Source organism: Paenibacillus hodogayensis (assembly GCF_039536325.1).
Classification (GTDB): domain Bacteria; phylum Bacillota; class Bacilli; order Paenibacillales; family NBRC-103111; genus Paenibacillus_AB; species Paenibacillus_AB hodogayensis.
Genome location: NZ_BAAAYO010000018.1, coordinates 1 through 115,343 on the forward strand (window position 1 = coordinate 1; position 115,343 = coordinate 115,343).

Genomic DNA, 115,343 nt, shown 5'->3' on the forward strand with positions numbered 1-115,343 from the left:
TTCTAGGGAAGTTACCGATCGAATGGATCGTTCGTTTTGATCGCCTGACTCAAAAGTATGTCTCTGATGGGGCTCTTCAAGTTACAATTTCTGGTTAATCAACAGGCCTGACTTTATAGCTTTGTTCTGCAGGTTGTTTCACTTCAGCCATTGTGATTTGCACCTCTACACTCTCCTTACAGGAATTCAAATAAGTATTTAAAAGATAATACAGATATATTATATCTTTAATTAGTTCAAAAAAAAGTTGTTATTATAGTTCAATCAAACAACAAAATACCGACCTTTTCAAGATTACTTAAATCCTCCTATGCAATGTCTAAATTATATAAAACTGCTTTGAAAGATACAATGACTCGATAGAGCTATTGTTGTAGCCGTTATGTAAATCTTTGTTTTTGGTTTCGTTACTACTTAGGTCAGGAGAGAGCCAAAAACTGAAAATCATAGGTACGGAACGTGCCGGAGATTTTATGTTTGACCTTGGCCATGCGAAGAACGCATTCAGCCTGGTTGTTATCGAAGGGGACGTGGTCATCCCGAAGAAAAAGGTCAAGGTGTTGGGAGCCAGAGGGAGGTTGGCTTGTCGTTCCGATCGGACCAGTCGCCAGCTCTGTTGAAGCAGGCGCTTCATTTGCGAGGCTCAGTGATGACGGTATATGGCATATTGCAGTCGTTCATGAAATGCCGGTATAACAGGGCAAGAGGTCGAGCTCATCGAAAGCCTTGCTGCCACGGTGGTCGTGAACCGCTTGAAACGTCCCGTTACTCGTTACTGCCCTTCGGTTTGTTTCATGATAATAAATATCGGTAATAGAAGCGGCGTCGGATTATTGCCCCTGGCAGTACCTCATGAGCCACTTGGCGAATCTCGATTAATGACTCTTTAGGATCTGTAATCCGAACACCGGGATCTCGCATTCCGCCATGAAGTCTGTCCATCACTCGGATTGGGAAAACAAGAAGTCCGGAGATGACAAAATCCATAATTGACTTGTCAGCTGCTAAACCAACAATGAGGAGCCGACCGCCAGGTGCAAGAACTTGGCGCATTTTTAACAGTGCGCTTCTCAATTCAAATATGGTGCAAAGTCGCTACACAGATGACCGTAGAATAACGTTCCTTTTGAGAAGGGATTGGCATGTCGAGGAAGTCACCCGTTACAAGCGACACATTGGACACCCCAGCCAGTCGCGTTTGTGCACTCAAAATAGTTTCCGAGTCAGGGTCAATTCCGACTACTTTTTGAGCGAAAGGCGCGAGCTGTTGGAGGAGTAATCCGTCGCTACACCCAATGTCTAGCACTCGTCCGCCGCGTGTCTTTGCGTCTGCCACTAACTTTTCGTGAAATGCAGTATTGTGATTCCAATATTTCTCGATTTCATACTCCCTCCCGTTTTCTGCCGATCACTGCCTACCTATTAGTTCAATTAATATGATTTCTTTATACGACAAATATTATTTCATAAAATTGGAATTGAGACCACTATCGTCACCTGTTTGTGAAGTCATAGGCAAAACATCTCTAACGGTTAATTTCTAAGAATTTGATCGTCTTGAGTACATTGGTCTTTGGGTCAAAAACGATAAAGACATAAACACCAAATTCTTTCCCTTCTTTGTTTCTTAGCCATAGTCTGAATTTCTCTTCAGAACTATTTGGAGTCAGGTTGATCCGACCAATATGTTTATAATCAATTACTTCGGCATTATCATAACGTTTCTGTGTTTCCTTAACTGCAATGCTTCCCCATTTCGCATAGCCAGGCGCAGCGTTGACAGTAACGGAAAAAGCAAGTGCCAAAGGGATCACGAAATTGAATGTAAATATGCATCTCATTTAATCACCTTCAGGTAATTTTCCCCTTATTCTCCCCTGATGATTCTGAACTATTCTGCATTACTACCCCGTTACTTCAATGAAAAGGAAGAGCTGCATTGCTGTAAGCTTCTCCACTATGGTACCCGTTAGCTCAATATCCCAATATCCCGCAAAAAAATTATGATGACGTTAGTTCCCACTCATGCTGTAAGATGCCAAACACCAAGGAATCTCGCCATCCATCTTTGATTAGTAGTGCATCCCTCAATCTTCCTTCTTGTGTCATACCTACTTTGTTGAGAACTTTAGCAGATCCAATATTTCTAGGGTCACATGTTGCATAAATTCGATGGAGATGAAGTTCTTTAAAGCCGAAGTTTACTAATAAATTTGCAACTTCCGTCGCGATACCTTTCCCCCAATAATCAGGATGCACTATATAGTGCTATCTCACCATTTTTGTTTGGCTCTCCTCAGCAATTGACGCCTGTGGGCATTGTCTCAAGTCACCGGCACTGGACAGAATCGCAGCAATCCATCATACCGAGGCGCTCCTTTTTTGACATAGTCCATTTCGTTAGAACTAACAGGAATGGTTAGCGTAACAAAGTTTTCATTAAATCCTTAGAAGTTGAGGTGTACCCTATGTCGGTTTCATACATTCTCAAGAAGACAAATCTTAACCATCCACCTTCAGGATTGTCTGAATCCAATGTATCAGGAAATTCAAATGAATTAGTACAATCCCTCAACATAATAACTCGATAATTATTATGTCGAGCGCCAATGCAGGTATGAAATAAACAGGATTTGATATGGAATCCTGCTGCAATAATCGTATCGATATTCCATGTTTTCAGATAATAATCAAGCATTGTCCCGTTAAAGCCATCTTTATGCGATTTAGGAATAACAGCTTCGGATTCTAACGGCTGAATTGTTTGATTGAATACAGGGACTAATGGTTTCCAGCTATTTTCTAAATAGTCTAGTCCGTGGATTCGTGTGGTAACATCTTTAGGACCACCAACTTCGTGAATCGCATTGTATAAATAAACAACTTTCATGCCTACATCTCTTGCAGTAATTAGTGCTTTATGTATTTGATTCTCTACAATTTTATTATCCGCAGAGGACTCATCACAATCAACTAGTAGTAAAGCTGTGTTCGCTGTAACAATATTAATCCTTAAATTCGGATCAGCATTGTACTTTTTCACAGGTAACATGAATGGACTATTAAGAGAATCGATGCTCATACAAAAACCTCCTACAATTATTGTCCAGCACTAACATCTAAATGATAGCACTTCGAGCTTTACAGAAGTGCGGCAAGAATACTTATTGTTAAACTAACCCATTACTTCAATGAAGTACAAAGAGCAACGTAAAAGCGACTCCTCTAGCAAACGTTCCTGAGCGGAGGGCCCGAACAGATCGGAGACCTTTGATGCGCTCAACATCCTCCGACTTAAGGGCTTGTTGAGCGCCGAAGAAAAAGATTGGCAACGTGCCCCTATCTGCTGCGGGCTGGTTAGCTATACATTTCTGTTCGTTAATTCGGAATTGGATGGATCCTGATGTCTAAAAACGGGATACCATATATCTGTGTACATAGTTATGGATGCCGATATTTTCATTATTTATCACTTGTAATGAACGGAAAAACGGACATTGCGGAAAACACATCATTCTTGTTGTCCCTATTCGGTTAACCATGCAACTTGGTGTGCTACGCAACCCGGACAAGAAGTTATATCCATAAAACAATAAAACCGCATTGTACGCGGGCCAATATGGATATATTCTTGTCTTCTACAGCATTGCTGACTAAAAAAGGTATTTTGGTGTAGCATTACGCTAACTCACACAGCAATATCGAGTGTTGAATTTTTTTCAAACATAGTTGGCGGCGGTACTTTCGCAATTTCGCCAGATTTTCTTGATCAGGCGCAGCTCGCCCAACGACATCACCACCTTTTGCCTGCCCTCCTATAATTTCGTTAGTATTGAAAGAAATAGTTTCAACGCTTATAAAAAAGCCTGCGCTGTTTCATAAAAAGAGCCCTCCCGCAATTCCACATGGAAAGCGGGAGGGTTCGCACCAAGAAAGCTATGGTTTGGCCATGCTGTAAAATTTGACGTCGTCAACGTAAACATCGACCGGCTCGTTGCTAGAGATAAGGACGATCAATCGCGCTTGCCGGACCTGCTTTCCGCTGATGGTCTGCGGAATTTCTCCATCCAGTCGCGCTTCCAACCATTGAGATTCCGCATCCGCAAGAGAAGTGACCGGGGAGCGCACCGTGCTGAAGTTGATCCATTCGCCCTGTTCGTCAAGAAGATCGAAGCCCCATTGGATACTGCCGGCTGTGTTTCCGAACTGCGGAATGTGGTAACGGAAGCTCATGCTTGCCAGCCCGGGCTCCACGGCGATTACCTGGCTTGGTCCGCCCCATCCTTTTCCGTACACCTGCATGCTCACTGTACCGGTAAAGGCCGTCCCTTCCGCCCGCCGAATGGAGCGGGACGACGTGGAACGCGACAGCAGCTCCCACGGCGGCGCCGCCTCATCACCGTCTTCGAAGGACGGATTCTGCACCGCGGACGGGCGTGACAATGCCTGAAGCATAAGCGCGGCATACTGTCTCCCCTCGGGTGAAGGATGCATTGCGGCCAGCTCTGACGCCCGAAGCCGCACCGGCCCGCCAGCAGCCTCCCGGTCCTTCATGTAATCGACAAGGGCCCAAAACTCCGGCGCGTTCCAACCGGACCAGATGAGTTGGTTGAATCTTCTCGCATCCATAAGCTGCAGAAGGGCAGGATTCGACTTGTAATCGTCCAGCAGCGTGAACCGCTTCCCGGCCATCTCGATCCGCTGCCCGAACAGATCGACCGAATGCTCCAGAAGGGCAAGCGCCGAAGCCGTCTCGGCCGGTCGCTCTACGATCCGCGGATAGCTCAAAGCGGACGCTTCATAATACTCGAAAGCACGAAGGAGCAGATTGGCCCTTGCCTTTTGCGGCTCCGTTTCCGCTGCGGCGACAACCGCTTCCAGCCATTCGCGGCTAAGCGATAGGTCTTCCTCGGTTACCGCATTCAAATAACCAGGGTCGGCGAAGTTTTGATAAATCGTGCCGGGCAAAAACCATGGCTCGAGAATGGCGCGTTCCGTCCAAAACATTTCCCAATGCTCGTAGTATTGCTTCAGATACGTCGCCGCCGTCACGCCGACCGCCCGCGTATACCATTCCTGCAGCAGTGCGTCGACGTCTTGTTCGGGATCCCAGAGCAGCTTGGACGCCGCCCATGCTTTCGGCCCCTCGCCCCAATTCGGGTACAGCTCGGCATAGTACGATCCAATCCCCCGTTCCTGCGCATGCCGGAGCGTTTTCGCCATCTGGTGCGGGTAGACGCGCGGTACAAGATAAGGGCTGCCGTAAATGTAATCGTAGTAGCCGATTTGACTGGCTACTTGCAGCCAGCTTTCTTCATCCGCGTAGCCCAAAGTCTCGGCTTCCGGGTCGGCCCAAGCCATCCGGTCCTTGGTAAGGAAAGGAATGACATGCGGGTTTAGCGGAAACGACGGCGGCCGGATCACCGACTGATAGGCGAGAAGACCGAACCATTTGTCCGGGTAGACGGCCAATACGCGCTCCACAACCCGATTGACCCAATTATAGTAAACCGGAATCGGATTGCTTTCGCAGTAACCGTTTCCGTCGTTAATGCCGAGCGAGTACGACTGCGCGTCCGGATTGTCCCGAAAATATGCCAAAATTTCTTCGACGGCCGCATCCACCGTATCTGGATTCGAGAAGCACGGCTGCCATCCAGAGATCGAATTCGCTGCAGGCGGCTGCCCATTCGGATAAAACTCCGGGTGCGTCGCCCCGAACTTGGACACTGAAAACAGATTGTACATATTGTGATGAAAGTTGACCGGCGCGTTGTAGGACCCTTGCAGCCGGTTTCGCTGCGCCCATATGTGCAGCTGCTGGTTCGCATCCGCACCGTTGTCAGGCTTCCCATGCAGCGGACTAAATACCCGGAATCCGAAGGCCGGTTGTTCTCGCAAGATTCCCCTTCCCGCCGACAAGTCGCTCAATTGCGGTATATCCTCGCCGTCAGGTCCCGGCATCAGCCAGCGAATATCGGCATACCGTTCCAAAAAGTCGTACACGCCGTTCGTCGTTCCCCAGACGGTGGAACCGGCGATCGTAATCGTTTGGCCTTCCGGGTAGATGACGAACCCGTCCCCGTCCAAGGTGGAGAGCAGCGCATCGAGCGCTGGCGCGTTTCCGTAAACACTTTCCGTCGTGCCGATGCGAATCATGACTTGTTCCGGCTCGCCGCCCCCGCCAGTGCTGTATTCCGGCTCCGTCATGATTGGCAACAGCGCTCCTGTCGATTTCCGCACGTAGTCGACCAACGTTTCAGCGGGCCCCCTCCTGACCGAAGTTTGCGGTTCGAAGCCCGGATTGGCCAGCGGCACGTCGTTCCCGGAGAGCGCTCGCATCTTGATATCGTCGAAATGTACGCTTGCCTGCGGGATGCCGGTATAAAGTCCCGCAGCCGCATAAGCGGCCTGTGCAGGGGCTGTACCCGTAACGGACGCCTCGGTCCAGAAGGCGCCGGTACCCGGCACTCGGAGCCAAGGCTGGCTGCCGATGCGCACCTTGTTTTGGTCGTAAAACCGGATAAAGATTTGCGGATCGTCGCCTGACGCGCGATACACCATCGCAGAGACGGTGTAGGTTTCGCCTTCGCTGATCTCAACAAGATCGCTCAGCACCCCGTAGGCAGAGCTATCGCCATCGTTGAAGTGCAGGCTGTAATTGCCCGTATGGCTGACGGCATCCGTAACGGCAATGTTTCCTTTCCCGTACGCTTGCGTCCATCCGGGAATAACGCCCTGTACCGGGCCGGCGGCTGGTTCCTTAGGATAAACCGTATCGTCGACCACAACGACTGCATTCGCCTGTCCGGCTCGCACGATGTCCAGCGCGGACGCTCCTTGGTTCGCCGGCGGGAAGGCCGCTGTGCTCCGTTCAAGCGCCGGTGGATACGGCTGTGCTCCTCCGCTATTCGTCATCGTTCGCTCCCTCAAATTCGAAATTGTTTCGTCTCTATTCATACGCCCATCCTTTCCTGCGATGTAGGAGAACTCGCCTTCCGCCGGGCGACTGCTCCCGTAAACGGTATCGCTTGCCGTGAAATTGCCGAACGGCAATCCCATTGCCAATACAGTCCATATAAGCAGCTTTGCCCACATTCGGCGGGTATTCCGGTTGCCAACATTCATGCGGACTCCCCCCTCTCCCTTACCGGTTATTGGTTTTTCAATTCCACGATCTTTTTGTCCGCCTGCTCCTCCGCTTCCCGGAGCGCTGTATTCGTATCCTTCCGGCCGCCGACGACATCGTTGAACGCATTGATCAGCTCAGCCCTTGCCGCAATGTAGTACTTGTCCTTCACATTCATTTCGCCGTAGTTGGGCGGAATAAGCGCCTTGGCGTACTTTCCTTTCAGCTCAGGAATGCCGCTGCCCAGCAAATCAATATAGTCGACGTTTTGCAGCGGCGGCGTAAATCCGTTTTTTACGAGCTCCCGCTGGACGTCGTCGGAGACGAGTTGGGTGATCGCCGCAAACGCTTCTTCCCGGTGCTTGCTGCCGGCGGCGATCAGATAATAGCGCGTGCTGGGCTGCGGCCCTTCTTTCGGCGCGTTTTTGAAGACAGGAAACGGTGAGATGTCCCAGTTCAAATCCCATTTCTCGCTGGCTGCCCGAACGCCGGCATCATTGATGCCGAGCAAGATCGCCGCCCGCTTTTCCTTCAGGAATAAATCTCTCGACTTGCTCAGGCTCGTTAGCAACGCCGGGTCGGAAACGTCCTGGAGCATGGTGAAAAGCGGTACGGTCCGATCGAATTTTTGTTTCCAGTACTCGCTGTTCAAAGTGGCCTTTACGTTTTTCGCATCCACATATTGGGGCGCCCGCTCGTTCATGTCGAGCAGAGCGATAATATCTGCGGCAAAGCCGTAATATTGCACACCGCCGTCGGCACGGGTAAGCTTTTTCGCCGTTTCCAAAATATTTTCCCATGTCATCTTGTCGTTCAAATAAGGCACGCCGAACTTGTCGAACAAGTCCTTGTTGTAGTACAGCGTGTACGAGCTCACTCGGCCGGGTAGCCCGAGCACCCTGCCGCTGGTCAACTGCTTCATCATATCGATCGTGACCGGGATAAACCGGTTGAGGTCGTAGTTGTGCTTCTTGATCAGATCGGAAATATCCGAATCGAGCCCCACGTCGATGACCTGCTGCAGGTCGGGAGATGAAATGATAATATCGATCGGCGTTTTTGCCGTGACGACATCCCGTAACGTGGTCCCCGTCCCCGGCAGCATGAAGTTGAACTTGAAATTCGGATACTTCTTCTGGATGTACTGTCCCTCCGAGCTCATGAATCCTTCGTAATTGCCGCCCAGCAACGAGTATACGGTCAGCTCCACCTCTTTGTTCGGATCAACCGCCTCCACCGTTTTTCCGGCATCGCCGGGCCGGACTGGCTCTCCTGCTGCTCCCCCATCGCCTCCTTCTTTGCCGCAAGCGGACAACAGCAACAATGCCGACATCGCCGTCGCACCAAGCCATCTTCTTTTCGTCCCGCTCATTTCTGACTTTCCCCTCTCAACTGCTTATTTGTAGAAACAGGCGGATACGCAACGGAAATGACAACGCTTTCACCTGCCCACAGCTTCAATTATAACGGTCTGCATTTTTCGCCAACAAGAAATCCTCATGACTTCAGACTGCATTTTCGTTACTTGTGACGCAGCGGCGCCCCGCTATACCGAATAGACCAACGAAGGGCATAAAAATACCGTTTCGTACCCAAAAGTTATGAAAATACTATAGGATCCAGGTCATGACGTTCCTATTGTCCGGTATTCGTTAGCTATCACAAGACGTCAAACACTGTGAGATAAGCCGCGAGGGCGTCGAATCGGAGCAGTCCAGGCAGACGATCGGAGTCATCTGCTGCCGAGGCGACTTCTTCGCCGCAGCACCGCAAAAATGTGCTAAAATGATTAGAAAACTTCATGCTGGATCGGCTTCCGTCTTCTTCCGGCATATCAGAGGAGGCATTCCTGTGAGAAGCTCCCGCGCGTCCGTGGTCGTACTGACCTCGACCGGATTGCACGTCCGTATCGAACCGATAGCGTCGCATACGTTTCACGTTCGGATGAATCAGACGGGCTGTTTCGAGGAACCCTCTGCGCTTGCCCGCCTTGGAATTGTCGCCCCCTCGCCTGCATCGGATTGCTGGGAAATGAAAATGCGTGAGGAAGTCATGGAGTTGATTACGGAATCGGCGTCTCTTCGAGTGGACCGGCGTTCCGGAGAACTGTCGCTGTACGGCTCAGCCGGAACGCTGCTCACCCGGCAAAATCGCCCGCCTCGCTCCGGCTGCGGGACGTCGGCAGGTCCCTGCGGCACTTCTGCCGGAGCTTCCGACGATGGCTTCGAAACGCAGTTTGTGCTTGCCGCGGAAGAACGCATATACGGGTTGGGCGACCAACACGATACTCCGCTGATGAAACGGGGCTGCAAAATCGCGATTTGCTTTCGTAGCGGCAAGGAGGTACATGCCCCCGTTCCGCTGCTCCTGTCGAGCGAAGGCTGGGGGCTGCTGATGGATAACGACCGCAGACATGAATTCGATGTCGGTTGCTCCTCGCCGGATGTGGTGCGGATTCGCGGAAGGCGCGGGGAGTTGGCGTTTTACCTGTTCGCAGGCGGCAGCCTTGCCGAACTGCTGCAGAAGTACACGGAGCTGACCGGCCCAGCGGCCCTGCTCCCCGTCTGGGCTTACGGACTTTCTTTCAACTGTAACCAACAGGCGGAGGCGCGGGACATGCTTGAGGACGCGCTGAAATTTCGGCGGGAAGGCATACCGTGCGACATGATCGGGCTGGAACCAACTTGGATGGACCGGCAGTTCGATTACGACGGGCCCGTTGATTGGCATCCCGACCGTTTCTACATTCCACAGTGGCTGCCGAAAGGTGCTCATACGTTCATGGGCGCTTTGGGCACGGCCGGGTTCAAACTGACCCTCGGTCTGTATTTGCGGGACGATGGCGAAGCGGGGAAGCAACTGCATTTACCGGAGGATTGGTACGAGTATTTGAAGCCGTTTGTCGCACAAGGAGTGCTGGGCTTCAATCTGTGCACCCATATACCGATCAGGGAGATGGCGAACATTCCAGTTGCTGCGGACGACCGTTCCGAGGACGCGGAAAGCTTGCCGCATTCAACCGTGGTCAGCCGTTCCGTCCGGGAAGGCTTCGCCACACAGACCGGACGGCGGCCGATGATCTATACGCCTGTCGGATATACCGGCATTCAGAAATATGCCGCCGTCTGGTCGGGCGGGAGGTCTAAGGCACATTTGTCCGTGCTCGGGCTCGGACTCTCCGGCATCCCGCACATGGCCGTCGATATGGAGCTGCACACCGCCGCCGGTATCCACTGCGGCTTTTTCCAGCCTTGGTCGAAGGTGAACAGCTGGGCGTATTGGCGGCATCCCCTTCTACTCGACCCGGAGCTGCTGCTCCTGTTCAAAACGTATGCCAGGCTCCGCTACCAGCTGCTGCCGTACATTTATTCCGCGGCCCACGTCGCTGTACGTACCGGACTGCCGATCGCTAGGGCGATGCCGCTCGTCTTTCCCGACGATCCGCACGCCGTCGTGCAGCAAAATCAATACATGTTCGGGGACGCCCTCCTGGTCGCAGCGTTCACGGATCAGGTGTATTTGCCAGCCGGGGAATGGTACGACTATTGGACCGGAGAGAAGTTCACCGGCCCTGCAGATATCTCGTATCACGTCCCCAGGCATGCCGGCGGCCCGCTCTTCGTTCGCGCCGGCGCGATCGTGCCGATGTGGCCGGACATGGAGTATGCAAACCAGCGGCCGGCCGACCGGCTGGAACTACACGTCTACCCGGGCGGCATGGGCGAATTTACGCTGTATGAGGATGACGGGACGACGTTCGGCTACCAGCACGGGGAGTTAGCCGTGACGAGCATCGCCAGCCGGTACGAACGGCGCGTCTTCGCTGTCGAGCTCGGGCCTCGCGTTGGCCGCTATCCCGATATGCCGGAAAGTCGGACATGGGAGGTTGTCGTTCATGCGCTCGACAAGCCGGCGGCCGTCAAGGTGGACGGCAAGCAATGGCGCGAGACAAACGGCTCCTTCAAGAAACCGCCCCCGGCTTCCTGGTCATACCACAGAAAAACCGGTACACTTCGGCTGCTTGTCCCCGACGTCTTCGAACGACAGGATTCGATCGGGCTCGAAATTTCCCTCTCTGGCGGCCGCGGACGGATGTCCGAACAGCAGCGGTCACAGTCCAGACCAAACGTCGTCCAGCGCACGGTGGGCGAACTGGAGAAAGACATCGAGGTCGGGCTAGAGACGGGGAATACGGCCAAGACGTTGTCCGCGCTTGAGCGCTGGTGGTCCCTTCGGACGGCCGAAGCCGGCTCGGTCGAAGACGTGCGCGAGCATTGGCTTGCCATGAACGGCCTGCTCGTCAGGACCGCCGAACGGAAAGGACGGACGCTTCACGAGATCGCCGGAGGCGACCCTCTGCTCCGTTCCCGGTTTCAACCGACCGACAGCGCTGAGGACGCCTACAAGTCGCTCACTCAAATCGCGACGCGCATCATCGAATACGGCAAGAAGCAAGGCGATACATATGGCATTATCCGTCAGGCGACGGACATCATTATGAGCGAAATCGACCGCGAACTGTTGCTGTATGCGATCGCCGACCGGCTCCATCTCAACTCCTCCTACTTGAGCCGCATATTCAAGCAGGAAATTGGCCTCTCTTTCTCCGACTATGTACTTGAAAAAAAGATGGGGCGCGCCAAAGAGCTTCTGCTGGCCGGTTCGACCGTCGCCACTGCCGCGGATCAGACCGGCTTCAAGGACGCCAGCTACTTCAACCGTGTTTTCCGTAAATATTGGGGCGTTACCCCAGGGGGAATGAGGTCATGAAAACAGAAATAGCCGCTGGCTCAGTCGGCGGCTTCCCCTGCCCTTCTCGAAGCTTTTCTCCCCTTGGTGGCCCCGGCTGTCTGGCCCTCTCCGCTTTTGTCGTATGCGGCCAAAATCAGCATAGCCGTTGAAGCCGTCGTTTCAATCCTCACTTTACTCCTTGTTTTATTTTGACTCGGCCCTTCTCAACTGTTCATATTGTGAACTGGCGCGCTATTCGCAAGATTTTGTATTCCAAGGCTACCGAACTGTACTTTGATTGCCTCTCGACACTATTAAACCCGATCTGACACATTCGTACGACAAGGTCATGAGAATACCATTACATGTCATCAGACTTGCTTATGCCGAGCCGTCTTCCAAGCTACCATGAATAAGAAATCACTAACCACCTTGGGGGAATTCAGTATGATGCGTGAAAGAAAAGCCGACATCGTCATTGTAGGCGGAAGCCTGGGCGGCTGTGCCGCCGCACTTGCCGCTGCGAGGGAAGGAAAAACGGTCGTTATGACGGAAGAAACGGAATGGATCGGAGGGCAACTGACCAGTCAGGCAGTCCCCCCCGACGAGCACAGCTGGATCGAAACGTTCGGAAGCACAGCCAGCTATCGTCGATTTCGCCGCGGGGTGCGCAGCTATTATCAGCATCACGTTCCGCTGACTCCCGAGGCGGCGGCGATCCCCAATCTGAATCCGGGTAATGCAAAAGTTAGCCGAATCAGCCACGACCCGCGCGTCGCCCTCGCCGTTTTGCTGGAGATGCTGGCTCCATATACGCTCGCCGGCCGGGTGGTCGTTATGACCCGATGCTGTCCCGATTCTGCCGAGACGGACGGCGACCGCATCCGTTCGGTAACGGTTCGTCATATGCAGACGGGCACCCGGACGTTATTGTCCGCGCCTTATTTTCTCGATGCGACCGACTGCGGGGATTTGCTGCCGTTAACCGGTACGGAGTACATCACCGGAGCAGAGTCGCAAGCAGAGACGAACGAACGGCACGCTGTGGAAGGCCCTGCCGATCCGCAGGATATGCAGGCCATTACGCATTGCTTCGTCGTCGACTATCTCGAAGGGGAGACGCACACGATCGACAAGCCGAACGATTACGCGTTTTGGCGTTCGTTCCGTCCCGATTTCTGGCCCGATCAATTGCTCAGTCTCTCGGGTGTCCGGCCGTCCACATTGGAACCGGTGCGCTACGATCTGTTTCCGGGCGCGCAGGGACTGTCGTTCTGGGAAGGCTTCTCCCTTGTCTCCTACCGGCGTCTGGCAGACAAAACCAACTTCGCTGCCGGCACGTTTTCCGGCGACGTTACGGTCGTCAACTGGCCGCAAAACGATTACTTTCTCGGCTCGATCATCGATGTCGACGAAGCGGAAAAAGCCCGCAACCTGCAGCGGGCCAAAGAACTCAGCTTGTCTCTGCTCTACTGGCTGCAGAAGGAAGCTCCTCGTCCGGACGGAGGATGCGGCTACCCCGGATTCCGTTTGCGCGGAGATGTATTCGGCACCGAGGACGGGTTGGCGCCGTTCCCGTACATCCGCGAGTCGCGCCGTATCAAAGCGGAATTCACAGTGCTGGAGCAGCACATCAACCCGCTGGACCGGCCGGACGGGCGCGCCGAGACTTTCGTCGATTCCGTCGGGATCGGACATTACAGTATAGACCTTCATCCGAGCACAGGGAACCGCCATTATATCCACCTGACCGCTCTGCCTTTCCAAATCCCGCTCGGAAGCCTGATTCCAGTCCGAATGGACAATTTGTTGCCGGCCTGTAAAAATATCGGGACAACGCACATAACGAACGGTTGCTACCGCTTGCATCCGGTAGAATGGAACATCGGCGAAGCAGCTGGCGCCCTGGCCTCTTTCTGCCTGGATCGCGGTGAAACGCCGCGTGCCGTCCGGAACAACTCCGCGCTGCTTGAGGAGTTTCAGAACGTCCTAAGGTCGCATGGAGCGGAGCTTGCCTGGCCGGAGCATATCGTATCCGGCTGAGTGTCCAGAGCTATCGCGTTAAGACAAGAGTGATACATGGCGGCCGCCCGCGTTGCTGTTATGTAAAGCGGTTGCATACACAAGAATAGGAGGAGCACCTTATGGAGCTCGTCACACGTTATTACGATACCGACATTGTATTAAAGCGTGCAGTGGATATCGCACGGCCGGAAACTATCGATCGGCGCACAGCCCTCTTCTATATCCATGGCGGCGGTTGGCATGCCGGTGCAAGAGATTCTTTTCATTCGCATCTTCAGCATTTTTCCCGCAAAGGGTATGTTTGCGCGTCAGCAGGCTACCGCCTTTCACCAGGCGCCAAGATGGCTGACCAAATGCGTGACCTTGTTGCCGGTTATGAGACTTTTCTTGCCTACATCCGCGAAACCGGGCTGAATATCGACCATGTCGTCGTACTTGGAAGCTCGGCCGGCGCACACCTAGCCTCCCTATTGGCGCTCACATCTCCAAGCGAGTGGACAGGGGGAACGAATCCTCAAAACTGGCTAAAGCCGTCCGCGTGTGTGTCCATTAACGGGCCTGGCACGTTGGAGCAATGGGAGCCTATGCATGAGGGGATTAAACAAGATATTGAACTTGCGGCTGGCACGGTTTACGGTCAAAACCCCTCGTTGTTCCGGCAATTGTCTCCGATCGCTCGAGTCGACGCGAATGCATCCGATTTTTTGTTTCTGATCGTAGGCAAGGAGCAGTTTTTTCCCCACTCGTTCATTTATGAGATGAGTGACAAGCTGAAAGGGTACGGCAAGCGCTCCGAAGTGAGGCTTTTTCCGGATGCGGAGCATGGCTTTTTCTACGGAGTGAACAATCCGCAACAACGAGAAGCACTCACCGTGCTGGAGCCGTTTCTTGCCTCTTACGTATAGTCGGATTCCGTAGATGACTGCACGTCTGGTGTAGGATGCGGGTACAGGCTGCTACAGTTGCATCAGGGGCGTATAAAATTGTAGTTGATTATACAAACGGGTACGTTAGTTCAATGAAACAGCGATAGTCTAGGTCTTTATTATCTCGTCCTTGACAGTCGCTGTTTCAATCTTTAAGGTCAGTCTAAAACTTGTTTTATGGAGTCTGGCGGTATGACAATTCGAAGCCGTCGGTTGTTCACGGCAGCCTCGTCGGTCGTTGAGCTCTCGTATTTGTATGGGTCGTCTACGAGTGACTATTATTCTTGGCAGGCGGGTTCGAAAGATTAGACGATATTACGCCTGGCTTCCCAACGGAGCGAAGAAGAACTCCAAGTAACCGAAAGATGATTTCCGCTCGAATCCCCATATGAAATCTCCTCTGCCTTTTTCAACGATCCCTCTTTCCACACTCATCGGATAATAAATCAATTGGCAGATTTTCGTCTCAATAAATAGTTTCCGTTTCCTTTAATGCGTCTTTGGAAGCGAAACATAAAAATTTCCCTTTCCACCAAACCGTTATTTGCGGACCGGCATATACAAAAGGCATTCCATTTTCAAAGACAGACTTTTCATATCCAGATCCTGCACCGACCTCAGCCTATACTTTGAAATCTACTAATTTAAAGAGTCTAAATGCTAAATCAATTTTTCGCTCATTTACCCTATGTCGTCAAATACTCGAACTGAATCGGAATCTCGTACCCCGTTCCGATGGGAAACGACGAATCGTAAGCGGCCATGTCTCGACTGATCAACAAGTCCGTGGCCGTACTCAACATGCCAGTGATGCCCTGATTCAGATCACGATCCACATAGGCGGCAAAGATCCGCCCACTGACAGGTTGGGGAAGTCCCGTGAGCTTCACCTTCGCGTCTCCGCTGCCGGTAACATCAAAGGAAACTTTCCCGATCAAACGGACCGTTTGACCGACTTTGGCCAAAATAAGGTTCACTTGCGCATTGGCCAACGAAGCCGTACCCGACCAAGTTACCAGACGGGCGGCATCCCGAATCGGAAATCGCTCGGCATCCAATTTTCCAAGATCGAATCCGATCGAAGCTTTGGCGAACGTATACTGTCCGTTCTTCAGCTCTTCCCGGTTATCGATGAAGCTCGCTTTGGTCAAAGTGACATTCCGGCCGCTGTCCAGAAAATATACCGGGTTCGTAGGGATATTCGTTATCCAGACGCAACTATTGTTCATAATGACGAGATGGTTGATCGAGGCGTCAACACAAGCAAAAGCCACTCTGACCATCGTTGCAACATTTCCTATGATCTCGATACATCCGTTCGTTGCCGTCAAGTAATGAATGTTGACGAAGTACGCGGGGTGATAATTATAAATGCTGGGCGATCCGCCAACAGAAGCTTTGCTGGTGAAACCGCTGTCATAGGTGTTGTTCAAAATACGAACATCCGTCCCAAACGAAATCAGAATGACCTGCTGCATTCTGCCGACGAACGTGTTGTTGCGAATCGTGATGCCTCCTCCTCTCGTAAAAATACCGGAAGTAACGTGCGTGATGAAATTGCCGTCGAACACGATGTGTTCGGCCGGACCATGCGTGCCGAATCCCGAAGCCTGCAGAAAGTTATCCGTCCCGTCGCTTGCCTTACCGCCGCCTGAGACGATGCACCGTTCCACCAAGCCGTACCGGGTCGGAATCACTCCTGAGAAATCGATCCCGCGCCTATTATTGTAAAACGTGCTCTCCCGGATTATCGTTCCGAAAGAGTGTTGGTCCTGAATGCCGTAGCCCAAGCCGACCGCGTTGGACCCTTCTACATGGCAGTGCGTAAAAAGTGCATCGTAGCATCTGCCGGTGGAAATGCCGACCACTGAGGCGTTGTGCACGCTGACGCGGTTGAAGTGCGACCGATATGTTGCGTTTAGGTATATGCCTCCTGTATTGGTATTTACAGGGTATTCCACGGTCATGTTGTCGATTCGTACGGTAATCGGATCGTACCCCGTGACCGTTACGGTTTCCTGCGCGATATCGTAGCTGTCCCATGTCTGGGTTCTCAGCACCAGATCATTCCCCGATATGTGGGTCACCATGTGCGTCTCGCCCTTGCATAACGTCCCGCGATTGTCGTAATACCACAATTTGCTCGATTGCATCATCACAATCTGTCCGGGTGCGAAACCGGCCGAGGAGGTCACCGTGATCTTTTCCTTATTCATCTGCGTTGTCGCCGCAAGCGTGGTTGTTGCAACCGTCGATCCATGAAACGAGAAGGCGACGAATCCCGATGAGGGCAAAATCTTGAACGGTTCGCAGCCGTTTGCGACCAGCGAGACGTCCTGATTAACATTGATGGTCGATGTAATGCAATAGGCGGAACCTGAACGAAACACGACCGGCTTCCCGGATGCGGCACTAATGGCGGCCGCAATCGCCGCGGTGTCGTCGGTTGTCCCGTCACCCTTGGCGCCGAACCAAGCTGCCATCAACGCTTCGCCGTAAATGCGTTTGAATCTGGCCCCGGTTCCGGAAACCAGCACCGTTCCCGTATTGTCCGCAGCAGAACCATCCGTTGGGTCGTAATAGAAAAGCCCTTCCTGTCCTAAATCTTTGACAAAGTACACGATAGAAGCATCGGGAGCGGTTACGGCTCTCAGACTCGCAATCGTGGTCACTTCGCAGCACCCCTTGTCCTCCCCATCCGGCGAACCATAGACAGATTCCGTAATTGACAAACTTTGTCCGTTTACGTACTTCGCCTGCCCGTTAATCAGGCTGCCTGCAGCCCACGCTGCTCCCGCGATGCCCAACGAAGCCAACAATTTTCTTCGGCCCGTCGAGTATTCGTGCTGCGGCAGCCGTTCAGACTGACCGTCCTCTTTTCCGACCATATGGTTGTTGCTCATGTTCGTCACCTCCGACAATGTATATTCAAAATTGCCTTCTCTGGATCGGCGATCTTCCGCTCGCTTTGGCTTCCATCTCCTGTATTCTCTTGTTGGCCGCTCCTTCTTCAGGTCGCATAGTCTGCAAACATCTCTGTCACCTCCTGCCCAGAATCGATACACATATTATTTGGACTTTGCGTTCTCCAACTCCAGTTCCTTCTTCAGCTTTTCGTCGACTTCGCGAAGCGCCGTGTTAATATCTTTTTTGCCTTGCGCCACCTCGATCATGGCGTTGCCGACCAGATTTTGCTGCGCTGTTCCCTGAACGGTAATCTGCCCTTGCTTGCGCTTCGGCGTATAGTTGGCAGGCTTGTAGAAGTTGATCGCATTCATGTTTTTCTTGCTGTACACCGGGTCGGACTGCCCGAGCACCTTCGCTATTTCGGGATTGTTCAGCGTCGTAGGAATGCCGCGCTTCGAATCGGCTAACTGCGACTCGTCGGACAGCATCGCCATGATCATTTCGAACGCCTCGTCCTTGTGCTTGCTCGTATTCGTAATCGACCAGTACGCGGGTCCGCGCTGCGGCATCAGATTCGGGCCGTCCTTGAATTTCGGATAAGAGACGAGGTCCCAGTTCACTTCCGGCGGAATGACGAGATAAATGTTATGCTGGTTCGTCATGAGCGCCACGTTGCCTTTGCTGAACGCCTTGTCCTCGTCGCCTATCGTTTTCTCGATCGTATTGTTCGGGATTTGGTAGAAACGGAGCAGGTTCTGGAACAGTGTGCTCCATTTGCCGGAATCCGCCAGTCCGTCCGCGTTCGGATCGAGGATTGGCAGCGAAAGGACGTTGTCGCGCAGCGAGTTGATCGGGTTCGCGCTGAAGCCGCGATATAGCGTTCCGCCATCGATCCGAGTCATCTTCTTCGCCAGTTCGTATATTTCGTCCCACGTCATCCCGTCCTTCGGATACTCGACCCCGAACTTGTCGAATAAGTCCTTGTTGTAGTACGTCGCCTGCGGGAAGTACGGCGGCACTGGCAAGCCATACAGGGCGGCCGTTCCGCCGGCATCGACAATTTCGTCGATAAACACCTTGTTAAAGCGGCTCGTGTCGTACTTGTATTTTTTGACGAGCTCGGACATGTCGTATTGAATCTTGTAGTCCAAGTAGTCTTTTTGCAAGGAAGGCACGTCGGTGCGGATAATGTCGGGAATTTTTTTAGACGCAACCAGATCGGCAATCGTCTGCCCTTTGCCGCTTGTAATGTACTCGATCGTAACGTGCGGAAATTTCGCCTTCAGCGTGTCTCTGAAACGTTCGTTGAATTCCTTCTCCGATACCCCTGCCGTAAAAATGACCATCGTATACGGGTCTTTCGACTTCTCCTCTTCCTTCGCACCCGTATCTCCGCTGGCCGAGCCGCCATCTTGGCCGCTGCAAGCGGTAACGAGCAAAAATAATGTAAGCGATGCCACTCCTGCTTTTACCTTCATCGCTCTCGCTCCCTTTTTTAATCCAACCTTTGATTTCGCTTCGGCCTACGTCGCCGCAATTTCCGGCCATTTCAATTCAATCCCGGCCTGTTCGAGACGTTTCTGGAAATCTTTCAGCGCTGCCTCCCGGTTTCGAACGTCGCGAGGTTGGATTTGTTTATCCAGGCAATAGCATGCCAAATATCCCGCAGCTTCGCCGATATTCCATTCCACGGGATGCAGACGGTAGCAACCGTTTGTAATATGAGTAACGCCGAGATTTTTGCATGCGGGCAGCAAATTGTTCATCCGAACCGGAATGAGGGAACCGAGCGGAATTTGAAACGGCAAGCAGGAAATATCGATATAATGCCGGTTGCCGGTGCTTGGATGGAGATCGATTCGGTAATACCCTACGCCCACGGAATCAGGGAATGGCTCCGCACGTCCGTCCATTCTCGCTTCCGGGCAAATATGCTGCTCCAGTACGGTGAATTCGGCTTTAATGCGTCTCGATTCGCGAATATACGGATACATGGCGAGTCCATCCTCTGTACCGACCACATCCCTGCGAAGTCTCAAGCCGGGATAACCGGCTTTTCCGTCGGGGCGGGGCGCTTCGGTCTGCATCCAATAGAGGAGAGACAAGCTTAATTGCTTGGCGCTTTCCAGATGCCGGTTTCGTTCCTCCTCCGATACGTCGATAATCGGACCGAGCCAGTAGTCGTTTTGTTGCCAATTGACAATGGTGATGTCGCTGTGGAACGTTCCGTCCCTAAAATTCGTCATGTCAATGATTCGCCGGTAGCGCCATAAATCCGCCGTTTGACTGAACAGGCCGAATTCTCGGGGCTGAAGCGTTCGGGGAGAAACGCCCGTCCAATCCAGCAGCTTGCCGGGCCAAAAATCGGCTTGATACGATCGCCAGAAATCGTAGTCTCTCGGCCGTTCAATCGTATGGTCCGCTCCCTCGCAATAATCGAGGGCAAACACGTAAGTGAACGCTTGCATGTCCATCGGCAGCGAGTCGCCGTCCACGGCGTGCGGCTCGCCGGTCTCGCTTTTGGACTCCGCTCCCGTCGTGTACTCCGTCCCGGTCATGGGCAGCAGGTCTCCGCATTCGGTTGCATCCAGGAAAAAGGAAGCGGTTATGATCTCCTCGCGCCCTGTCTCCAGATTTCGCACGGTAACCGAATGTACTGTATCCCCGGCCGCTTCGGCCTGAAGCGGCACCCGGCGCATGAGCAGCGTCACCTTGCCGCTGTGCACATAAGGAGCCAGCATCTCCTGGAGCACGGCCAGCGCGGTGCGGGGCTCGTGGCAAAGTCGGCTCACCCCTCCGTTTCCCGGATTCAGATGCGGCTTGCGAAAAGCTTCCTCAGTCAAAGGAAAATGTCGACGATAATAGTTTCGAACCTCTTCACGAAAGCTCCTGTAGCTGCGGGTGCAGCCAAATTGTTCGATCCATCGGTGCTCGTCGGGCGGAACCGCCTGGCTCGTTAACTGACCGCCGATCCATGCCGTTTCTTCCGTCAAAACCACCGATTTGCCCGATTCAGCCGCCGCGAGCGCGGCCGCGCAACCGCCGAGCCCTCCTCCGATAATCGCAATATCGGCATGAATTTCCTGTTGTGTGCCAATCGCCGCCCCTGTCACTACCATTACGTATGACTCCTCCGTTTCTGCGGTCTGTTCCGCCGGCGCGTGATCTGAGCACGTTGCCCTTTTTCAAGCCGCCCTTCGTTTTTGGACATTCGGACACAACCCTTTTCGTAAAATAGCCTTGCACCTGAATCACAAAGGCTTTAAAAAAATTATAGAGCCCGGCCCTGCTTGTCGTATTCAAAAAAATTGACCGGATACCCCCGCTAAATTGATCGTTTCTGGCGTACGGCTGGCAGACGGCTCAAAGCTTGCCAAAGTGTGCTATTCTCATTTTTTGGGAATTGCCTTATAATAAAATGGAAAAGAAGCGGGAACCGATCAGTCTGGAGAGGGAGGTTTTTCTATGGAACTGAACGAGAGCTTGCTGAAAGCGCCGCCTATTTTAAATACGAATGTTGAAAACGGTTTCAAATCTTATCCGGTTTATGCCCGCAAAGACCTCCTCCGCGCGCACAACTACTATCTGCATACGCAGCCCGGCATCGAAATCAATCTGACACTGGAAGGAAAAGCGGCCTATGTCATCGGAGACCAAGTGCGCATGCAGTATCCCGGACAGCTGCTTGTATTTTCTGGAAAAGTGCCCCATCAAGTGTATATCGATCCCTCTTGCCAATATAAACGAACCGTGGTCTGCTTTGACGAATCCGGCATGCGTGAAGCCGGTTTCCGCTCGGCGCCGAGTCTGGAATTGCTCCATTTGCCGGAGCTGGCGTACCATCAAGTCCATTTGGAGCCGGAGATGTTTGCCGAAATCAAACAGCTCTCATCCCGTCTAACGGATGAAATCCAGGAGAAGCATACCGGCTGGAAGCAGGTCGTAAGCTCCCAGCTCAGCATTTTGGTCGTGTATATTCGTCGGAGTATGGAAGCTTCGGCGAAAAGCGGCAATTCGGATCTTGTGTCGCTTTGCTGCGATTATATCGGTAACCATTTGCCGGACAATCTTTCGTTGAAATCTATGGCCAGCATGTTCCATGTCAGTCCGGAGCACTTAATCCGGCTGTTCAAACGCGAAAAAGAGATAACTTTTTACCAATTTGTGCTGCAGCAGCGCGTTTCGGAAAGCAAACGGATGCTTCTGAATAGTCCCGATATGACGTTGACGGATATCGCCTATGCCGTCGGTTTTCCGTCAGCCGCGCAATTTTCCCGGGTTTTTAGAGCTTCGACTGGGATGCTTCCCAGCCAATTTCGCAATCGAATGGCGAAAAGCTAGAGTTGATTGCACAGATCGAAATAAAGCCAACCCAGCCATGTGTCTGCCGACAATCTTGTCTTCCGTCGAATGTCACAAGGTTCTTGTCATCGCCCATTGTCAAGAACCTTGTGACATAAAACAAAAAAACTGCGATTTACGCAGCTTGTAATGTAACATTGTTTGTGACTCCCGACAATACAAGGAAAGCAAACTTTGATTACTAGTGGCGGGACATTGAAAAAATGGGATCAGGTTCATGTCTATTCCATCGTTGATCAGGGTCTTGAAAATAACAGGAGAAAATACATGTTTGTCGAACTATAGATAGTATGCATAAATGGGAATTTACATACGGAGGACTTTCCATGATTGTACGTACGAAGCTTCATATTCCCCATGTGCGGCGCGATCTAGTAGCTCGGCCAAGGCTGATTCATATGCTTAATGAGGGAATGAAAGTCAAGCTGACTCACATTTCAGCGCAAGCCGGTTACGGGAAAACAACAGCGTTAAGCGAATGGGCGAAGCAATGCGGCGCGCTTGTGGCTTGGATTTCGCTGGATATACGGGATAACGATTATATTCAATTTTGGAGTGGTGTAACTGCTTCTATTCAAGAGACGATCCCCAGCTTTGGCGCGGTGGTCTGCTCTTTTCTTGAGAAAGGGCTTTGGGCGTCTTTAGAGCATGCGATTCCTGCGCTACTGAATGACCTGGATCGACTAACCAGCGAGCTGGCAATCGTTCTTGATGATTATCACTTCATCGAGAATCCTGATATTCATCATTCTTTGACCTATTTTCTTGAGCGGCTGCCCTCTCACATTCATCTATATATGGCGAGCCGCGCCGAATTGGCGATACCAACTGCCAGACTTATGGCTAAGGGTGATTGTAATCAAATCACGATGCAGGATTTGCGCTTCCTGCTGGATGAGGGGCACGTCTTTTTTCAGGACACGACGGATTTAGGGTTAACGTCAGAGCAAGTGGCGGAGCTACACCATCAGACCGAGGGCTGGATCAGCGGGCTGGAGCTGGCGGCGATCTCTCTGAAGCACAGCGCTAATATTGCCGAGTCCATTCATCAATTTAACGGCCGACAGCATCATATATCCGATTATTTGCTGGAAGAAGTGTTTCGCCATCAATCGGAGGATATGCGCTCGTTTCTAATGGCTACGTCAATTCTAAGCCGAATGAATCAATCCCTGTGCCAGGCCGTAACAGGTCAAATGGACAGTCAACATTACCTGGAACGATTAACGCAGCTGAATTTGTTTATCATTCCTTTAGACGATCAGAGGAACTGGTATCGCTATCATCATTTGTTTTCGGACTTTTTACAGCGTATGGGTTCCAGAACGAATCCGGACAAATGGGTACAAGCGCATAGGGACGCGGCGTGCTGGTTGGAAGGTTATGGATTGGACGAAGATGCGATGGAGCATTTTTTAGCTGGCAAACACTATGCGGACGCTGTTCGGTTGATCGAGAAAAATCTTCATGTGTTGGTGCAATCGCACAGTATGGCGTTGATCAGATGGGTCTCCGCTTTGCCGGAAAATTCTTTTGCCGAGAAGCCCATGGTTGAACTGTTTTATATATCCGTATTGATGGGAGTCCGGAACTGGGAAGCGGCTCTTCTAAGAATAGAACAGGCTCAACCCCGATTTCAAGCACTGAAAGTCAGACTGACCGATGTAGAATGGAACCAGGCTATGGGCAATCTTTACTTCTTCAGCGCAGTCGCCTCTTATATGCAGAAAGACTTGGTCAAAACCTCTGAATACTACGAGCTGGTTGAACAATATATGCCGGAAGGCAGCTTCTTTCAAACGATGCGACGCCACCAATATCATGGCTATGATCATTTTGTGGATTTCTTGGCGTATATCAACGATCTTCATGCGGCGGATGCTTTTTTATCCCGATGGGCTATTGCTTTGGGGAAAAAGACAAATTATCCTTTTGCGGGCCTATTTCTCGCCGCTTACAGCAAATTACTGTACGAGTGGAATCGGTTGGAAGAGGCTGAGTTGTACGCCAGTCAGGCACTTGGACGAAAGGATACACAGCCCTATGTTCGGATTTCATTCAAGTCGCCACTAGCGCATCTTGGATTCAGCAAGTCCTCGGGAAACCAAACCGGGCTTCAGAGCTGCTCGCGGAATTGAAGTCGCAGTTCGACTCCCCGGATTATCAATTATTTAAGTTAAAAATCGAAGCGGAGCAAGCTTGTCTGGCCCTACGCCAAGGCGCAGTCGAAGATGCGCTGGTTTGGCTGCAAGGATGCGGTTTGTCATATACGGATGAAGTTTCTCTCCATCATGTTCTGGAGTATTTCGCTGTGGCCAGAGTGCTTGCAGCAAGCGGACAATTGGAAGAAGCTCTGATCTTACTGGACCGCCTGAATCAGATATTGCACAAGGAAGACCGTCTCCGGGATCGAATCAAGGTGCTCATTGTGCAAAGTGTGACACTTCAGCGCTTGGGCAGAACGACGGGTGCTCTGACTCAGTTGGAGACCGCTTTGCAATTGGCGGAACCCCACGGATATATCCGAAGCTTTGTAGATGAAGGCGCGATAATGACCGAGCTGCTGTCTGCTTATTTGAAAACAAGGAGAGCGAATTCTGCAAAAGGTACGTCCTCGGTTGATTTGGCCTATGTGAGGCAGCTGCTTCAAGCTTTGCAAGCCAGCCCGAAACAGTTGATCGCGATTAAAGCGCTACTGACTGAGCAGGAAATAAAGATTTTACAATTGATCGCGGATGGACTACCTAACAAGGGTATTGCCCTTCAACTGAATATCACGAGTGAAACCGTAAAGTCTCATATTAAAAATGTGTACAGAAAGCTTGGTGTCAACACTCGCGTGTTAGCACTGCAGCGTTCCAAAGAATTAGGGATATGAATAAATAAACCGCCGCCACCACAAAAGAGTAAGCGTCAAATCCAGCACACCTAGAAGCCGGGTAGCCGCCGCGCTTTCCCGCAGCGGCATGTCGGTTTCCAGCAATAAAGCCCAAATTCGACATAGGCAATTTTCCCATCTTCAATAGCCGAGTAGTTTTGCGTCTTCAACGGCTGGGAGACCACCCCCGCGCGGTGACCAAGGGCAGCGTCCGGAGTCCGATTTTGCTTAGGTAGAGAAGCATGGGTTCGAGATGGCTGACGATAGGCCCGGCGTTTTCGAACTCATGCGCGTCCATCGACTGCCGCAGGCTGTTGATGAAGGAGAGCATCTCTGATATCGGCATCTTTTCGGCTTCAGCCAACGTATGGCCAGAAATGTGAATATCCAACACGCCCTTGCTCATCCTAGTTCCTAGGCACACCGGACACTCCGAATGTTTGGAGAAAAACGAGATCATCCTCAGATTGCCTTTGCTGGTGGTGCGCGCGTCGATCATCGTTTGAAGATCGGATACGCAGCCGCGGTAATAGTCCGTACGCTGTCTCTTGTTATGTACAAACGAAACGGGCTCCTTGTCGTACCCATACAACAGGACAGAAATAAACCACCGATCCTGCTCCTCGAGCGGCATCAGATAATCGATTCCAAGCATCACCGCCAGTTGCCTGATTCTCTGCACCGGAGCGCAGTCCGTTCCAGCCCATAAGAGGACTGCACCGTTCTTGAGCGACAGTTCGGGAGCGATCATGCGGCCGGGGTCGATCTCGGCAGGCGCATCAGTACCGTCGCACTCGGCACAAGGGCCGTAAGAACCGGCGCTCCTCGTCTCTGCAATGCTCCCGTAAAGTACGCCAAGGCACTCCGACACGGCCATCAAGACGCCGACAAGGGCGCCTGGACGTTTGGGGTTGATTTTATTCCTCGCAGTATTCATACATCCCCCTCCAGCGTAAAAGAACTGCTGCCCGTTACTTCAATGATGAAGCGCAGGCCGCCGCCGCGCCTTCTCCAGTTATAATCATTTCACTAACGTCTCCTCAGCGTAACGAGGCCACCGATTCAAGTCAGCAGTCTCGTCCTAGGTTAATCTGGAATTATCGTGCCAATTCAATGTTATGACAGCACTCAGCTATTCTTTCGGTTCATACGCGCCCAGTTCATTTCCAAACGGATCCACGAACTTAATCACCCAACCGAAGCCTTCATCTTGATACATTCTGATCAGTGTATTGTTCTCGGTTAGTGCAGCGTGCAGCGTTTTAATATTTTTGGACAAAAACATAAAAGCAGGCATTGGAAAATCATCTTCTGATAGCCATGAAACTTTCGTATCTTTACTGCTACGATGAAGCATTAATAGCGGTCCCTGATTAAATCTTAACCATCCTGGAGCCATAACCTCTAATCCAAGCATTTTTGAGTACCACTCGGTTCCTTTTTCAATATCGTTTACCGGTAACTGAACATGATCTACGCACTCGATCAGCTTATTCTGCGTTCCGGAAATGACATTTTGCTCAGTCAAATTCGCTTCCTCCCTACTTTGGTTGCTGCGAAGTCGTTGCACTTTGGTCCGACATCTGCATCTCTCCTCACAAGTAATTCTTCCAATAATATCCTATCTTCAAAAGAGATGCTAGACCCACTATGTAAATAAATCTGCCAGTTAGTTGAGCGAAGACAGTAGAACGTTCTGGCTGGCCGCCTTCGTGTGTATCTTCATTCAGCTCTCGTCCCCATTAGTTCAAACCCTCTGTTCTAATTCATTCTATTATAATTGCCTCTCCATCCTTCAAAACTTTAAATAAAATTTTGTTCTCGATTAAATATTCAACTACTTTATCGATATCTTCAGATTCTGCATGGTTCGACTTGTAATGTGGAGCAATTACGTAGTCCAAGATATTTAACCCTTCCCAAACCGTGTGGTGTTGATCCCCATAAGGCTTCTGGGTTGGGTCATCTACTAGGTGAATACCTCTTAATGTTGGTCCAAGAACACAGATCCCTGCACTATATCCTCCATAAACAACATTTTTCCCGACTTTATGGTATTTTTTTATGATCTCATCAAATCCACTTAATTTCATTGCTTGTGCCAAAACGAATGTATTTCCGCCCCTAGTCCATATGACATCATAATCTTCCAGTGTTCTCTCCAATTCTTTTGGGTTATTGAAATAGTTCTTTAAGTCCAAGATATCTACATGAAACCCTAGTCTCTCGAGGTCGGAAGCGTCCATTGCATCACTTTTCTTTTTTCTTACCAAATCCGTCGCAAAATCTAATGCATTGTTGATAAAAGCAACTTTTTTATTCCCGTTATCAGTGATTCGTTTTAAATCCAGTTCCTCATTCCCTATTTTAAATGACGATAAATAGTATTTCATAATTAGATAACCCCTTGTCGCCATAGTTGCTGTTTATTGAATAACCTTTGGCTTTTCTTTGATTGCTAAGAGGCGTTAGGCTACCCTGCCGGTTAGCACAGCGAGGCTGCCGATCCTTGCCGGCAACCTCGTAGTTAATTATTGAGCCCTCATTGCTCTTTTTTAGACAACTTAATTTTACATATATTGGAACTAAAATGCCGTTACTTCAGTGAAGTACAATGAGCAACGTTAAAGCGACTACGGTAGCAAAAACGTTCCTGAGCGGAGGGGCATCGACAACGGCGTGGTAGCCGTACGCCCGCAGTAGCACGTTGCGGAATGCTGTCGCATGAAAGACGCTGCCCTTCGCGAATGCCAGCTTGTGTCTCGGCACCTCAAACAGTTGAACAAACCCAGTTTCTATATATCGGATTCTCTTGTTAATTGTTTAGGCTTTTTCAACAACGGCGCAAGCTGCACAGCAACAATGGCGGTTCCGGTGATACATAACGAGCCTGCTTGCAAATAGGTCATACTGCGTCCGAGAAACAAAATATCCATCAGGGCAACTTCCAGCAGCATTAAATTATTAATGAGGCTGCTTTCATAGGCGCGCAGCTGTTTTTGGGACCAAGCCCAAAGTGTAAAGGCTAGTGCTCCATTGATGGGCCCAAGCCATAACAGAATGAGGATCAGCTTTAAAGAGTAAGGCGGAGTACCCTCTAGTATGAATCCAGTTAATAGCATACCTGCAGCCCCGATCAGCATTGGTTTAAGAACGAGTGCAGAAGGAGCTGTTTGTTTTCGGGTAAGCAAATAACGGGAATAGGTCAAGTGCATAACGTTGCCAACACAGGATATCAGGATCAAGACGATGCCGATCAGACTGCTTTGGGCTAAATGCCACGGATAATAGTAAATGACGATGCCGGCCATAGCTGCAAGAACAGCCAGGAACGTGGCGCGGCCCTTTAACTCGCGCAGCCAAATCGCGTCAATAACGAGCAGGAACAGCATATTTCCCACCGATAGGAACATGTTGGACTGCATAGGGGGCAAATAAAACTGGCCTGCATACTGAAGTCCTTGTGCCAGAATAAACCCGGTAATTCCGAGAAACACATTGTCTTTCCAGGTCAGCTTCCATTTCCCTTGTGAAACTTCTCTATTAACGCTTTGAGCCTCATGTACTTCATTTCGCTGAGCGTGCTTTTGATCACGAAGCCGCAGCACTACCCATAAGGTAAACACCGCTGCGCTGTAGCGCATGCCTGCAAGGGTAAAGGGGCCTACACCCTCAACAAACGCATATTGATTCAAAATGTAAGAGGAGGACCACAGTAGCGTTACGAAGACGGCAGCTGTAATCGAAAGCGCACGAATCATCGATAGCACCTGCATGTTGCTATTGTTCTTCACTTTCTTTTCTGCTTCCATAATAGACTTCCCTTCTCTAACAAGGCTGTTGGTAGCTCCATATTAAACTTGTAAAAAGGGGATAAAAAGTGTAGAGTTTATTTTATTAATTTCCCCTTTTGAATCATCACTCTGTTTAAGGAGACCGGTATGCAAATTGCTTATCACTACTTGAAGCTAAGGGAGTTTTATGGCTATGCAGAAAAAGAGCCTGTAGAGGTTTCACTGGAGCAGCTTGCAGAAGTGTTGTGCTGTACACCACGTAACGTGAAGCTGATTGTGAAGCAGTGTCAGGAGCTAGGGTGGATCGAGTGGCAGCCTGGGCGGGGTAGAGGGAATCGTTCCATCATTACATTTAACATGGAATCGAATAACGTAATACGCTCATGGGTCCAGACCAAAATAGACAAAGGCGAGTATTCGCAAGCGATAGAGCTTATGCGTAGGTATGATCCGAGTTCACCTCTTCAACAACAAATAACAGAATGGATCTATAAGCAATTTGGCATCCAATCCACGCCATATAAGAAGGGGCACATCGATTTGCTGCGGCTTCCTTTTTACCGGGAAATGCCTTTACTGGATCCGATCAAGGCAACCCTCAGGACAGAGCTGCATATGATCGGTCAGCTTTTTGACACGCTTGTTGAATGGGATTGTTCACATGCAGTTTTTGTACCCCGGCTTGCGGTGCACTGGGAGCAAAATAGGGATGGAACCGTATGGATGTTTTATTTGCGTAAAGGCGTCCTTTTTCATAATAAAAAAGAGCTGACCTCTGCAGATGTCCTTCATACGTTCATGCGCCTTAGCAAGTTGGATTCGGATTGCGCAAATCAGGAACGGGATCGTCTGTGCTGTGAATGGAGGGTACTTCATATTCGCAATATAGAAGCCACACATCGGTATGCACTGCGTATTCAACTGGATGCACCAAGCTCTTTACTGCTGCATTATCTGGCTGCACCCCAGGCATCCATTATTCCGTGTCAGACTCCCGAAAATAATGAGCGGTTACCGATTGGAACCGGACCGTTTAAGCTATTACGTAATGACGCGGAGATGGTGATTCTGGAGGCATTCGCGGACTACTACCGGGAGAGGGCACAGCTGGATAAGGTTGAAATTTGGATATTGAAGGAGCTGCTCACACAAAAAATGCCCGATGGTGGTTTAGGTGGACAACCTATTCTCTACACGCATCCGTTCCAAATTCATGCGCCTGCTCCAACCGGGACCACGATTATGGAGCGGACGGAAGGCGGCTGCACGTTCATGATCATGAACGGCCGCAAGCAAGGACCGTTACAGGACCCTGCTATGCGGCACAGGCTGCGTAAGCTTTTGCAGCCCGAACAGTGCGTGGCGGAGCTTGGAGGGAATCGGATCGGAGCGGCTTACAGTTTTTTTCCGGATTGGAGTGCTGCTATAGCGGCTCAGTTATCGGTAGAGAATGAGACCGAGAATGCAAAGACAGAGCTAGAAGTGGCTACAGTAGATACGATGGTTTCTTTACAAACTGATGGTTATCAAAACTCGCTTCACCTGTACACGCACTCGATCTTGAACAATTCGCTTGAGCAGACAGCTCAGTGGATTCAGCAGCAGTGTGCATCCGCAGGCGTTCCTGTACACATTCACGTTCTGCCTTATGAACAATTCAGTCGACCTGGAGCGATAGATGCTGCGGATATCGTGCTGCTTAACGCTATTACAACGAATAATCGGGAGTGGTCGCTGCTGCATGTACTGCTCCATGAAAACTATGGGGTTCATCGCTTCGTTGATCCGGTATTGTTAATCGAGCTTGATCAAAGATATGCTGCCATCGCCCATGAAACGGATTCTGCTGCCCGATCCGTACTTTTGCAGGAAGTGGAAACTTTGCTGCTGCGTCATGATGCGCTGCATTTTCTTTACCATTTGCGGCATGCTGCCTTTTACCATCCGAACCTGCTCGGAACAGAAAAAATCAACCCCTATGGCTGGGTTAATTTTCGTGAGCTGTCACTGCGGCCTGAATAGTTTTAACAGTGTAGATCACCGTATAATTGTATAGCGGCTCACTCTGCGTCCTTTCCAGAATAGCAGCACCGAAAAATTCAAGCAGGATGGGCACCAGACTAATGGTTTGCACCAAACTGCTTCTGCGGACTCCCTGCATTCGGCCTAAATGTAAGGGTGCCAATAGACTGCTGCTTAACCAAGCAAATATTTTTTAAGTTCGTCCAGCACAAGATTTGCCGAAATAATCCCACCGGAGGAGTTCCAAATACCGTCGTAAACTTTATGAACCTTCCCTTTTTTCACAACCTCGAGATTTTTCCAAAGCCCATCCTGCTGCCATTCCTGCTCGGCTTTTGCCGCCCCGCCTTTTTCATCATCGTAGGTAAAGTAAAACATCACATCCCCGTCCATATCCGGAATACGCTCTTTGCCTACATCATCGGAGAACTTGTCCTTATTCTGCACGGAAGGACGCTGAAGGCCAACCTGCTTCAAAATAACTCCCGAAAACGTGTCGTTATAATAAATGCGAACGATGCCTCCCGGATTAAACCGGACGATGGACACTTTGGTGTTCACTTTATCTCCAAGCGCCGCTTTCAGATCGGACGCCTTTTTGTCAAACGCCGCAAGATTGGCATCTCCCTTCTCCTTCAAGTTCAAGGCTTCCGCATAAAGCTTGTAATTGATTTTCCAGTCTCCGCTCAAGCGCTCCGAAAGCACTGTTGGCGCGATAGCCGACAGTTGGCTATAAATTTTCTCCTGACGGACTTTATTTCCCAGAATAAGATCCGGTTTAAGCGATGCAATCAGTTCCAGGTTAGGCTGATTTTCGTCGCCCAAAAGGGGGACATCCTTCAATTGCTTATTCAAATGCTGGTAGATCGGGTCGATTCCCCATGCTCTAACAATTCCTACCGGCGTAATTCCCAGCGACAATACCGCTTCCGTACCTTCATTCGTCAACACGACGATACGTTTTGGCGTTCCCGGAATATCCGTTTTTCCCATTGCGTGTTCGACCGTGTATTTCCCTTCTTTCCCCTTTTCACTCGAATTTTCGGCCTTCTTGGCACACCCCGATAGAACCAGCGTTACTGCGACTAATACACTTAAAATGAAACCAAGCCTTTTTTTCAGAACCAGCATAATGATTACCGCTCTCCTTAATTTTGTGATAATGATAATTGTTATCGTGTACTAGCTTAATGCAACTCCATTTTTTCTACAATATCCGGGTATACCCGTTTATTTATCCTTTTGTGTCACATCTGCTGATTCTTTTGTCTTTCTATATCATCCTTTAAAAACAATGAGTTTAAAATACCCCTCCCTTAACGTATGATAATGATTATCAAAATGGTAAACTGATAGGATAGTGCAACGATCCATTTGCTAAGATAAAAAGGAGGTGACCTGCGCGTGACTCTTCATACAAGTTACGAACAGCTTTACCTATTTTCCGCCATCCGATGCTACCAACACCGGGCGAGCGCCGATCTGGCACATATAAAATCTCTCCATGCCGTCAGCCATCTCCTGTTTGTCGTTTCGGGAAAAGGAACCCTTGAAATCGGCGATGCCACCTATTCCGTTGAACCGCTTCAGCTCTTTTTCGTACCCGTGGGCGCGACATGGCAAGGGAAACTGTTTGGGCTGGACATACAATACTTTACAATCGACTTTCAAACGATTTCTTTATTGAGGCAAGGAGATCGCTGGATTGGGGAGCAGACATCAGCAGATCCCGCATCGCTCCCGCCCGGATCTATCGAGTTGAAGGACACTACGTCCATTTACCCTGAAATCAAATCCCTGCATGAAATCAATCTTTTGCCCGATAACCGGACGCAATCCAATCTCTTGTTCCAAAAGCTTCTCCTGCTTATTCACGATCAAAGGGCCGTACACCAGCAACCCGATCATGATAAAATGCTCAAATGGAATGGCGTCGAAGAAAGCATCCGTTACATGCAATCCAATCTCGGTAAAAAAATGAACCGCAATACACTTGCCGAAGTCGCCAAACTAACGCCAAGCTCCTACTGCCGAAGCTTTAAAAAAGCCAAAGGCATCGCTCCAATGGACTATTTAACCCATATCCGCATTAAACAGGCCAAGCAGTTGCTCGCCGACGGCGTCACCTGCAAGCAAACCGCCTACCGATTGGGCTATGTAAGTGAATATTATTTCAGTCGCGTATTCAAAAAAATGACCGGCTTGTCTCCGACCATATATATGAGAAGAGAGCACTCGCGAATTGCGGTCGCTTCCCGATTCGGCCTCCATTTGAATTTGGAGTCGCTGGGCGTCGAGCCGGTTGTCGTGATCGATTGTTATCATCATCCCGGAATTGAGCAGGAAGACTACAACCGCCGTCTGATGAGCCAACTTGAAGAGCTGAAAACAGCCCAGCCCGACCTTATTATCGGGGATTATTCCCATTCCCCTCTCTATAAAACGTTTAAACAGATCGCGCCTACGGTGTTGCTGGAGTACGATTTGGACTGGCTTGTGCCCCACCGCAGATTAGCCGAACTGGTTGGCAGGGAACAAGAAGCGCAAGAGGTCATCGAGGCTTTGGACGAGCGAATAGCGCAAGTAAAACGGCTCATAGCGGATACGGGCAACATGCAGCAAGTAGCGGTTATGCAAATTATGAGCGATCATCTTTATTTACAAGGAATTAGCAATCATCCTTTAAACAAGCTGCTTTACACGGAGCTCGGATTGCTGCCGGGAAAGAATGTGCCCACACATAAGATGAGACTGGAGCTGTACCCCTCACAACTTCCCGAAATCGAAGTCAATCATCTATGGGTTCACCTTTATTCGGATACTCCCGATGTGCTGCAAACGTTGCAGCGTACGAAGGAAAGCCCTTGTTGGGGCCAGATCCCTGCCGTCCTTAACAATCAGGTTCGCTTTACCGCCAACTGGCTTATTATGAGCTGGACGCCGCAAGGCCGGGTACGCATTGTAGAAGAGATAGCCTCATATTTGAACCTTTATCGCTAAAATGCAGGCGCACTATCGCCTTTGCTTTCGTTTTTTATGCAAAGGATCAGTCAAAAAACAGCTGCTTTCAAAGGGTGTTGAAAGGGGATGCGTAAATATGGAACAAGACGATAAGATTGTCATTATAGGGGTAACGGGTTACATCGGAGCATGGATTGCCAAACAGTTAACAGACGAGGGCTATAACCAGATTGTTGGAACGTACCGTAATGAAGAAAAAGCGCGAAAGCTTCAAACGATGTTGCCCAATTTGAGCTTATACCAAGTAAATCTTGAAGAAAAAGATAATTGGAAAGAAGTGTTAAGTGGAGCAAAGTGGGTTTTTAATCAAGGGAGCGCATTCCATCCAAACGATAAAACGTTTAAAGATAGGGGCCGCACGAAAGAAAAAGGAATTCGCATGCTCTTACAATTGGCTGTTGAATCTGGCAGCGTCAAAAAGATCGTGCACACCAGTGCCGAGTCAACCATTGCTTACGCCAACGAAGATCCATCCAAAACGACGTTTACAGAGGATGACTGGACAAATGAAAACAGGGAAGGCTTATTTGACCTTCATATGGTTTCGAAAACGATGGAAGAAAAAGCAGCCTGGTCGTTTATCCACTCCCATGAGAATACAACAAACATAAGCATGACAACGATTCACCCTACGCACGTCATGGGACCAAGCTTTGCTCCTTGGCACCATGATATGATTTATGCTATGCTTCACGGCGATAGGGCTATGGCAGATTCCCAACTGTATGGGGTTGATGTTCGCGACGCAGCTGCAATGAATATTGCGTTGATGAAATCCCCTGAAGCGAATGGGCGGCGTCATTTCGCATCTGCATATAAAACAACATACTCTGCCATCTTAACTTTTATTAAAGCACAATTTACAGATGAGCAGATTAAGACCGTGTTAGGTGATGTTGTTCGGATCATCCCTGGAGATGTCGTGGCGGATTTATTCAGCCCGGTTCAGCAAACGTCCTATTACCAAGATATGGTGCCCCGTATGTTAAACCGTGTAGTGTACAAGACTAACTATCCTGAAGCTTATGCGTATGAGTATACAGAACCGAACACTACGGTCGTACAAGCAATGGAGAAAATGTTGAAAGATAAAAACAAAGGATAACATGTAAACGTAGAATCCAAACCATTTCATGTCGAATTCTCGTGTCGCGATTTTTTCTGAAGCTCAGGGCTGCTTAGCAATCGCCAGATAGACTTTACGTGCGCGTTCCGGTAAGTTCTCGGCTTGCGTTCCTTTTCCGTGTTGCGACTCTTGCAGGATGTCGATGATCTTCTCCAGCTTTTCTCGTGCCTGATTCAGCAGCCTGCTGTAATCTCAACAAACTCGTCTTCTTCCTCCAGTGGGCCGAAAAGGTTGTGAATCGCAGTGTCGGACTCCACAGCCAAGATGAACTCGTGACTTCCGCCGCCGATCATGATCATGTTCTCCATGTACCGAATCGTGACCTGACTGCGTGTGAAGCCATCCATCCGCTGGATGACTTCCAGGCACGTTTCGAACGATGCCTGAGAATGCTCGATCGCGTCCGCTGCAGCTCCATTCCGCTGTTCCTCATAAACAGTGATCACCAGTCAACACTCCTTTGCCAACTTGTAATTTGCTGTTTCCAATGCCCGTTCATGAGCACATTTCAATCAGTAATCGCGAGCTGCATCGAACCAGCATTGAGCCATCTCCCCCGTTATAGGTTGGCCAATCAGGTGATCGGATTGGCTGAGCTGCCATACTGCTTCGCCAAGGTCTTCTCTTTCGGTGGTTTCGATGCCTTTGAGGGTATTGAAGCGCACGGTGAAGGCGGTAATGGCCGCCTCGGCATCGGCAATGCTGCGGGCCTCGGCCAAGGATGCCTGTGCGACGTTGTAAGCTTCGTTAGCCAGTTTAGCCAGACGTTTAGGCCAAGACGAGAACGGGCGGCCAAATTCGGTCGTCCACCACTCCGTCTTTCGCAATTGACTCACTGAAGCATGGCCGGTCCACGGGCGGGTTTTGGCGCGTGTTTTCATTTGCTGCCTTAGTCGCTTGCCCGCGTTCTCTTCCACATTGTAGGCGATAAATCTGTCAAGTAACGGCCACATGTCCAAGGAGGGCAAGTTCTCCAAATCAGGCATGAAGCGCAGCTCCAGATTCGTTAACCGGGCATGGCTAGCCAGCGAGTCCATGTCGCAGAAGTTCCCCCACAAACTCAGTGAGTCAAGGTTTGGGAAACGGTCAAGGCAGTCCAGCGAGATGGGCTGTCCCAGCGGCGCGTTTTGCAGCGTCAGGCTCGTCACCTGCTGCAATTCACCCAGGTCGGGCAGAATGAATGAAGGATCATACCTGCGTCGGCTGGTGCGCGGCGCTAGTGTCAAAGAAGACGGCATATCGCCAGTGGCCAAGAAGCGTGATAGATCGCCGGACACGTTCAGGCGGAAAGGTCTCTCCGGAAGCTTCAAGCTCAGGCGCCCTACGGACTGGCCCAGCTCGATATGCAAGCCATGCAAAATGGACTGGCTGGCGTCCACCACCGTATCGGCAGACAGGACCGGAGCCCACGTCATCTCTTCAATGGGACGTTTCTCCGCCCAATCCAAGAAGCCCGCGTCACTGCCTGTATAGTGCAGAAATCGCGGCCAGGGCGAGCCCGCCGGCGTAGCAAAGGCATCGAATACGGTCCAATCGATGCGCGCGTCGGGCGCGACGTGAAGGTCCGCCTTCTTCCCCAATTGCGATGGTCCGATTGATAGGCTGCCCACACCGGGCCGCATGACAAGAGTGTGGCTGCGAGGACCCGTCAGGTCAATGGGATAACAACCGTCTTCTCGAACAGAAGCAGAAGGGCGAGCTTGGTTATCATTTGGCAATTCCGTCATCCTTTCTTCTACCCTTGATTTAGATTCTCCATTTTTGAAAGCCCAGCTTGTATAAGGAATCTTGTATTTCTTGATCTACTTTGCTTTTGGAGGTCGTGAATTCCAATTCGGACAATGCGCTTGGAAGGTTTTGCTGGATGAAGGAGTCAAAATCGATGGCCGTTTTGAAAATGCGGAGCTTGCGCAGCGACGGCAACCGCTCCATTCCCGACAAACGAGCCAAACCTTTACAATTTGAAACGGTTATCTCCTTCAGCGCCTCCATCCCACGATCAAAGCCGATTTCCCGCAGTTGAGCTTGATCCTCAATCGTAAGGCTCGTCAACGCTCTGAATTTCGTAATATTGCTCAGGTCATGAAAACCACGGATTCTAACAATCTCCAAATCGTCGAGTGCATTCTCTTCGATTTCCTGAATATGCTCTCGCCCTCCAAGCAAAATGCGAAGATGCTTCAACTTCTTCAATCGATTGATAAAATGTAACGGTATTTTACTAATCGAATGTAGCGCGAGGTAATTCAACCCTTCCAGATAACCAATCGCATCCAGGTTTTTCACCTTGCCCCCAACATGCAAATGTTCAAGATGAGAGAAATTTTTAAAATATTGCAGGTCGAGCATTTTTTTATCCGAGATCATGACTAAATCTCTTAAAGAGCGCAGCGAGTCTATTCCCAAAATATCCGAATTCTCTAGCTCATGTATGCCCAGATGCAAACTGTGCAAGTGTTCCAGGCTGGCCAATGTTTCGGTGTTATGTGCCTGGACGAGACTATTGAGATGCAGCATTTTGACATGGGGGATCCTCAGAAGCGTACGACCATCGAACGAGAGGGAATAATGCCCGTAGAAACGTACTCCGAAGTTTTCATCCAAACGCGCGCATAGCTCATCCACTTCCTCCAGAATGGAGACATAAAAATCAGGGTGAGAGAACTGAACAATCACTTGGTTACCGTCGCGCAAGTCCTGCTTGATCCGTATCCGGTCCAGCGCAAGAGGATTATTGATCAGAATCTTTCTTTTCCATTTCTTGCGCATTCGTAACCTCCTATTAAGCTTATATTTCTTAGATGCAGATGCCTCCGCCGCTTCCGCCAGTCATGCTTGCATATCCGAGGAATCCGCCCAATCCATATGCATACTACAAATGATATGGCGGGGCTTTTTCTGCTACGATGTTATCCGGATGAGCTTCAGTTGGGTCATAGTCATTCATGCGAAGAAAGATATATTCAATTTCTTCTAATGGCATTTGCAATTGTCGGCTGACCTCGTATAGCCCCATACTGTGCGCAAGCAGCGTCCTTGCTCTATGGATCTTTCCATCCAACCAATTGTTTTCCAACATCCAATTCTTTACCCGGATCGATAATTGATCTTGTGTTTTCTCATCTGCGTGCTTTTTATATTTTGCAATTGACTCCGACATATAATCATAGAGATAAATACCTAAAGCTTCGCGTTGTTCATTTTTAGACATCCGTTGAAATTGCTCATAGATGATGCTGATGTCTAAATAGAGAACGTGATCCCTGCTATCAAAGCGTCTAAATGTTTTTCGACCGTAACTTTCAGGTAAAACACGCAATACAAAATGAATATCATACGGAAACTTCCATGTTTCTGCCAATTCCTCTAACGGCAACAGTTCATCTCTCAATTGACCGACGCACGTTCCATGTGTATCTAATAAGAAATCTAGCTTCATTCATGCCTCCTTGGACAAACTTCAAACAAAATAGGAATCCTCAAACTCAATCACATCGTCAGTATGATCTTCCCACAGGATAACATCCTAAAACTAAGGCTGTTCTATGCTCTTACCTAATATAGCAGCCTATATAATATGTATCTTATTTTTATTATAGTGATCCATTGTCCTGAATCCACCTACTTTCTACCTGAATCCTGGAAATGCAAACGATTCACTCCCTCATGAGAATAGGCAGGATCCATCCTACTTTTTTTAGATACGGTAAAGCCGGAAACTTCGCCGTCACTTATGGTAGGATTCAGCTTAAATCACGGAAAGCCACCGAAGTAATCGGCGGCCTAGGCAATAGGTAATTCAGCTATCGTCTCCTGTTAGCACAGCGTTATTAGCTACCCTTAACCCATTCGGTTGCTTGTTTTTCAATTTATGATGGATTATTTACATTATAGACTGAGCTTATCTACTGTTTCCTTGAAGTATGTCAGTGTATCTTCATATTGAGGTTTACTGGCAAGGTAATTCAAATAATCCAGACCGATCCATACATGAAAAGTACTTTCGAGAGCATCGAAATCAAAATTTGCACCATCGGTTGAGTAATGCTCCATAAATGTATGTCTGTACATTGCATATTCATAATCATTGTACTGAAATTTCATCCAATAAGTCATTCTCGATATATCCGCGATCCAATTGTATGACATGGCGTCATCCCAATCGATTAAAGTAAGTTCGCCATGTTTATCTACCATTACGTTTTTTGTTGATAAATCGCCATGATTCAATACAGAGGGGAGACTTTCGATTATACGAAGCTTATCGATAACTGGTTTCTTTATTTCCAGTAAGCTGTTTTTATCCAATAACTTCTTGTTTATCAAGGCTTTCGCTATCTCGTCGTATTTATCGATCATAGACTCAGTAAATGAGCTGTAGCTTGCAATGCCATTGCCTATGTAGCCGTAGTTCTCAATTTGTATCCGATGTATTTTCGAAACCAAGAGTGCTAATTTTTTATAAAATTCCCTTCCCGATTCCGGACCGAAAACAATTCGATCCGCGGTTATTCCGGGCAAACATTCCTCGAGCAAAAAACCGGTTTGAAAAAATGAATCGCTTCTGTCGAATGCGATCATCTTTGCACAGCCAATATGGTTTTCAATCAATTTTTGGTTTATAAAAATGAGCTTTCCGTCTTCGGGCCAATTTCTCTGCTTATATATTTTAAAAAATATAGGGCCTGTTTTTTACTAAAATCTTATAGACTGAATTATTGGGAACGTTTTCAATTTTTTCTATATCATCAACTTTCGTATGTAATAATTCCTCGACTTTTTTTCTTATGCGAATGATTAATTCTTCCATGCTTCACCCCATGCTTTCTTTAAGAATAACCTCATACAAAAATCTGCCCCTAGTTGAAAAAGGCAGCCGATCGTAAAAAACCGGCTGCCTCAACTATCGTATCCGCTAGTTCAATAATTGGGAATTAGATAAATCACTTATGGAACTAAGCTGTAAATCATGGTTTTATTTCCCTTAGATAATAGTCATATAATTGATTAATCGAAGAACTTGAGAAGATAGGACTGGCTTGTTCAATTTTCTCACGTTCCCAATCAAACCAACGCATTTTCATTAACTTTTCGACTTCTTCGTCTGTAAATCGTTTCTTTATCTCTTTAGCAGGATTGCCGCCTACTATCGTATAGGGTGGGACATCTTTTACAACAACCGATCCTGCTGCAACAATGGCACCTTCACCTATTTTTACGCCAGGCATAATCATTGCATTCATGCCAATCCAGACATCACTTTCGATGATTGTATCCCCTTTTGGTTCGTAAGAGGCTTCAATCTGCTCCACAAACGGATACACTGTAATCCATTCAGGATGATGATTGTGATTGCCACCCATTAAAATAATTACACCACTTGCAATGCATACGTAATTTCCTATAATCAATTTATCCAAAACCCAACCATAATCTTCGATAGGGTTAAATAACTTCCTTGATTTTCCATCTCCCCAAAGGTATCTAACGCACCCATCCTCAAAATCATGATTATCGTAATAACCAGAGTAGTAGGAGTATTCCCCTACTTGAATCATTGGGTTAGTGACAATATCCTTTAAATACTTAATTTCAGACCAGTGGTTAAACCGATGTTGTTTCATTCTTTTCCCTCGCTTCTAAGTAATAGTAATCATTTTTCACTTAGAAGCTTAATGCAGTAGCAACATTTTTAAACCGTTTCAAACGACGAACCATCGTCCTCATCCATTTCCTATTTGATGAAGACATAGTAACAAAAGAAACGCTCGTTCGTCAATGGGTCGTAAACGCTGCATGACTTGCACGATTGTCGGTAGTTTATGCCCGCTCTGCCTCCTGCGATAATGCAGCAATCTCCTCCGCCGTCAGCGCACCGTCGAACAGCTCAACCTCCCGCATAACGCCGGAAAAATGGCATTGCGGCCCTTTACCGAGCGTGACCGGCAAGCCCGCTAATGACGCGCTGTCGATCGTTCCGCTATCGAATACCGCCTTGGACACTAGCTGACCGTCCACGTACAGCGCCAGTCGCTGACGATCGTACGTCACGACAGCTTGGTGCCAGCCGTCGGTAAGCGATTGGTCGTACGTCGCCAGCGGATCGCGGCATAAGCTCCAAACTCTGCCGCTTGGCAGCGTGCCGGCAAAAAGCTTGCCGCTGTATACCGCCATCGACCAGACTCGGCGGTAGCGAATGTTCGGATCCTGCTCCTCCAGCACGGCGATCTTCTCCCAGCTGCGATCGCCATTGTAGCGGTACACGAAACCGCCGGGCAGCGTTCCGCCGTACAGCTTTCCGTTAAATACCGAGACGCCCATTACTTCCAGCTCTTCGTCCATCAGCCCGTAGTCGCTCCACTCTGTTCCGCCCTCATAACGCAGCATTCTCGCCTCGTTCCAGATGCCCATCAACAGCCGGTTGTGAAACGTCGAGAAGCAGTATACCTGCGAGCATTGCGGCACGTTGCCGCAATACGTCCACGGCTCATCGAGCTTGCGCCGGTATACGCCTCCGCTTTCGTTGCAGCCGATATAAAGATCGCCTTGATGCGGCGCCAGATTAAACGTGCGCGTCTTGCCTTCCGGTCCGGGCGCACCAAGCTCCTCGCAGTTGCCGTGCTCGTCGTAGGCGAACACCCCGTGAGGGTAGAACGACATCGCGATCAGCCGGTCGTCGTAGACGGTCATCGCCCCGACGCTGTCATTGTCAGGCACCGGCAACTCCGCCATCAGCTCCCATTCCCGACCGCCTTTGTAGCGAAACAGTCGGCCACCCGGCTCTTCGTTGGGTGAGCCCGGAATCGCCGAGCCGCTGGCCCGGTAACGCATCGTGCCGGCATACAGCTCCCCCTTGAATTCGGCCAGCGCGTAAACCGCATTGCTCTCGTCCGGATGACCGCAGTCGATCCACGTCCCTGCCGCCTCGTCCAGACGGAACACCCGCCCCCGATTGTCGACCGCGTTGTCGAACGTGCCCGCATACAGGTGGCCGCCGTGAACGCACAGCGCGCTTACCATCCGGCCGTCGCCCGGGCTGCCCCAATCTTTCCAGACATCCTCGCCGTTTGTCGTACTCCAGCCGAATTGCAAATTGCGCCAGTTGGACTGGGTCGACGTCACTCCCGCCTGAGTCAGCACCGACAAATGCCAACCCTCCATCCGCTCCTCCGAATAAACGCTGGCCAAGCCTCCGGGCAAAAAACCTTTGCCGTCCTTCACCTGAAACTCCAGCGACAAGCTGAACGGACGGCTGCCGTCCGTTTCTGCCGACACCGGCAGAGTCACCTCCGAGCCAATGCCGTCAAACACGGCTCCTTCTTCGCTAAAGACAAGACTTTTCGCCTGGCCATGTCGGCCTTCTCCCGAAGCGTCCCGCCAATCGGCACGCAGCGGCCAATAACCGATACGGCGTCCCTTTGAGGAACGCTCCTCCTGCATGCTCCCGTCGGTTCTGTTCATCTGCTGCTTCTCCATCCTTGTTTCCCTCCTGTGATTCTTTAGTCCTCGCGCATTGGATGTTTTCCTGCCTCTATGCTAAAACATTTTAACCAGCATCACATGCCGAAAATTGGATATCAGCTGCCATTTTCCGTTTTAATGAGAATCATGATTTAATGTTTACAGTCTGATGTATGTGATGTTTAATGAAGGAAGTGCATGGTGTGAATATACGAATAAGGATGATCCTCATGGATAACACATTTTATCTGGAGTATCAGGGAGACATCGACGATATTCCGAGATTCCGAGAAACGCAAGAACGTTTCGGCATCCATCATACTAACGTTTCGCGGACCCAGCTGCATTATCACGACTATGCGGAGATATCGTACTTCACCGGTGGACGCGGTTTCGAAACCATCAATGGAGTCCGTCATCTGCTGCGGCAGGGTACGGTCTCTTTCCTTTTGCCCAATCACATGCACTTCATCTCAAGCGCACCTGGTCAGCAAGTTTCCAAATACTGCTGTCTGTTTGACATTCAATTGCTATTCGGACATCAGGAAGACAGTGAGTTTTCCAGATTGCTTGACTCCATCGGTACCGACTTACCTTCCTTCTTGGACTTCGAAGGTTCTGAGAAAGAGAAAATGAAACAAATTTTCGAGTTCTTATTAGAAATTTCCAGCGAATCCGATAATACTCCCATTTACCGCCATCTGATTCGCACCAAGCTTACAGAGGCGATCTCTATCTACATCCGGAGTGCGAGCCGCCAGCAATCCTATCCTAACCTGCTAATCGCAGACAGAAAGTCAGCAGCACGCACACAGCTGTTCTGGCCAGTTCTGCGGTATGTTCATCTCCACTATCGGAAACCGCTCAGTTTGGAGGAATTGGCACAACGGTTCGAACTCAGCGTCTCTTATATCGGTTTGTCTTTTAAAAAGTATACCGGCCATTCTTTTGTGAAATATATCCATCACCTGCGAATAGAAATGGCTGACAATATGCTGCAACACACGAATATCAGCATAACTGATATTGCTATGGAAGTTGGGTTTGAATCATTTCGTACATTTGCTCGCGTATTCCGTGAAATGAAAGGGATTACTGCAAACCAATTTCGCAGCATGTCCAAACTAAAAGAAGGATAGCCATCCTGTCAATGATTAAGAATGTTAACGCAAAGAGGCTGCCGTAGCAGCCTCTTGACGATATATTGAGCTATCATACTCCGTTAATTTGCAATCAGATAGACATTTATTAAACAAACTACATCGATTTACCTTTATGTTATCACTGGAACTCTAATGAATTCGACATTATGAATTCTAAAAATTTTTCAAGAGTATCTGCTACTTTTTCAACCACTTCATCGCATTTTTGCTTATGCGAACAGGCGGTTTTTGCTCTTGCAAAGCATCAGCTGCAGGTACTGGAAATAATTTGATTTACTGTTCGTAACGCAGAAGAGATGGCACCTTCAATCCAACCAGGAAAAAGACTTGTATGATCGCCAGCAAAATAAATTCTACCATGTTCGGAAGACAGTGCGGGGAGCATTCGAATCATCTGTCTCGGTTTATACCAAGCATACGCACCTCGGGAGTAAGGATTATGATCCCAAGAAAAGACCGTCCCACCTTCATAATGATTCGACAATTCAGGAAGCACCTGTTTGATTTCGGATACAGCCGAATGAATATGACCAGCTCTAGATAGTTCTCGCGCCGATTCACCCGAGGAGTAAGAACAAATTAACCCCCTCTTTGATGTCGTTTGAGTGAAAGTAGCATCAAGCAACCATCCAATTTTCAGATCTGTATTTACTGTAGCAAAGGAACTTAAGTTATGCCAGAATCTAGTTCGGCTTTGTATGACGGTACGCGTAACGGAGGTAGAGAGTTGATTTTGAATGACGTCATTTGTTTCTTTGCTAAGTGGCGGAGAAAAATGAACGGTACGCAGGACTGTAGAGGGAATGGCCACAACGACCCGATCACAGCAGATCTTGAAAATTTCGCCGGAATGATGAAATTGGATCGTTACTCCTTGATGACTTTGTTCAATATGCGTCACAGCACATCCATAACTGATCGTAGAGCCAATGGTAAGGGCAAGTTTTTTCGGTAATTGATCCATTCCACCTACTATGGTCTGTGTACTTCTTTCGGAACTGGACATTTTTAGGTCAAGCAGTCGCTGTAATGCAGATACTTTGCGAATACCATCACCCAACATCTGCATATATCCAATTTCAAACAGCTTAATCGCACCCGAAGATGCTCCTTGACCTTTAAGATATTGTTCCATTGTCATGGAATCGAGCTGTACCGCTTGTTTTGTGGGCCAGCCCGGCAAAAAAGGATTACCCGTTGCTTCTAGCCCCGGCTTAAGATACTTTTCCAAGATTCCCGCGTATCCCAAAATTCTTTCCTCGGCTGTAAGTGAAACAGGCCATACTGCAGGTTCATCTGGAGAATCCATAATTAATCTCCCGTTGATATATGACAAACTTCTATCGGGGACTGGTAAATTTATGAATTGAACCCCGACTTGCCGGGCATAACTCAATGTGAGAAAATGATGCGCTCCAATGAAGGCAGCCCCCATTTCACAAAACATTCCGTCGGCAAATTGATCCCGCATTGTGTATATGCGGCCACCCGGTTGACTATTCGCCTCTAATAAACGTACGTTATATCCTTGTTTCATAAGCTCCAACGTGCATACCAGCCCCGCCATCCCTGCCCCAATAACTACAATACGCTCAGGAATACGACCTATCGCCATAAAGTCCGATTCCTCCAAATGGTACTCGATGGGCACTTCTTATTATCCTATGCGGTCCGTTAGCATTCTTGTCGAATAAACAGGCAACTGTAATGCTGGCGCCACAAATTCCCGGCGAGGAGGGCGGGAAATGTCCTGGAATATGAATAACGCCCTCCCCGCTTCCTATTGGGAAGCGAAAGGGCTGAAAACTTGCTTTCTCGTTTTAGGCAAATGATCCTTTAGATCGTTTTTTTAGTCTTCTGTTTACCCATTGCATATTTTCTGCCCCACTCGCCCATATTCTCCAAGATGGGTATGAAGCTTTTCCCTGCATCAGTCAAGGAATATTCTACTTTAGGAGGGACCTCTTGGTACACTTTTCTGTGAATCATTTGATCGCGTTCCAACTCCCTAAGCTGGCTTGTCAGAATTCCCTTCGAAACTCCGGGCACTAACCGCTGAAGCTCTCCAAACCGTCTCGTCTCCTTCAGATGCCACAATATAATGATTTTCCATTTCCCTGCAATGACATTTTGCGTTTCCGTCACAGGGCAAACATCGATCTGCTCTTCTGGTACTTCTCCCTCGAATGTAGTTCGGGCCATCGTATATCCCTCTATTCACTTATGGTTTTATTTTTATGACTATGTTATAAAATAATGCCTACTTCCGAATAACTGCCTAGTCCTATATTATGGGGTTACGAACTTAAACACAACTAAGCGACAAAACAATTGGAGGTATGAGCGATGAAAATGGGTATTATTGGCGCAACAGGAAAAATCGGAGGCCTTATTCTGAATGAAGCATTGAAGAAAGGACATGACGTAACGGCAATCGTGAGAAACGCTTCAAAAATCGTCGGAGCGAATGTGAAAGTGCTCGAGAAAGACATTTTTGCTCTTACGGCTTCTGATCTCCAACCATTTGAGGTCGTTGTCAATACGTATAAAGCACCCGATGGTGAAGAGCATCTATATATCGATGCGGGTAGTGTGTTGGTTCAAGCGCTCAGAGGCGCTCCCCACACCAGATTAATCACGGTTGGAGGAGCTGGAAGCCTGTTTGTAGACGAAGAAAAGACGACGAGACTGATGAACACGCCAGACTTTCCGGAAATTTATTACGCGACGGCTGCCAATGCTGCGAAACAGCTTGAGGAATTACAGATGGCAAATTCGATTACATGGACTTATATCAGCCCTGCCGCTTTTTTTGATCCGGATGGGAAAAGAACGGGCAACTACAAAGCTGGTAAAGATCATGTCATCTTGAATAGCAAAGGTCAGAGTTACATTAGTTATGCAGACTACGCGATAGCCGTGCTGGATGAAATCGAGAAACCCCAGCATGTAAACGAAAGATTTACCCTTGTCGGCGAAGCGGAATAACAATTTCCCTCCTATACTTGTATAAAAGCGTTTCAGAATCTTTGCTGACCCGCACTCGGGAAAGGATGGAGACTATGAATCGAAATAATGTGCTGCTGGACGCCTTCGATTATCAACTAAACATGTTTTATTCAAAACCTGCTATGCATAGCCATAATGAGTTTGAAATTTATTATTTGCATAGCGGTAGGGCCAAATTTATTATAGGCAGCTCCTGGTTCGAAGTTCATCCCGGCGATCTGGTCATCATGAACGGCCTTAGCCCGCACGGTACGGTCATCCAGGAGCGATGCACGAAGACGAATATCAAATTCGACGAAAGCTGCGCCGCTGCACTCTTCCAGCCTTTCGGTTCGTTCAATGTACTGAAGCCGTTCCGGGATTTGCACAATATGTACTGGAAAATTACCGGGGAAAGACGAGAAAATCTGGATCATATTTTCAAAAACTTGAACATTTATTATAACCAGCCGAGCATTGTCAATTTTCATCGTTTGCGTCTATCCTTCGCCGATTTGCTGCTTTTCATTTACGAGCTTAGCGAGCAGCATGCAGGACAAAGGCTGGCGCACGAACCCGATTTTTCAAGCGGATTGCCGGAAGTGTTCTCCTTCCTCAATCAAAACTATATGCAAAACCTTACGCTCGACGAGATCGCCCGGGAAGTCCATTACTGCAAATTTTATATTTGCAGGGCGATCAAAAAGGCGACCGGATTGACTGTTTTCGAATATGTAAACAGGCGCAGAATCAATCAAGCGAAGCTTCTGTTTTTGCTCTATCCCGAACGCACCGTTGCTGATATCGGTTACGAGGTCGGATTCAAGCAGCCGTCTCACTTTTCCCGCATATTCAAAACTACGGTAGGAATGCCGCCTGAAGAGTACCGAAGATCCTCGTCGGAAAAATAATAGAACGATGGCTGAACACATCTCACATGCGCAGCCATCGTCTTTTTTCGGTTGGTGCCGGTTTCGGCGGGCGGATGGCGCCCTTACTTGCTGAGCTCCTCCTGAATTTTTTGTTTGTCTCCTCCTCCGCTTCCTCCGCTTCCCTGTGCTTGACCGAATCGCCCTTCATCGGCCGATACTTACATGAAAACATACGTGCGAAGGGAGCTTCAAGGGGCTAACCAACTGCGGATAATGAAACGACAACCGACGGCAATGCCGGATAAGCAACAATGTTTGCATCCGAGTATACTAGTAGCTGAACGACAAACGATCAACAAGAGGAGGACTTATCCGTGAACAATTACATTCGTTACGATTCTTCCGCCGCTTATGAACTGGCGTCTCCATATCCGATCGGACTGCGCGAATGGAACACGACGGACTATGTAGCCGAGCTGAGATCGCGAATTGCAGCCGAAAAGCAGAAAAAAGAGCTTCTTGTATATTATTATCGCATCGGACACGTTCAAGCGTATCCGCTTCCGATCCGCCGTCTCGATCCACTGCAATACCCGAAAGGGATTCCCGAGCTGCCGGCATACCCTTGGTACATTTGGCTGTTTTGGCAATTGAAAGAGAGATGGGATACTTTGCACACCGCTTGGCGTATCTTTCACGATGCGGATGCGGGACTTATACTGCAGGACGAGCTTGCATCGACAGCCGAATGGACAAGCAGTCATGTCGGTGCCGGTTTTGCCGGATTAAGCTCCGGCCATTTGGCGACGGCATTGGCGATCTACTTGAGCAATCAAGAAGGATGGGATGCGGATAAGCTCACTCGTGCGAAGCAAGCCGCTTCCACGTTGCTGGACAGGGATATTGAGCCTTACATCGGCGACGTTTGGATGAAAGACGACGGTATTCACGAATCCAACATGCACAACATACCGATCATTATTTTGATCAGTGGCGTCTTTTTGTCGGAAATTTTGGGTCGGCCTTCTGCGTCTGCTGCGAAATTGGAAAACGTGTTGGAGCTTTGGCAAACAAAACGGTTGGACGGTGACTGTTACTCCGAAGGAACGGCATACGACGGCTTTTGGCTCGATCCGCTGACGGACTGGCTGCGGAATGGGGAAAATCCGCTTGTTCGTCGGCTGATGCCCGGTTTCCGATCCTTTGTCGCCAGTTGCCTGCATCTGGCATTGCCGGGAAGAATCGATATTCACGCCCCGCTGGGCGATGAAGAGCCGGAAATGAACTTTTGGATGGATGTCGTCGTCAAACTGACGCACTTCTTTCCGTGGGAGGAAGCGGAGTGGCTAGTACGCCGCTTCCCGCCGACGCGCATGACAGCCGCAGCGTTGAGCCGCATGTTCAACAAAACCGGAGAGAACAAAGCCGAAGAGCCGAAAGCGTCCGTCGTCGAACACCCTTTCGCGGTAAGCATGCGCAGCGGTTGGAGTAGCGAACATTGTCTTGTTGCCGTCAGCGCAAGCCGGTACAATATGGCCCACTTGCATCATGACGGGGGGCATGTGGTGATCGGGCACCGCAACCGCTTCTGGATAACGGATCCCGGATACCAGCAATACCGCCGTGGAGCGGAACGCGATTATTCCATCGGCAAAGAAGCGCATAACGCTCCTGTACTGAATGGAGTCGTCCAGACGGTACGAGCTGCTGTCGTGACCGGCAAAGAGGATTCGCCTGGCGGCTATAAATCGGTTGAGCTGGATTTGTCTAACTGTTATGAATCTTTGCCCCCGCATACGTTTGTCAACAGATCCGTCTATATGCAAACTTCCGGGCAAACCGCAGTGCTCGTTCGGGATTCGGTCCGTGCGGAGAGCGCCGGAATATCATTGGAGCACTTTTGGCAAATCGGCACTTTTTTGGCGTATTCCTTCGTAGACGGCTGGCTGCGTCTCAGCGACGGCTCCGTAGCGATTTGGATCGCGGCGCTGGTTGAAGACGGGCAGACGCAGGAATACAGACTCAGCCAAATTGCGCCGACGCAGTTAGACCGGCACGAAGGGAGCCGGGGCGGATTGACGGTTCGCCACTCGCAAGTCTGCGCCGACAAGCGGCATACGTGCTGGTGGGCGTTCGTTATTGACGATCGGGGCGGTTGGAGGATACCCGACATCCGTTCGCAGGATGGCCGCCCTTACTGCCAAGTCTAGATGCGACGTCCGATTTGTGTACGATCCATGACTACGCCAGGAAAAACTGAATCGTGATATTGTAGAAGGGAAATCAAGGAGATGGTGGTCGGTAGCACGCGGGCAATTAAAAATCGATGGAGGCGGGACTGGGCCTATCCCTCCTTTCCCGCCGGACGCTGCGCAAAGAGCTTTAAGCCGGTACCCTTCAACTTGTACCGCTCCAAGATTTCCCGCTGAAACGCCGGTTCGCCGGGTTGCCAGTTTCAGACCAAAGCGGCGGAGCAGGTTGCCGCCAAGATTCGGAGAGGCAAAGGATTTCCATCCGGTCATGATTTGGCAACCAACACCGGAACGTCAGCATGATGCAGCACGCCATGAGTAACGCTTCCCAGCAGCGCCTCCTTCATCAGTCCCCTGCCGCGGCTTCCCATCACAATCAAATCCGCTTTCTCCTCTGCGGAGACGGCACAAATGCTTTTGACCGGGTGACCGGTAAGATTCATAAAACGGATTCGGTCTTGCCATAGACTGAACTGCTCATATATTTCTTTTTCAATCATTTGGCTGAGCTTTTCTTCAAACCGAACTGCGTCAGGCACAAGATCGTAAGCGTAATTTTCCCTTACCGTCACATACAAAACCGTGCACTCCGCTTCCGGCCATGCTTTTAACAATTCTTCAGTCATGCGGCCTGCATGGCCGGAATATTTTGAACCGTCTGTTGCAAACAAAATTTTTCTCATAACTAACTACCTCCCTGTTATGAAAGATACTTTTGGCTATACGTGCAACTTTTGCAACTGCATTTATCGTAAGTCCTCTCATTCAATAAGTAAAATAATGGTTTATAATGTTTAGAATAAGGATTAACTTATAACTTGGGATAAAGCGTCTTATCGGAAGCATGTATATCCTTCTCCATTAGTTCTCCGTTTGCAACAGACAGACTTGTACATTTACAATAAGAAAATGACAAGCGCGAAAATCATATCGACAGGAGGATATCAGATGCCGCAATTAATTTTTAGAGGAATTCCAGCCGAGGGCATACGTGAAATTAGTATACCGCTCGTAGAGGAGATGGCCGCAATATGCCAATGCGGAACGGATAATTTCACCTTGGAGTGCCTGCACGTAACGGCTATATTCGACGGGAAATATACCGATTCGTACCCTTTCATCGACGTATGGTGGTTTGAGCGGGGAGATGAAGTGCGCGATAAAATGGCCGAGGCGATTGATAGGCATGTCCGGTCACTCGGTATACCCGATCTGGAGATTTCCTTCCGTGTTGGCCGCGAGGACAATTTTTATATGAACGGACGCCGGTATAGTTCCTAGCTGATTCATTGGGGGTAGTAGAAGAACAGTGACGGACAGATTGACATCAAATCTTGTCGGGTGTAGACCGGGAGCCCGTATAAGCCTCCCTTCGCAATCGTGCGTCCCACTTGGATCGACTGTGGATCGAATTGATTCAAACCCGGCAGCTACCATATTGGGGAGTGAATAGCCGCCCAATTTCGAATTCAGAAACTTGACGGTAATATGTGGGTACTTTTTCTGAATCGGCTCTCCAAATGCTTTGTATAGAAAAACACGAGCTCGCCGTTTCCTCTTAAACTTCTGCTATTCATTCAACTATCGTACTCCGAGGGAGTGGAGTAAGGCTGCCGTTCAATGCTGGCAGCCTGATCATGAAGTTTAGGTAAACGAGAATTTCTCAATGGAATACAAAGATTGTTCAGCCCCGAATCTATCGTCCTGGAGCAACGTTTCGGAGTAATCCTCTTCATCTATCTGAAACAAAAAAAATGGACTCTTCCTTCAGCTTTGTAAAATAATAGTCATCGTTTTGGATTTCGGGCTTCCTCCCACTTTGATCAAAAAAGACGGTTCCATGGAGGATTCATCATCGCTTCATTTGATTTTCCATAGGCATTTTACAATTCTTTCTCAAGAAACCTGAAGAGGTGTGATTCAGGCTGCGCGAGGAACTCGGGAAAGCTGCATAAATCCGCATAAACCTGGTGTTCCACGTCATAACAGCCTAGGCCTTTGTTCTTCGGATTCCAAACCAACTGCAGACCCGAGTAATTGTCGATGTCGGCTGATAGACGCAGCAGCTTTTGCCTGCCGACTTTCATCTCAATCGTATCGGTCCATGCAAAAAAGTCGATATACCGGATTTCATATTCATTTTGCGCCAGCTCCAGGCGCAGCTTGTCTCCAGTAAGAAAGCTGACCAGTTCATCGGTTAATTTATACTTTTTAAGCTCTACCTTCTTGTTTTCCGCATTATGGAAATCAGTCGGTTCCAGCGATCTTAAATAGTCGGCCAACGCTGCTTGCTTACTGCTGACCGCAATCGTATACGGCCGCTCGCCGTCCTTTTCCGCTAAAGTTACGTCCGCGCCGCGTTCAACCAAAAATTTGACCATGGCCATAGCTCCCATACGTGCAGCCACGGTTAACGGAGTCGCTTGATAAGGATAGACCATATCCGGTTCATTATAATTGATGTCCACCCCCTGATCGAGCAAATACGTGAGTGTCTTAACGTCATGGTCCGATACGGCTTGACGCAATACGGGACCGCCATGCCGCTTGATATCCAATCCCAGCTCATGAATAAGCGGAATATTGTTTTTGTTGCCATAGTAGGCCTGTGAATAGGCGCCTGACCCCGTTCGATTGGGCTTGTCCATCTCGGCTCCGTGCGCGGCAATGTAGCGAACGACGTCCTCCTTGCAATAGCGGACTGCCCGCAAAAAAGCTGGATTATGATGGACATTCAGGTTGACCCCGTGCTCTACCAGCAGCTTGACAACCTCTATTTTCTGCGATACAAGCGCCAGATCCAACGGACTCATTGTGATATGCTTGCTGAGGACGATACCCTCTTCCATATCCCAGCCTGCTGCCATTGCAGCATGTAAAGCTGGCATATTTCCTTTGTAAATATGCATCGCGATTTCCGGCAGTTCCTCGAATCTCCCGATATCTTTCAGGACGATCACCCGCACCACTCCCACTTCAAGGTCTTATGAAATCGTTTCGCACCCTTTCGACAAGAGCCATTGCTTGATAACGAAAAAATTCGGCTGGACATCCTGTTCATAAAAGACGGCTACCTCTTGCTGATAGGCATAATTCAACCGTACATAACCGCCCATCTGCCGGTAGAACAAGAAGCAGGCATAGGGAGTCTCAATGAAGAAATCCGGCGGAAAATCCGCCTGACACGCTCCAGCCAGTTCGGGCAGCGACAGCTGATCCTGCCCTGGCGGTAAACGCAAAAAGAGATGACTCCGGGTGCCCGTCCACGGTTCATAATAGACGCCCTCCTCTTGGCTGCGTCCATACACCTGACGGTATATGTCGTCCAGTACCAAGGCGTACGTCCCTTCGTCCTCCTGCTCCCGTGCCTGCATCGAAATAACCTTTATGTACTCCGCATGTCGAGGCAGCCAGAGCAGTCCATCCGTCTGGGGATGTACGGCCAGAAAGTCGCCGTCTACCGTCGTGCCAATAGCGATACACTCACCGATCTGTTGCTCATGAATGGGGCTGTCTTCGTCATATTCCCATAACCCATACTCGGCAAAAGGTTTTAACACCTCCGAATCAGGCAATTGGACGTTCATCCACCCTCTGTAAGTCCCTTCGCCGAATTGCCTCAGAAACCGAAAGTAACCTGGCGGGTAAATAGCCGCGTCCTCCTTCGCAAGCGCTTGGTTTTGGGTCTCGGACAGCCGAATTTGCCGGGATACGATGTACATGATAACTCCCTCCGTTTCCTAAACGATGACGCAATCACAGGTGACGTTCAGCCGCTGCTGGGCCAAGATGATTTCCTCTTCGCTCGCAGGTGTGCCTACCAGCGTTTTATTATCTTCCCGATGAAGAAAAACTTTTAATCTCTCCATTAACGCCTCATTCATAGGTCAACCTCCTTCGCTGCCCTTACTCCGCCGCTTCCGCCAGCCAGGCCTGCATAGCCGGAGACTCCGCCTCATTCAAACGCAAGGCGATTTCGGTATTGATCTCATCCGGCGGCATGACCTCGACAAGGACGCATACCGAGTCCCGCAGTTGATTCAAGGCAAACACGCCTTCATTATCGAGCATGTTCATCGCCAGCTCCATGGCTTTCAGCCTGAACGCAAACTCGCGTTCCCATTCGTCAGCCTCTAGCTCCGCAATGGAAGGGCGCTCCATAAACAACGGTTTGACGTCATCGAAGTTCTCATCCCTGAAACCACAATAGGGCGAATCGGCATAGGACCATTTGATAAGCTCCGCAATCGTTGCTGCCGGCGTATCGCTGTTCTCTCCTTGCCTAGCCGCTTCCCGCTCCAAAGCCTCCCACGACCAGGCTGAGACGCTTGGCGCATGTCCCTCTCCGGTAGTAAACAGCGTGCAGTAGTAGTATCGTTCGCCATTTTCAAAAAGAGTGCAAAAAATCGTCCTGGCTGCATCGGCGATTTCTGCTGCTAGCGCCTCCATTTCTTGCGTAGGTTTCATGACAATCGCCTCCTTTCAGTATCACCGCCCGTTCAAAATTCATGTTGTATAAACCGTTCGTTTAGTTCCGCTTCGTACGGGAGCCACTCCGAATCGCTCCATAAAGGGAGTCCTACGAGTTCCGACAACCGATCTACGGCTTGCTCCGGGCTAGTCATCCCTAAAAGCTCGTCAAGATCCTCTTTGCGGATATCCAGCACTTCTCTCAGGTAATTATCATGAAGACGTTCTTCTTGGAGTTCATACTCCTCCCTCGTCCACGGTCCACAAAGAATCCTTTCGGCTTGAATCTCCCCGTCCGCAAAAATCGACAATTCGAAGATTTCCTCATTCATATACCCGGCGGTCATGATCGGCTCCCCGGTAAGCCGGGACAACGTCCGGCCGATCTTCTTCACCGTCCCCCATACAAAATAATCATGGAGCACGCTGATCCAGTTCTCGTTGCTTTGGCTTATGTACATGACCGCTTTGGTCTCTTGAGCCTCATTTCTGCCTAACACTTTGGCATGCCCTTCGCTTAGCTCTCTAAGTGCTTCGATCGTCTTCTCAAGGTTATTCGACTTGATGTGCAAATTAGCAAATGACCTTCCCATAGATAACCTCCTGCAACCAAAGGTGTGTGTGAGACGCTTATAACCCTTATATTAGCCCTATGTAACATGAATCTTATCTCCATTATAAAGATCATTTGTCCTGAATCCACAGACTTTTTACCTGAATTCTGGGAATTTGGTCGATTGTCTTTTCTCTTCCTCATAAAAAAGAGGGTGTCTCTTCGTCGCTTTAGGACTTTGAGACACTCTCTATTGGACTATTCGATTTGCCTTGATTTTTTTCGGAAACCGTCCGTATCGAGCATTGGCTTGAACGTCTTCGGGTCTCTCGACACATAAGTATCGACCAGTTTCTCGAGTGCCGGTCGAACCGAGCCTTCGTAGAGGCCACCGTGGTAGCAATAGAGTCTCTCGATGTCGTATGCCAATAGACGCCGAACGGATTGAACCGCCGCTTCCAGATCTAACGTGAATTGGGGATTGGCGATGTCCAACATGCCGTTCTCGATGACGACGGCATCACCGGCTACCAGCGTTTTACTGTGGGAGAGATACAATGAGATGTGCCCCGGTGTATGTCCAGGCGTGTGAATGATCTCTATGCCACCGCACCACGGTAGCAGCTCCTTGTCACTTACCAATTGATCGACGGGCACGTGCTCGATCGTTTGTAGAAAGCGAACAAATTGTTCCGCCTGCGCCAATTCGTGCACGGGTAACGACGCAAGCGTACTTTCTGCTTGCTCCAGCCGTAATGATTTCTTTGTTCCGCCAATGTACGGCGCCTCAATTTCATGTGAAATGACTTGGATATGCGGATAGGACCGCTTCAACGCGGCCAACGATCCGATATGGTCCATATCGTCATGTGTCACGATTATGGTCGTGATTGTATCGAGAGCAACATTCGAGCGGCTCGCGGCTTCACGAATGCGGTCCATAAAATCTGGATACCCACAATCAATGAGAATGGTATGCTCCTCGTCTTTTAGAAGCACCGGCGTAATGATCTGAAGCTGTCCGTTAACTTGGAACTCGATATCTAAAGCATGAATCATGTGCGTAAGTCCTCCTCGATAGGGCCATGACGAACTACTGCTATTTCATTCAACTATCGTACTCGTTTAGTTTAATAGAGCGCTTCAAACGTAGCAAATACTAAACCATTCAGGAGCACCATTATTTCTGAAGTTACCTCACCTAACTGACTTGCATGCTGGTTTAGAGCTTCAGCAATTTATTATTCTCTCGACAGACTAAAATTTGTTTGTTGACTTAAACCATGGTTTAAGTCGTATCCTATTCCTGTCGACATGGTATGATGAAATTTTGGAGGACTCCAGATGAAGTATTTTTCTATTAGTGAAGCTTCAGTCAAATTAAATATTCCGGAATCAACGTTACGGTACTATGAAAAAAAAGGACTACTGCCACTAATCGAGCGTGATGTAGCTGGGAGACGGTTATTTTCAGAACGTAGTTGAATCCCTGCATTGTTGACTAACACATTGACCTCCGGATAATTCACGGTTACCCAATCAAACAATGCAGCGCCTGTCCATCTTTCCATGCTGTTCGCCCCATTCTTTGCTGCAAAAGAAGAGGCGACTATTATTAACGTGACATCCGGGTTAGCTTTTACACCGCTTGCGATTACCCCGATTTATTCAGCAACAAAAGCGGCGCTTCATTCCTTTACGATGTGTCTAAGACACCAACTTTCTAATACACCTGTAGAAGTAATTGAAGTGGCTCCTCCTGCGGTGAATACAGATTTAGGTGGAGTTGGGTTGAACATTCAGGGAGAACCATTAGATGCATTCGCTGTTGGCATATTCAAAGGTTTGGAAGAGGGTCAAAAGGAGATTGGATATGGTACTTCTGTTGGCCGCTTGCGCATGTCGCGAGATGAAATTGACGAGTACGCAGAAAAGTTGTATGCGGCTACGAAACACATAATTGAATAATCTTTGCCGCAGCCCCATCCACCAGTAAGGTGGTGGGGCTCTTGCTGACGCAAATGCCGCTTGCGGCCTATCATTCAAGCATCCAGGTTCAGAAGAAAATGACGCGTCCCTTGATAGGCGTCTCTCCATCCCATCTTCGCGTAGAACCGAAGTCCATCGAGTCCCTTGAAATAATAGGCACCGATTAGCCGCTCCTTGAAATTCGGAATCGTGATGCCGGCTTTCGCTTGAAAATCCTGATACGCCTGAATGACGCCGTTCCGCGGCATATGCCGATCAAGAATCGCTAGGTCTACGAGGGAATCGCCGTATTGGCAGTTGCCATCAATGATACCGGTAATCCGCGTGCCGTCCGACAAAATATTCCACTGGTGAAAATCCCCATGGATAAAGCCCCTGTGCGGTTCGTTATACGATACGTAGGCCATCAAGCGGTTATAGATTTCTTCGAATACGTCTCTCTCCAAGCAAGACGTTCGATAGAGGTCGTGCCAGTTCTCCCAGAACGTCCCCGTCTGATCTTCCGCATTGATGGCAACGACGAAGTCCTTCCAAGATGTGTAGGTTCCGTTGCCGTCAGGCCCGATCCACCCGTAACCGTTCGTTGCACCGACGTTCACAGCAGCCAGCTTGGTCAAAATTCCGATAATTTCCGGCAATTGACGGGCCTGTTCCTCTGCCGTGAAATCGGCTAGATTGCTTCCTTCTATCCGCTCCATGATGATATAGGCCAATCGACCAGTTTTCCCCAACGCCAAACTTTTCGGAAAAGCGATGCCTTGACCCGACAACAAGTTAGAGATATAGCCTTCCGTCTTGTACGCGCCTTCCAAATCGCTGAATTTCACTACATAACCTTTGCTTTCGTGGACGAAGGAAAACACGCTGCTCAAATTGCCGCCGGCTAAAGGCGTAATCTCGGCCACCCCGGGTCCAAAATGATTCCGCAACACTTCCTCGATTTCGCTCACGGCCAAGCTCGGTTTCTCATAGGCAGTCATGGTTCCGTCCCCCGTTCATCTACATATTCCTCGTAGTATCATTGCATTGTAATTATAGCATCTCAAAAAATGGTAAGCAGTGTAGCAAATAATTAAAACAGATGTCTCTTTATTTCAGTGTTTTGTTATGCCGCATTAACGTCAACATCCGAATAACGTCCTAGAGCCTGAGATTATAGCCAATAGGTAAAAGATACGGCCAAGGTCGACATTCGCCGACTTAGCCGTATCTTCATTTTTCCGGACCGTTTTATTTGCCTTTTTCCGTTTTGATATGCAGCTTGATTTGCTCTTCCGCGTCCCGCAAAGCGGTGTTAACGTCTTTTTTGTTCGTCACGACGTTCGTAAATTCGGCGGACACGATACTGTTCGCTTTGGCGTAGTAAATCGAGTTGACCGGAGCCGGAGCGGAGCTGCTTTTGAACACGCCGGCAATATTTTTGCCCTTCATTTCAGGCAAATCTTGCGCGAACATTTGCTTGTATTTCGGATCTTTCATAACCGTCTGTTTGGCCGATTTCCGCGACATAATCGTCTGCACTTCGTCTGAGAACAGCACCTCCAGCACGCGCATCTGATCGTCCCGGTTTTTGCTGTTGGCCATCGGGGCGGCGAGATGGAGATCGTATTGGCCGTAGGTGTTCGGCCTCTCCTTAAAGCTCGGATATTGCACAACGTCCCAGTTCAAATCCGGCGTTTCCCGCAGCCGTAAAAACAGATTGACGGTTGTCAGCATCGCGACACTCCGGTCTTTCAAAAAGCGGTCGATCGCATTGCCGGTGTTGTATTCGTTTCCGGGAATGGCGTAAATTTGCCGTCCGATCTCCATCACCCGTTTATACGGATCGCTGTTGACTGTCACTTCGTCGGTTTTCGCGTCAATAAGGTTTAAAGAAAGCGGCAGCAGATAGCGGCCGAGCATATCGGTATCGAGGCCGCGATATTGGATCGAGCCTTCCTTGCGCGTTACTTTTTTGGCTAACTCGATCGCGTCTTCCCATAACATGCCATCCTTTGGATAAGGCACGCCGAACTTATCGAACACGTCTTTGTTATAGTAAGTCGCGTTCAGATTATTGGCGTACGGCAGCGCGATCAGTTCTTTTTTGGGAGAAATGGCCGTAATCGTGTCCAGAGCGCCTGATTCAAAACGACTCAAGTCGATGTTATGCTGTTTGGCCAGCGGCGTAATGTCGAAATAGACGCCCATATCGATATAGTTGATTAACCGCCCGTGGTAAGTAACCAGAAAATCGATCGCTTCGCCTTTCGTCAACAGCTCCGGCAAATCTTCCGTCGTTTTGTCCATGACTACCGTAATATGCGGGTACTTTTTCTTGACCGGCTCGACGACAAGCTCACTGAAATCCTGATCTGTGAAATAGCCGCCTAGCTGATGAAAACGAATCGTTACGGGAGACAAGGACTTGACTTCCGTCGGAACGGATTTCGGCGTCACCGTCTCGCTTTTGGAGCAGCCGGCGAAGACGATCGCGGTGGAAATGAGCAGAAGCGAGCACAACTTTTTTTGCATGAAATAACCCCCTCATTATAATTGGTTATGAACGAAGCAGCTTCTCTATTTGCGCATTCCGGCAAGTGAAAATTCTGCATCATACCATTAGGGCGAATTCTGTGATGCCTGTGCTGCGTAATATTCCGAACGTTCTTTCGCCTCATCTCAGTCGCGATCACATTTTGCGAGCGCTTTCACAGATACTCCGGAGGAATACTTCATTTGCAAAGCAGCGAGTCCACCCGTTTCATACGCCGAATGCAGCTGTTTATCGCTTCGATTCTGTGTCTCGGAAAATCTGCCCGAATAAGTTTTATTGCGTCCTGTACATCGGCAATTCTTATTCTTATTTTAGAAAGTTTGGCGCTTAGCGCCATGATTAATATTTGTGTACCTGAACGATAGTTTAATCATTTTTATTTTCATTTGAGATTTCATATAACCCGGTGTATGCTCGAGGTTCGTGTCTGTATAAACCCGAAAGTGGAAAAAACCTTGTCGCAGAACGACAAGGTTGATGAGAGTCAGGCGAACACCTTCCGATTTTGCGAGAAAAAGAATACATGACATTAAGCCCGAGATCATCTTATAATAGAATTTTACATAATTATTATTATGTAAACTTTCTGTTGCATATGCCGAAATCTGCACAGAGTGGCTATTACAATGACGGCTGCCCCGCGGCAGCCGTTTTCGTTGAATTCCCTCGTTATCCTTTAACTGAACTGTCTCTTTCGATATACGAAATGCTTACCACGATTATGCACCTATGTTTGTGTTGCCGGACAGCCGCGGCCGGCTGTTATGACATGCGTTTGTCGTCCTCTTTTTATTTCAGCGTTTTGTTATGCCGCATCAACGTCAACTTCCGAATAACGTCCAAGGCGTTTTCGACCATAATGTCCATCATCCGCCGACCTTTATCGTCCGTTGCGCATTCCGGATATCCCCAATAGCCATCCTCCGTAAGCTCGGTCGAATCGAAATAGTCGAGGTAGTCCTGCGGATAGAACCGTCGATCGGTCGGCTCGAAGACCTGACCGACAAGCTCGGGATGGATATGCATCATGATGGAAGTCTCGTGCTCGCCTGCGTGGATATCGTTCGCCGTATGCTCCATCACCTCATGCGCGCGCCGTATTCCGACGTTGGTGTCGATCAAAATGGTCATAAGGCCATCGAGATCGCGGTTCAACTGCCGAACCGTCGGCTTCAATATCCAATTGCCGCCATGACCGTTCACGATAATGAGTTGACGGAAACCGTCGTATTGCAGGGATTCCGCCACATCCTGGACAATGCTTCCCAGAGTAGCTGCCTTCAGGTAGACGGTTCCTCTCGCTTGCCGATGCTCGATGGAGGATGTTATCGGAATGACCGGCAGCAAATAAGCATTCAGCTCGCGGGCGAGCCGCTCGGCCCAATGTCCGGCGATCAAGCAATCCGTTCCGACTGGCAGATGGCTGCCGTGCTGTTCGACGGCGCCTATCGGCAGAACCGCTATAGTTGGAGCGGCTCGCTCGAAAGCACGTGTTGTATCGTGAATCGTTAGCATGGTATCACTCTCCAGTCCGTTCGGTATTTTCATTTTGTTCATTGGCTTGGCTTCGTCTAACTTTGCGGCTGGCGATAACCGGCCGATTCATGTGAAACGTACGATGCCAGCATGAAGTTCCGGCACGCCTCGATCGGTGTAGCGCGCCTATTTCAATAATTGCCGGAACGTTGGAGCAAGACCTTCGGCCATTCGAATGAAGCCAAGATCGGTTGGGTGGCCCCCGTCCACCGTACACTCCTCATAATCGTCGCCCAGAAGCGTAGAGCCGTCGAAGAAGGTGATATGCTTGTCGCCTGCGTCTGCGAACGCTGCGACCGTTTCTCTGGCAATCTGCTTGCGCTCCTCGGCTAATTGAGCTAGGACTGGATCGAATCGCTCTTTGGCAAAGCGAATTTTGGAGATGACCAGAATCGGTACGGTCGCATGTCGTTCCCGGTAGATCCGGATAAAGGCCGGCAACGTTTGCCTAAACTGCTCCGGCTGTCCGGCATTGCCCTCATAATCCAGCACAAGCAGGGCAGGACGCTCGATCTGTGCCAACACGTGGGCAACCTCCGGCTCGCCCCGACCGCTGCCGGAAAAGCCCACATTGATAAATTCACGCGGTATACTCCGGCTGAGTATATTCGTGAAACACATTCCCGGTCGGCTTGCACATCCGCCTTGTGTAATCGAAGTCCCGTACACAATCACTCTGCGGTCATCGGCAAACGGCGCAGGACCGGCAACCTCCGCATCGGAGGTTAGCCCGATCTGCAGTTCCTTCACCCCTTGGTAGAGCGGGAAATTTAGCGTAATCATCCTCATCTCGCTGCTCACATTCGACCATTCGAATAGGGGAGCCGAGAATTCGATCTGGTTATGGTCATAACGTGTAGTACTTATATACTTCTGTTCCCCTGGTTCACCTATATAGCAGTCAAATCCGCATTGTCCTGTTGCCGGCATATGATACATATTCGCAATGCCCGCTAGCACAACCTTCACGAATAGCTTGGAGGAGGACGTTCGGAATCTTACCTGACCGCCTGCCGTGCAATTGGCGAGTGATTGCACTCCATGACTGAGCGGATGCGACGGCGATTGCGGCATTCGCCGATACAGCCCCTCTTTCTCGAACCATGCGAAGCCAGTGATCTGGAATGGCGCCTCCAGGGGCGAATACCATTGGATCGATTCCGTTTTCAACTCCGGCGGCTTCATATTCGGGTCCAGTTCTTGAACGTTGATCCCTTCTGGCTGATCTGACATGTGTCCTCATCCTCTCCATTTGTCGTATTTTATATGGATCATTGATCGTCCCGGCCAGCGCAGAACTAACCACTTGGTACAGATCATCTAGCCATGCCAATAGGGAGCTCGAAACGGCTGTACCCCTTTGTGGAAAACAGACGTGTCGGCTTCGCCCACGGGAACGGGTATTCCGAATAGAGCTGGCCTTTATCGGCAGCGTCCATGATCCGCTCGGACAAGCCAGGCAGCAGCCGGACCGTGGAATCATTATCCTCGCGCTCGACCACGTACTGTTGCGGAATGGCTAATACACGGTCGGCCGATTCATGCGCACCGTTCGATGCCAGTATGAAGTTCCGGCACGCCTCGATCGGGCAGTACAACGGCTCAGCGGAACCGTCAATCGCCCGCATTAGGTTCAGGTACATGTTTTGCATTAAGGAATCCGCCTCATATTCCAAGCTCTGTTCACCGTTCCTGCCACGAATCGTCAGCTTATTGGTGTAATCCCAGTATGCTTCCCCTTCCGTCCCGCGAACCCGGATAGAGGGCGTTTCGTTTTCATGGTGACAAAGCATCGCGTAAAAATAAATGTTCACGCCATTCGCAGCGCCAATTCGGATACAGGACACGTCGTCACTTTCTATGTCATTCACATGGTACAGCTCGGCCTGCACCTCTTCGGGCAGCGCCTTAACCGCATCGCCGCTCCCAGCGGCGAGCAGGCAGTTGTTCAACAGATGGGCCAGCGGGTTGTTGAACGTGCCGTCCAGCACATACTGGCCGTCGCACGTCAACTTGCCGGCCCAGCGGGTCCGATCGTAATACGAGCGATTCCGCTTCCATCTGCCCACTCCGGTCACATCGGTCACTTGCCCGATCGCTCCGGCTGCCAGTTGTTCTAGCAAGTTGCGGAACGCACGGCCCGACGTATGCTGGAAGTTGACCTGGCACAACCGACCGCTTTCCTGCGAAGCGGCTATCATCGCATCCACGTCCTGCACCGTCGCAGCAGGCGGCTTCTCCACCAGCACATGAAAGCCCAGTTGCAGCACGCGGACGCACATCGGCTTGTGCGCGGCGATCGGCGTAGCAATGGCGACAAAATCGATCTCCGGATGCTCGGCGAGCATCCACTCGTAATCCGTGTAATGCACTGCGCCGAAAGATACCAACTGTTGAAACTGCTTCTCGTACGCTTCGGCATTCAACTCGGCAAATGCAACTATGTCCAGCATGCCATTCTTGGCCAGTTCCGACATAATCCCTACGTGCTGTGCGCCAAATCCTCCGATGCCTATAATCGCAGCCCGAATTGTTCTCACGATTTGTTCCCTCCAAACAGACTTCCGCCCGCTTCCCGAGCGGATGGTTCTACGACGGACCCGATCGCGATCCGAAGATGCGCGTTTCGTGCGCTACATTCGGTCTGCAGCGGTTGTTCCCAGAAATGCGTTCTTTAGCAAAATTCCTGCTCCGCTGTGAATGGCATGACCCGCCAATAGGTAATCGAGTATGGCACGCCTCAACTGCGTGTCGCGCGGGGCCGATGCCAAGTCAACCGGTTTCGTTCCAAACACCCTTTCGAAAGTCTGATGATCATCGCTTAGAATCGGGAACGGGTGATAGTCCTGTCGGAATTGGACGATATTCGTATGACTCGGCAGCAGTTTCTGCCACTGCGGGCTAAGAAGCCATGTCGCACAAAAGATAACAGAGAAAGGCTTTTCAGGGAAATAGGTATCGAAAAAATGGACCGCGCGACTGTAGGAGTCTCTGCATTGTTCATGCGCCATTTTGCCATCTGCCGGGATGTGGACAACTATGGCGGTATCTCTAGGCTTCAGGACATGCTCCCATTCCTTTCCCTGCAAGACGGTTGTTTCCGGTACCCCTAGCCCATCCGATGTGATTCGATGGCCCGTGATCTGCTGTTCCGTTAACATAAGCTTCGAAATCCAGGCGCAATTGTATACTCCATTCGTTCCATCGATACAGCCGTCACTGCGGAAGGGGATATCGTTATCCGGAAAAATAGCAACCTCCCCGGTGCTTCTATGTCGAAAAGCGTGAATCGAATAAGGAAACAATTTTAATTGAAATTGTAGCCTGCCCAGACGAAACATTTCCCCCGTGAAATGTTGGATTAGCCAATGAATGCTATTGGCCCCCCATAACCCTCGCTGATTTTTGTAAATACGCATCCTTAGTTCCAGATCGCTCAGCGTTTCGGTTAACACTTCCATGGGAATGTCCCTTTCGCGATAAATCTGCACGGTGTGAGGCAAGCCGGACAAGAGCACGATAGGAATGAGCATGGCGGCCCATTGATCTTCTTCGCTCTGCTCCAAGGCGAGCAGTTCCTGCATAACTTCCTTCTTCGCCAAGCCGTCCTGTGAATGAAACAAGACCCGATGGCAGCGAGAGACGATCTCGCTTAATCGATCATCCGCCTGCAATAAAGCCGTCGCTTGAACAAAGGCGTCGGTTATTTCAGCTGACAGTTGAAGCAACTCGCTGGCAGCTGCGATATAATCAAGCCGCAGGTAATCATCCGGCGTGTCGCACGCGGAGAGGGAAGAAATGAATGTGATCGCTGTCATAGTTGAAACAACCTCCGTAGTAACTAGTACAAAGTCAGAGCTAATCCTGTGTATTCCGGGAGGCTCGATCCCTTGAGGTGCAAGGGATTGGTCCCATCCGAGGAATACCGTTCAAGGTCTGACTTTGTACTAGCTATAATGATTCTTTGCTGGAAATCTTCACGTATGTTCGCGCCTTTGGGTTATAGACGGTTTGCGTGATTTGACTGTCTACTAATTTAATGCTTGCAAGGGAAAACGCCGCTTTACCGGGTGCGATCGTCCGAAATGTGAGCGAACATAGCACAAGATCTCCGCTCTCACCCCCATCTTTCCCTGTCTTGGTGCTGGCGAATTGGAGCCGCCCCTCTTTGACGATCGGTACAATGGAAACCCCCGGAATCATACTGGTCGCTTTGCTGAAAACAAGCCTGGATCCATCGAAATCCACATTCACTTCGTAACCGAATACGTCCGTAATCCGGTTGGCTGCTACGTTGATCGTAATCTCCTCGCTGAGTTTGGAAGTATCCGGAATTGGAACGATAGAGAAAGCAGGGTCCCCCACCTTCACCGCCGTCAACTGTTGAACTACAAAATAAATACATAGTAGCAGGCAAAGGCCGAGTAATGCTCGCTTGCCCGTCATCTCTTTCACTTTCCAGTTTATCAAGGGCGACCTTCCTTATCGGGCATCTGTTCTGTATGCATGAAGGGACAGCTTCCGCCGTCCCTCCCACAGGTCTATCCGGACTACTCAAAAAGCATTTGCGCAATGGCCACCAGGTCCAAGATATCGATTACATTATCATGATTGCTATCCGCGAACTTGTACCGGCTCCAGTTGGGATCGGTGCTCGTTTTCCCATAGGCGGCAACGGCAATGCCTAGATCGGCTACACTGACTTGACCTTGAACAGGCTTGATCACAGAATCTTCGAACAACTGAACAGCAGCATTTAAATTCGTTAACGCTAGATTGATGTCTTGCGGGGTAGCCGCCTCATGCTGTCTCACCGATACGGCAGCGTTAATCGCCGCCTGCAGGGTCGCTTTCGAGCCGCTTGGATACTGACCGATTCTGATCCCTTCCTCCGAAGCGTCATGATCGCCTTGCGCCTTCTCGATTGCGGCCTGCAGCAGCGCTCGGTTGACAGTATGGAGCTGAATTTGCAGAGCGTGCGAAGCGCCGTCTACCTGCATCATACCGCCTGAGCTGTTTGCAATCTGAATCTGATTCACTGAGACGTTTGTGTTCACAGGCGTGTTCGTCGGCTTCGCCTTAAACGAAAGCTTCAAGGAATCGCTATTAGCAGCCAGGGCATGATCCGGTCCAAGGCTTGCGGCTGCTACCCGCACTTGTCCAGGCGTAACTTGTTTTTGCGTCAATACCGCAAATCCCGTTACCGCAGACGTTACCCCGGAAAGCTCCAGCGTGCTCGGATCATAGTTAATCGTCACGATCTGGGCGTAGACGCTTTGATAAGTGCTGGCCGTCACATCTCGGATCCCGAAGGTGAGATCGAAGCTGGCATCGGCTTCCACTTGATTCGCTCCCGTTAACACAGCATAGGGAAGCTCAATATTGGCATAGACCGTAACATCGCTTGCGGTCGTCAAGCTTCCGTCGCTTGCGGTCAGACGCAAGACATAGGTACCTGTAGCGCTAAAGGTTGCAACGGGGCTGGCAGATGAAACATCGCTGAACAGAACCGTTCCGGGACCGCTCACTTTGCTCCAGGTTTTCGTAAGGATGCCGCTGGGCATGCCGTCATCGTAGACGACTCCCGCGAGACTCGCTGTTCTTCCCGTCGTAATCGCGCTTCCGGCATACACAATCGGCGCCCGATTGGAGCTATATGCGTTCAAGCCGAACTGCATGGCTGCCGTACCGGATTGGTGGGCTCCCATATCGACATTCGTCCCGCTGTTGAAATTTTTAATCGCCACACCGGTGTGATAGCCCGGACTTGTGGGAGCCAATGCATACCGCCCGCCGGCTCCACTGACATATCCATTGTTGGGCTCATAGATCGGCGCCTTGCTCAGGAGCCCGTGCGGCTCTGCTCCGGCATAGGCAACCACCTGTCCGGAGGACAGATCATAGTCGAAATCATTCGTTGTGCTTAAGCGTGCGTCCTGGATCGTATTCCGCCATGTTTTGAAGGACTGCCAAATGTTATTTCTCGACACTGTGTTCGTTAACGGCCCGCCAGCGTCATAGATGCCAGGTCCTGGGCCAAGGGGAAATGCGCCACCGGGCGCCTGCAGGGTGGTGTTATGGAAGTAATACCTTCTTCCCCCGCCGAGCGTAGGGTCGTCTACACTATCTCCGACCTTGGCAAAACCGCCTCTAATGTCGTCGAGGTCTGGGCTAACGTAAGCTGTCTTGGCCGTATTCATAAACAGGATGCGCGACCGGTTGTATACATTGCGGAACACGTAATACGGACCGATCGAAGTCGATGCGCTGGCTATTCCTGTCCCGGTTTTGTCCAAATAATTGCCCCAAACGCGCACATTTCGGTTCCCGCCTTCGGTCTCGATGGCATCGTCATAAGTATGTGTGACAATATTGCCGTAAATATCGGAGTCGGCGCCCGGCCCGCCGGACAAGGAGTAATTGGGGCCACCGCCAATACCGTCATTGAAATAATGTCCGTCTTTGCCCGCAATAGCGCCGTCGCTGCCGGTTATTTCATTGTACCGGACAATATGATGTCCCCCGGCGAACTGCATGAACGTGATCCCCTGAGGGCCTTCGGGATGGCCGAAATCCCAGGTGTTGGTCGTATAGGTTGGATCGTGAATTTTGTTCCGCTGAATGACCGTATCCGTTACGGGATTAACGGATGGATTCGGTTGATTGGCCATGATCGCCGATTGATAGTCTCTGCCCAGACCCGTACCTGGCGTTTTTTCCGATCCCCAGTCGCTAATGTCGTTATTCTCGATCACGACATGGTGGGTGCCTTGTTCCATGGCAATCCCATGCTGTGCCGCTCCTTTGCAAGAAATTCCCCTTATGATGACGTAAGGAGCCGTGACGGTGATACACGTATTGGCGGCCTTCTGAACGTCAATGGTTGCCGTACCGGTTGCCGGATCGAACGTGTACAGCTTATACGCGGATGAGGTTCCCCCAGTGCTGATCACCAGCTGCTCAGTGGACATCAGAGGAAGATTGACCGTTTCCCCTACCGGAAAATGCTCGCTCATCGTTTTGGCTATAATGGAAGCGTTCTCACCATTTGTCAACGTCAGTTTGACTTCGTAGTCGGTCCCCGGAATAAGCCCGACAATACTACCTCGAAATTCGGCTGCCCTGCCTCCTGTTGTTCGCTCGTCATACCACAGGTCCATGGCATCCTGCCACGCCCCCTGAGAACCGGCAATACGGTATTGGACCGCGGCGCTCATCGTTCCTTGATTGGGAACGTTCGGATTCCAATACAACCCGATGGACTCGAAGGTAGACACATAGGTAGGCGCGCTTAATGCATAGGCGACAGGAGTTGAACGAGGATCACCGAGCACGCCAATAGAAAAAAGCAATGTGATAATCAGGAATGAGGAGATGAGTTTTTTCAAACTTCGTTTAAAACCGGCCTGTATAAGCATCTGGTTCCTCCCATTAATATGATGATGTTTTTTCCACATCAGATCAGTTGATCTTTCACATCGACCCGCCGTCTCTCCGCAATCGAGAGGTTGGCAGAAGCGCCGATCAGCAGGGACATGGCGCCTTCCCAAGAGCCTGCCATCTGCCGCAAGGGATCGGCGCCTCCTTGCTCGAATAGCATTTTCCTTAACAACCCATCGCTGCCTCCGTGAGCACCCGTTACTTTTTTCATCTTCACGGTCATGTGCTCTTTCCGCTGGTTGAATACGTGGATGAACCGGTGGCTGCCCGCATCGATCAATGGATCGGATGTCGCCTGCGCCTCTAAACTCCCTTGTGTGCCGACCAGTGTCACTTTCCATCCCTCATAAGGGCTGTAAGCATTTAACGAATAGGAAAGCAAGGCTCCTCGGCCGTATTTCACACTGAGTGACATCGTGTCGTAAATATCGATCTCTTCGGAGAACACGCACTTGTCACGAACATAACCATCGAACGGTTCACCGGAAACGTAGAATTCTCTCTTGAACCGATCCTTCATGATGTCCATATAAAATTCGCATGAATCCGTGTAGCTGCATGTCAGGCACCGTTCGCCGCGCTGCTCGCGCACAGGTCCATAGAAATATCTCCCTCCGTCTGCATATACATGCTCCGGCTCATCGTCCAGCCACCAGTTAACCATGTCGAAGTGATGCGTGGATTTGTGAACCAGAAGTCCTCCGCTCATCGCCATGCTGCTGTGCCATCTGCGAAAGTAATCCGCTCCATGCCGGGTATCCAGCGACCATTGCATCTGAACGCTGAGTATATCGCCGATCGTACCTTCGGCGAGCAGTTGTTTGATTCGTACGATATACGGGTCAAAGCGGCAATTGAACGTCACGATCACTTTCTTCCCCGTACGCCGCTCCGCATCCAGAATCGCTCTGCACTTCTCGACATCCGTCGTCATCGGTTTCTCCGAAATGACGTTGCATCCCGCTTCCATCGCCTTAATGATGTAATCGTGATGGAGGCTATCCGGAGTCGTCACGATGACGAAATCGGGTTCGGTTTCGCCAAGCATCCGGTCGAAATCCTCATAGCATGGAACACCTCCGCATTCCTTGCTTACGAACTGGGCTCTCACCGGATTAGGATCGCAAATTCCGACAAAATCTGCTGCCTCCCGCCACTCGTCAGCCAGCGGTTTGGCGAACATCTCACGCCCACGGTCTCCTGCGCCTACAAGCACATATTTGGTTTTCTTCATTTCTTTTTCTCCGCTTCGATGAATTTCTCGGCTTGTTCTTGCGCATTCCGCAATGCCGTATTGACATCGACCTCTCCCGAAATAATCTTCAAAATGTTGGGGGTAATAATACCTAACAGTCCCGTGTCATAAATACTTTTATTGGCTAGAGGAGCGAAATTGTTGTAGTATACGGCTTTCCAGTTTTTATTCTTAAATTGGCTTTCCGTCGCTATAAGCTTCTTTACATTTTCATCATCTAGAACGGTCATGTAGCCTAATTTGGAAAATTCCGTTTGCATCTCTAGCGATGTCAAATATTTGATGACCGCCATAGCGCCCTCTTTGTTACTTCCGGTATTTGCGATCCCAAACATTTTGGGCGAGGTCTGCGAGCCAACTTTGGGTTTATCCTCGAACACCGGCAGCGAAACCAAATCCCAGTCCATGTCTTTGACTGCTTCCGGTCCATCCAATACAAAGGTAGAATTGAAAACCATCATCGCCAATTCTCCCGTTGCATTCATCTCCGTGTAGTACGGCAGTTTTTTCTTCGCCATTGACCACGCCTTATAGGTGTCGGTTGCGTTATTCAAGAAATAAGTCTCGAATAAGGTTTTCCACTTTTCGTCCGAGAACGTCGGCTTCTGTGTCTTAGGATCATACAGCGGCATCGATAGCTGATTCGACCGAAAAATATGGTTCGGCGAGGCGGAAAAACCCATATAGCTCGAGCCGCCTTCATTACGCGTTAATTTTTTATTGAGCTCCGTCAATTGGCCCCATGTCATCCCATCCTTTGGATAAGAAACGCCTACCTTGTCGAAGTATCCTTTGTTGTAATACAAGACCTGCACGTTATTGGTGACGGGCAAAAAGTAAATTTTTCCATCGCCCATGCTTTTTACCCGATCCATCGTGGTCTGCTCAAATTTGGACAAATCAATCTGCTGCTTTTTGATCAAGTCCGTCATGTCGTATTGCTGACCTGCGCCGAACAGCGGACCGGGCATGTTCTCGATCGTGGAGATCACGATGTCAACAGGCTGGCCCGTAGCGGTCAGTTCTACAAGAGTTGTCCCTTTTTTGTACTGGATGTATTTAATCTTCAAGTTGGGAAATTTCTTCTTGATGTATTGTCCGTAGGCGTAATCGAAATTTTCTTCGGTTCCCCCGCCCATATCCTGAATGACAAGCTCAAACGACTCCTTCGTGTAGTCGATGGCAGCCGGCTGCGCGGTTGGAACAGGAGCCGTCTCCCCTCCCGACTTACTGCAAGACGCTGCAAGCAGCGCAACGGTGACACATAGCGACGTCGTCATCCACAATTTCTTTGCCAACATGCTAACAAACACCCCTTCTCAGTCTACCTAATGTAATGACACAACGGTTCTATTCCGTTTCGGTGCGGCGGCAAGCAGACATGCTCCCGCTTCAACTCAGTAATCTTGGCATGGGAGCCGTTGGTATTGACATGGTTGTTCAACCTCCTGACTAATAAGTTGCTTGCTCGAGAATCAGCTTATCTTGCAGTTATGACATTATCAACAAAGAATCTTGTTGATTTTACGCTTTTTATACGAATCTTGTCCTGCAGGTTCCCTTTTTTTGATACAGTTATAGGGAACACGATGTTACCGTTTACACTCTTCTTCCAGGCGCAAAGGAGGAGCTTATGTCCGTTTTGAAACCCCTTATTATTAAGGAATTCGACCATCAAGAAGACCATTTTCGGATCAATTATGTGCAAAGAAATGGAAGGTCCGACAGCTGCGACTATCATTTCCATGATAACTACGAGCTTTATTACCTCTTAGCTGGACAGCGCAAATATTTTATCCGGGACCGCATCCATTTGGTTCAAAAAGGCGATATGGTATTTATCCCCAAGCACGATCTGCACCGTACCCGGGATGCCGGTCCCTACCACGAGCGGATGCTCATCTACTTCGATGATGCTTTCCTTGAAACGATTGCGGGTCCAGGAAACCAGATTAGCCCGCATTTGCTGCAGCCTTTCAGGAATAATAACCCGGTCTTGCGGCTGCAAAAAGAGGACCGCCGCTTTGTCGACGTGTTGTTCTATCGAATTTTGAAAGAATTGGAGGAAAAACCGGTCGATTATCAGCTGTATTTGAAGGCGCTGTTTATCGAATTGCTAGTCTATGTCTCTAGATGCACAGAAAAGTATGTGGAGGTGGAGGTTAATGCGCCTCTGGATACGCCGACCCAAAAGAAGATTTCCGAAATCGCCAATTACATCCAGGAAAACTACGAGAAGTCGCTTACACTCGCTTATTTATCCAAGCAATTTTACATCAGCACCTATTACCTGAGCCGAGTCTTCAAGGAGGTGTCGGGTTTCTCTTTCGTGGAGTATCTGAACAATGTGAGAATCATAGAGTCGCAGCGGCTGCTGCGTGAAACAAACTTGCCTATCTTTCAAATCTCGGAGCAGGTTGGATTCGTGAATACGACGAATTTCGGGAGGGTGTTCAAACAAGTCGTGCATTTGTCACCGCTTCAGTATCGTCGCATGCAGCAAGCGACGAATTAGTCATTCGCCTGATTCTGCTTACTTAATATAACGAATGGAGAGGATGAGGAACACATGTCGGATCAGCCAAACGCGATAAACGTTCAACAACTGGACCCGAGTATGAAACCGCCGGAGTCGCAAACGGAATCGATCCAATGGTATTCGCCCCTAGAGGGGCCATTCCAGATCGCAGGCTTCGCATGGTTCGAGCAAGAAGGCCTGTATCGGCGAATGCCGCAATCGCCGTCGCATCCGCTCAGTCATGCAGTGGAATCTCTGGCTAATTGCACGGCGGGCGGCCAGGTAAGATTTCGAACGTCCTCGTCTAAGCTATTCCTGAAAGTTGTACTGGCGGGCAAAGCGAATAGCGATCATATGACGGCAACAGGCCAATGCGGATTTGACTGTTACATAGGCGAGCCGGGGGAACTGAAGTATGTTAGTACGACACGTTATGATCATAACCAGATCGAATTCTCGGCTCCGCTATTCGAATGGTCGAATGTGAGCAGCGAGATGAGGATGGTTACGCTGAATTTCCCGCTCTACCAAGGGGTGAAGGAACTGCAGATAGGGTTGGCCACCGGTGCGGATGTTGCCAGTCCTGCGCCGTTTACCGATGACCGCAGAGTGATTGTGTATGGAACTTCGATTACACAGGGTGGATGTGCGAGCCGGCCGGGAATGTGTTACACGAACATCTTGAGCCGGAGTATCCCGCTTGAATTTATCAATGTAGGATTTTCCGGAAGCGGTCTTGGTGAGCCGGAGGTTGCCCATGTATTGTCACAGATCGAGCGTCCTGCCCTGCTAGTGCTGGATTATGAGGGAAATGTCAAACAGCCGGAAAAGTTCCAGCAAACATTGCCTGAATTTATCCGGATCTATCGCGAACGACATGCGACTGTACCGATTTTGGTCGTCTCCAAAATTCGCTTTGCCAAAGAGCGATTCGATCCGGTCATGGCTCAATTAGGTGAGGAACGCAAGCAGATTGCCAGAGATACGCTCGCCGTACTCGCAGACGCAGGCGACAAGCATATCACCTTCTTCGACGGCTCTACGCTTCTGGGCGACGATTATGAGGAATGTACGGTGGACGGGGTCCATCCAACCGATCTTGGCTTCATTCGAATGGCCGAGGGTCTTGCTCCAACGTTCCGGCAATTATTGAAATAGGCATCAAGCAATCATCGAAGCCGAACGAGGAGGTTGTCATGACGGAGGGAACAAACCCGATCGGGAACGTTACGTTTCGTGCAAGCAAATGGTTCAACAAGGTGAAATGCGAGCCCGGCTGGGACTGGAAACCGGCACACGGTCTGCCTGACTACGACTTGTGGTACGCATTAGAAGGAAGCGGGGAAATGCGGCTAAACGGCCATACGTATCCGATCCGGCGGGGATCGTGTTTTATCGTCCATCCGGGCGATCGTCCGCATGCGGTACAAAACGATGACGACCGGCTTACCGTCATCTTCATCCATTTTTGGGCGAACGTCCCCCTGGACACCACCCCGCCCGTCTGGCCGCGGCATACGTTCTTTCGCGACGTGTACCCGATCGAACGGCTGCTGCACGAAATGTTATACGTCCTTGGCAGCCGGGATTCGTTGCGGGAGGAAGAATTCGACTGCTGGATGAAGCTGTCCATCTTGCACATCCATCGTCATCATCACGATAAAGGGCAAGCGGCATTGTCCGCGCGACACCAGGAAACGATCCGCGCCGCCATCGACTACATTCGCCGCGAAAGCGGTAGACGCGTCCGGACCGACGAGCTGGCCGGTCGCGCAGGCATGTCGCAAGCCCATTTGAACATCGTGTTCAAGCAGTTTGCCGGTATGCCACTGAAAAAATATATTACGCTCACCCGGCTGGAACGGGCCCGGTATTTGTTGTCCGATACGACGATGAACGTATCCGAGGTTGCCGACGCGATCGGTTATTCCGACGTCTACACGTTCAGCAAAATATTTAAGCGTTATTTCGGGATGACGCCATCCTACTACCAGATCAGTTCTCGCGTATCGATTAAGACTAACTCAATGCCACCGGATCGATAGCCGGCCTTCCTTTGTGCCAACGCGCAGCTATCCGCGATCATGACAAAAAATCTCGAATCGCGCCATGTCCTCCCTCCTCCCGCCATGATACGCTGAACATAATTCGAAAACACAAGGAGGTTACCGGCATGAAGCCCGTGCAGGCAAACGCGGAACAGGAAACGTATGTGGACGACACTCAGTCGAAGGAATGGAGCAAGTACGTGCAGGTGACGCCGGAGGAAGCCGCACATATCGCCCGGACGCTGTACCGTTACGACAACATCGCCGGCGAACGGGTCGGTCGGCTTGACGATATCGGCGAGGGTCAGGTTACACGATACAAGGATCAAGGATACGTCATCGTCGAGAGCGTCTTACAACAGTCGGAGATCGACACTGCGCTGCAAGAAATCGACGATATTATTCAAGGCAGGATGGCGGGGCCCAAAGTGCAGCGAATCAAGCCGAATAGCGAGCCGACGACGCCTGAACAGCGGGAATTCGCCACGCGGAAAATATACAACTACGTCGATTACGCCCCCGCTCTTCGTCACATCGCCTATCACGAAGACATTCTTGCGACGGTGCGCAAGCTGCTCGGCGACGAGCCGAAGCTGATCGACGAGCAAGGATTGCTGAAGCCGCCTTACGGCGGCGGGGAGAAGCCGTGGCATCAGGATATGGCTTACGGCGGGTTATTTTACAAAAAGCAAATCGTGACGGTATGGATCGCGCTCGATGCGGCGGATTTGGACAACGGCTGCATGCACCTGATTCCGCGTTCGCATCTGGCCGGGGGAGCGCCACACTATGCGATTCGCGATTGGCAAATATGCGATCACCATGTGAACGTGGAGCATGATGTGGCGGCCGTCATCGCTCCCGGCGGGGCATTGTTCTTCTCTGGACTGCTGTGGCACGGGACGCCCGCCAACTTCTCCGCGAAGCGGCGCCGCGCCCTGCAATTGCGGTACGCGCCGGCATCGTCAGCATTGATGAGCAAAGAACAGTTTCAGCTCATGTTTACAAGTTCGATGACGGACGCCGAGTGTTAATCGTTGCCGCATCGTCTTCGGCCTAGCGACTTCCAGCTGGCGAGCTTTGCTCCTTGTACAAAGTCGGACCTTAAAAGGTATTCATGGAACGACGAGCCCCTTGCTCCTCAAGGGATGTTGTAGTCTTCCCGAATACACAGGATTAGCTCTGACTCTGTACTGGTTCAACAGGAACGAAAAGAACCTAAGCCGTTGGCTAGGTTCTTTTCAATATCCTCTTCACTTCACAATCGATTGCTATTTTTTGATTATGATTCCTACAGTTGTAAGAGCTGACTAACCGTTACAAGCCGATAACCTTCTTCTGTTAATTCCTTGGTCAACATCCGCACGGCTTCGATGGTTTGGGACCGGTCCCCGAAGCCGTCATGAAAAACGTAGCGTGACCGGAAACCTCCTCGAAAATATCCAACAATTGCGGAGTATAAATCGGATTAGGACCATCGTCGAACGTAAAAGCAATAGCTTTTTGTGATGTTGAAACGCGATGAATGATTTCCATACTTTTAACCACCTTTGCTGTTCCCCTATTTTAGGGTGCTACCAGCATACCACTTGTTGATTTCGTCGTAGCTCGTTTGGCCGCCGGCTTTTTTATATTTTTCCGTGAAGGCGTCGAATCCTGCAAGCTGCTCGCTGCCGACGATGAATTTGACGGCATAATCGTTGACCGTCTGGCTTAGCTGCGCGTTTTCCTTGGAGTAAATCGGCAAGTATGGCGCTAATCCGAGAGGATTCTTCTTGAATACATTCGGCTTCTGCTGCTTGTTCAGATATTCCCAGCCCTTGTAAAGCCGATCGTCTTTGCGGACGCGGGCCTGCCAATAGATAGGATATTTAATCTCGTCGATGCCGGACAAATAGTTGCTTCCCGAGCCGCGCTCGTCATTGAAAATCGGCAAAATCGGGTAATAATTTCCGTCCTTGACCGTATGGTGCGTGCCCTCTACGCCGATCGCCAAGTTTTTGAACGTATCCGGCTGCAGCTTGGCGTCGATCCATTTGATAGCGTCTTCCGGATGTTTGGAAGCTTTCGGAATAAAGGTCAGCCGGTCGAATCCGAATGACTGTGCCAGACCGGCCTGGCCGTCTTTGCCTGTCAGCGCGGGAATGTACGCATACGCGGCTTGCGGGAAGTTTTTCTTGAGCGCATCGTCGATCTGCGGAATGTCGGCCCAATGCAGCACGATGACGCCCGCCTTGCCGTTCGTGAACTTTTCCTTCACCGTTGCGTCCTTATTGATCGCGAACTCCTGATCAAGCAGCCCTTGTTTGTAAAGATCGGACATATAAATCAAATATTCCTTAAACGAAGGATTCATGGCGCGGGGGATCAGCTTACTGTTCACGTCGTTCCAATCGTTGACCATGCCGAAAGCGCCGACGATGTTGTCGACCATCGGAACGTCGCCCTTAATGGACAGCGGTATATTCTTGGCTCCGTTACCGCCAGGATCCTTCTCCTTGAACGCCTTGAGGACAACCGTCAGCTCGTCAAGCGTCGTCGGTACTTGCAGACCCAGCTTATCCAGCCAATCCTTGCGGATCATCAGGCTCGTGCCGACGGATTCGAGGGTTCGGGTCGGAATCGCATAGATTTTACCGTCGACTTTGGCCATTTCCAGCGTCTCTTTGGACAACGACGCTTTGATGTTGCTGCCATACTTCTCAATGAGCGGAGTCAGATCGACCAGAGCGCCTTTTTTGGCATAGTCGGCATAAATCGCTTTGGAGCTGCTGTCTCCACCGGTCGAGACGACGTCGTATGGCTCGGAGGAAGCGATCAGAAGATTGAGTTTGTCCTCCGGTTTATCCACCGGAAGCGCTTCGTAATTTACTTTGTACCCGGTCTTCTCTTCCAGCATAATGGCGATCGGATCTTTACTGAAGTTGGGGCCCAAACGCATAAGCGCTTTCAATTCAGGTTTGGGGCCTCCATTCGCTGGCTGTGCGGACGGCACCGAGGAGCTTTTCTCTCCTTCGCTATTCGAGCCGCAAGCGGAAAGAAGCATGAGGCTGGCCGCTACGGGGAGTGCGACCCATTTCTTGATTTTCATCATCTTTGAAACCCTCCTGTGTATACAAATACGTTTTATCATTAAGCAGCGGTTTGGCTTCCGCCGGCGTTAATGCAGCATTAACCTTTGACGGAACCGATCAATACGCCCTTAATAAAATACTTCTGAAGGAACGGGTACACGAGCAGAATGGGTACGGTAGATGCTACTACGGTAGCGGCCCGGATACTTTCCGGCGACATATTCATCAGATCGTCTGCCGACTTGTTGATCGCGTTCGCCGTATCGTTCTCCATCACGACATCGCGCAGATGCAATTGAAGTGTTTTGAGCGACGGATCGTTGATGTAGAGCATCGGACTGAAGTAGTCGTTCCAAAAGCCAACTGCATAGAACAAGGCGATCGTAGCGAGAACAGGCATGCTGAGCGGTAAAATGATGCGAAACAGAATGATATAGGTCTTCGCTCCGTCGATCCGCGCCGATTCTTCAAGCGCTTCGGGAAGCCCTTCGTAATAACTCTTGATTACCAGCAAATTGAAAACGTTGATCATTGCCGGCAATATGAGAGACCATAGACTGTTTAGCAGGTGCAGCTCACGGATCAGCAAATAATTCGGAATGAGCCCTCCGTTAAACATCATCGTGAAGACGAACAGTACCATGAAGATGGAGATGCCGGGCAGATGCCGCTTGGACAACGGATATGCGGTGATTGCCGTCACCAAGATGCTCAGCAGTGTCCCGACTGCCGTCACGATGACCGAAATTACGAAAGCCCGACCGAATGCGTAAGAGGTAACGACGTTTACCAGCGTATCGAGCTGGAAGCCGACCGGCAGCAGGTTCACGCGTCCCGACACGAGTGCCCAATCCGAGCTTACGGATTTGGAAAACACATGGATCATGGGTAACAGTGTAAGGAGTCCTAACGCGATCATGAAGCCGTAGACAAAGATGTCTAGCACCCAGTCGCTGAACGTTCTTTTATGGATATGCATGTCAGCCCTCCACAGAGTTTTGCAGAGCAACTTGCCTTGTAAGCACACGCTTACCAGATTCCGCGGTTCAGCAGCTTCTTGCTGAGCCAGTTGCCGGAGAAGATGAGAATGAAACCGACGACCGAATTGAAAAGGCCGACCGCGGTGCTGAAGCTGTAATCCATCTTGCCCAGACCCGTCCGATAAACGAAGGTGCCAATGACGTCGCCGGATGCGTAGACGGTAGGATTATACATCGTCAGTATTTGCTCCGTGCCCGCGTCCAGTACCATACCGAGTCGCAGAATGAGCATCAGGACGATCGTCGGCAGCATGCCGGGAAGCGAGATATGCCACATTTGCCGCAGCCGGCTTGCTCCGTCGATCGAAGCCGCTTCGTATTGCTCCTGCTCGATGCTGGCGAGTGCCGCGATGAAGATGATGGCATTCCATCCTACCTCCTTCCAGCCCGCCGTGAACACGACGATGCTTCGGAACACGCGGTTGTCCATAAAAAACTTGACCGATTCGCCGCCGAGCCATTGGATTACGGAATTGACAAGTCCGTCGGAAGGAGACAAGATCGCCATGAACAAACCGGAGATGATGACCCAGGACAAAAAGTGGGGCATGTAAATAATCGTCTGGACTGTCCGTTTGAACGCTGTGAAGCGAACCTCGTTCAGCAGCAGAGCGATAAGGATCGGTATCGGGAACAGCAGCACAATCTTGTATACACTGATGAGCAGCGTATTCGTGAACACTTGCATGAATTCCGCCGATTGCATAAGCTTGCGAAACTGCTCGAGCCCGACCCATCTGCTCCCCGAGATCCCGTCGAAGATGTTGTAATCCTGAAACGCGATCACGACTCCGTACATTGGCGTAAATTTGAACAGGAGCAGTAAGAACAGCCCAGGCACGAGCAGCAAATAAGTATCGATGTTCCGCCATACCAATCGCCATCTGCTTTCACGCTTGCGCGGAACCTTGGCCTCTCCTGCCTTTCCATTCCATTGTGAGCTAAGCTCGCTCATATTGTAGTTGCACCTCCTGCACGTATGGCTTCATTGTACCTGCGGGGATGGTGCGTCATGTAGATGGCAATCCGACACTTTCTAGTCGTATCCTACTCAGTTTGTTTCTCCTGCATCGCCTTAAGACGAACGGTCACGACAGTGCCCTCGCCCAGACGGGAACGGACCGCCATTCCGTATTCATAACCGGCCAGCAGTTTGATTCGCTCGTTCACATTGTAAAGCCCGTACGAGCTGCCGTTTCCTTCGGCACGGAGCAAAGGACGCGATTCGGACAAGAGGCTGGAAGCCAACTGCTCCTCCATGCCGATACCGTCATCTTCGACGGTAATCTCGAGCTCGTCCCCGCTCCGTTTCGCGCTGATGCAGATGGTCCCGGTTTTGCTTTTATTCTTGCGGATGCCGTGCAGCAGCGCATTCTCGACGATGGGCTGCAGCGTCAGCTTCGGAATGATGCACCCGTTCGCCTCCGGATCCGCTTCAATCACGAACTTGAATGTGGAAGGGAACCGATTCTGCTGAATTTCCAGATAGACTCTCGCAAGCTCCATCTCATCCGCTACGCAGACATGATCCTTCCCTTTGTTCAGGCTGAGCCGGAAATAATCGGACAGACTTTCGATCATATGGCTGATATCGTCGGCATCGCGGGAGATCGCCAACCAGTTGATCGTGTCCAGCGTATTGTAGAGAAAGTGCGGATTGATCTGTGCCTGCAGCGCGCGAAGCTCAGCCTCCCGCTCCAGCATTTTCGAACGGTAGGCTTCCTCCATCAAATCTTTCACCCGATGCACCAAGTGATCGACGACTCGCTCCAGCAAATAAAAGTCGCCGCCCCTATCTGTACGCGGCTCTTCCAGCCCTTCTACGCCTTCCGTGCGGATCGTCTTGACAACCGATTTGATCCGGCGATTCATCCCGTTAATCACGAACGCCATCAACATGAACACAAGAATCAGAAACATGATCGTCATGCCGGCGATCGTCGCGATGCCGGACCACTGACTTAACGTGGTCGTGCGGTGCGTCAGGTCGGACTTGGGCACCTCCAGCACGAGCCGCCAATCCGCAGCTCTGATGGGCGCACGCACCTCGAACAAGTCCACGCCGTTTTCTGACCGTTCGAGGATTCCTTCATCGGACTCGCCCGCGAGCGCAGCCTTTGTGCCGATCAAGGATGGCTCCGCGCTGTAAATGATAGTCCCGCTGCGATTCACCATATAGACACGGCCTTGAGCCGGAAAATCAAGCTCGGAAATGATATCGGCGACCATCTTCTCGGGAACGTCCAGCATAAGCACACCTAGCGTCCGATCGAAATTTCGCGGGTGTCTCAGTATGCGGACACAGGAAAGAATCCGTGCCGGCCCGGAGTCCAGATAGTTTTCTTTGTAGATGCCCGTCCAAACGATGCTGCCCCCCGCGTTCATGACCTCTTCGCGCCAAGGGCGTTCTTTCAAGTTGTCCAGAGGAAACAGATTCAATAAATCGAAGCCGTATATATTCCCCGGGTCGGTATAAATACGTGCCCTGATAATGTCGGGCGCCGTTTGAACCGATTCGAGTAAATTGCGCAGCTCCTTCGATTGATCGATGCGCTCGATGATCGGAATAGCAGGGTCCAAATTTTCATAGAGCTTATGGTTCATGAATAAAGAATTGGATGATTTCTGCACATAGTCGAGCCGCGAGCTTAAATTAATGCCTGCCTGCTTCAGCGTCTGCTGCATGGTCTGGGTCACTTCCTCCTGCAAAATCCGTGAGGATTGTTCATAATAGACGAACAGCATGATGCAAGCAGGTAGAAAAATCAGCAGTCCGTAGGCGAGCATCCACCTTCTGGCCGCTATAATGATTTCCCACAGATCGGTTGCACGGCTCCTTCTTTTTCGCAAGCCTTTTCTCACTGGCTCAACTCCTTTTGCATGGAACCCGTTCATCTCCTATTGCTGATCCCGGTAAGCGCTTGGCGTAAGCCCGGTCATCTTTTTGAACAGCTTGCTGAAATAGCTCGGATCCGTATAGCCGACCTGCTCGCACACTTCGTAGAATTTAATGCGGGGATCGCGCAGCAGTTCCTTCGCCTTCTCGATACGCACCTTCATCAAGTATTCGTAAATGGTCTCGCCGGTCTCCTGTTTGAACAATAGGCTGACATAAGTTTGGCTAAGGTAGACGCTAGCCGCAATCTCCGCGATCGATAAGTTCCTGGTGTAATTCTCGTCTATATACTTCTGAGTATGTTCGATCACATTACTCGACCGTCCGCTCCGCTTCTCCTGAATCCAGCAGCAAATGCCGTATAAGTAATCGCTTACGAAACTCTTCAACTCCGCCATCGTCTCCAGCTTCAGTAACCGGTCCAGCGCCCAAGCTTCCTGCTCTTCCTTTTCGCGGGTAAGCAGGTTAAGGTCAAGCAGCAACCTGCCGGCGAGAGCGATCATTTGCAGCCCTGCATGCCGGACGTATTTGAATCCGTCCTTGCGGATCGGCGCCAGCGGCTCGAAGATGCTTTCCAGTTCCATCTCCAATCGGCGCTTCTCTCCTGATTTCAGTCCGGACAGCAGCCGCTCGCTCTGACGGGAATCGAACCGGATCGGGCCTGCCGATCCCATTTCCAGACTGTCCATGGTGATCACCTGGTTCTTGCCCATATACCACTTCTGGTCCGCCGCTTCGCGGGCATGCCGATAGGATGCCGGCAGGAAACCGATATTCTCGGCGCGCTCGCCGACGCCGATCGTAACGCTGATCTTCAGCCAGCGCTGCACATTGTCCAGGATCGCCTGTGCCAGAGAGAGCAGCGTAGCCTCCGGGTCTTGTAACCGTTCGTCAAGTACTAGCAGGGCAACGTATTCAGCTACTCTGTTCTCGAATGCATACCCGAGCAGGGACTGATCGATCAGTTCCTGGATAATGTTCAAGAGCGAGTAAGCTAACAGCTGCTTATCCCTCTCCGAACGTCCGCCGTGCACTTCCTCCGAATCGTCAATAGTTATGACGAGTACGAGATAGGGCGATTCGAGCGGCAGTTCCAGATTGAGAAACGCCGCTCTTTCCTGCAGTCCCTCTGTTCGTGCGACGCCATCCTGGATCAACGACATCAGAAACTTCTCGCGAAGAAGCGGCATGCTCTGCATCAACTTGACTTGCATGTCCTTAAGAAGCTGCCGCTCTTTTTCTTCCGCATACAGATCCTGCACGACACCTTCAATGACCTTCTGAAGTTCTGTCCGTTTGACCGGTTTGAAAATATAGTCGGCAGCATGAATCTGCAGTGCCGAACGCAAATAGTTCACGTCATTGTGGCCGCTGATAAATACGATCTTTGTCTCGGGGAACCGCTCTCGAACGTCCCTCGACATACGAATTCCGTCCATCATCGGCATCATCACATCCGTCAGCACGATGTCGGGCTTCACCCGTTCAATCAGCTCCAGCCCCGTATCGCCGTCGTCCGCTGTTCCGGCCAAAACAATTCCATAGTCGCTCCACTTCACGAATTTGCTGAGCCCGTCCCGGACGGCCGGCTCATCGTCGATAATGACCAACTTATACATAATCCTTGCCCCCTTATCTGAACATGAAGGAACGATATGACAACAAAATGCACAAATGGGTCTCGCTGCTGCTCCGACGCGCGAACCCGTTTGTGCTTCTACGGACGATTTAAGGATTGATTCACTTGTGCGGGGAAATGTCCGCTTTCTCATAGACAGCCACGTTTTTCTGGAAGCTCCCGTACTATACCTTCTAATATAAGATGTTTTGGGAACAGTCTAAAGGGTGGATCCTACTATTTCTGGGTTAATGTTACTGAGAATTGTAAATCAAAAAGCAGTCATTTTCTTTTTTGAAATACTTAACGCGGGGTGGAGCAGCCTGGTAGCTCGTCGGGCTCATAACACGAAGGCCGCAGGTTCAAATCCTGCCCCCGCAACCAACTTACAATTCTAGCTCGGCATAAATATCAAAATGCCTTTAACCCATTGAACGTGGATTAAAGGCATTTTTGCGTTATCATAAAACTTCATGTGTCTACTATTTGTATAACACCTTATCTACATTGTACTTAGCCTTATATTCGTTGATAATGTACGTCTCGTATATTTCTCTATGGACGGGATCCTCGACTAAACAAACCTCGATTTTGATCACTTCCTCCCGCTGCTCTTTGATGACCGATACCGTATCCTCGAAATGCTTCTTGATTCTGGGTCTTAGCTTCCGTGCCTTGCCAACGAATAGGAGTTCATCCTTATCATTGTAGAACATAAAGATCCCCGCTTTATCTCTTGGAATCAGAATGAAATCCGTAAACCCGTAAATATGGCTTAATTCAGGGGCCTCCTGTTTGTAAATCGTGACATCCGGAGTCGGAATCGTTATTTGTATCATGAACATTCACTCTCTCTTCTGCGTCATTGTTATTTTCGAAAGGGTTGTTTCTCTTGGGAATATCGAACCCGATATATCGCTCGACGTTGGCAACGAATTTCTAATTGTCGAGTCTAGGTTATATTCTATCTATTATAGACCTACCTGTCTATTCCATGCAGGAAGTTCTATTCAATTCGCCTTGTGCCAGCCAGGACGGATGGGATTGCCGACATTCTTTGCTCATTACTAGAAATACCCTATTCGCCATGAGAATAGGGTATTCGCTGTATAGGGAGCTATATTGCAGATTATATTTCCTTTAGTTTCGTTTAGTAAAGGGTCTTTCAGAGTCGCAGCATAACCACAGCCGCTTCGTTTGTTGGCGGGACTTCATGCACAAATGGCATTATCAAGAATTAACTCTTTGGCTGCATATAAACTTCTTCATACGGCTGAACAATAACGAAACCGTCTCCTTCAAACCGCGTTTGAATCGATTCTCCACTACCTCTTCCAATAAAGGTTTTTAGTGAAATATCCGTTTGAAATTCGGGTTGAAGGTTTCCCGACCACGCTACAGTTGCATTTGGATCTGTAATAACTGGATTTCCTGGCGTTACGCGTAATGTAAGTGGTTCATAATGAGTTGTGATGGCAATCATACCCGTTCCTTCGCACCGAACATTAAACAGGCCGCCTGCGCTCATACCTGCTATTTTTCTCATAAGCTTAATATTGTGCTTGATAGTTGGTTCGAATGCAAGCAGGTCATTTCCATTTACATAAATGGCTTCGTTCTGTAAATAGAGAATAATGATCTTTTTTCCACTGTCGGCAAGATACAGCTTTCCTTGCCCATTTGCTTTCATGAGGGAAGTGCCTTCACCAGTGAAAGCCTTTTTGAACATATTCCCGATCCCGTTTTCTAAAATGCCCTCACGCTCAAACTTAATCCTTCCATGGTAAGCGACCATCGAACCTGCCTTGGCCCAAACGAGTCCCTCTAGATTCACCTCCAGCAGACGAGGTGTCTCTAATTCGAAAAATCCTTCCCCTTTATCCTCTTGCTCCGTGTTTTTAATAAATTCAGAAATCGAGTATTTATTCATACTGCACTCCCTTTCATTTTTTAACGTATACGCAGAACTGTGCAACAACGTTTCAAATCCGCCTGCTAAAGATGACGCCCATGCTGCGCGTACCAACATCAAAGGCTGCCGGTTTGATCCGACAGCCTTTATTAAGTCGAAACTTTAATATTCTCCTTTAATTACAAAAAACGAGCCCCGAATTGTTCCGGCTAGTTTAGACTTCTGCCTAGCAAACTTAAACTTCCCTTCTAACTCCTCGGGTACCTCCATCCCCTCAGAAAGCTTAAAACCAACGGCCCGCTTCTTAGGGTCATCAACCGTATACATGACATTAAGCCCAAGACCATCCTCATAAAAGACGTAGGTAAATTGGATGTTTTCCACTTGAAAACGCGACGTTTCTAAAGGCTTGGCCGCAAACTGAATATCGCGTTCTTTCAAAACTCGGTTCACGTAATCGAGGCTCTCCTGACTTTCGCTAGCGGGTACAACCGTAAATTCATGCTTGTATTTGTTCATAAAATAACGGGCTTCATTAGCACGTAGACCGGCAAGCGCTTCTGCTACAGGTGAAGACTCTAAACCAACCGTAGATACATCTTTAAAATCAACGATATAGGACATTTCCATCACTCCTTTTACCTCTTTATTTCCCAAAACAGGAATCCGCATTCCCCAAAAACTAAACCTTTTCGATCCACGATAAATAGACACCAAATAGTGTCTTAATTATAGGACACTTTATGGAGTCATGTCAACATAGACGCTTGTCCGACATACGGCTGAACCGCCCGATGCCTGCGCTATAACGGCAATACGGTTTTGCCCGGTTGAAAGTCGCCTTGCAGCATCGTGTGCTCATACGGCGCGTTCGGATTCGCAATCCGCCAAAGCATCCGTTCCGCTGCACGCGTCCCCGCTTCCCGAATCAGCAATTTCGGACGCGACAATTCCGGCCAGTACGGATTCGATTTATGTTCCAGACTGATCAACGATAACTGCTCCGGGATTCGTATTCCGTTTTCCTCGCAGGCCCGGTAAATCCAAGGCAAGTGGTAACTAACGCCGCATAGCACCGCCGTAATATTTTGCTTGCGCATCCTGTGCGCGAACTCTTCCATATTGCTGTGGCGATCCGTCGTTCGCACCCGAAGCATGTGATCTTCCCGCTCAGCCGAAAGGCCGTACTCTCGCATCATCATGTTGAAGGCATCCCAGCGCAAGACGAACCCCCGCCACTCCTCCAAGTAATCCCCAATATACAAAATGCGATGATGACCGTGCTGAATGAGATACTCCACGGACTGGCTGACCGCAGCTCCCACATCCCATATGACGCTATCCGCTCGCGTGCCAGGTCTTACGAAATAGATCAGAACTTGCGGGACAGGACGCTTCAGTAAAGCCTCCATTGACTCTCTGTCAAGCATCGGTGCCAGGAACAGCCCGTCGCAATGATCGATCTGATGAAGCCGAGCCCAAGCTTCGACCGACATCTCGCTCTCGGCCGGCAACGCCAGTTGCTCCACGGTATGTCCGTGCGAAGTCATCTTTTGTTGAAGCCCCTCGGCCAGCAGCGGATTCATGTCGTTTGCTTCGCTGCTTCGAAATGGAACGATCAATTTGAATCGGTACGGTTTGCTGCTGTGCAGAGGGATTTGCTCGATCGTCTGTGCCCGCTCCTGCGCTTTGCTGGCATAGCCCATCTCTTGCGCCAACTGAAACAGCTGGTGCCGTACCTGCTCCGAAACCCCTGTCAATCCGCGCAGCGCCTTGGACACGGTCTGGATCGATACCCCGGCTGCATCTGCTATATGTTGAAGTGTAATTGCCTTCTTCTTGCGCATCGTATGTTCCTCACTTTAATTTTAACTCTGTTTTAAACATTATCTTCAACTTTTATCAATTTTTCAAGCTATTAATATGCTTTTTACACTAAAAAATAGTATAAATGAGTGAAAATTTATTTTATTTTCACCCACTCCCGTTTTATCACCTATTATTTTCTTTACTTTTTATTTTTTAAGCATATTTTAAACTGGAATGTCCATTTTATTTGCCCTAAGATGATTTATGAGAAAGCGCATTCATGAAAATTTCAAAAAAAAGAGGGTGTTTTTCTTGTCTTTTTCATCCCGTCTTACCCGGCTGGCCTCGATCTCTGCAATCGTAGCCGTTCTGTCAGCCTGCGGCCAAAATGACGCACCGCCGTCCGGCTCGGCCGATCCGTCGTCTCCCCCGCATCCGGCCCAATCCAATACGCCGCCCGCGCCCATCAAGCTGCTGATGCTTCAGGACAGCGCGACGATGACCAAGGAGGAATTCCAAACGTTGATCGCAGAGCCGGTATCCGCCAAATACCCGCACATTACGATTGAGCTGGCGGTCAATGGCAAGGGAGACGAAGGGGTCCAGCAATTGCTCGCCTCCGGCACTTTTCCCGATCTGATCTTCGGCACCTACCCGCGCATCACCAACCACCGCGAGCTTCAAACGGTGGAAAACCTGAATCCAATGATCGAACGAAACAAGCTCGACTTGCAGCGCTTCGACCCGGGGGCTATCGCAACCGCCCGCGCCTATTCCGGAAGCGGCAACCTGTACGCCTTGCCCTTCTCCTTGAATTTCACCGCGACGTTCTACAACAAAGAGATTTTCGACAAATTCGGCCAACCGTATCCAAAGGAAGGCATGACATGGGAGGATGCGCTGGACGTCGCCAAAAACGTATCCCGCACCTCCGACGGCGTTCAGTACCGCGGAGCGTTTATTCAGGGCATCGCAGACGTCTCGTCTCAGCTTAGCCTCCCCCTCATCGATCTGGCCTCCGGAAAAGCCAATATTGCTTCTCAGGAAGGCTGGAAGTCGCTCTTCGAGCTGTACAAGGCATTCAACGACCTTCCGGGCAACAAAGACGCACACACGGCAACTACGCTGCAAAATGGCTTTCTCAAAGATCAGAATGTCGCGATGGCGATCAGCTATGACGCCCGCTTTGCCGCACTGGAGAAGCTGTACGGCACACCGCAGGATTTTGCTTGGGACGTCACTCAGTTTCCAAGCTTCAAGGGAAAACCGAACGTGACTGTTGCCTCCTCCGGCCATTTCCTGATGCTGTCCTCGCTTGGCAAGCACAAGGAAGATGCGTTCCGGGTGATCGAAATGCTGGTCTCGCCGGAAACTCAAAGAAAAATAACCGACTTTGGCCGCTATACCTCGCTGCAGGACCCGGCGATCAAGGAAATGTACGGTCATACGATGAAATCGATGCAAGGCAAAAACATTAAAGCGGTATTCAAAAGCCGGTTTGCCGATCCTGTCCCACCGCATCCGAACAACGATCTGACGATTCCGGCGGTTAACGCCGCGCTGACCCGTGTGGTCAACAATGAAGTCGACATCAATACCGGGCTGCGCCAAGCCGAGGAAGCGATCAACAAGGCGATCGTCGAACGGGCGGCAGGACAAGGAAAATAAAAGCGCGCAAAACAAAATCAAACCATAACCAAGGAGGCTCTAACCATGTCCGATTATCATCAACCCCCACTGGATGACCAGCATGTCGTGCATACTGCCAAACCGTCCATGTCCCCTGATACCGACGGTGCTTCTAACGCCGAACCGCGTAAGCTCAGCCGCCGCAAGTTGCTGGCGGGCCTCGGCGCAACCGGACTTGCCGCCACCTCCGTAATGCTGTGGAATGGCGATAATAGCCGCAGCGTCTGGGCGGATGTCTACACCGACTCCTCCCGGAAAAAACATGGCGTCCCACTTCCATCCGGCTGCTGTTTCCTGTCTACGATCAGCGACCTGCGAGCGCTCACAGCACCTGATCCGGACGCCGTTTATTATGTGACCGATCCCGGGCAAGAGGGCTTTTTCAGCTATGATTCGCTGGACAGCACTTCGGCCGACAATACCGGCACGGTTCTCGTCTCCGGAGGCGGCGCGCGCTTCAAACGCCATCTGTCCGATGTGCTCTCGGCATCCTGGTTCGGGACCAAAGGCGACGGCGTTACCGTAAACACCGCAGCCTTTCAAGCCGCTCTTGATGCCGCCGCAGGCAAGACCCTGTATATTCCCAAGCAGCACGGACCGTTTTACTTGACCGGTCAATTGTTTGTCGCAAGCAACACCACGATTGAGCTCGAAAGCGGGACGATTATTCAGGCGGTCGATACGCTTAGCCGGATCGCGCCCTACGAGCGTCTGCTCCGCTTGAAAATGGTGCAAAATGTCGTAATCCGCGGAAACGGGGCCACTTTGCGCATGAACAAAACCGCCTATACGAGCAGCGAGCAAGCCCACTGCGTCGACATCAGCGGATCGCGTAACGTGGTGATCGAAAACCTGAACTGCAATGACAGCGGCGGAGACGGTTTTTACGTAGGCGCTTATGAAGTGACCGCCGGCTACGGCGTCTGCAGAGATATTATTCTGCGCGACTGCTCAGCCGATAACAACCGGCGGCAAGGCTTGTCAGTCATTTCCGTGGACGTCCTTCTGGTGGAAAACTGCCGATTTACGAATACGAAAGGCACCGCCCCGGAAGCGGGCGTCGATCTGGAGCCGAACGGCCAGAATCAGCCGCTGCGCCGCATCCGCTTCAAGAACTGCCTGGCTGAAGGCAACGCCGGCGCCGGTTTTCTGACCGCGCTGCTCAAGCCGACCCGGCTGTCCCCGCTCATGGATGTGACATTCGAGGATTGTACGACACAAAGCAACCTTTACGGCTTTTCGATCAATTCTGCGGGAGAGGGCGCCAACGCGCCGCAGGGAGAGATCCGTTTGATCGATTGCATAGCGGAAGAAGCCCAGTCCTCCGGATTTTGGGATATCGGGAACTCCTCCGACAGCTTGCGCCGCAGCTACATTCGCTGCCGGGCGATCAACTGCCAGACGACACAGGAGCCGGACAGCATTTATGGCTTCAGCGCTTCCTTCGTCGTCACTTGCGCAACCTCGAAACCCAGAGTCTCGATCGGCAATGTGGAGATGATCGACTGCCAGTCCATCGATACGAGGGCTGCGCCACTCGTCAAGCATGGCTTCGCGCTGAAAAAGCGGTCCGCGCAAAAGATCAGCGATGTGCGTTTTTTCAACTGCACGACGATCGGCGGCAACCAGAACACGTATTTGATCGATTCGGTGGCGGAGCAGGTCACTGCAGTCAACCATCCGCAGCCGCGTCATGCGGTCGCCGCCTCCGCTTCGGTATCCTATAATTGGCTCGGAGCAGCCGTAACGAATCAGCCGGCGCTTGGAAATATTACGCTTACGCTGCCTGTTGCGAAAGCCGAGATCCGTTATACCTTTGTTGTCGATGCCGCTTTTCAGATGAAGCTGCAGGCGTCGGGCAGCGGCGGCCTGCTGACGCCGGATGGGCCCAAATCGTTCATCGCCAGCTCACTCGCCGGCAGCACGATCACATTGCGAGGGCGCGCCGACCTGAAATGGGAAATCGTATCGGCCGTCGGCGACTGGCTTACCGACAGCGGCGTGTAAGACTGGGACGACAAGAATATCAGGATATTTATGCTAAAAAGGAGGCAGTCCCTGGATGGTTTTGTTCAAACCTCCGCGGTCTGCCTCTCTTAAGCGGTACTCTATCGACTAATATGTCGCTCGTTGTGACGCCCGCAGGATGAACGAGTTCACAGCGGAATTTGTCGTGCATTCCTTTCAGGGCAAAAGGGCAGTCGTCACGGCTGCAAGCTCGGTCGTCTTTCGTTCAATCTTCTCAGCAAGGTCGAAGCGCATTCCACCAAACGCTCACCCGTCCCCGGGGAGATGCGGCTGAATACTTTCAGACGCGGCTCGTAGCCGCCCTGATCGTACGCCGCTCTCGTGCAGACGTACCCGTATATCGAACCGTTGCACAGCGTCCCCACCAAGGTATGAGCATACGGGGAGTCCCGCTTGACGGCGAGCCCCAGCTCGACGAATATTTCGCCGGGCAGGCAGGAAAGCGCTAAGCCGCCGATCCGCATCGCCTGAACTTCCAGATGCGCCGTACCTCCGGGCAGCTCCGCCACCTTCATCACCTGCTCGGCGAAAAACCGCTCCGCCCCGGTAATCCTGCTGTCGGCGAGAACGCTTCGCGCTCGCTCGATCTCCTCAGGTCCTGCTGTTCGCAACTCCATCGCAATGAAATCGTTCAACGCGTCCGCTTCGGCTTCCGCGACCGCAGTCGTCTCGGCGCGTACCCGGAGAACTTCCCCGGCCAAGCGGCTGCCGATGTCCCGGGCGATATTCCGATCCGTCATCTTCGGCCTGCTCGTGTCGATATGGTTAATATCGCCGCATGCGCCTAGCAAAAAGAGGCTAACCGTTTGCTCGCCGAGCGCTCCCTTCAGCTCCGCCGACAGATGGGCCGGGTAATCGCCGCTGTAGGCTTCCCCCCCGACCGTATCCGTATGGCACGCAAAACACGATACGACGCCGATCGCACTGCCATCGAGCCGGTCGATACGCAGGACAGTCAGTTCCGGGTCAATCGGGCCGGCAGGTCGATCGATGTTCGGATTCATAGCGCCCGGATTCGTCCGCAGCGTCCCGTCCTTTATCCAGTAACGGCGCTGAAACGAAACTTCCTGAACATGGCCCGTTCCCCAGCCGAAACGCGCCGGCTCGCGGTCGTTGAATGCGATAATTGCTGCATCGGCCGCGCGATCGGCCATATAGGCCAGGTAGTCGTCATGCCGGCTTCCGTCCAGTCCGGTGCGCACCGGCGCTCCCGTATGCGTATGTGTGGCAAATACCGCCGTGCAGACCTCCGGAATGCCGGTAAATGCCAGCACCCGTTCACGGATGCGGCTAGCCTCCCGCTCCGGAACGAACAGCGCATCGATCGCGATGAGCGCCAGCACCGTATCCCCCGACTCAATGACAGCCGCTTTCGCATATAGGGGACCGCGAATCCCGTCCGACTTGCGTTCCTCTGTGTAACCCGGAATCGAGCTGCCGAGTGGAGGCGTAATATCCAACTCGGCCATTCCGCATTGCAACATATCCATTCCTCCTCTGTACCGCTTCGTCTACTTGTTCCTTTTTACCCGTTACCGTTACCGCGTTTCCATATCGCCTGCGTTCCTTCGATCACAAACTCGGTTCCTAGCTCGCGGCTCAAGCTTTGCAGCTTCAGCAGCACGCTCCCGTCATTGGTCAGTCGCGGCCAGCCTCTGCGGTAGCGGGGCTCGCCGTAGCCGAGCGAGATCGGGCGAAAGCGCATCTCCGCAACATCGCCGCCTTCGAACGCGAGACCGGCTACGACGGACGACCAAACGTCCGGACTCGCGCCCAAACCGCGCGAATCGCCGGCGCTGCGCGCATCGAGCGCATCGGCCGTACGATGCTCGGGGCCGAGACCATATTTTTCGTAAAAGTCCGAGGGCAGCCGATCGACGGAATCGTTCTGAAATATAAAATTGCCGAGACTGTACAAGATCGGTCTGCCGCGGTACAGCTCCACCCCGCGAATGATGTGCGGCCCGTGGCCGATGACGGCATGCGCCCCCTCGTCGATGCAGCGCCGCGCAAACTCCCGGAGAAAATCGGCCGGAGCTTCCTTTCGTCCGTCTTTGATTTCATGCGAATGGATGCTGACGATGACATAATCGGCCTGCCGCCGCGCATTGCCGATGGCGCCGAGAATGCGGGCTATATCGCCCGGATGGGGCTGCGTCTTCGCGCCCGCGGCTTCGCTTGCGACAAACCGGTGGCCGCCGAAGGTGATCCCGTCATCCGCTTCACGGGAGACGAAGCCTTCCTTAACGAGCATCTCCTGGTAGTCATTGATGCCGGTATCAGCGGCAATCACTTTCAATTGGACTAGCTGCTGTTCCGAGATGCGGTACGTCGTCGCGTAGCGGAGCGGATTCACGCCGGGCCTGCCGACCATGTCGCCCCGCTGCTCCCCTGCCCGCCACGATTCGTGAAACGTCGAGGTAGCCGCGATCAGCGCCGCCCTTCCGGACGAAAACTCCATATAGCGAATCGCGCCCGCTTCGGCCAGATTTTGGCCCGCACCCGCATGAACCCAGTCGTAACGGTCCAGTTGGCGCTCTGTCTCCTCCAGCCCTTCGTACGAATAATCGAGCGTATGGTTATTCGCCCAGGCTAGCGCATTGAAGCCATATTTGCGCAAATCGTCCAATACGGACGGATCTGCGGCCCCCCAGGTGCCACCGCTTTGCGCCCCCGGAAACGATTCTCTCCGGGGCAGCGTGACTTCGAGGTTCGTGAAGCGGATATCGAATCCGCCAATCCACTGCGCCAATTCGCAATGTGCCTCATCGCCGGCGGGAAACCGCCTTGTTATGAAGCTGTCGCCCGTTGCGGCAATCGTCATCCTGGTCAAGACCTGCTCACTCCTTTCCGCCCGCCGGGCCGGTATCGGACTCCTCCGGCCAGCCCGGACATGCAAACACGAGCCGGACGAGCAGCTCGGCTGCGGTGCCCAGCACCCGTTCGTCGAAATCGAACGAGGTTTGATGATGACCCGCGGCAAGCGGGCTGCCGAACAGCATATAGACGCCGCGGCCGCCTTGCTCCTGCACCCGGCGCAGCATCCACGTCGCATCCTCGGAAGCGCCGATCGGCATCGAAGCGACGAACGAGCCGACCGCCTCCATCCGGGAGCACTCCGCCTCGATCAGAGGAATGAGCGAGCGGTCGCCTTCCCCGCCCATGCCGCTGCCGACCGTTTCCCATTGGCACGATACGCCGTACAGCGCCGCTGCAGCCTCCAGGATGCGGCCCGTCTCCCGGACCATGTACTCGCAGAGCGCCTCCGTCTCGCCGCGAAGCTCGAGCTTCATCCGCGCTTCCGCAGGAACGACATTGCGCCCGGAGCCGCCTTCCAGCATCCCGACATTGACGCGGGTCGCCCCGTCGCCGTGTCTGCCGATTCCGTGAAGGTGAAGCGCGGCGGCGCATGCGGCGAGCAGGGCGTTACTCCCGAGATGCGGCGATTCACCGGCATGCGCGGCTTTGCCCCGAAATACCGCGTCGATCTTCGTCGTGGACAGGAAGCCTTCGACCGAGGCCACGATTTCGCCGAGTGTGCTGCTCTTTACGCCGATATGCCCACACAGCAAGTAATTCACGCCGTCCAACCAGCCGGCCTCCACCATTGACTTTGCTCCCCGGCAGCCTTCCTCGGCCGGCTGGAACAGCAGCCGGACCTCTCCGGCCAGCTCGCCGGCTCTCTCCGCGATCAGCTCCGCTGCCCCGAGTCCGATGGCGGTATGCCCGTCATGACCGCAGGCATGCATCAGTCCGGGCCGTTCGGAGGCGAAACGGAGCTGTCGCGGGAGATGGTCCGCCGCATCGCTCTCCCCGACCTCGACGCAGTCCATATCGAATCGCAACGCGATGACCGGTCCCGGCTTTGCGCCGCCAAGCACGCCGACGACAGCCGTATACCCTCCCTTCATTTGCTCCAGCCAGATCGGGTCGACGCCATCCTTTAGCGCCCTCTCTTCGTGCGTTCGAATCGTTTCCGCGTCGGGGACGCCCATGCGCGCCTCGGGCATGCAGGCCCGCTTTCCCGTCGTTACCGTATAGCCGAGCGCGGAAAGCCGCGAAGCGACAAGAGTCGCCGTCCGGTATTCCATCCAGCCCGGCTCGGGGTGAGCATGAATGTCTCTTCGGCAAGAGACCATGCTCTCCAGCCATCTCTTTCTCTTCAACCGTTCCATTCCCCACATCCTTCGAACGCGATATGCACAAGTCTTGCATCTGTTGTTAATATAAAGACAATTTCGTTATGTGTTCTTTATATAGAGTAGCATCGCCCTATCCGGCTGTCAATCGTTCGTTTTCGCCTCGACCGTGTCGGTTTGCACAGCTCCGAGCCGTTTGCTTTTGCCCGATTCCCCCGGCATAATAGTTGTATGGAGACTACCGGCGCGGGGTATTTCCGCCGGCCCGGCAGTAAAACGTTCGAGCGTTACGATATTGCGCTTTCAAGACTACGCGAAAGGAGGTCCTTCATGAAAATTGCCGTCGGCTTGGTCGGGCCGTCAGATACGGTCGCTCTCGTGCGGCAGGTCGGCCGCGAATGGGAAGAGCGCATCCGGCTCGTACCTTTTGTTTACAAAGATCTGGAAGATGTGGCGGAGATTGTGACGGAGAACCGGAGCGGCATCGACGTCTGGCTTTTTACCGGACGGATCGCCTACGCGTGCGGTATCCCCCACCTCCCGGAAGGCGGCGCCCTCATGATCCGATCGAGCGGCTCCGCGCTGATGAAAGCGCTGTTCGATGCCGTTCGCACCCGGGGCATTCCGAAACGGTTCAGCATCGATTCGTTGTCGGAAGCGGAAGTCGCGGAAACGCTGGACGAACTGCGTCTGCACGAAAGCGTTCCGATCGTTCATCCGGAGCGCGGCTACATCCCGTCCGCCGAGCTGGTTCGTTTTCACGAATCGCTCTACCGGTCGGGCGAAGCGGAGCTATGCATCACGCATCGCGGACACGTATACGAAGACTTGCAACATCGCGGCGTGCCCGTCTTCCGGATCGTTCCGACGGTTATGTCCATCCGCGAAACGCTTCGGCTAGCCTCTCAGCTCGGGGAAACCCATCATTTCCGGCAATCGCAAATTGCCGCGATCCGTCTGCATGTGCGAAACGCGTTTGATGAGAATACGAACGCCTACGAGATGCACCGGCTCAATCTGAAGCTTCAGGAGCTGCTGCTGCAATTTACCGAGCATATATCCGGCGCGCTGCTGCCGACGGGCGGAACGGCATTCAGCATGTTCTCCACACGCGGGGCGATCGAGCGAAACACGGAGTTCCCCCCCTCGCTCTTGTTCGAGAAAATCAGACTGCTATCCGGCGGTAAAGTTCACTTCGGCATCGGCTACGGACTGACGGCGTTCGGCGCCGAACAAAATGCGGCTCTTGCCTTGTCGCGCACGGAAAAGCACGAGAAGGGCGGACTCGTGATCGCCGATGAAACCGGAGCGATCGAGGAAACGTTTCCGCATCAGCCGCCTCTATCGTTCCAAACCCGCAGCGACGATCCGGACATGATCGAGCGGCTCAAACGGGCCGGCGTATCCGCCGCCACCTTCGGCAAAATCGTATCCGTGCAAGCAAAAGCGGGCAAGCAAAGCGTCACTGCCGCAGACCTGGCCTCGTGGCTGGACATGACGCCGCGCAATGCGAACCGGTTGCTCGCGGAGCTCGAACGAGGTGGACTCGCTCGTGTCGTCGGCGAAGAAGCGCCCGCTCCGAAGGGAAGGCCGCGCAAATTGTTTCGCATCGGAGCCGAGGAACGGGATCGTGCGGAAACTCGCGGTTAAGCCGCGGCGGTTTAACGTGCGCCCAGTCCCACAAGATCGAAGTCGTGTCCAAATCACAGCCCCCCAATCTGCTTTCATCAAATCTGTCCGGTACGGCGTCTTTTTCTTCTTCAGCTTTTCGTCTAAAATGGCGACGAACGGTTGCTCAGAGCACTGATAATTGCCCGAACGGATCACTACACTATTGTCAGTAGCGGCAAGTTGGTTGTCATGTCGCTGACCGGCTCGACCTTAGTGGAAACTTCATCAACCATCGTTCCTCCGAGCACTTCGAAAAACCCGTTGCTGGGTGCAGCAACGGGTAGCTCCGTTCCACCGCATCCACGACGATACTGGCCTCCAAATGCTGTGTTGCCCCCCTCCCCCCCCCAAAGAATGACCGATGACCGAGACGGCTGTGGATGTGCTTCTACCCCCGATCCCCTTATTAACAAAAAACCACATGACTGAGCCCTTCTTTGTGAATAATATATATGTAAAATAAACTTGACAACGAGTATGGTTTTAATTACATTATGTATAGTATAGTTTACATTTTGTGAATGATACTTTCATTAGGAGGTCAATATGTCCTATCAAGAAAGAAAAATTTTTGTTTCCATCATCAGCAGTGTACTTATCTTCACCCTCTACACTTTATATGCGTTTAACAATGCCGAGGAAGGAAGCATCACTTCGGCCAGCGACTTCCGTTTTTGGGGTTCCTTCATTCTGGTGCTGCTCCCAGTGTCGATTGTAGCAAAGATTATCATTCATATCGGGTTTGTCATCTTCAATAAAATCGCCACGAATGAAGATGAGCCTTCTTTTGAAGATGAGTTGGATAAGATCATCGAGTTGAAGGCAGACCGGGTTTCGCTATATGTGTTTTTCTTCGGGTTTATCTTATCCATGATTCCGCTCGTGACGGATCTGCCAACGTACTTAACGTTTCTTGTGTTGATCTTATTCGGTTTCTTATCCGATCTCCTGGGACGTATCGCTCAATTCTACTTTTATAGAAAAGGAGTTTAACATGGGAAAGGATGCGATCAGCAATCATATACGGAATCTTCGCTTTCATCATGACGAGATGACCCAGCAGCAATTAGCTGATAAGGCCGGGGTTACCAGGCAAACGATTGTGGCTATTGAAAAAGGGAATTACTCTCCTTCCCTGGAGTTGGCTTTTCGCATCGCGCGTGTTTTCGGAAAATCCATCGAAGAGGTCTTTCAATATGAGGATGGGTAGGCAGGATAAGGAGGTTCATGATATTGAGGAAGAGTAACCATTCAGCCAGAAGGCCTGCAGTAATTACCGGGGTGTTACTATTAGCCGGATTAGTTACAGGCCTATTGAGTGTTGTTCCTGTTATAGATAGGGCAGACTACCTTGTCAACGCTCCTACAAATGAAAACCAGGTACTAACAGGAGCATTTTTCCAGTTGTTCATGGTTGTTGGCTATGTCGGTATTCCTATTGGGTTGTACCCGATATTAAGTAAGCATAATAAAGGGTTGGCTCTCGGATCGGTTGCTTTCGGCATCATTGCCGGTGTGTTCATTATAATGGGCGTAATCATTCTTTTGTTGCTATTGACCGTAAGCCATGAATTTGCAAAAGTTGGAACTTTGAATGGTACGTATGTTCAGACCCTGGGCGGATTGTTGCGAGAAGGACGCGATTTGGTGAACCATGTCGCAACGACACTGGCGTTTGTTTTGGCCATGTTCTTGTTTACCTGCATATTTTACCAAACAAAAATCATTCCACGCTGGTTGTCCGTTTCGGGTCTTATTGGGTCTGCACTGTCCATATCGGCAAGTTTATTGTTTATGATTCGCTTCATCGGTCTGGATACAACCTACATGATGTTGAACATGCCAATAGCCTTTCAACAATTGGTTTTGGCTATATGGCTAATCACGAAAGGATTCAACCGGGCGCAACAGGATTTTGTTTCCAATTAGATGGATGCTCTGGAAAAGAAGGTGTAACGGAATGAATAAATCAGAACGTTTTTGGGACAAAACCGCAAGTCAATATGATCAAATCGAGATGAAGGATGAACAGACTTACCTCCAAATCATACAACGAACGAAACAGCATCTCAAAAGGAGCAACCTGGTGTTGGATTTCGGCTGTGGGACTGGATTGATATCCAATGAAATTGCAGAGTATGTGAAAGGGATTCATGCGATTGATATCTCTTCCAAAATGATAGGAATTGCAGAACAAGAGGCAAAAGAGCGTAACCTTGCCAATATAAACTATGTTCATGCAACCCTTTTTGATGAGAGGTATAAGAAAGGCTCATTTGATGTCATCTTGGCCTTTCATGTTCTGCATTTGTTGGAAGATGAGCCTATCGTTCTACAAAGAATGAATGAACTGTTAAAGCCGGGAGGATTATTGATCTCCGCAACACCCTGCGTAGGAGAAAAAATATTTCTAAGAAACCTGTTATTCTTGGCGGGTAGAGTTGGTTTAATGCCGAAAATAAGATCATTTAAAATACGCACTTTAGTCGATACCATTGAGAAAGGGAATTTTTCCATTGTCGAAACGGATTGCTTAAAGAAACGTTCTCAGGAATATTTCATAGTTGCCAGGAAGTTTTCACCGAATGGCAAAAGACCGCCAAAATGACGGCCAGCCAATCGAAATATGCCTTTTCTAACGGGGATCCAACCTTCATTGCGTAAGGGTCAAACAATACTGGCCGATGTCGTACCCGACCTTTGCTAAAGGGTCTTTGAGAGGCTCAGGCAAACGGGTAAATTCCTTATGCGTTTCATATGTAAAATCGCCCTCGTAACCGATCTCGACAAGCACTGGCATGATGGAATGCCAATCTACGCTGCCGTGGAAAGGAAACATATGTTCATCCGATTTGCCGTAATTGTCGTTTACGTGAGTCGCCTTAAGCCGCGTGCCGATCGTGCGCAGCGCCGGGCGCTGATCCTTGTAAAGGAAATTGGCGTGTCCGAAGTCCCAGCATGCGCCTATTCGAGAATCGCCCCAGATGTCGATTAACTGAGCGAGCTCGGACGCATGGCTGGCAAACCGCCTCTTGGACGTTTCACTTTCGATCATATTTTCAAATGCGATCCCGACATTGTGCTTGACAGCAAGCTCGACGATCGGCGAGAAATGCTCCACATTGTCCTTCATACAGGCATCGACGTCCAATGCGGTTGTCTCTCTATCCTCCTGGGGGTGAACGACCGCCCATTTTACACCCAGAATGGAACTGGCGATGATGGACCGGCGCATCATTTCATCGTAAACCTCCAACCTCTCCGGCGGCTGCTGATTCACATGTCCGGGCAAAAACACGGGATGAGACTGGGTAAACTCGACGCCCAACTGCTCGGCCTCTTCCCGGAGTTCATGCATCACAGTTCCCCAATTGTCGCAGACCAGATCGGTTTGGCCCGTCAGAGCCCGGCAAAAATTAATGTCCAGAACGTCATATCCTACCGCCTTTAGCCTTCTCAACGCCTCCTTGTATGGCGTGTAGCCCCCCGATAAAGTCAGGCTAATCGTGCCTGTCGTCGTTGAAAGCCTCATGCTTAGTCCCCCTCTTTATTTCTGAGTTACGAGCGCTTGATTGATTTCATAATCCAATTCTCTCAGCACGGTATACACATCGTCCGAACGATTCATGAAATCGGTAAACTTGTTATTGGTCAGCGGTTCGGCAATTTCTCTGTATAAATATATCGGGTATTTGACCGGGCTGCCTTTCACAATGCCGGCAACGTTCTTACCTTGCAAGGAAGGATCGCCCTGCCCGAACGCTTTCTTCACCGCGTCGTTCTTAAGAGGCGATATTCGGCCTGATTTGGAAACGTTCATCTGTACTTCATCGGATGTCATGACTTCCATCACCTGAAGCACCTGATCCATGTGTTTAGTCGTTGGAACGGCTCCTATCATATAAACGGTCGAATTCCCGTAAATATTCGGCTTATCCGCATAAAACGGATGCTGGACGACATCCCACTTGAACCCGTCCTTCTCCGCCTCTTTCAACTGCGAGAACTTGCTCGTTTCATTCAGCATGGCAATGGTCCGTTCCTTCGTAAATCCGTTCAATCCGTTCTTTTTCGAATCTTTCGACGGCTCATTGCCGGGAATCGAATAAATTTGCTTACCCAACTCGAATACGCGTTTCCAGCTTTCGCTCGAGGTTATCGCTTTCTCCGTCTTGGGGTCGATATAGACGAGTCCGAGAGGCTGAGCCATTCTCACAATGCTCCCGAAATCCCAGCCCCGATACTGAACGCCGTTTTCGTTCCGCGTCACCTTCCTGGCGAGTTCCAGAGCTTCCTCCATCGTCATGCCGTCCTTGGGATAAGGGGCGCCGAATTTATCGAAAATATCCTTATTGTAATACAGCGCATGAAAAGCCGTTTCAATCGGCAAGCCGTACAATTCGCCTTTCTCGGTTACGGCATATTGAATATCGTCCAGGAAGTTTTGCTCGAACCGTTTCAAGTCCACTTGATGATTTTGAAAAAGCGGCTTCATATCCATGTTTATGGCCCGATCCTTAAGTCCCGGCATGTTGCCGTTAAACGAGATGTAGAGATCCGGAACATCACCGGACGCGATGAGCTGGTCATACGCCTTAAAGTTGCTGGCCTCAAAAAACTCGAACGAAATGTGCGGGTACTTCTTCGTGACGGGCTCGATATACAGCTGCTTGAACTCATCGTTGATCGGCAAATGGACGGCAAACTTGAGCGTAACGGGAGTCGTATCCGCGGCCTTGGCCGATGCCGGCTTCGAGCCGCTTCCGCCGTTCGGGGCCGCTCCATCCTTTCCGCAGCCGGCCAGTACTGCACCTCCTATAATCGACATACTCAGCAACAACATCATCTTCCTGTTTTTCACTCCTAAATGCCTCCCTTTGATAGGTTTGATGAAACAAAGTTTCAATCTTTGACCACTCCAATGGCATTTAAAGTATAGCAACTCTAGTTGCATTTTCTGTTAACTGACGGTAAAGATATTGTAAAGCCGTATATTTATTTCATTAGAACAAAAATATTTTCTCTTGAACATACAGTATTTTATCATTTGTGATATAATTTATTTCATCAGAGGAGGCGACACTTCGACATGGACGCGCAAAGCTTATGGGACCGGCAGCTGATGCTGGATTATCACTTTTATTTCGAGAGTAAGGAGCAATTTGAGATGCAGGCGGATACGTATCCCGTGTGGGTGCTATTTGCCGTGGAAATGGGGAAATTCCGTTATCGGATCGATGCGGAAAGCGGAGAGGCAAGCGCCGGAGAGCTTATTTTTTGCCCGCCTGGCAGCACGTTTCATCGCGAAATGGTGTCGACACTGGGGCTCCACTATATCGGCTTCAAATTCGTCGGCAGCGAGCCGTTGGAGACGAGGCCAACGCTGCCTTCCGTAAAGTCCCATCCGACGGACGGCAAACGGCTTTTTTCGGACTTCGCTTATATGCGCAAGCTTCATCTCGCGGGAGATGCCCGCAGTTTCCACCGCAAACAGATGATGCTTAACGATATATGGCAGCTTGCATGCGAGGATTGGGAGGATGGGGCTCTGAAAGATCAGCTTGAGGATATTCCCGTTTCGGAAGACGAGCTAATGAACCGGGCGACGGAATGGCTCTATCGCCACGCCTATGCCCCGTTCGGCATGAACGATCTTTCCGGTCAGCTTGGTCTTAGCCCCGTCCAGTTTACGCGCCGTTTCCGGAAAGCGTTCCGCCTGACGCCTTCGGAGTTCGTCCGGACTTTGCGCGTCCGCAAAGCCGCCGAGCTGCTGCTGGTTACCGACATGACGCTGGATCAGATCGCCGACCGATGCGGCTACGAGAACGGCTTTTATTTAAGCCTTGTATTTGCCAAAAGCATGGGGATGCGGCCTTCCAAATATCGCGAGATGAATCGGGTATAGACGCCGCTAAGCACCCGAGTGACCAAGCCAAAAGAACCGGTCTCATGTCAGTCTGCATGAGGACCGGCTCTTTCTGTCATCCCAAACCTTGAAGTTGCTCCGTCATCTCTTCTCCGGCAAATGACTGATGCAATCGTACAGCAAATACACCCATTTCTCGCCGTCTTGAGCGATCGTGGTGACGGACGTATTGCGCAATTCGCTGCCTGTCAACTCGTCCCTCATCAATTCCTTTAACGTCTGCCCAAGGAAATAACCGTGAGTGACGACGAGCACCTTCTTGCCGGCATAGCGTGATGCTATATCCTGAATAAAGCCGATCCCGCGCATACGCATGGACTCATGGGTTTCCTGAGCCATATCAAGCTCCTTCCAGTTCTCCCCCCAACGCGCAACCCGTTCTTCTTCCGTCGTATCGGCGATCTTCCCTCTATCCATCTCGCGCAGCCGCGGATCGAAATCATCGACCGGCTTGCCGATCTCCCCGGCTATGATGTCCGCCGTTTCCCGGGCTCTTCTTAAATCGCTGCAGATGAATACGTCCCACTGCTCTTCGGAGAGACGCTTGGCCACGAACTGCGCTTGCGTTCTTCCATCCTCATTCAGCGGGTTTTGCGTATGCCCTTGCGCTCTCTTTTCTATATTGTGATTGGTAATGCCGTGTCTGACAAAAGTGATTACAGCCATGATCGGTCTTCTCCCTCCGCTATCGTTATGTATGCCATGTGCTTCAAGTCGGTTTTAGGGTCGGTTTCCGGCGTGGGTGGCGGATGCAAGGATGGACGAAACCGTCACCGTCTCCCCTTTTTCCGGATGATAAGCGTAAATCCCTCTTGTATGCTGCGACCTCGGATGGCGGCTGTGCAAAGTAATGACCGATTTCGGTGCAATCCCCGCGATCATATCGGCGATCGCTTCGGGATGAGCGTGTCCGCCGTTACACAACGAATGGCCTGTCATTCCGAACGTTTTCAAATATTTGGTCAAATCGGGATGATCGAGCTTCACACTGTAATCGGACTGAATGAAATGCGATCGCCCTTGCAATCCGCCGAGCGTTTCCAATTCAATCATATGGGCCAGATCGGGAAATTTGAAAAAGTACACGTATTGATTTTTACGCTCGGCCAGTTCCTCCAGCGAAATCGTCTTGTAAGGCATGGACATGCTGCTCGTCACAGTTGCGTCGATAACCCGGATAGCTGCGTCAAGAGCGGGATGCCCTTCCAGAATGCGCAGCCCCTCACGATTGGCATTATGCCAGATAAGGGCATGGGACGCCTCCATAACGATTTCCCGCCCGTTATCCTTTGCAAGGGCAATCATATCCGCCATTCGTTCCAGATCGCGGGGCGACATTTGCAAGTATACGAGTCCCTCCGACTCTTTCACAATATTGGAGTACCCGGCCAACAGCTCGTCTTCCGTCATCTGACGGGAAACCTCGGCGGACGGGTCGGCCGCAAGACGCGTGCCTTCCGTAATCAGCAGGTCCACCCGTTGCTCGCGACACAGCCGGATGAACCGTTCGATCTTCTCCGGATGCTTGCCGTGATGCCGCCAATCTCCCGTATAGGCGATTTTGTGGACGCCGTCATCGATAAGGATGCCCGCCGCCCCCGTTGCATTATGGTCCATCTCGACGATCTGCATCGTAAATTCGCCGAAATCGACGACGCTCAGATCGCCGCATGCCTGAATCCGCGCTGCGGTATCCGGGGAGTGGCCTCCCGCAACCATGCCCCGGTATAGGGAATAGGAGTCATGGTTCATATACACGGCAAGGTCCGGCTTCGCATAAGGCAGAACGGCGTTATGATCCGTGTGCATATGTCCGATGAACAGGCTGAGCTGCTCATAAGAAGGAAACTCTCGGTCGCCCCAAACTTCACGGACCTTCTGCGTATCCAGCACCTTAATCTGCTCCGGGTCGTACAACTGTAGCAGCGGAGCGGTCATTCCGCCAAGCAAAAATTGCCGCAGCTCCCGGCCGGGTGTAGCTCCTACAGGCTCATACAGCGTCAGCTGCTTGGGAAACAGCAGGCTGCTATGTTCTACGCCGAAATCGAACAAAAGACCCTGATTTCCTTTCCCGTAAAGTACCTGTACGCCTCCCGACTTCCCAACTCCGCCGAAAAAAGTCAATTGCCCTTCACGCATTACGTTCTCCTCCGATCCTAATCTCTGCTCTGCCTTTCGGAATGACGGCTATTTGTGCTCGTCTAAAGAGAGGATGGCCCCATGCTCCCGTAATTTTCGTCTTATCGTTTGCACGTCCACATCTTCCGGCGCTATGTTTTGCTTCGCCGCCATTGCAGCACCGATGCCCACGCCTTCGCCTACGGCCATGCAAGTAGGCATCACTCTGGACGAACCGAACACGACCGGATCCACACTGATGCACCGGCCGCTTACCATGAGCCGTCGAATGTCTTTGGAAATCGTCGCCCCATAGGTGATTCCATAAGGACCGGCAAGCGATCGGATAACGGTGGAATCCCCCGAACCGCTATGAATATCGATAATATAAGAACCTAAGGCGATCGTGTCATCGGGAATGACTCCATTTACAGCCGCGTCTTCGCGAATCATTTGCATGCCTTTGATCCGGCGAGTTTCCCGAATGCCCAAAAATGGCGCAATGGAGGACAAATAAATATGTTCGAAGCCCGGGATATGCTCCTTCAGCATTTGGATGAGAGGGAGAATCTGCAGGTGCGACTCGACCTCGCCCCGGCTCAGCTCCTCGAGTTTGGTACCGTCAAAGTTCAGGATCCGAATGCAGTTTAAAGCGATATAGCCTTCTCTTGGCAAATGAATATAAATAATCGTATCGCGGTCGATCGGGCATTTCCCTTCTTGTCTCAGCTTGGAAATCGTATGTTTCAAGCCGACGAACACATGATTTTCGCTGGCCCGCAGAAATTCCGCCGTGTATCCTGGACGTATTTTCATCGAGGATCCGTGCTTTAACTCATCCGGGTGTTCTTCCAGGAAATCCATAAATCGCTCCAGATCGAAGCCACCGACCGTAAACATTAAGGTTGGCGGCTGCGTCTCTCCGTTCGCGTACTGTCCTTTTTCAAATTCGGCTCCCGCCATAAACGCAACGTCGCCATCGCCCGTCGCATCGATGAATACGTCGGCGAATAGTTCGATTTCTTTGCCCTTGCCCTTCACAATAACGGATTTAAGCTCGCCATTCTCGACGGTCGTTCCAATAATCTCGCAATGAAGCAGAGGGCGAACCCCGTATTTTTTTATTTTTTCGAAGAGCACGATCTTCATGACATTCGGGTCAATGACGGTCGTCGAATTATGCAAAGGACACTCCCGGTGCCCGAACGATGCGTCCAATTCGATCAATCGGTCCACGATCTCTTGAGGCAAGCCTCCGGTCACCTGTCGGCCTTGAGCATCCAGAAAAGCCAATAAAGGCAAACCTATCGTCATATTTCCGCCTAAAAAGCCTTGCCGATCGACCAAAATCGTCTCAGCGCCTTCACGCGCCGCCGCTATCGCCGCGCCAATACCTCCGGCGCCGCCGCCAAGGACGAGCACCTGCGTTTTGATTTGTTCTCTCTTGGAATAATCCTGCATACCGCGCCTTCTTTCTTTTGTTCATAACTTTTATTTCATTATATAAAGGCAGTCGGACCCCGAACATACAGGATTATTTCATAAAACATATAATTTATTTCACGAAAACGGCTTGGCGCGGCCCTCCGCCGCCGAGCTATCCAAGCGAGCGGGCAGAACGCTTCATGACCCCTTGGACGAAAGACTGCAATTCGCCGATAAATACTTTTGCCGCCTGACCCATAAATTTATCCTTCCGATGAATAATGCAAATCTCTTGACTAAGCGAGGGATTCAGCAGCGTTACTGCCTTGATGCTGTCGCGGTTCAAATAGTCGAGTAGCAGCCGCGGTAAAATGGAAGCGCCGATTCCTTGCTCGACCAAGGAGAGAAGCGATGACAATGTGGTGGTGACGATCGGGTTGTAAATGGAAATGCCTTTTTCCTGACAGCGAGCATGAAACAGCTTCGTAATTTGATGCTCCGGACCGAACAAAACCAGCTTCAACTGCTGAAGCTGATCGAAGGCGATCGCCTTGGACTTTGCAAGAGGATGCTCCGCATGAATGGCCAGAGCAAACTCCTCGTGGAACAAGGGGATAACCGAGAGGCGATCATCCGGATTCGAAGGCGCGGTCGTTACGCCTATATCCCTTTTGCCGTCCATCACCTGCTCGTACACATCCATCGTTTCCGTTACGCTGATGGATAGATTAGGATGGGCGAGATGAAAATCGGTCACCAGCGCATCGAACAGCAAATCACCGTCCCCCGGGAGTATGGCGATGTCCAGCGTGCCGCCTTCCAAACGCTTCAGATCCGTTATCGCTCCCTTGATGTAGTCAATCCGTTCGAAAATGAGCTGACATTGCTCCAGCAAAAGCTTGCCCGCATCCGTCAGCGCGATTCGTTTCCCAATGCGATCGAACAATGGCAGCCCGAGTTCATTCTCCAAAAACTTGATCTGCTGGCTCAGGTTCGATTGCGTGGTATTGAGGTTCTCGGCTGCCCTCGAGAAATGCATCTCCTTGCAAACGGCCGCAAAATATTCAAGCTGGCGAAGCTCCATTTCTCCAATTCCCCCCACTCCATCATTACTGAAACCGATCGTTTGCATCGGATTTTCGTGATTGTTGCTCTCCGGTAAGAAAGATATATTTGGGATGTAAAGCGATAGTATACAACCATTTATCGGGAGGCGTATTCAAAATGACAGCACAATCGATTATTCATACGGGAAACGTACTGCGTCAGATCGTTATCGGGAACATTCAAGGCGTTTCGGAAGCGCAACTTGATGTACAGCCTGCTGGCTTTAATAATACCATTCGCTGGAACGTCGGTCACATCGTTTATTGGATGGACAAATATTCATCGCTTTCGTTCGGTTCTCCTTCCGCCATTCCGGCGTTTTATGAAGCGCTGTTTAGCTCCGGCACGAAACCCTCGGATTGGACGATCTCGCCGCCGACGAAGGAGGAGCTGGTTCAAAACTTATCCGCGCAGCTTTCCCGATTCGGCGAGCTTACGTCCGAAATGCTGGACAATCGCCTGGAAACGCCGTTTGTGATGGGGCCTTTTCAATTTGCTACCGCCGGAGAACTGTTCAACTTCGCGTTGATGCACGAAGCGATTCACCTTGGGGTTATATCGAGTCAGATCAAGCTGATCCCCTAAAAACTGGAGAATCTTCCGTTTGGGTAAGGCCTGACAATAGAAACTTTTACCATCCCCTCGCGTTTAATTCAAAAGAGAGGGGATGACCGGACTATGCGAAACAAATGGGTTGGCTATACGATCGTTTTTTCATTATGTATGAGCTTGTTGGCCCCTGACGCGCGCAGTCAGGCCGCAACTGCTAGCGTGAAGGTTACGCTCCCGGATTTTCAGGTGAGCCTGAACGGGCATACGGTGGACAATGAATACCGCGAATACCCGCTGCTTGTTTATAACGGTATCACCTATTTTCCGATGACATGGTTCGATAGCAGACTGCTCGGTTTGGAGTCGATCTGGTCCCCGGCTGAAGGCTTGTATATTAAGCAGAGCCCGGTAACCTCCTCCTATGTGGCAAACAAGTCGGAACGCCGCAATGCTGACGTCTACACGGCGGAGATTCCCTCCACGTCCGTCACGATCAACGGCAGTACGATCGACAATACCAAAGAAGAGCATCCTTTGTTAAACTTCCGCGATGTCACCTATTTCCCGCTGACATGGCGTTTCGCCCACGACCAATTCGGATGGGAATACGAGTGGGACAACTCGGCCGGGCTGACCATTCAGTCGCACAACCCGCAGCTTCTGACTCTCGACATGCCCGCAGATACGAGCGTGAACGACGTTGCTTTGTACAAGGGGTACTACTATTTCGCTGAAACGACCGGAATGACATACCGCGTGTATCGGGCGCCAATGCAGCAGCCTGGCGAAAATGAAGAGATTTATTCCTATAACCTGAGCAGCTGGTACGGGCAGCCGGGAGGTTTATCTTTTCAAATGCGTGACAACATGCTGTGTGGTTCACCTATCATATTGGGGGAGCCACAATGGGGCACGACGAGTATGTAAGAATCGGTGACGACGGAAAAGCGGAGCGGATGCATCTAGGGAAACTGAACTTCCGTGAAACCCCGTACGGCACTTTGATCATCGATTACGGCGTTCCCCCGCGCAGCGGCAACCTTTATTTGTCGCCTCCGGGACCGGAGAGTGCAAATCGCAAGCCCGTCGGCGATCCGGGTCTGATGTACGGCTGGCATGTCACATACGGCAACGGCTTCAGGGCTGGCGGCGACGGCTCCTCCCCTGCTGTTATCGGCGACGATGCTTATGTACTTGGCTCGCGTGGGCAAACCGATGCCAATAAAATTTACAAAATCAACCTCAAGACGGGTGAATCCGGCAAAGTCGTTGACGCCGAAGTAAACCATTTTCGCATTCTCGACAATACGCTTTATTATGTCAAAGATGCCGACAACGCGCTTTATGCTTCCGAGCTGGATGGAACGGGCGAAATACTGCTGTCAGACCTTGCCGTATCGTGGTTTGACAGTGCGGAGGGCAATGTATTTTACACAACCCCAAATGAAACGGGCCGATCCGAGCTGTATTGGGCCAATCCGAACGGAGAAGATGTGCTCGTATGGGGAACTCCGGTCGGCGGCGTTCAGGTGCTGCACGATCGGTTACTATGCCAGTTAGGCGAAAACGATCGCTACGGTGCTGTACTTCTGGATAGCTCAAGCGGCTTGCTGCTGGCAGTGGCCGATCCGATCTCGCGCATACTTACGTCCGACGAGGGGATTTTGCTGCGATCCGCCCGAGATTCCTCAGTTATGTTCATTCGCTACCGCGAATAGTTCCATTCACGCGTACTTACAAAAAAACGCCGGAGCTGAACTGCCGATCGCATCTAACGATCAAGGTACAGTTCAGCTCCGGCGGTTTTTGGCTTTTTAAAGCTACACTATCGCAGTTCGCGTCTCCAGTCGGCTAATGGAAGATGGGCAAGGCATCGAAACGCACGAAACTGCCAGTGGAAGACGGATGTCTCTCTTCCTTGACCACAATGGTCAAAACATGGACTCCCGGCTGCAAATCGCCGGTATCGTGGAGGATCACCTGGTACTGCGAGGTACCGGTCTTGTACGTATCGATGGTCCGTACCAATACTCCATTAAGATAAAGGTCTAACATGCCTCCGTTTGCCGACAGCATCCCGACCAGCTCGGCGCGCGTGCCATAAAACGGAATATCGGCGGAGGCGCCCGCTTGATTGGTCAGAAACAAACTTCCTCCCAAATAATTGGCCGACGTATACTTCGTCCAAACGCCCGAATACGCAACAACAGGGTCCGCATCGTCCAACAGGTCGAGATCGCGGCGGACGATCGTAATCGGCTTGGGCGCGGACACGTTGTCTCCGCTATCGACCGCGTACAAAGCGTAGTGTCCCGCTCCGAGTCCGTACGTGTCCAGCGTGACCGTGGCGCCAGCCGCCGCCATCGCTGCGGCGCCTCCGGGTGAGGCCGCCGCGGCGGCCAGCACGGCAGCCGATGTCCCGGTACCGGCAGGGACGAGGTACAGATGGCCGTTTTTCGAGGAAGCCGCCTGAACCGGATCGCCGATCGCCGCATACCGTATAGGCCCGCTCGTTATTTGCGGCGGCGACTTATCGATCAGCACCACGGTCGTTTCGGCGTTTTTCGCCTCCTCCACCTCGATCAGTGCGGACAAACCGCTTGCACCCGAACGAGAGGCCTTCACCCGATAAAACCCGATCGGCACGTTCGCGAGCAAAAACGCACCTGCTTCGTTCGTCACTGCTTCGGCGGGCGAGGATAGGCCGAGCAGTCGAAGCGAGGCGCCGGCTAATGGATTGCCGAACGGATCATACACCGCTCCGGTAACGGTGCCCGTGCGGGCAGCCTCCTTGTATGCCTTTTGAATGTCGATTTGGTACCGGGCCGCTTCGCCGTTTGGAACATAAACGTCCACCGCAACCGAATTATTTCCGGGATGAAGACCGATCGACGCCGGCGCGCCGGAGCCGTAGACGTGCCCGGCCACGCTCAGCACGGCATCGGGACGATACGTAACCGCGGTTATGCTTAGCTCTTCCACATCCTGATCAACTGCTACCCCATACGAGACTTGATCCGGAACAAACGCCGGATGCAAAACGCCCGGATAAACCGTCAAGCCGCTTAACGCCGCATTAGACGTTAGGACCTGCTCAATTACCGCATGACGATAACCCGCCGACTTTACGACGATCCAATAACGCCCCGGTGCTGCAAATGCGTCGGGCGCGATCGTCAGCCCTCCGGCGGCGAGCGAATAAGCCGAGGCCGGCAGCGGCAGCCCGTTTATGGTTACTCCGGTGATACCCGCCCGCCAACCCGGATCGTCCGTAAAAGCGAACGCCGCCGTTTGGCCGGTGTACACCGGATTTCCGGGGCCGTGCAGTACAGGCGGCTCGTTCAAATGCTGGGCCAGGAGCAACTGAATCAGGCCGAATCTGTAGCCGTAAGCGCCGGGAGCCCTCCCGTCGTTCGTCAGCTCCAGACTATGCGATCCGGGCGTCATGGAAATCGTGCCTAGCGATTCGAATTCCGTCCCGACGACGGAAGGCTGGCTGAAGAAATCGTAGCTTAGCTGCTCCACGCCGTCGATGCCGATGCGGTATTTGCCGAAGCCTCCGCCTTTATACGTTTTCAGCCCGACCTCGTAGGGAATCGTTTCCACCCCGGGTGTATCGAAGCCGAACCGAATGCGCTGTCCGGCTTCCGAAGCCTCGAAGCGAACCATATTGTATTGGGCAAAATACTGCGTCGCTGCGGTTTGCTCCAATATCGGCAAATCGAAGGCGTCGTACTGACGATAGAAGCGGGATTGTCCCGACATGATGACGGAGGCAGCAGCCGCTCCGCCGTTTGCGGTAGCTTCCGCCGTGATCGTCGCGGTCCCCTCCCCGACAGCCGTAACGTTGCCGGCCGCATCCACTTTCAATACGCCCGGGTTGCTGCTGGCAAACGAAATCTGCGCTCCGGGCAAAGCAATTGCGGTGCCGTCAAGGGCTGTGCCGCTTGCGGTTATGCGCACCGTCTCTCCTTGCAGCAAGTGCCGTTCGGGCATACCCAACGTGATCGTTCGCAGCGCTTTGTCATCTTCGGTCTCCACATTGGCGATAGAGAACGTGTGTGTGCCGTTCCATTCCTTCGTCGGAAAATACGCCATCTTGGAGGTGCCGTCGTCGTTCATATCAAACCCCGGATCGTAGTCGGCAAACTCGATCTCGGTTTTGCCCGCCGCCGCCCGAATCTCTTTGATCCGGTAACCGCCCGCGGAGCCGTCAGGATGGGTGACGATTACATAACGGTTGCGCAAAGCGGCCGCCTGCTCCGGAGCGATCGGCGTCTGCGTCGCAAATCCGTCGAACGCGTCGCCGCGGCCGATTCGCTTCACCGAGTCGATCGTCCCCGTCACCGGCCCGCTGCCGGTCAGTTCGCGGCTTCCTTTCTTCAGCAGCGTGCCGCCGACCAGCACCATCTTCGTAACGGCGCCGTTTACCATCCGGATCATCGCCATCTCGCCGCGCATCGTTACGTCACCGACGACAAGCGCCTCTTCCGGATGCCGCGGCGAGCTGAGAATGAGATCGGTCGTGTCCCCGTAGCTCACCTGCACGACTACCGCGCCTTCCGGCGCCGTATCCGGCTGGAGCCGATCCACCGCTTCGATAACCGGAACCCCCACCCCTTTGTAAGGCTCCATCGCCGTAACAAAGGTGCTCGTCAAATCGGCGCCTTCTCGTCGCAGCACCAGCTTGGGCATATCGTACTTGACCGCTTCATCGTTCGTATCCAGGGCTCTGCCGGACAACCGGGTCGAGCGAACCGAAGGCGAGCGCCCGAGAAACAACTCATTGTCCCCTTCTTCCAGTAATCCGGTTATGCGCATCTTCGCCTGTTCCCCGCCGCTGTCGTACGTAACCAGCGTTACGGTATACCGGTCGTCCTGCAGCTCCGCCCGCTGAACGTCTTTCACGTAAATATAACCGGGATAATGTCCCTCTGCCGTTCCGCTCTGCTGAAACGTCTCGGCTTCCCGCGCCTCCGTTCCCGGCGGCAGCAGGCGCGGTCCATACGGTTCAAGCGGCATATCGGTGCGGAATACCGCGTCCCGGTTGGCATCCCCCTGCAGCGTGTATTCGTGGCGGCTGCCGCCGTTCACGCGAAAAATATCAAGCACATACCCTTCGCCGTTTCCGTCGCCGAACGGTACGAACCACGGCTCCCTGCTGTACTCGCCGGTTTCCGGATAAGCATTTGTTTCGCTGGCGCGAATGGCCTGAAACGCTCCCCCGTTCGGAACGAACGCTTCGATTTTTCCGCCGTGCTTGGCTTCGCCGGCTGTCGTCATATTTTTGCCGTTTACGACAACCGTATTATGGCCAAGCGTAGATAATGTAAAATAGCGGTAATTCGTATACGTATACCCGAGATCCGGCAACAGCTCCTGCCCTTGCGCGTACAAGTTCAGATTGAGCGGATCGTAGTGCGTATGGCCGTACTTGGGACCGAACTGCAAGTAAAGCTGCGTCTGTTCCTCCCCCTCTCCCGACGCCAATTTGCCGATTCCGGCAGCCGGCAGCAGGAGCGAAGATGCATTCAGGTTCGGCGCTTCTACGCGCTGGTTCGCCCAAGTATCCTGAATCGGCAGGATGCTGCCGTTCGGGTATGCGAGCAGGCTCGGTATCTGTCTTGCTTTCTCCGTAATCGGATACTCGTCGGCCATATGCAAGTTGCCATACCGGTCGCCGGAACGCGGCGATTCGTAGCCGGGCGGATCGCTCCATCCTTCCAGCTGCCTGAGTGCGCCGACCAGCCCTTCCGTGGACTGGATATGGTAGGACAGCGTCACTTCGTTCCAAAATCCGTCCGACAAAAACTGTTTGTCTACGTATTCGCGAATCCATTCCACCGTTTTGTGTATGTAATCCGGCTCGCCGATCGCCTTGCCCGCTTCGATCAGCCCGCTCCAAGCACTCGCATTCATGTTGCCGAGCCGTTTCGTATAACCGAGCACGAAATCGACGGAAGGCGCGACCATTTCCTTCACCAGCTTAGCCTCGACATTTTCCCCGACCTCTTGACTGAGCACATCCAGCGCATCGGTTTTCCTGACCGTATCAAACGCGCGAAGCAGGGGCTGCAGGCTGGTCAAATCGGCAATATACCAGCGGTTCCACATGCCTCCCCAATAATTGAACGGAAATCCGGCCGTCCAACTGATCGGATACGTATGCCAGTTATAATCCGTAACCGGCACGTAGCCTTCATATCGCTCGGCGAACCGGTACAGCAGCCGGGCCGCTCCCAGCGGATCGATTTTGGAAACGTTCTCCATTTCCTGAATCACATAGTTTTTTTGCAAATACCACAGATGTGCGGAAAGGAAAAACTTTCTTCCCCCGCTATCCTCATAATACGGATATTCCACCGTCTGCCCTAGCTTGTTGACCGCGGTTTGCGTATGCTCCTCGGGAAACGCCGCATTCGGATATACGGTCCCCGTCTTTTTGGAGACGAGGCTTTTGCGATCGGAAGACAAGCTGTACAAATCATCCGGATTCAGCTCCGGCATCTCCGGCAGTCCGGTGAAACGGAAGCCGATTTTGTCCGGAATAAGCTCCAGCAACGTTTCTACCCGCTGCGACGCGGGTGCGGGCGTTACCGGGGTCCGGCTCGCGGACGGAAAGGCGGCCGCTCCGGCAAGACCCGCTCGGATGAGGTCATCCCGGTCAAAGCTGAACACTGCGAATAGCTCATCCGACGGCAGCCCTCCGTTGGCGAGCAGGCTCAGCTCGTAAAGCCCGTCCTCCAGCACAGCCGGATGCTCGAAGCTCAGCGTTGTCCGCCCTCCAGCCGCCGTCTTCGCCACCTGCTGCAGCTGCTCCCAGTTTCCCGTCGGCCCTTTCCAAGCCAGGGCATACGATGCAGGTTCTGGGTACGGCGTCTTGAAGCTCAGCTCCTTCCGCGCGAAATTCATGTAACGCAGCTCCGCTTCTTCCGGCGTCCATTCCTCTCCCGCCGGCGGTCGTTCTAAGTATACGCTGCCGAGCCGGCCTTGATCGACCGTATTAACCGGCACGGTTACCGCCCCGCTGCCCGTATCCCAGAAACTTGAGGTCCGTACCGGCACCCACGAGGAAAGCGATCTCGTATTCAGACGATGCAGATGCATGACGTTCATTCGCCATTCGTCTCCCGAAGCGGGGGCCGCCGTGCCGAACGCGCTCCACGGAATGGCCGCTTCAAACCGAAACTGTCCGCCGGACTCCGACGTTTCGACGGAGAACGACGTAATTTGAACGCGATTGCGGTTGCTTTCGTCGCCAAGCAAGTCCGGGTTCCAATCCGTATTCATCGGTTTCTCCGGCGGAGATACAGGGATCGTCGCCACATAATGGCGATCCCCGTGCGTATCTGGGCTGACGATAATATCGACCTCCGCGAGCGCTTCTTTCTCCGCTTGCGCGAACGATGCCGCCACGTACAGCATCGTATTGTCGTAGCCGATTCGATAGTTTGGGCTGTCGACTGCGGCCTCGTTCACGTAGGCCGTCCGGAAATCATCCAGTGTCGCTGCCTGTCCCCAGACCGCTTCGTCGGGGAAACCGTCTATGACGGGAGTCTGGCTCCACTTCGGAATAACCGTCCACTTGTTCGCATACATCCGAACAGACTCTCCTTCCTCCGATACGCCGCTTCCCTCTTGCGCGCCGGCAGATCCGACGGCCGGACAGAGAGCGGCAAGCAACGAGACGATCGCTAACATGGAACTCGCCTTCCTCATGGTTCGCACCTCCTTCATTCTGTTCCTAGGTCCGCCTTCTTGCGCCCGTCAGGTTAGATCCGCACGGCCGGTTACTTCGCCTTCTCCTGCTGGATCACCTTCAACGCCTCTTCCTCCATCATCCGGAGCGCAGAGTTCAGATCGGCCTTGCCAGCCACGTATTCGTTTGCATACTTCTCGTTAATCGTTAAGATCTTCGGCTCGAAAGGCGCTTTTTCCGGAAACGGAGCGAACTTGTCGTGGATGATCGCCGACCAGTTTTTATCCTTCGGGGTCGCCTCCGAACCGAAGTTTTTCAGAATGGCGTCCGTCTGCTTCGATACGAGCTTGCCGCGTCTCGACACCTCGCCCATATACTCGTCGGACAATAAGTAAGCGATTACATCCATAGCCGCCTCCTTGTTCCGTGAGATCGCCGGAACGGCCCACAGCGTCGCATTCATTGGCGTTCCCACACCGGCGAGACCGGGGAACGACGGCATCGACACCATATCCCAGTCCATCTTCTCCAGATTGGAGCCTGCTAGCGTTGCGGTGTTGGAATTAAAGATCATCATTCCGACAGTGCCCGCGTAAAAGGCGTTGTTCCCCTGCGTAAACGTTTGTCCCGCCGCCTGG

91 protein-coding genes, 1 tRNA gene and 4 pseudogenes (1 of these 96 running past the window's edge) are annotated in these 115,343 nt (G+C 51.1%); 32 read left to right on the forward strand and 64 right to left on the reverse strand.

The window, feature by feature from the left end; translation table 11 throughout:
- Window positions 1–440: 440 nt before the first annotated feature.
- The 7 genes and pseudogenes from ABD796_RS31410 to ABD796_RS31435 all read right to left on the reverse strand — a co-directional run.
- Window positions 441–551, reverse strand: a pseudogene (locus ABD796_RS31410) (IS66 family transposase); the annotation flags it as partial.
- Between the two features lie 524 nt (window positions 552–1,075).
- Complete coding sequence (locus tag ABD796_RS35740; RefSeq protein ID WP_379119349.1) at window positions 1,076–1,336, reverse strand: class I SAM-dependent methyltransferase; 261 nt, start codon at window positions 1,334–1,336, stop codon at window positions 1,076–1,078.
- A 190-nt stretch (window positions 1,337–1,526) separates the two neighbouring features.
- A complete protein-coding gene (locus tag ABD796_RS31415) occupies window positions 1,527–1,841 on the reverse strand; it encodes a DUF3889 domain-containing protein (protein WP_344915939.1) in 315 nt (104 codons plus the stop codon).
- 160 nt (window positions 1,842–2,001) lie between these two features.
- Entirely contained in the window at window positions 2,002–2,259 is a 258-nt protein-coding gene (locus ABD796_RS31420) for a GNAT family N-acetyltransferase (RefSeq protein ID WP_344915941.1), read from the reverse strand.
- Window positions 2,260–2,419: 160 nt separating this feature from the next.
- Window positions 2,420–3,082 (reverse strand): isochorismatase family protein, encoded by a 663-nt coding sequence (locus ABD796_RS31425; RefSeq protein ID WP_344915944.1) that lies wholly within the window; start codon window positions 3,080–3,082, stop codon window positions 2,420–2,422.
- 854 nt (window positions 3,083–3,936) lie between these two features.
- Window positions 3,937–7,128, reverse strand: a complete 3,192-nt coding sequence (locus ABD796_RS31430; RefSeq protein WP_344915946.1) for a DUF4838 domain-containing protein — start codon at window positions 7,126–7,128, stop codon at window positions 3,937–3,939.
- A 26-nt stretch (window positions 7,129–7,154) separates the two neighbouring features.
- The gene (locus ABD796_RS31435; RefSeq protein ID WP_344915948.1) at window positions 7,155–8,501 is read right to left on the reverse strand and encodes an ABC transporter substrate-binding protein; all 1,347 of its coding nucleotides are present in this window, start codon (window positions 8,499–8,501) and stop codon (window positions 7,155–7,157) included.
- A 479-nt stretch (window positions 8,502–8,980) separates the two neighbouring features.
- On the opposite strand from ABD796_RS31435, the gene ABD796_RS31440 reads away from it, so the two are divergent.
- The 3 genes from ABD796_RS31440 (at window position 8,981) to ABD796_RS31450 (ending at window position 14,790) form a co-directional block, all read left to right on the forward strand.
- Window positions 8,981–11,899, forward strand: a complete 2,919-nt coding sequence (locus ABD796_RS31440) for a helix-turn-helix domain-containing protein (protein ID WP_344915950.1) — start codon at window positions 8,981–8,983, stop codon at window positions 11,897–11,899.
- A 408-nt stretch (window positions 11,900–12,307) separates the two neighbouring features.
- Entirely contained in the window at window positions 12,308–13,903 is a 1,596-nt protein-coding gene (locus ABD796_RS31445; RefSeq protein ID WP_344915952.1) for an FAD-dependent oxidoreductase, read from the forward strand.
- Window positions 13,904–14,004: 101 nt separating this feature from the next.
- The gene (locus tag ABD796_RS31450) at window positions 14,005–14,790 is read left to right on the forward strand and encodes an alpha/beta hydrolase (protein WP_344915955.1); all 786 of its coding nucleotides are present in this window, start codon (window positions 14,005–14,007) and stop codon (window positions 14,788–14,790) included.
- Window positions 14,791–15,497: 707 nt separating this feature from the next.
- Here ABD796_RS31450 and ABD796_RS31455 read toward each other — a convergent pair.
- The 3 genes from ABD796_RS31455 to ABD796_RS31465 all read right to left on the reverse strand — a co-directional run bounded on the left by ABD796_RS31455 (window position 15,498) and on the right by ABD796_RS31465 (window position 20,837).
- A complete protein-coding gene (locus ABD796_RS31455; RefSeq protein WP_344915957.1) occupies window positions 15,498–17,714 on the reverse strand; it encodes a glycosyl hydrolase family 28-related protein in 2,217 nt (738 codons plus the stop codon).
- Between the two features lie 165 nt (window positions 17,715–17,879).
- Window positions 17,880–19,196 carry an ABC transporter substrate-binding protein gene (locus tag ABD796_RS31460; protein ID WP_344915959.1) on the reverse strand — a complete coding sequence of 439 codons (1,317 nt, stop codon included), beginning with the start codon at window positions 19,194–19,196 and terminating at the stop codon, window positions 17,880–17,882.
- Window positions 19,197–19,241: 45 nt separating this feature from the next.
- Entirely contained in the window at window positions 19,242–20,837 is a 1,596-nt protein-coding gene (locus tag ABD796_RS31465; RefSeq protein ID WP_344915962.1) for an FAD-dependent oxidoreductase, read from the reverse strand.
- Between the two features lie 346 nt (window positions 20,838–21,183).
- Here ABD796_RS31465 and ABD796_RS31470 point away from each other — a divergent pair, with 346 nt between their 5' ends.
- The 3 genes from ABD796_RS31470 (at window position 21,184) to ABD796_RS31480 (ending at window position 24,958) form a co-directional block, all read left to right on the forward strand.
- Complete coding sequence (locus ABD796_RS31470; protein ID WP_344915964.1) at window positions 21,184–22,059, forward strand: helix-turn-helix domain-containing protein; 876 nt, start codon at window positions 21,184–21,186, stop codon at window positions 22,057–22,059.
- Between the two features lie 347 nt (window positions 22,060–22,406).
- Window positions 22,407–24,218: a winged helix-turn-helix domain-containing protein gene (locus tag ABD796_RS31475; protein ID WP_344915966.1), complete on the forward strand. Its 1,812-nt coding sequence runs from the start codon at window positions 22,407–22,409 to the stop codon at window positions 24,216–24,218.
- Window positions 24,215–24,958, forward strand: coding sequence for a LuxR C-terminal-related transcriptional regulator (locus ABD796_RS31480; protein ID WP_344915968.1), 744 nt, complete (start codon window positions 24,215–24,217; stop codon window positions 24,956–24,958). The genes ABD796_RS31475 and ABD796_RS31480 overlap by 4 nt, the downstream gene beginning before the upstream one ends.
- 166 nt (window positions 24,959–25,124) lie before the next feature.
- On the opposite strand, the gene ABD796_RS31485 is transcribed toward ABD796_RS31480, so the two are convergent.
- The 4 genes from ABD796_RS31485 to ABD796_RS31500 form a co-directional block, all read right to left on the reverse strand.
- A complete protein-coding gene (locus ABD796_RS31485) occupies window positions 25,125–25,895 on the reverse strand; it encodes an excinuclease ABC subunit UvrA (protein WP_344915970.1) in 771 nt (256 codons plus the stop codon).
- Between the two features lie 195 nt (window positions 25,896–26,090).
- Complete coding sequence (locus tag ABD796_RS31490) at window positions 26,091–26,486, reverse strand: VOC family protein (RefSeq protein WP_344915972.1); 396 nt, start codon at window positions 26,484–26,486, stop codon at window positions 26,091–26,093.
- Window positions 26,487–26,724: 238 nt separating this feature from the next.
- Window positions 26,725–27,351, reverse strand: a complete 627-nt coding sequence (locus ABD796_RS31495) for a Type 1 glutamine amidotransferase-like domain-containing protein (protein WP_344915974.1) — start codon at window positions 27,349–27,351, stop codon at window positions 26,725–26,727.
- A 402-nt stretch (window positions 27,352–27,753) separates the two neighbouring features.
- Entirely contained in the window at window positions 27,754–28,770 is a 1,017-nt protein-coding gene (locus tag ABD796_RS31500; protein ID WP_344915976.1) for a DMT family transporter, read from the reverse strand.
- A gap of 129 nt (window positions 28,771–28,899) precedes the next feature.
- On the opposite strand from ABD796_RS31500, the gene ABD796_RS31505 reads away from it, so the two are divergent.
- Window positions 28,900–30,774, forward strand: a complete 1,875-nt coding sequence (locus ABD796_RS31505; RefSeq protein WP_344915978.1) for an ABC transporter substrate-binding protein — start codon at window positions 28,900–28,902, stop codon at window positions 30,772–30,774.
- 174 nt (window positions 30,775–30,948) lie between these two features.
- Here the strand turns inward: ABD796_RS31505 and ABD796_RS31510 are convergent, their stop codons facing one another.
- On the reverse strand, window positions 30,949–31,905 hold the full coding sequence (locus tag ABD796_RS31510) for an ABC transporter substrate-binding protein (RefSeq protein WP_344915980.1): 957 nt from the start codon (window positions 31,903–31,905) through the stop codon (window positions 30,949–30,951).
- Between the two features lie 273 nt (window positions 31,906–32,178).
- Here ABD796_RS31510 and ABD796_RS31515 point away from each other — a divergent pair, with 273 nt between their 5' ends.
- A complete protein-coding gene (locus tag ABD796_RS31515; RefSeq protein ID WP_344915981.1) occupies window positions 32,179–33,774 on the forward strand; it encodes an AraC family transcriptional regulator in 1,596 nt (531 codons plus the stop codon).
- Window positions 33,775–33,871: 97 nt separating this feature from the next.
- Window positions 33,872–34,900: an NAD-dependent epimerase/dehydratase family protein gene (locus ABD796_RS31520; RefSeq protein ID WP_344915983.1), complete on the forward strand. Its 1,029-nt coding sequence runs from the start codon at window positions 33,872–33,874 to the stop codon at window positions 34,898–34,900.
- 194 nt (window positions 34,901–35,094) lie between these two features.
- Here the strand turns inward: ABD796_RS31520 and ABD796_RS31525 are convergent, their stop codons facing one another.
- The 8 genes from ABD796_RS31525 to ABD796_RS31555 form a co-directional block, all read right to left on the reverse strand.
- Complete coding sequence (locus ABD796_RS31525) at window positions 35,095–35,367, reverse strand: hypothetical protein (RefSeq protein ID WP_344915985.1); 273 nt, start codon at window positions 35,365–35,367, stop codon at window positions 35,095–35,097.
- 66 nt (window positions 35,368–35,433) lie between these two features.
- The gene (locus ABD796_RS31530; protein ID WP_344915987.1) at window positions 35,434–36,648 is read right to left on the reverse strand and encodes a hypothetical protein; all 1,215 of its coding nucleotides are present in this window, start codon (window positions 36,646–36,648) and stop codon (window positions 35,434–35,436) included.
- A gap of 19 nt (window positions 36,649–36,667) precedes the next feature.
- The gene (locus ABD796_RS31535) at window positions 36,668–37,690 is read right to left on the reverse strand and encodes a hypothetical protein (RefSeq protein WP_344915990.1); all 1,023 of its coding nucleotides are present in this window, start codon (window positions 37,688–37,690) and stop codon (window positions 36,668–36,670) included.
- Between the two features lie 103 nt (window positions 37,691–37,793).
- Window positions 37,794–38,360 carry a hypothetical protein gene (locus ABD796_RS31540; RefSeq protein WP_344915992.1) on the reverse strand — a complete coding sequence of 189 codons (567 nt, stop codon included), beginning with the start codon at window positions 38,358–38,360 and terminating at the stop codon, window positions 37,794–37,796.
- A gap of 449 nt (window positions 38,361–38,809) precedes the next feature.
- A complete protein-coding gene (locus ABD796_RS31545) occupies window positions 38,810–39,601 on the reverse strand; it encodes an aminoglycoside phosphotransferase family protein (RefSeq protein ID WP_344916261.1) in 792 nt (263 codons plus the stop codon).
- Window positions 39,602–39,888: 287 nt separating this feature from the next.
- A complete protein-coding gene (locus ABD796_RS31550; RefSeq protein WP_344915994.1) occupies window positions 39,889–40,545 on the reverse strand; it encodes a CatB-related O-acetyltransferase in 657 nt (218 codons plus the stop codon).
- A 110-nt stretch (window positions 40,546–40,655) separates the two neighbouring features.
- Entirely contained in the window at window positions 40,656–40,769 is a 114-nt protein-coding gene (locus ABD796_RS35745; protein WP_425566965.1) for a hypothetical protein, read from the reverse strand.
- Entirely contained in the window at window positions 40,742–42,397 is a 1,656-nt protein-coding gene (locus tag ABD796_RS31555) for a LamG-like jellyroll fold domain-containing protein (protein WP_344915996.1), read from the reverse strand. The genes ABD796_RS35745 and ABD796_RS31555 overlap by 28 nt, the downstream gene beginning before the upstream one ends.
- A 215-nt stretch (window positions 42,398–42,612) precedes the next feature.
- Between ABD796_RS31555 and ABD796_RS31560 the strand changes: the two genes are divergently transcribed.
- Window positions 42,613–43,521, forward strand: a complete 909-nt coding sequence (locus ABD796_RS31560; protein WP_344915998.1) for an AraC family transcriptional regulator — start codon at window positions 42,613–42,615, stop codon at window positions 43,519–43,521.
- Between the two features lie 268 nt (window positions 43,522–43,789).
- Here ABD796_RS31560 and ABD796_RS31565 read toward each other — a convergent pair whose 3' ends face one another.
- Window positions 43,790–45,160 carry a flavin monoamine oxidase family protein gene (locus ABD796_RS31565; protein WP_344916000.1) on the reverse strand — a complete coding sequence of 457 codons (1,371 nt, stop codon included), beginning with the start codon at window positions 45,158–45,160 and terminating at the stop codon, window positions 43,790–43,792.
- Between the two features lie 221 nt (window positions 45,161–45,381).
- Complete coding sequence (locus ABD796_RS31570) at window positions 45,382–45,747, reverse strand: winged helix-turn-helix transcriptional regulator (protein ID WP_344916003.1); 366 nt, start codon at window positions 45,745–45,747, stop codon at window positions 45,382–45,384.
- Window positions 45,748–45,891: 144 nt separating this feature from the next.
- Here ABD796_RS31570 and ABD796_RS31575 point away from each other — a divergent pair, with 144 nt between their 5' ends.
- From ABD796_RS31575 to ABD796_RS31585, 3 genes are all read left to right on the forward strand, one after another.
- Window positions 45,892–46,533 (forward strand): NAD(P)-dependent oxidoreductase, encoded by a 642-nt coding sequence (locus ABD796_RS31575; RefSeq protein ID WP_344916005.1) that lies wholly within the window; start codon window positions 45,892–45,894, stop codon window positions 46,531–46,533.
- Window positions 46,534–46,607: 74 nt separating this feature from the next.
- Window positions 46,608–47,444 carry an AraC family transcriptional regulator gene (locus tag ABD796_RS31580; protein ID WP_344916007.1) on the forward strand — a complete coding sequence of 279 codons (837 nt, stop codon included), beginning with the start codon at window positions 46,608–46,610 and terminating at the stop codon, window positions 47,442–47,444.
- Between the two features lie 335 nt (window positions 47,445–47,779).
- Window positions 47,780–49,615, forward strand: a complete 1,836-nt coding sequence (locus ABD796_RS31585) for a heparinase II/III domain-containing protein (protein ID WP_344916009.1) — start codon at window positions 47,780–47,782, stop codon at window positions 49,613–49,615.
- Between the two features lie 308 nt (window positions 49,616–49,923).
- Here the strand turns inward: ABD796_RS31585 and ABD796_RS31590 are convergent, their stop codons facing one another.
- Window positions 49,924–50,340: a universal stress protein gene (locus ABD796_RS31590; RefSeq protein ID WP_344916011.1), complete on the reverse strand. Its 417-nt coding sequence runs from the start codon at window positions 50,338–50,340 to the stop codon at window positions 49,924–49,926.
- A gap of 265 nt (window positions 50,341–50,605) precedes the next feature.
- Between ABD796_RS31590 and ABD796_RS31595 the strand changes: the two genes are divergently transcribed.
- On the forward strand, window positions 50,606–50,938 hold the full coding sequence (locus ABD796_RS31595) for a DUF1904 family protein (RefSeq protein ID WP_344916013.1): 333 nt from the start codon (window positions 50,606–50,608) through the stop codon (window positions 50,936–50,938).
- A gap of 602 nt (window positions 50,939–51,540) precedes the next feature.
- Here ABD796_RS31595 and ABD796_RS31600 read toward each other — a convergent pair.
- The 6 genes from ABD796_RS31600 to ABD796_RS31625 form a co-directional block, all read right to left on the reverse strand.
- Window positions 51,541–52,617, reverse strand: a complete 1,077-nt coding sequence (locus ABD796_RS31600) for an ankyrin repeat domain-containing protein (RefSeq protein ID WP_344916015.1) — start codon at window positions 52,615–52,617, stop codon at window positions 51,541–51,543.
- A gap of 24 nt (window positions 52,618–52,641) precedes the next feature.
- Window positions 52,642–53,379, reverse strand: coding sequence for a hypothetical protein (locus tag ABD796_RS31605; protein ID WP_344916018.1), 738 nt, complete (start codon window positions 53,377–53,379; stop codon window positions 52,642–52,644).
- A gap of 18 nt (window positions 53,380–53,397) precedes the next feature.
- Window positions 53,398–53,541, reverse strand: coding sequence for a hypothetical protein (locus ABD796_RS31610; RefSeq protein WP_344916020.1), 144 nt, complete (start codon window positions 53,539–53,541; stop codon window positions 53,398–53,400).
- A 22-nt stretch (window positions 53,542–53,563) separates the two neighbouring features.
- Window positions 53,564–54,124: a DUF4303 domain-containing protein gene (locus ABD796_RS31615; protein WP_344916022.1), complete on the reverse strand. Its 561-nt coding sequence runs from the start codon at window positions 54,122–54,124 to the stop codon at window positions 53,564–53,566.
- A 32-nt stretch (window positions 54,125–54,156) separates the two neighbouring features.
- Window positions 54,157–54,720, reverse strand: a complete 564-nt coding sequence (locus ABD796_RS31620; protein ID WP_344916024.1) for a hypothetical protein — start codon at window positions 54,718–54,720, stop codon at window positions 54,157–54,159.
- A gap of 218 nt (window positions 54,721–54,938) precedes the next feature.
- Complete coding sequence (locus tag ABD796_RS31625; protein ID WP_344916026.1) at window positions 54,939–55,739, reverse strand: MBL fold metallo-hydrolase; 801 nt, start codon at window positions 55,737–55,739, stop codon at window positions 54,939–54,941.
- 285 nt (window positions 55,740–56,024) lie between these two features.
- On the opposite strand from ABD796_RS31625, the gene ABD796_RS31630 reads away from it, so the two are divergent.
- Window positions 56,025–56,165: a MerR family DNA-binding transcriptional regulator gene (locus ABD796_RS31630; RefSeq protein ID WP_344916028.1), complete on the forward strand. Its 141-nt coding sequence runs from the start codon at window positions 56,025–56,027 to the stop codon at window positions 56,163–56,165.
- A 54-nt stretch (window positions 56,166–56,219) separates the two neighbouring features.
- A pseudogene (locus tag ABD796_RS31635) lies at window positions 56,220–56,648 on the forward strand (SDR family NAD(P)-dependent oxidoreductase); the annotation flags it as partial.
- A gap of 74 nt (window positions 56,649–56,722) precedes the next feature.
- On the opposite strand, the gene ABD796_RS31640 reads toward ABD796_RS31635, so the two are convergent.
- From ABD796_RS31640 to ABD796_RS31685, 10 genes are all read right to left on the reverse strand, one after another.
- Window positions 56,723–57,649 (reverse strand): phosphotransferase family protein, encoded by a 927-nt coding sequence (locus tag ABD796_RS31640; protein WP_344916030.1) that lies wholly within the window; start codon window positions 57,647–57,649, stop codon window positions 56,723–56,725.
- A gap of 250 nt (window positions 57,650–57,899) precedes the next feature.
- Window positions 57,900–59,183, reverse strand: a complete 1,284-nt coding sequence (locus tag ABD796_RS31645; protein ID WP_344916032.1) for an ABC transporter substrate-binding protein — start codon at window positions 59,181–59,183, stop codon at window positions 57,900–57,902.
- Between the two features lie 811 nt (window positions 59,184–59,994).
- Entirely contained in the window at window positions 59,995–60,762 is a 768-nt protein-coding gene (locus ABD796_RS31650; protein WP_344916034.1) for a creatininase family protein, read from the reverse strand.
- Window positions 60,763–60,867: 105 nt separating this feature from the next.
- The gene (locus ABD796_RS31655) at window positions 60,868–61,974 is read right to left on the reverse strand and encodes an SGNH/GDSL hydrolase family protein (RefSeq protein WP_344916036.1); all 1,107 of its coding nucleotides are present in this window, start codon (window positions 61,972–61,974) and stop codon (window positions 60,868–60,870) included.
- An 83-nt stretch (window positions 61,975–62,057) separates the two neighbouring features.
- Window positions 62,058–63,281 carry a Gfo/Idh/MocA family protein gene (locus tag ABD796_RS31660; protein ID WP_344916038.1) on the reverse strand — a complete coding sequence of 408 codons (1,224 nt, stop codon included), beginning with the start codon at window positions 63,279–63,281 and terminating at the stop codon, window positions 62,058–62,060.
- Window positions 63,282–63,374: 93 nt separating this feature from the next.
- A complete protein-coding gene (locus ABD796_RS31665; protein WP_344916040.1) occupies window positions 63,375–64,559 on the reverse strand; it encodes an acyltransferase domain-containing protein in 1,185 nt (394 codons plus the stop codon).
- A gap of 133 nt (window positions 64,560–64,692) precedes the next feature.
- Window positions 64,693–65,211: a cohesin domain-containing protein gene (locus ABD796_RS31670; protein WP_344916042.1), complete on the reverse strand. Its 519-nt coding sequence runs from the start codon at window positions 65,209–65,211 to the stop codon at window positions 64,693–64,695.
- 80 nt (window positions 65,212–65,291) lie between these two features.
- Complete coding sequence (locus ABD796_RS31675) at window positions 65,292–68,018, reverse strand: cohesin domain-containing protein (RefSeq protein WP_344916044.1); 2,727 nt, start codon at window positions 68,016–68,018, stop codon at window positions 65,292–65,294.
- 179 nt (window positions 68,019–68,197) lie between these two features.
- Window positions 68,198–69,415, reverse strand: a complete 1,218-nt coding sequence (locus ABD796_RS31680; RefSeq protein ID WP_344916046.1) for a Gfo/Idh/MocA family oxidoreductase — start codon at window positions 69,413–69,415, stop codon at window positions 68,198–68,200.
- Window positions 69,412–70,737 carry an ABC transporter substrate-binding protein gene (locus ABD796_RS31685; protein WP_344916048.1) on the reverse strand — a complete coding sequence of 442 codons (1,326 nt, stop codon included), beginning with the start codon at window positions 70,735–70,737 and terminating at the stop codon, window positions 69,412–69,414. The genes ABD796_RS31680 and ABD796_RS31685 overlap by 4 nt, the downstream gene beginning before the upstream one ends.
- Window positions 70,738–71,069: 332 nt before the next feature.
- On the opposite strand from ABD796_RS31685, the gene ABD796_RS31690 reads away from it, so the two are divergent.
- The 4 genes from ABD796_RS31690 to ABD796_RS31705 all read left to right on the forward strand — a co-directional run bounded on the left by ABD796_RS31690 (window position 71,070) and on the right by ABD796_RS31705 (window position 75,036).
- The gene (locus ABD796_RS31690; RefSeq protein WP_344916050.1) at window positions 71,070–71,951 is read left to right on the forward strand and encodes a helix-turn-helix transcriptional regulator; all 882 of its coding nucleotides are present in this window, start codon (window positions 71,070–71,072) and stop codon (window positions 71,949–71,951) included.
- A 54-nt stretch (window positions 71,952–72,005) separates the two neighbouring features.
- On the forward strand, window positions 72,006–73,112 hold the full coding sequence (locus ABD796_RS31695) for an SGNH/GDSL hydrolase family protein (protein WP_344916052.1): 1,107 nt from the start codon (window positions 72,006–72,008) through the stop codon (window positions 73,110–73,112).
- A 38-nt stretch (window positions 73,113–73,150) separates the two neighbouring features.
- Window positions 73,151–73,999 (forward strand): helix-turn-helix transcriptional regulator, encoded by an 849-nt coding sequence (locus ABD796_RS31700; protein ID WP_344916054.1) that lies wholly within the window; start codon window positions 73,151–73,153, stop codon window positions 73,997–73,999.
- A gap of 128 nt (window positions 74,000–74,127) precedes the next feature.
- On the forward strand, window positions 74,128–75,036 hold the full coding sequence (locus ABD796_RS31705) for a phytanoyl-CoA dioxygenase family protein (protein ID WP_344916056.1): 909 nt from the start codon (window positions 74,128–74,130) through the stop codon (window positions 75,034–75,036).
- Window positions 75,037–75,293: 257 nt separating this feature from the next.
- Here the strand turns inward: ABD796_RS31705 and ABD796_RS35750 are convergent.
- The 7 genes and pseudogenes from ABD796_RS35750 to ABD796_RS31735 form a co-directional block, all read right to left on the reverse strand.
- A pseudogene (locus ABD796_RS35750) lies at window positions 75,294–75,413 on the reverse strand (polysaccharide deacetylase family protein); the annotation flags it as partial.
- Window positions 75,414–75,451: 38 nt separating this feature from the next.
- Window positions 75,452–75,538 (reverse strand): annotated as a pseudogene (locus ABD796_RS35755) (polysaccharide deacetylase family protein); the annotation flags it as partial.
- Between the two features lie 25 nt (window positions 75,539–75,563).
- Complete coding sequence (locus tag ABD796_RS31715) at window positions 75,564–77,096, reverse strand: extracellular solute-binding protein (protein ID WP_344916060.1); 1,533 nt, start codon at window positions 77,094–77,096, stop codon at window positions 75,564–75,566.
- A gap of 77 nt (window positions 77,097–77,173) precedes the next feature.
- Window positions 77,174–78,055 (reverse strand): carbohydrate ABC transporter permease, encoded by an 882-nt coding sequence (locus tag ABD796_RS31720; protein ID WP_344916062.1) that lies wholly within the window; start codon window positions 78,053–78,055, stop codon window positions 77,174–77,176.
- 50 nt (window positions 78,056–78,105) lie between these two features.
- Window positions 78,106–79,071, reverse strand: a complete 966-nt coding sequence (locus tag ABD796_RS31725) for an ABC transporter permease (protein WP_344916064.1) — start codon at window positions 79,069–79,071, stop codon at window positions 78,106–78,108.
- Between the two features lie 92 nt (window positions 79,072–79,163).
- Window positions 79,164–80,978: a cache domain-containing sensor histidine kinase gene (locus ABD796_RS31730; protein WP_344916066.1), complete on the reverse strand. Its 1,815-nt coding sequence runs from the start codon at window positions 80,976–80,978 to the stop codon at window positions 79,164–79,166.
- A gap of 36 nt (window positions 80,979–81,014) precedes the next feature.
- Complete coding sequence (locus ABD796_RS31735) at window positions 81,015–82,631, reverse strand: response regulator transcription factor (protein ID WP_344916068.1); 1,617 nt, start codon at window positions 82,629–82,631, stop codon at window positions 81,015–81,017.
- 306 nt (window positions 82,632–82,937) lie between these two features.
- On the opposite strand from ABD796_RS31735, the gene ABD796_RS31740 reads away from it, so the two are divergent.
- Window positions 82,938–83,014 (forward strand) — tRNA-Met (locus ABD796_RS31740).
- Between the two features lie 98 nt (window positions 83,015–83,112).
- Here ABD796_RS31740 and ABD796_RS31745 read toward each other — a convergent pair.
- The 4 genes from ABD796_RS31745 to ABD796_RS31760 form a co-directional block, all read right to left on the reverse strand.
- Entirely contained in the window at window positions 83,113–83,469 is a 357-nt protein-coding gene (locus ABD796_RS31745; RefSeq protein ID WP_344916263.1) for a nucleotide excision repair endonuclease, read from the reverse strand.
- Between the two features lie 398 nt (window positions 83,470–83,867).
- Complete coding sequence (locus ABD796_RS31750; protein ID WP_344916070.1) at window positions 83,868–84,560, reverse strand: AIM24 family protein; 693 nt, start codon at window positions 84,558–84,560, stop codon at window positions 83,868–83,870.
- A gap of 144 nt (window positions 84,561–84,704) precedes the next feature.
- The gene (locus ABD796_RS31755) at window positions 84,705–85,166 is read right to left on the reverse strand and encodes a phage tail protein (RefSeq protein WP_344916072.1); all 462 of its coding nucleotides are present in this window, start codon (window positions 85,164–85,166) and stop codon (window positions 84,705–84,707) included.
- Between the two features lie 179 nt (window positions 85,167–85,345).
- On the reverse strand, window positions 85,346–86,389 hold the full coding sequence (locus ABD796_RS31760) for a LacI family DNA-binding transcriptional regulator (protein ID WP_344916074.1): 1,044 nt from the start codon (window positions 86,387–86,389) through the stop codon (window positions 85,346–85,348).
- Between the two features lie 274 nt (window positions 86,390–86,663).
- Between ABD796_RS31760 and ABD796_RS31765 the strand changes: the two genes are divergently transcribed.
- Window positions 86,664–88,019, forward strand: coding sequence for an ABC transporter substrate-binding protein (locus tag ABD796_RS31765; RefSeq protein ID WP_344916076.1), 1,356 nt, complete (start codon window positions 86,664–86,666; stop codon window positions 88,017–88,019).
- Window positions 88,020–88,064: 45 nt separating this feature from the next.
- Window positions 88,065–90,047, forward strand: a complete 1,983-nt coding sequence (locus ABD796_RS31770; RefSeq protein WP_344916078.1) for a right-handed parallel beta-helix repeat-containing protein — start codon at window positions 88,065–88,067, stop codon at window positions 90,045–90,047.
- Between the two features lie 197 nt (window positions 90,048–90,244).
- Here ABD796_RS31770 and ABD796_RS31775 read toward each other — a convergent pair whose 3' ends face one another.
- Genes ABD796_RS31775 through ABD796_RS31785 form a run of 3 tightly spaced genes read right to left on the reverse strand, consistent with a single transcriptional unit; the run spans window position 90,245 to window position 94,243 of the window.
- On the reverse strand, window positions 90,245–91,552 hold the full coding sequence (locus tag ABD796_RS31775) for a hypothetical protein (RefSeq protein ID WP_344916080.1): 1,308 nt from the start codon (window positions 91,550–91,552) through the stop codon (window positions 90,245–90,247).
- A 41-nt stretch (window positions 91,553–91,593) separates the two neighbouring features.
- The gene (locus tag ABD796_RS31780; protein WP_344916265.1) at window positions 91,594–92,892 is read right to left on the reverse strand and encodes a CapA family protein; all 1,299 of its coding nucleotides are present in this window, start codon (window positions 92,890–92,892) and stop codon (window positions 91,594–91,596) included.
- A gap of 16 nt (window positions 92,893–92,908) precedes the next feature.
- A complete protein-coding gene (locus tag ABD796_RS31785; RefSeq protein WP_344916082.1) occupies window positions 92,909–94,243 on the reverse strand; it encodes an amidohydrolase in 1,335 nt (444 codons plus the stop codon).
- A gap of 294 nt (window positions 94,244–94,537) precedes the next feature.
- On the opposite strand from ABD796_RS31785, the gene ABD796_RS31790 reads away from it, so the two are divergent.
- The 5 genes from ABD796_RS31790 to ABD796_RS31810 all read left to right on the forward strand — a co-directional run bounded on the left by ABD796_RS31790 (window position 94,538) and on the right by ABD796_RS31810 (window position 98,486).
- A complete protein-coding gene (locus ABD796_RS31790) occupies window positions 94,538–95,857 on the forward strand; it encodes a helix-turn-helix domain-containing protein (RefSeq protein ID WP_344916084.1) in 1,320 nt (439 codons plus the stop codon).
- A gap of 567 nt (window positions 95,858–96,424) precedes the next feature.
- Window positions 96,425–96,871 (forward strand): DUF2178 domain-containing protein, encoded by a 447-nt coding sequence (locus tag ABD796_RS31795; protein WP_344916086.1) that lies wholly within the window; start codon window positions 96,425–96,427, stop codon window positions 96,869–96,871.
- Window position 96,872: 1 nt separating this feature from the next.
- On the forward strand, window positions 96,873–97,088 hold the full coding sequence (locus ABD796_RS31800; RefSeq protein ID WP_344916088.1) for a helix-turn-helix transcriptional regulator: 216 nt from the start codon (window positions 96,873–96,875) through the stop codon (window positions 97,086–97,088).
- A 20-nt stretch (window positions 97,089–97,108) separates the two neighbouring features.
- Window positions 97,109–97,807, forward strand: a complete 699-nt coding sequence (locus ABD796_RS31805; RefSeq protein ID WP_344916267.1) for a DUF4386 domain-containing protein — start codon at window positions 97,109–97,111, stop codon at window positions 97,805–97,807.
- Between the two features lie 31 nt (window positions 97,808–97,838).
- Window positions 97,839–98,486, forward strand: a complete 648-nt coding sequence (locus tag ABD796_RS31810) for a class I SAM-dependent methyltransferase (RefSeq protein ID WP_344916090.1) — start codon at window positions 97,839–97,841, stop codon at window positions 98,484–98,486.
- A gap of 45 nt (window positions 98,487–98,531) precedes the next feature.
- Here ABD796_RS31810 and ABD796_RS31815 read toward each other — a convergent pair whose 3' ends face one another.
- On the reverse strand, window positions 98,532–99,410 hold the full coding sequence (locus tag ABD796_RS31815; RefSeq protein WP_344916093.1) for a sugar phosphate isomerase/epimerase family protein: 879 nt from the start codon (window positions 99,408–99,410) through the stop codon (window positions 98,532–98,534).
- Between the two features lie 15 nt (window positions 99,411–99,425).
- Window positions 99,426–100,739 carry an ABC transporter substrate-binding protein gene (locus ABD796_RS31820; protein WP_344916095.1) on the reverse strand — a complete coding sequence of 438 codons (1,314 nt, stop codon included), beginning with the start codon at window positions 100,737–100,739 and terminating at the stop codon, window positions 99,426–99,428.
- Window positions 100,740–100,967: 228 nt separating this feature from the next.
- Between ABD796_RS31820 and ABD796_RS31825 the strand changes: the two genes are divergently transcribed.
- The gene (locus ABD796_RS31825; RefSeq protein ID WP_344916097.1) at window positions 100,968–101,783 is read left to right on the forward strand and encodes a helix-turn-helix domain-containing protein; all 816 of its coding nucleotides are present in this window, start codon (window positions 100,968–100,970) and stop codon (window positions 101,781–101,783) included.
- A 102-nt stretch (window positions 101,784–101,885) separates the two neighbouring features.
- Here the strand turns inward: ABD796_RS31825 and ABD796_RS31830 are convergent, their stop codons facing one another.
- The 4 genes from ABD796_RS31830 to ABD796_RS31845 all read right to left on the reverse strand — a co-directional run bounded on the left by ABD796_RS31830 (window position 101,886) and on the right by ABD796_RS31845 (window position 106,431).
- Entirely contained in the window at window positions 101,886–102,470 is a 585-nt protein-coding gene (locus ABD796_RS31830) for a histidine phosphatase family protein (protein WP_344916099.1), read from the reverse strand.
- A 54-nt stretch (window positions 102,471–102,524) separates the two neighbouring features.
- Window positions 102,525–103,943: an MBL fold metallo-hydrolase gene (locus tag ABD796_RS31835; protein ID WP_344916101.1), complete on the reverse strand. Its 1,419-nt coding sequence runs from the start codon at window positions 103,941–103,943 to the stop codon at window positions 102,525–102,527.
- A 48-nt stretch (window positions 103,944–103,991) separates the two neighbouring features.
- A complete protein-coding gene (locus tag ABD796_RS31840; RefSeq protein WP_344916103.1) occupies window positions 103,992–105,383 on the reverse strand; it encodes an FAD-dependent oxidoreductase in 1,392 nt (463 codons plus the stop codon).
- Window positions 105,384–105,519: 136 nt separating this feature from the next.
- Window positions 105,520–106,431: a LysR family transcriptional regulator gene (locus tag ABD796_RS31845; protein ID WP_344916105.1), complete on the reverse strand. Its 912-nt coding sequence runs from the start codon at window positions 106,429–106,431 to the stop codon at window positions 105,520–105,522.
- Between the two features lie 140 nt (window positions 106,432–106,571).
- Here ABD796_RS31845 and ABD796_RS31850 point away from each other — a divergent pair, with 140 nt between their 5' ends.
- The 3 genes from ABD796_RS31850 (at window position 106,572) to ABD796_RS31860 (ending at window position 108,724) form a co-directional block, all read left to right on the forward strand.
- Window positions 106,572–107,039: a DinB family protein gene (locus ABD796_RS31850; RefSeq protein WP_344916107.1), complete on the forward strand. Its 468-nt coding sequence runs from the start codon at window positions 106,572–106,574 to the stop codon at window positions 107,037–107,039.
- A 93-nt stretch (window positions 107,040–107,132) separates the two neighbouring features.
- Window positions 107,133–107,933: a hypothetical protein gene (locus ABD796_RS31855; protein WP_344916109.1), complete on the forward strand. Its 801-nt coding sequence runs from the start codon at window positions 107,133–107,135 to the stop codon at window positions 107,931–107,933.
- Window positions 107,912–108,724, forward strand: coding sequence for a DUF5050 domain-containing protein (locus ABD796_RS31860; RefSeq protein ID WP_344916111.1), 813 nt, complete (start codon window positions 107,912–107,914; stop codon window positions 108,722–108,724). The genes ABD796_RS31855 and ABD796_RS31860 overlap by 22 nt, the downstream gene beginning before the upstream one ends.
- A gap of 133 nt (window positions 108,725–108,857) precedes the next feature.
- Here ABD796_RS31860 and ABD796_RS31865 read toward each other — a convergent pair whose 3' ends face one another.
- Entirely contained in the window at window positions 108,858–114,725 is a 5,868-nt protein-coding gene (locus tag ABD796_RS31865) for a hemoblobin-interacting domain-containing protein (protein ID WP_344916113.1), read from the reverse strand.
- 71 nt (window positions 114,726–114,796) lie between these two features.
- Window positions 114,797–115,343 carry the final stretch of an ABC transporter substrate-binding protein gene (locus tag ABD796_RS31870; protein ID WP_344916115.1) on the reverse strand. It continues 767 nt past the right edge of the window, so 547 of the gene's 1,314 nt are visible here — the last part of the coding sequence; its start codon lies beyond the right edge, outside the window — the gene reads right to left on this strand; it ends in the stop codon at window positions 114,797–114,799.

What these genes read in the sequence shown, in the direction of transcription:
- ABD796_RS31415 (WP_344915939.1), bottom strand. Translation starts at nt 1,841, where the DNA reads ATGAGATGCATATTTACATTCAATTTCGTGATCCCTTTGGCACTTGCT.
- ABD796_RS31425 (WP_344915944.1), bottom strand. Translation starts at nt 3,082, where the DNA reads ATGAGCATCGATTCTCTTAATAGTCCATTCATGTTACCTGTGAAAAAG.
- ABD796_RS31430 (WP_344915946.1), bottom strand. Translation starts at nt 7,128, where the DNA reads ATGAATGTTGGCAACCGGAATACCCGCCGAATGTGGGCAAAGCTGCTT.
- ABD796_RS31435 (WP_344915948.1), bottom strand. Translation starts at nt 8,501, where the DNA reads ATGAGCGGGACGAAAAGAAGATGGCTTGGTGCGACGGCGATGTCGGCA.
- ABD796_RS31445 (WP_344915952.1), top strand. Translation starts at nt 12,308, where the DNA reads ATGATGCGTGAAAGAAAAGCCGACATCGTCATTGTAGGCGGAAGCCTG.
- ABD796_RS31450 (WP_344915955.1), top strand. Translation starts at nt 14,005, where the DNA reads ATGGAGCTCGTCACACGTTATTACGATACCGACATTGTATTAAAGCGT.
- ABD796_RS31455 (WP_344915957.1), bottom strand. Translation starts at nt 17,714, where the DNA reads ATGAGCAACAACCATATGGTCGGAAAAGAGGACGGTCAGTCTGAACGG.
- ABD796_RS31460 (WP_344915959.1), bottom strand. Translation starts at nt 19,196, where the DNA reads ATGAAGGTAAAAGCAGGAGTGGCATCGCTTACATTATTTTTGCTCGTT.
- ABD796_RS31465 (WP_344915962.1), bottom strand. Translation starts at nt 20,837, where the DNA reads ATGGTAGTGACAGGGGCGGCGATTGGCACACAACAGGAAATTCATGCC.
- ABD796_RS31470 (WP_344915964.1), top strand. Translation starts at nt 21,184, where the DNA reads ATGGAACTGAACGAGAGCTTGCTGAAAGCGCCGCCTATTTTAAATACG.
- ABD796_RS31475 (WP_344915966.1), top strand. Translation starts at nt 22,407, where the DNA reads ATGATTGTACGTACGAAGCTTCATATTCCCCATGTGCGGCGCGATCTA.
- ABD796_RS31485 (WP_344915970.1), bottom strand. Translation starts at nt 25,895, where the DNA reads ATGAATACTGCGAGGAATAAAATCAACCCCAAACGTCCAGGCGCCCTT.
- ABD796_RS31495 (WP_344915974.1), bottom strand. Translation starts at nt 27,351, where the DNA reads ATGAAATACTATTTATCGTCATTTAAAATAGGGAATGAGGAACTGGAT.
- ABD796_RS31500 (WP_344915976.1), bottom strand. Translation starts at nt 28,770, where the DNA reads ATGGAAGCAGAAAAGAAAGTGAAGAACAATAGCAACATGCAGGTGCTA.
- ABD796_RS31505 (WP_344915978.1), top strand. Translation starts at nt 28,900, where the DNA reads ATGCAAATTGCTTATCACTACTTGAAGCTAAGGGAGTTTTATGGCTAT.
- ABD796_RS31510 (WP_344915980.1), bottom strand. Translation starts at nt 31,905, where the DNA reads ATGCTGGTTCTGAAAAAAAGGCTTGGTTTCATTTTAAGTGTATTAGTC.
- ABD796_RS31520 (WP_344915983.1), top strand. Translation starts at nt 33,872, where the DNA reads ATGGAACAAGACGATAAGATTGTCATTATAGGGGTAACGGGTTACATC.
- ABD796_RS31530 (WP_344915987.1), bottom strand. Translation starts at nt 36,648, where the DNA reads ATGACGGAATTGCCAAATGATAACCAAGCTCGCCCTTCTGCTTCTGTT.
- ABD796_RS31535 (WP_344915990.1), bottom strand. Translation starts at nt 37,690, where the DNA reads ATGCGCAAGAAATGGAAAAGAAAGATTCTGATCAATAATCCTCTTGCG.
- ABD796_RS31540 (WP_344915992.1), bottom strand. Translation starts at nt 38,360, where the DNA reads ATGAAGCTAGATTTCTTATTAGATACACATGGAACGTGCGTCGGTCAA.
- ABD796_RS31550 (WP_344915994.1), bottom strand. Translation starts at nt 40,545, where the DNA reads ATGAAACAACATCGGTTTAACCACTGGTCTGAAATTAAGTATTTAAAG.
- ABD796_RS31555 (WP_344915996.1), bottom strand. Translation starts at nt 42,397, where the DNA reads ATGGAGAAGCAGCAGATGAACAGAACCGACGGGAGCATGCAGGAGGAG.
- ABD796_RS31560 (WP_344915998.1), top strand. Translation starts at nt 42,613, where the DNA reads ATGGATAACACATTTTATCTGGAGTATCAGGGAGACATCGACGATATT.
- ABD796_RS31565 (WP_344916000.1), bottom strand. Translation starts at nt 45,160, where the DNA reads ATGGCGATAGGTCGTATTCCTGAGCGTATTGTAGTTATTGGGGCAGGG.
- ABD796_RS31570 (WP_344916003.1), bottom strand. Translation starts at nt 45,747, where the DNA reads ATGGCCCGAACTACATTCGAGGGAGAAGTACCAGAAGAGCAGATCGAT.
- ABD796_RS31575 (WP_344916005.1), top strand. Translation starts at nt 45,892, where the DNA reads ATGAAAATGGGTATTATTGGCGCAACAGGAAAAATCGGAGGCCTTATT.
- ABD796_RS31580 (WP_344916007.1), top strand. Translation starts at nt 46,608, where the DNA reads ATGAATCGAAATAATGTGCTGCTGGACGCCTTCGATTATCAACTAAAC.
- ABD796_RS31590 (WP_344916011.1), bottom strand. Translation starts at nt 50,340, where the DNA reads ATGAGAAAAATTTTGTTTGCAACAGACGGTTCAAAATATTCCGGCCAT.
- ABD796_RS31595 (WP_344916013.1), top strand. Translation starts at nt 50,606, where the DNA reads ATGCCGCAATTAATTTTTAGAGGAATTCCAGCCGAGGGCATACGTGAA.
- ABD796_RS31605 (WP_344916018.1), bottom strand. Translation starts at nt 53,379, where the DNA reads ATGTACATCGTATCCCGGCAAATTCGGCTGTCCGAGACCCAAAACCAA.
- ABD796_RS31610 (WP_344916020.1), bottom strand. Translation starts at nt 53,541, where the DNA reads ATGAATGAGGCGTTAATGGAGAGATTAAAAGTTTTTCTTCATCGGGAA.
- ABD796_RS31615 (WP_344916022.1), bottom strand. Translation starts at nt 54,124, where the DNA reads ATGAAACCTACGCAAGAAATGGAGGCGCTAGCAGCAGAAATCGCCGAT.
- ABD796_RS31620 (WP_344916024.1), bottom strand. Translation starts at nt 54,720, where the DNA reads ATGGGAAGGTCATTTGCTAATTTGCACATCAAGTCGAATAACCTTGAG.
- ABD796_RS31625 (WP_344916026.1), bottom strand. Translation starts at nt 55,739, where the DNA reads ATGATTCATGCTTTAGATATCGAGTTCCAAGTTAACGGACAGCTTCAG.
- ABD796_RS31630 (WP_344916028.1), top strand. Translation starts at nt 56,025, where the DNA reads ATGAAGTATTTTTCTATTAGTGAAGCTTCAGTCAAATTAAATATTCCG.
- ABD796_RS31640 (WP_344916030.1), bottom strand. Translation starts at nt 57,649, where the DNA reads ATGACTGCCTATGAGAAACCGAGCTTGGCCGTGAGCGAAATCGAGGAA.
- ABD796_RS31645 (WP_344916032.1), bottom strand. Translation starts at nt 59,183, where the DNA reads ATGCAAAAAAAGTTGTGCTCGCTTCTGCTCATTTCCACCGCGATCGTC.
- ABD796_RS31650 (WP_344916034.1), bottom strand. Translation starts at nt 60,762, where the DNA reads ATGAACAAAATGAAAATACCGAACGGACTGGAGAGTGATACCATGCTA.
- ABD796_RS31655 (WP_344916036.1), bottom strand. Translation starts at nt 61,974, where the DNA reads ATGTCAGATCAGCCAGAAGGGATCAACGTTCAAGAACTGGACCCGAAT.
- ABD796_RS31665 (WP_344916040.1), bottom strand. Translation starts at nt 64,559, where the DNA reads ATGACAGCGATCACATTCATTTCTTCCCTCTCCGCGTGCGACACGCCG.
- ABD796_RS31680 (WP_344916046.1), bottom strand. Translation starts at nt 69,415, where the DNA reads ATGAAGAAAACCAAATATGTGCTTGTAGGCGCAGGAGACCGTGGGCGT.
- ABD796_RS31685 (WP_344916048.1), bottom strand. Translation starts at nt 70,737, where the DNA reads ATGTTGGCAAAGAAATTGTGGATGACGACGTCGCTATGTGTCACCGTT.
- ABD796_RS31690 (WP_344916050.1), top strand. Translation starts at nt 71,070, where the DNA reads ATGTCCGTTTTGAAACCCCTTATTATTAAGGAATTCGACCATCAAGAA.
- ABD796_RS31695 (WP_344916052.1), top strand. Translation starts at nt 72,006, where the DNA reads ATGTCGGATCAGCCAAACGCGATAAACGTTCAACAACTGGACCCGAGT.
- ABD796_RS31700 (WP_344916054.1), top strand. Translation starts at nt 73,151, where the DNA reads ATGACGGAGGGAACAAACCCGATCGGGAACGTTACGTTTCGTGCAAGC.
- ABD796_RS31705 (WP_344916056.1), top strand. Translation starts at nt 74,128, where the DNA reads ATGAAGCCCGTGCAGGCAAACGCGGAACAGGAAACGTATGTGGACGAC.
- ABD796_RS31715 (WP_344916060.1), bottom strand. Translation starts at nt 77,096, where the DNA reads ATGATGAAAATCAAGAAATGGGTCGCACTCCCCGTAGCGGCCAGCCTC.
- ABD796_RS31720 (WP_344916062.1), bottom strand. Translation starts at nt 78,055, where the DNA reads ATGCATATCCATAAAAGAACGTTCAGCGACTGGGTGCTAGACATCTTT.
- ABD796_RS31725 (WP_344916064.1), bottom strand. Translation starts at nt 79,071, where the DNA reads ATGAGCGAGCTTAGCTCACAATGGAATGGAAAGGCAGGAGAGGCCAAG.
- ABD796_RS31735 (WP_344916068.1), bottom strand. Translation starts at nt 82,631, where the DNA reads ATGTATAAGTTGGTCATTATCGACGATGAGCCGGCCGTCCGGGACGGG.
- ABD796_RS31745 (WP_344916263.1), bottom strand. Translation starts at nt 83,469, where the DNA reads ATGATACAAATAACGATTCCGACTCCGGATGTCACGATTTACAAACAG.
- ABD796_RS31750 (WP_344916070.1), bottom strand. Translation starts at nt 84,560, where the DNA reads ATGAATAAATACTCGATTTCTGAATTTATTAAAAACACGGAGCAAGAG.
- ABD796_RS31755 (WP_344916072.1), bottom strand. Translation starts at nt 85,166, where the DNA reads ATGTCCTATATCGTTGATTTTAAAGATGTATCTACGGTTGGTTTAGAG.
- ABD796_RS31760 (WP_344916074.1), bottom strand. Translation starts at nt 86,389, where the DNA reads ATGCGCAAGAAGAAGGCAATTACACTTCAACATATAGCAGATGCAGCC.
- ABD796_RS31770 (WP_344916078.1), top strand. Translation starts at nt 88,065, where the DNA reads ATGTCCGATTATCATCAACCCCCACTGGATGACCAGCATGTCGTGCAT.
- ABD796_RS31775 (WP_344916080.1), bottom strand. Translation starts at nt 91,552, where the DNA reads ATGTTGCAATGCGGAATGGCCGAGTTGGATATTACGCCTCCACTCGGC.
- ABD796_RS31780 (WP_344916265.1), bottom strand. Translation starts at nt 92,892, where the DNA reads ATGACGATTGCCGCAACGGGCGACAGCTTCATAACAAGGCGGTTTCCC.
- ABD796_RS31785 (WP_344916082.1), bottom strand. Translation starts at nt 94,243, where the DNA reads ATGGAACGGTTGAAGAGAAAGAGATGGCTGGAGAGCATGGTCTCTTGC.
- ABD796_RS31790 (WP_344916084.1), top strand. Translation starts at nt 94,538, where the DNA reads ATGAAAATTGCCGTCGGCTTGGTCGGGCCGTCAGATACGGTCGCTCTC.
- ABD796_RS31795 (WP_344916086.1), top strand. Translation starts at nt 96,425, where the DNA reads ATGTCCTATCAAGAAAGAAAAATTTTTGTTTCCATCATCAGCAGTGTA.
- ABD796_RS31800 (WP_344916088.1), top strand. Translation starts at nt 96,873, where the DNA reads ATGGGAAAGGATGCGATCAGCAATCATATACGGAATCTTCGCTTTCAT.
- ABD796_RS31810 (WP_344916090.1), top strand. Translation starts at nt 97,839, where the DNA reads ATGAATAAATCAGAACGTTTTTGGGACAAAACCGCAAGTCAATATGAT.
- ABD796_RS31815 (WP_344916093.1), bottom strand. Translation starts at nt 99,410, where the DNA reads ATGAGGCTTTCAACGACGACAGGCACGATTAGCCTGACTTTATCGGGG.
- ABD796_RS31825 (WP_344916097.1), top strand. Translation starts at nt 100,968, where the DNA reads ATGGACGCGCAAAGCTTATGGGACCGGCAGCTGATGCTGGATTATCAC.
- ABD796_RS31830 (WP_344916099.1), bottom strand. Translation starts at nt 102,470, where the DNA reads ATGGCTGTAATCACTTTTGTCAGACACGGCATTACCAATCACAATATA.
- ABD796_RS31835 (WP_344916101.1), bottom strand. Translation starts at nt 103,943, where the DNA reads ATGCGTGAAGGGCAATTGACTTTTTTCGGCGGAGTTGGGAAGTCGGGA.
- ABD796_RS31840 (WP_344916103.1), bottom strand. Translation starts at nt 105,383, where the DNA reads ATGCAGGATTATTCCAAGAGAGAACAAATCAAAACGCAGGTGCTCGTC.
- ABD796_RS31845 (WP_344916105.1), bottom strand. Translation starts at nt 106,431, where the DNA reads ATGGAGCTTCGCCAGCTTGAATATTTTGCGGCCGTTTGCAAGGAGATG.
- ABD796_RS31850 (WP_344916107.1), top strand. Translation starts at nt 106,572, where the DNA reads ATGACAGCACAATCGATTATTCATACGGGAAACGTACTGCGTCAGATC.
- ABD796_RS31855 (WP_344916109.1), top strand. Translation starts at nt 107,133, where the DNA reads ATGCGAAACAAATGGGTTGGCTATACGATCGTTTTTTCATTATGTATG.
- ABD796_RS31860 (WP_344916111.1), top strand. Translation starts at nt 107,912, where the DNA reads ATGGGGCACGACGAGTATGTAAGAATCGGTGACGACGGAAAAGCGGAG.
- ABD796_RS31865 (WP_344916113.1), bottom strand. Translation starts at nt 114,725, where the DNA reads ATGAGGAAGGCGAGTTCCATGTTAGCGATCGTCTCGTTGCTTGCCGCT.